Annotated in this window: 88 protein-coding genes (1 of these 88 cut by a window edge); 50 read left to right on the forward strand and 38 right to left on the reverse strand. The window is 33.7% G+C overall.

Annotated features, from left to right (window positions below; all coding sequences use genetic code 11):
* Window positions 1–35: the end of a hypothetical protein gene (locus DXU93_RS03605; protein ID WP_116879899.1), read on the forward strand. The gene continues 577 nt to the left of window position 1, outside the view; 35 of the gene's 612 nt are visible here — the last part of the coding sequence; the start codon falls outside the window, past its left edge; its stop codon occupies window positions 33–35.
* Between the two features lie 95 nt (window positions 36–130).
* Window positions 131–1,213: a class I SAM-dependent methyltransferase gene (locus DXU93_RS03610; protein WP_116879900.1), complete on the forward strand. Its 1,083-nt coding sequence runs from the start codon at window positions 131–133 to the stop codon at window positions 1,211–1,213.
* Window positions 1,214–1,218: 5 nt separating this feature from the next.
* Here DXU93_RS03610 and DXU93_RS03615 read toward each other — a convergent pair whose 3' ends face one another.
* Genes DXU93_RS03615 through DXU93_RS03650 form a run of 8 tightly spaced genes read right to left on the reverse strand, consistent with a single transcriptional unit; the run spans window position 1,219 to window position 12,613 of the window.
* Complete coding sequence (locus tag DXU93_RS03615) at window positions 1,219–2,508, reverse strand: phenylacetate--CoA ligase family protein (protein WP_116879901.1); 1,290 nt, start codon at window positions 2,506–2,508, stop codon at window positions 1,219–1,221.
* On the reverse strand, window positions 2,505–4,166 hold the full coding sequence (locus DXU93_RS03620) for a C45 family autoproteolytic acyltransferase/hydolase (protein ID WP_116879902.1): 1,662 nt from the start codon (window positions 4,164–4,166) through the stop codon (window positions 2,505–2,507). Before DXU93_RS03620 ends, DXU93_RS03615 begins: the two co-directional genes overlap by 4 nt.
* A complete protein-coding gene (locus DXU93_RS03625) occupies window positions 4,159–5,679 on the reverse strand; it encodes a phytoene desaturase family protein (RefSeq protein WP_116879903.1) in 1,521 nt (506 codons plus the stop codon). The genes DXU93_RS03620 and DXU93_RS03625 overlap by 8 nt, the downstream gene beginning before the upstream one ends.
* Before the next feature lies 1 nt (window position 5,680).
* Window positions 5,681–9,343 (reverse strand): 1-acyl-sn-glycerol-3-phosphate acyltransferase, encoded by a 3,663-nt coding sequence (locus DXU93_RS03630; protein ID WP_116879904.1) that lies wholly within the window; start codon window positions 9,341–9,343, stop codon window positions 5,681–5,683.
* Window positions 9,340–10,506, reverse strand: coding sequence for a DUF2062 domain-containing protein (locus DXU93_RS03635; protein WP_116880319.1), 1,167 nt, complete (start codon window positions 10,504–10,506; stop codon window positions 9,340–9,342). The genes DXU93_RS03630 and DXU93_RS03635 overlap by 4 nt, the downstream gene beginning before the upstream one ends.
* Before the next feature lie 4 nt (window positions 10,507–10,510).
* Complete coding sequence (locus DXU93_RS03640) at window positions 10,511–10,996, reverse strand: hypothetical protein (protein WP_116879905.1); 486 nt, start codon at window positions 10,994–10,996, stop codon at window positions 10,511–10,513.
* A gap of 2 nt (window positions 10,997–10,998) precedes the next feature.
* Window positions 10,999–11,382, reverse strand: coding sequence for a 3-hydroxyacyl-ACP dehydratase (locus DXU93_RS03645; RefSeq protein WP_240623414.1), 384 nt, complete (start codon window positions 11,380–11,382; stop codon window positions 10,999–11,001).
* Entirely contained in the window at window positions 11,372–12,613 is a 1,242-nt protein-coding gene (locus DXU93_RS03650) for an NAD(P)/FAD-dependent oxidoreductase (protein WP_116879906.1), read from the reverse strand. Before DXU93_RS03650 ends, DXU93_RS03645 begins: the two co-directional genes overlap by 11 nt.
* Window positions 12,614–12,691: 78 nt before the next feature.
* On the opposite strand from DXU93_RS03650, the gene DXU93_RS03655 reads away from it, so the two are divergent.
* From DXU93_RS03655 to DXU93_RS03680, 6 genes are all read left to right on the forward strand, one after another.
* On the forward strand, window positions 12,692–14,209 hold the full coding sequence (locus DXU93_RS03655; protein ID WP_116879907.1) for an HAL/PAL/TAL family ammonia-lyase: 1,518 nt from the start codon (window positions 12,692–12,694) through the stop codon (window positions 14,207–14,209).
* Window positions 14,210–14,301: 92 nt separating this feature from the next.
* The gene (gene fabG, locus DXU93_RS03660) at window positions 14,302–15,033 is read left to right on the forward strand and encodes a 3-oxoacyl-ACP reductase FabG (protein WP_116880321.1); all 732 of its coding nucleotides are present in this window, start codon (window positions 14,302–14,304) and stop codon (window positions 15,031–15,033) included.
* 5 nt (window positions 15,034–15,038) lie between these two features.
* Window positions 15,039–16,262, forward strand: a complete 1,224-nt coding sequence (locus DXU93_RS03665; protein ID WP_116879908.1) for a beta-ketoacyl-[acyl-carrier-protein] synthase family protein — start codon at window positions 15,039–15,041, stop codon at window positions 16,260–16,262.
* Between the two features lie 10 nt (window positions 16,263–16,272).
* Window positions 16,273–16,521, forward strand: coding sequence for an acyl carrier protein (locus tag DXU93_RS03670; RefSeq protein ID WP_116879909.1), 249 nt, complete (start codon window positions 16,273–16,275; stop codon window positions 16,519–16,521).
* Between the two features lie 5 nt (window positions 16,522–16,526).
* Window positions 16,527–17,396 (forward strand): LpxL/LpxP family acyltransferase, encoded by an 870-nt coding sequence (locus DXU93_RS03675; RefSeq protein ID WP_116879910.1) that lies wholly within the window; start codon window positions 16,527–16,529, stop codon window positions 17,394–17,396.
* 9 nt (window positions 17,397–17,405) lie between these two features.
* Entirely contained in the window at window positions 17,406–19,064 is a 1,659-nt protein-coding gene (locus tag DXU93_RS03680) for a phytoene desaturase family protein (protein WP_240623415.1), read from the forward strand.
* A gap of 1 nt (window position 19,065) precedes the next feature.
* Here the strand turns inward: DXU93_RS03680 and DXU93_RS03685 are convergent, their stop codons facing one another.
* Complete coding sequence (locus DXU93_RS03685; RefSeq protein ID WP_116879911.1) at window positions 19,066–20,076, reverse strand: DUF4421 family protein; 1,011 nt, start codon at window positions 20,074–20,076, stop codon at window positions 19,066–19,068.
* A gap of 104 nt (window positions 20,077–20,180) precedes the next feature.
* On the opposite strand from DXU93_RS03685, the gene DXU93_RS03690 reads away from it, so the two are divergent.
* From DXU93_RS03690 to DXU93_RS03735, 10 genes are all read left to right on the forward strand, one after another.
* On the forward strand, window positions 20,181–20,954 hold the full coding sequence (locus DXU93_RS03690; protein ID WP_116879912.1) for a class I SAM-dependent methyltransferase: 774 nt from the start codon (window positions 20,181–20,183) through the stop codon (window positions 20,952–20,954).
* Window positions 20,954–21,910: a cytochrome-c peroxidase gene (locus DXU93_RS03695; RefSeq protein WP_116879913.1), complete on the forward strand. Its 957-nt coding sequence runs from the start codon at window positions 20,954–20,956 to the stop codon at window positions 21,908–21,910. The genes DXU93_RS03690 and DXU93_RS03695 overlap by 1 nt, the downstream gene beginning before the upstream one ends.
* Window positions 21,911–22,614: 704 nt before the next feature.
* Complete coding sequence (locus DXU93_RS03700; protein WP_116879914.1) at window positions 22,615–23,040, forward strand: hypothetical protein; 426 nt, start codon at window positions 22,615–22,617, stop codon at window positions 23,038–23,040.
* Window positions 23,037–23,972 (forward strand): ABC transporter ATP-binding protein, encoded by a 936-nt coding sequence (locus tag DXU93_RS03705; protein ID WP_116879915.1) that lies wholly within the window; start codon window positions 23,037–23,039, stop codon window positions 23,970–23,972. Before DXU93_RS03700 ends, DXU93_RS03705 begins: the two co-directional genes overlap by 4 nt.
* Complete coding sequence (locus DXU93_RS03710) at window positions 23,959–24,900, forward strand: YihY/virulence factor BrkB family protein (RefSeq protein ID WP_116879916.1); 942 nt, start codon at window positions 23,959–23,961, stop codon at window positions 24,898–24,900. The genes DXU93_RS03705 and DXU93_RS03710 overlap by 14 nt, the downstream gene beginning before the upstream one ends.
* A 716-nt stretch (window positions 24,901–25,616) precedes the next feature.
* Window positions 25,617–29,309, forward strand: coding sequence for a DUF7149 domain-containing protein (locus DXU93_RS03715; RefSeq protein WP_116879917.1), 3,693 nt, complete (start codon window positions 25,617–25,619; stop codon window positions 29,307–29,309).
* 7 nt (window positions 29,310–29,316) lie between these two features.
* Window positions 29,317–33,546 (forward strand): NACHT domain-containing protein, encoded by a 4,230-nt coding sequence (locus DXU93_RS03720; protein ID WP_116879918.1) that lies wholly within the window; start codon window positions 29,317–29,319, stop codon window positions 33,544–33,546.
* A gap of 10 nt (window positions 33,547–33,556) precedes the next feature.
* Window positions 33,557–33,823: a hypothetical protein gene (locus tag DXU93_RS03725; protein WP_116879919.1), complete on the forward strand. Its 267-nt coding sequence runs from the start codon at window positions 33,557–33,559 to the stop codon at window positions 33,821–33,823.
* Between the two features lie 164 nt (window positions 33,824–33,987).
* Window positions 33,988–35,088 carry a three-Cys-motif partner protein TcmP gene (tcmP, locus tag DXU93_RS03730; protein WP_116879920.1) on the forward strand — a complete coding sequence of 367 codons (1,101 nt, stop codon included), beginning with the start codon at window positions 33,988–33,990 and terminating at the stop codon, window positions 35,086–35,088.
* Window positions 35,075–35,818 (forward strand): phage Gp37/Gp68 family protein, encoded by a 744-nt coding sequence (locus tag DXU93_RS03735; protein ID WP_205679225.1) that lies wholly within the window; start codon window positions 35,075–35,077, stop codon window positions 35,816–35,818. Before tcmP ends, DXU93_RS03735 begins: the two co-directional genes overlap by 14 nt.
* Window positions 35,819–36,218: 400 nt before the next feature.
* Here the strand turns inward: DXU93_RS03735 and DXU93_RS03740 are convergent, their stop codons facing one another.
* Window positions 36,219–37,898, reverse strand: a complete 1,680-nt coding sequence (locus DXU93_RS03740; RefSeq protein ID WP_116879922.1) for an RluA family pseudouridine synthase — start codon at window positions 37,896–37,898, stop codon at window positions 36,219–36,221.
* Window positions 37,899–38,071: 173 nt separating this feature from the next.
* Here DXU93_RS03740 and DXU93_RS03745 point away from each other — a divergent pair, with 173 nt between their 5' ends.
* On the forward strand, window positions 38,072–39,919 hold the full coding sequence (locus DXU93_RS03745; RefSeq protein ID WP_123776034.1) for a T9SS type A sorting domain-containing protein: 1,848 nt from the start codon (window positions 38,072–38,074) through the stop codon (window positions 39,917–39,919).
* Between the two features lie 73 nt (window positions 39,920–39,992).
* Here the strand turns inward: DXU93_RS03745 and DXU93_RS03750 are convergent, their stop codons facing one another.
* From DXU93_RS03750 to DXU93_RS03795, 9 genes are all read right to left on the reverse strand, one after another.
* Window positions 39,993–40,952, reverse strand: a complete 960-nt coding sequence (locus DXU93_RS03750; protein WP_116879924.1) for a D-2-hydroxyacid dehydrogenase — start codon at window positions 40,950–40,952, stop codon at window positions 39,993–39,995.
* Between the two features lie 13 nt (window positions 40,953–40,965).
* Window positions 40,966–42,015: a 3-phosphoserine/phosphohydroxythreonine transaminase gene (gene serC / locus DXU93_RS03755; RefSeq protein WP_116879925.1), complete on the reverse strand. Its 1,050-nt coding sequence runs from the start codon at window positions 42,013–42,015 to the stop codon at window positions 40,966–40,968.
* A 127-nt stretch (window positions 42,016–42,142) separates the two neighbouring features.
* Window positions 42,143–42,439 carry a 30S ribosomal protein THX gene (locus tag DXU93_RS03760; protein WP_116879926.1) on the reverse strand — a complete coding sequence of 99 codons (297 nt, stop codon included), beginning with the start codon at window positions 42,437–42,439 and terminating at the stop codon, window positions 42,143–42,145.
* 73 nt (window positions 42,440–42,512) lie between these two features.
* Window positions 42,513–43,196 (reverse strand): TrmH family RNA methyltransferase, encoded by a 684-nt coding sequence (locus DXU93_RS03765; protein WP_116879927.1) that lies wholly within the window; start codon window positions 43,194–43,196, stop codon window positions 42,513–42,515.
* A gap of 70 nt (window positions 43,197–43,266) precedes the next feature.
* A complete protein-coding gene (locus DXU93_RS03770; RefSeq protein ID WP_116879928.1) occupies window positions 43,267–43,539 on the reverse strand; it encodes an HU family DNA-binding protein in 273 nt (90 codons plus the stop codon).
* 301 nt (window positions 43,540–43,840) lie between these two features.
* Window positions 43,841–44,800: a methionyl-tRNA formyltransferase gene (fmt, locus tag DXU93_RS03775; RefSeq protein ID WP_116879929.1), complete on the reverse strand. Its 960-nt coding sequence runs from the start codon at window positions 44,798–44,800 to the stop codon at window positions 43,841–43,843.
* Window positions 44,801–46,132, reverse strand: a complete 1,332-nt coding sequence (locus tag DXU93_RS03780; protein WP_116879930.1) for an MATE family efflux transporter — start codon at window positions 46,130–46,132, stop codon at window positions 44,801–44,803.
* Window positions 46,133–46,296: 164 nt separating this feature from the next.
* The gene (locus DXU93_RS03790) at window positions 46,297–48,369 is read right to left on the reverse strand and encodes a T9SS type A sorting domain-containing protein (protein ID WP_116879932.1); all 2,073 of its coding nucleotides are present in this window, start codon (window positions 48,367–48,369) and stop codon (window positions 46,297–46,299) included.
* Between the two features lie 118 nt (window positions 48,370–48,487).
* On the reverse strand, window positions 48,488–49,072 hold the full coding sequence (locus DXU93_RS03795; RefSeq protein WP_116879933.1) for a pseudouridine synthase: 585 nt from the start codon (window positions 49,070–49,072) through the stop codon (window positions 48,488–48,490).
* A 104-nt stretch (window positions 49,073–49,176) separates the two neighbouring features.
* Here DXU93_RS03795 and DXU93_RS03800 point away from each other — a divergent pair, with 104 nt between their 5' ends.
* Window positions 49,177–49,950 (forward strand): enoyl-CoA hydratase-related protein, encoded by a 774-nt coding sequence (locus tag DXU93_RS03800; RefSeq protein ID WP_116879934.1) that lies wholly within the window; start codon window positions 49,177–49,179, stop codon window positions 49,948–49,950.
* A gap of 39 nt (window positions 49,951–49,989) precedes the next feature.
* Window positions 49,990–51,153: a 3-hydroxyacyl-CoA dehydrogenase NAD-binding domain-containing protein gene (locus tag DXU93_RS03805; RefSeq protein WP_240623416.1), complete on the forward strand. Its 1,164-nt coding sequence runs from the start codon at window positions 49,990–49,992 to the stop codon at window positions 51,151–51,153.
* Window positions 51,154–51,231: 78 nt separating this feature from the next.
* On the opposite strand, the gene DXU93_RS03810 is transcribed toward DXU93_RS03805, so the two are convergent.
* Window positions 51,232–52,383, reverse strand: a complete 1,152-nt coding sequence (locus tag DXU93_RS03810) for a tetratricopeptide repeat protein (RefSeq protein ID WP_116879935.1) — start codon at window positions 52,381–52,383, stop codon at window positions 51,232–51,234.
* Complete coding sequence (locus DXU93_RS03815; protein ID WP_116879936.1) at window positions 52,358–52,933, reverse strand: RNA polymerase sigma factor; 576 nt, start codon at window positions 52,931–52,933, stop codon at window positions 52,358–52,360. Before DXU93_RS03815 ends, DXU93_RS03810 begins: the two co-directional genes overlap by 26 nt.
* A gap of 216 nt (window positions 52,934–53,149) precedes the next feature.
* Between DXU93_RS03815 and DXU93_RS03820 the strand changes: the two genes are divergently transcribed.
* Both DXU93_RS03820 and DXU93_RS03825 read left to right on the forward strand, forming a co-directional pair.
* Entirely contained in the window at window positions 53,150–53,353 is a 204-nt protein-coding gene (locus tag DXU93_RS03820; RefSeq protein ID WP_116879937.1) for a hypothetical protein, read from the forward strand.
* Between the two features lie 26 nt (window positions 53,354–53,379).
* Window positions 53,380–53,859, forward strand: coding sequence for a Dps family protein (locus DXU93_RS03825; protein ID WP_116879938.1), 480 nt, complete (start codon window positions 53,380–53,382; stop codon window positions 53,857–53,859).
* 116 nt (window positions 53,860–53,975) lie between these two features.
* Here DXU93_RS03825 and rpe read toward each other — a convergent pair whose 3' ends face one another.
* Entirely contained in the window at window positions 53,976–54,626 is a 651-nt protein-coding gene (rpe, locus tag DXU93_RS03830; protein ID WP_116879939.1) for a ribulose-phosphate 3-epimerase, read from the reverse strand.
* A gap of 64 nt (window positions 54,627–54,690) precedes the next feature.
* Window positions 54,691–56,298: a L,D-transpeptidase family protein gene (locus DXU93_RS03835; protein ID WP_116879940.1), complete on the reverse strand. Its 1,608-nt coding sequence runs from the start codon at window positions 56,296–56,298 to the stop codon at window positions 54,691–54,693.
* A gap of 75 nt (window positions 56,299–56,373) precedes the next feature.
* Between DXU93_RS03835 and DXU93_RS03840 the strand changes: the two genes are divergently transcribed.
* The 11 genes from DXU93_RS03840 to DXU93_RS03890 all read left to right on the forward strand — a co-directional run bounded on the left by DXU93_RS03840 (window position 56,374) and on the right by DXU93_RS03890 (window position 68,065).
* On the forward strand, window positions 56,374–57,003 hold the full coding sequence (locus DXU93_RS03840) for a rhomboid family intramembrane serine protease (RefSeq protein WP_116879941.1): 630 nt from the start codon (window positions 56,374–56,376) through the stop codon (window positions 57,001–57,003).
* Window positions 57,004–57,010: 7 nt separating this feature from the next.
* Complete coding sequence (locus DXU93_RS03845) at window positions 57,011–57,847, forward strand: aminotransferase class IV (protein ID WP_165851330.1); 837 nt, start codon at window positions 57,011–57,013, stop codon at window positions 57,845–57,847.
* An 11-nt stretch (window positions 57,848–57,858) separates the two neighbouring features.
* Window positions 57,859–58,395 (forward strand): NADPH-dependent FMN reductase, encoded by a 537-nt coding sequence (locus DXU93_RS03850; protein WP_116879943.1) that lies wholly within the window; start codon window positions 57,859–57,861, stop codon window positions 58,393–58,395.
* Between the two features lie 150 nt (window positions 58,396–58,545).
* Complete coding sequence (locus DXU93_RS03855) at window positions 58,546–60,729, forward strand: glutamine synthetase III family protein (RefSeq protein WP_116879944.1); 2,184 nt, start codon at window positions 58,546–58,548, stop codon at window positions 60,727–60,729.
* Window positions 60,730–60,862: 133 nt separating this feature from the next.
* Window positions 60,863–62,575, forward strand: coding sequence for a T9SS type A sorting domain-containing protein (locus tag DXU93_RS03860; protein WP_116879945.1), 1,713 nt, complete (start codon window positions 60,863–60,865; stop codon window positions 62,573–62,575).
* On the forward strand, window positions 62,541–62,720 hold the full coding sequence (locus DXU93_RS03865; RefSeq protein WP_116879946.1) for a hypothetical protein: 180 nt from the start codon (window positions 62,541–62,543) through the stop codon (window positions 62,718–62,720). Before DXU93_RS03860 ends, DXU93_RS03865 begins: the two co-directional genes overlap by 35 nt.
* Window positions 62,721–62,783: 63 nt before the next feature.
* The gene (locus DXU93_RS03870; protein WP_116879947.1) at window positions 62,784–63,365 is read left to right on the forward strand and encodes a hypothetical protein; all 582 of its coding nucleotides are present in this window, start codon (window positions 62,784–62,786) and stop codon (window positions 63,363–63,365) included.
* 3 nt (window positions 63,366–63,368) lie between these two features.
* A complete protein-coding gene (locus tag DXU93_RS03875) occupies window positions 63,369–64,115 on the forward strand; it encodes a hypothetical protein (protein WP_116879948.1) in 747 nt (248 codons plus the stop codon).
* A gap of 439 nt (window positions 64,116–64,554) precedes the next feature.
* Window positions 64,555–67,203 (forward strand): HYR-like domain-containing protein, encoded by a 2,649-nt coding sequence (locus tag DXU93_RS03880; RefSeq protein WP_123776035.1) that lies wholly within the window; start codon window positions 64,555–64,557, stop codon window positions 67,201–67,203.
* 222 nt (window positions 67,204–67,425) lie between these two features.
* Complete coding sequence (locus DXU93_RS03885) at window positions 67,426–67,683, forward strand: hypothetical protein (RefSeq protein ID WP_116879950.1); 258 nt, start codon at window positions 67,426–67,428, stop codon at window positions 67,681–67,683.
* A gap of 28 nt (window positions 67,684–67,711) precedes the next feature.
* Window positions 67,712–68,065 (forward strand): hypothetical protein, encoded by a 354-nt coding sequence (locus DXU93_RS03890; protein ID WP_116879951.1) that lies wholly within the window; start codon window positions 67,712–67,714, stop codon window positions 68,063–68,065.
* Window positions 68,066–68,169: 104 nt separating this feature from the next.
* On the opposite strand, the gene DXU93_RS03895 is transcribed toward DXU93_RS03890, so the two are convergent.
* From DXU93_RS03895 to DXU93_RS03915, 5 genes are all read right to left on the reverse strand, one after another.
* Window positions 68,170–68,442 carry a Txe/YoeB family addiction module toxin gene (locus DXU93_RS03895; RefSeq protein WP_116879952.1) on the reverse strand — a complete coding sequence of 91 codons (273 nt, stop codon included), beginning with the start codon at window positions 68,440–68,442 and terminating at the stop codon, window positions 68,170–68,172.
* The gene (locus DXU93_RS03900) at window positions 68,439–68,663 is read right to left on the reverse strand and encodes a DUF2683 family protein (RefSeq protein ID WP_116879953.1); all 225 of its coding nucleotides are present in this window, start codon (window positions 68,661–68,663) and stop codon (window positions 68,439–68,441) included. The genes DXU93_RS03895 and DXU93_RS03900 overlap by 4 nt, the downstream gene beginning before the upstream one ends.
* 461 nt (window positions 68,664–69,124) lie before the next feature.
* Window positions 69,125–70,516 carry a dihydrolipoyl dehydrogenase gene (lpdA, locus tag DXU93_RS03905; protein ID WP_116879954.1) on the reverse strand — a complete coding sequence of 464 codons (1,392 nt, stop codon included), beginning with the start codon at window positions 70,514–70,516 and terminating at the stop codon, window positions 69,125–69,127.
* A gap of 107 nt (window positions 70,517–70,623) precedes the next feature.
* Window positions 70,624–70,902, reverse strand: a complete 279-nt coding sequence (locus DXU93_RS03910) for a type II toxin-antitoxin system RelE/ParE family toxin (protein WP_116879955.1) — start codon at window positions 70,900–70,902, stop codon at window positions 70,624–70,626.
* Complete coding sequence (locus tag DXU93_RS03915) at window positions 70,902–71,141, reverse strand: hypothetical protein (protein ID WP_116879956.1); 240 nt, start codon at window positions 71,139–71,141, stop codon at window positions 70,902–70,904. Before DXU93_RS03915 ends, DXU93_RS03910 begins: the two co-directional genes overlap by 1 nt.
* 162 nt (window positions 71,142–71,303) lie before the next feature.
* Here DXU93_RS03915 and DXU93_RS03920 point away from each other — a divergent pair, with 162 nt between their 5' ends.
* Complete coding sequence (locus DXU93_RS03920; RefSeq protein WP_116879957.1) at window positions 71,304–73,013, forward strand: M61 family metallopeptidase; 1,710 nt, start codon at window positions 71,304–71,306, stop codon at window positions 73,011–73,013.
* Window positions 73,014–73,096: 83 nt separating this feature from the next.
* Here the strand turns inward: DXU93_RS03920 and DXU93_RS03925 are convergent, their stop codons facing one another.
* Both DXU93_RS03925 and DXU93_RS03930 read right to left on the reverse strand, forming a co-directional pair.
* The gene (locus tag DXU93_RS03925) at window positions 73,097–74,185 is read right to left on the reverse strand and encodes an aminotransferase class I/II-fold pyridoxal phosphate-dependent enzyme (RefSeq protein WP_116879958.1); all 1,089 of its coding nucleotides are present in this window, start codon (window positions 74,183–74,185) and stop codon (window positions 73,097–73,099) included.
* A gap of 186 nt (window positions 74,186–74,371) precedes the next feature.
* On the reverse strand, window positions 74,372–75,106 hold the full coding sequence (locus tag DXU93_RS03930) for an outer membrane beta-barrel protein (RefSeq protein WP_116879959.1): 735 nt from the start codon (window positions 75,104–75,106) through the stop codon (window positions 74,372–74,374).
* 99 nt (window positions 75,107–75,205) lie between these two features.
* On the opposite strand from DXU93_RS03930, the gene DXU93_RS03935 reads away from it, so the two are divergent.
* The 10 genes from DXU93_RS03935 (at window position 75,206) to DXU93_RS03980 (ending at window position 89,870) form a co-directional block, all read left to right on the forward strand.
* On the forward strand, window positions 75,206–78,097 hold the full coding sequence (locus DXU93_RS03935) for an AsmA-like C-terminal region-containing protein (protein WP_116879960.1): 2,892 nt from the start codon (window positions 75,206–75,208) through the stop codon (window positions 78,095–78,097).
* A 199-nt stretch (window positions 78,098–78,296) separates the two neighbouring features.
* Window positions 78,297–79,709 carry a phosphohexomutase domain-containing protein gene (locus DXU93_RS03940; RefSeq protein WP_240623417.1) on the forward strand — a complete coding sequence of 471 codons (1,413 nt, stop codon included), beginning with the start codon at window positions 78,297–78,299 and terminating at the stop codon, window positions 79,707–79,709.
* A 3-nt stretch (window positions 79,710–79,712) separates the two neighbouring features.
* Window positions 79,713–80,780, forward strand: a complete 1,068-nt coding sequence (aroC, locus tag DXU93_RS03945) for a chorismate synthase (RefSeq protein WP_116879961.1) — start codon at window positions 79,713–79,715, stop codon at window positions 80,778–80,780.
* 3 nt (window positions 80,781–80,783) lie between these two features.
* The gene (locus tag DXU93_RS03950; protein WP_116879962.1) at window positions 80,784–82,163 is read left to right on the forward strand and encodes a dicarboxylate/amino acid:cation symporter; all 1,380 of its coding nucleotides are present in this window, start codon (window positions 80,784–80,786) and stop codon (window positions 82,161–82,163) included.
* 235 nt (window positions 82,164–82,398) lie between these two features.
* The gene (gene gyrB / locus DXU93_RS03955) at window positions 82,399–84,360 is read left to right on the forward strand and encodes a DNA topoisomerase (ATP-hydrolyzing) subunit B (RefSeq protein ID WP_116879963.1); all 1,962 of its coding nucleotides are present in this window, start codon (window positions 82,399–82,401) and stop codon (window positions 84,358–84,360) included.
* Window positions 84,361–84,841: 481 nt separating this feature from the next.
* Window positions 84,842–85,561, forward strand: a complete 720-nt coding sequence (locus tag DXU93_RS03960; protein WP_116879964.1) for a hypothetical protein — start codon at window positions 84,842–84,844, stop codon at window positions 85,559–85,561.
* A 94-nt stretch (window positions 85,562–85,655) separates the two neighbouring features.
* Complete coding sequence (locus DXU93_RS03965) at window positions 85,656–86,924, forward strand: chloride channel protein (protein WP_116879965.1); 1,269 nt, start codon at window positions 85,656–85,658, stop codon at window positions 86,922–86,924.
* Window positions 86,925–87,487: 563 nt separating this feature from the next.
* Window positions 87,488–88,312, forward strand: a complete 825-nt coding sequence (locus DXU93_RS03970; protein ID WP_116879966.1) for a hypothetical protein — start codon at window positions 87,488–87,490, stop codon at window positions 88,310–88,312.
* Window positions 88,313–88,498: 186 nt separating this feature from the next.
* Entirely contained in the window at window positions 88,499–88,897 is a 399-nt protein-coding gene (locus DXU93_RS03975) for a hypothetical protein (protein ID WP_205679227.1), read from the forward strand.
* 565 nt (window positions 88,898–89,462) lie between these two features.
* Window positions 89,463–89,870 (forward strand): hypothetical protein, encoded by a 408-nt coding sequence (locus tag DXU93_RS03980; protein ID WP_123776037.1) that lies wholly within the window; start codon window positions 89,463–89,465, stop codon window positions 89,868–89,870.
* Between the two features lie 161 nt (window positions 89,871–90,031).
* Here the strand turns inward: DXU93_RS03980 and DXU93_RS03985 are convergent, their stop codons facing one another.
* From DXU93_RS03985 to DXU93_RS04020, 8 genes are all read right to left on the reverse strand, one after another.
* Window positions 90,032–91,486 (reverse strand): alpha/beta fold hydrolase, encoded by a 1,455-nt coding sequence (locus DXU93_RS03985; protein ID WP_116879969.1) that lies wholly within the window; start codon window positions 91,484–91,486, stop codon window positions 90,032–90,034.
* Window positions 91,487–91,584: 98 nt separating this feature from the next.
* The gene (gene efp, locus DXU93_RS03990; RefSeq protein WP_116879970.1) at window positions 91,585–92,151 is read right to left on the reverse strand and encodes an elongation factor P; all 567 of its coding nucleotides are present in this window, start codon (window positions 92,149–92,151) and stop codon (window positions 91,585–91,587) included.
* Between the two features lie 95 nt (window positions 92,152–92,246).
* The gene (locus tag DXU93_RS03995; RefSeq protein WP_116879971.1) at window positions 92,247–93,191 is read right to left on the reverse strand and encodes a GNAT family N-acetyltransferase; all 945 of its coding nucleotides are present in this window, start codon (window positions 93,189–93,191) and stop codon (window positions 92,247–92,249) included.
* A gap of 1 nt (window position 93,192) precedes the next feature.
* A complete protein-coding gene (locus tag DXU93_RS04000; RefSeq protein ID WP_116879972.1) occupies window positions 93,193–94,011 on the reverse strand; it encodes a 1-acyl-sn-glycerol-3-phosphate acyltransferase in 819 nt (272 codons plus the stop codon).
* A gap of 23 nt (window positions 94,012–94,034) precedes the next feature.
* Window positions 94,035–95,240, reverse strand: coding sequence for an SPOR domain-containing protein (locus DXU93_RS04005; RefSeq protein WP_116879973.1), 1,206 nt, complete (start codon window positions 95,238–95,240; stop codon window positions 94,035–94,037).
* Between the two features lie 12 nt (window positions 95,241–95,252).
* The gene (locus DXU93_RS04010; protein WP_116879974.1) at window positions 95,253–96,104 is read right to left on the reverse strand and encodes an MBL fold metallo-hydrolase; all 852 of its coding nucleotides are present in this window, start codon (window positions 96,102–96,104) and stop codon (window positions 95,253–95,255) included.
* A gap of 120 nt (window positions 96,105–96,224) precedes the next feature.
* Window positions 96,225–97,511, reverse strand: a complete 1,287-nt coding sequence (locus DXU93_RS04015; protein ID WP_116879975.1) for a citrate synthase — start codon at window positions 97,509–97,511, stop codon at window positions 96,225–96,227.
* A gap of 169 nt (window positions 97,512–97,680) precedes the next feature.
* Window positions 97,681–99,873 (reverse strand): S9 family peptidase, encoded by a 2,193-nt coding sequence (locus tag DXU93_RS04020; RefSeq protein ID WP_116879976.1) that lies wholly within the window; start codon window positions 99,871–99,873, stop codon window positions 97,681–97,683.
* Between the two features lie 525 nt (window positions 99,874–100,398).
* On the opposite strand from DXU93_RS04020, the gene DXU93_RS04025 reads away from it, so the two are divergent.
* Genes DXU93_RS04025 through DXU93_RS04045 form a run of 5 tightly spaced genes read left to right on the forward strand, consistent with a single transcriptional unit; the run spans window position 100,399 to window position 108,149 of the window.
* A complete protein-coding gene (locus DXU93_RS04025) occupies window positions 100,399–101,421 on the forward strand; it encodes a lamin tail domain-containing protein (protein WP_116879977.1) in 1,023 nt (340 codons plus the stop codon).
* 57 nt (window positions 101,422–101,478) lie between these two features.
* On the forward strand, window positions 101,479–104,205 hold the full coding sequence (locus tag DXU93_RS04030; protein ID WP_116879978.1) for a TonB-dependent receptor: 2,727 nt from the start codon (window positions 101,479–101,481) through the stop codon (window positions 104,203–104,205).
* Between the two features lie 19 nt (window positions 104,206–104,224).
* Complete coding sequence (locus DXU93_RS04035; protein ID WP_116879979.1) at window positions 104,225–106,513, forward strand: endonuclease; 2,289 nt, start codon at window positions 104,225–104,227, stop codon at window positions 106,511–106,513.
* A 15-nt stretch (window positions 106,514–106,528) separates the two neighbouring features.
* Window positions 106,529–107,239 carry a 5'-nucleotidase C-terminal domain-containing protein gene (locus DXU93_RS04040; protein ID WP_116879980.1) on the forward strand — a complete coding sequence of 237 codons (711 nt, stop codon included), beginning with the start codon at window positions 106,529–106,531 and terminating at the stop codon, window positions 107,237–107,239.
* A gap of 1 nt (window position 107,240) precedes the next feature.
* Complete coding sequence (locus DXU93_RS04045; protein WP_116879981.1) at window positions 107,241–108,149, forward strand: bifunctional metallophosphatase/5'-nucleotidase; 909 nt, start codon at window positions 107,241–107,243, stop codon at window positions 108,147–108,149.
* The last annotated feature ends 118 nt before the right edge of the window (window positions 108,150–108,267 follow it).

A 108,267-nucleotide genomic window follows, 5' to 3' on the forward strand; every position in this document is an offset into this window, starting at 1 on the left:
AACTGCCTATCAAAATAAATCTTATCAAACGTTAATCACTTTCAATGTTCGCTAATTATGTCTAAATGAATGCATTTTAATGCTATATTTGTATAGAAACCTTGCATTATCAATATTCTACAAATAGAAAATGACAAAACCTATCGAACGTACTACGCTTTTTAATACAGATAATAAAAAAGCAATTGAAGCTCTAAATCTCGCACATTTAATTTCTTTTGCACCATATGTTTGGGAAGCCTCTAGCTTATTGAAGGAAAAACAAATTTTAGATATTATCGAAAACTCTGATGGCTCTACAATTGAAGAAATCGTTTCTTTAGTTGATATTTCTCATTATGGAGTGCGTATACTTTTAGAAGCAGGACTTGGAATAGGTTTAGTCTATTTGGATGACGGTAAATACTGCCTAACCAAAGCGGGATATTTCTTTTTAAATGACAAAACTGTGGTAACAAACTTCAATTTTATGAAAGATGTTTGTTATGAAGGTGCAAATTCTTTAAAAGATAGTATTGAAAATTCAAATCCTGAAGGATTAAAAGTTTTTGGAGAATGGGAACACATTTACGAAGGACTACCGGTTTTGCCTCCTAAAGCGAAGAAAAGCTGGTTTGAATTTGATCACTATTATTCTGACATTACCTTTGATGAACTTTTGCCAATTGTCTTTAATCACCAACCAAAAAAAGTTATGGATATTGGTGCAAACACTGGGAAATGGACTTTGAAGTGTTTGGAATACGATGAGAATGTTGAAGTAGGCTTGGTTGATTTAGGCGTACAATTAAATGTTGCGAAACAAAATATTGATAAATCAAATTTTGGAGATAGAGTTTCTTATCATGAGATGGATATTCGCTTATCTGAAAGTAAATTACCGGAAGGTTGTGATATTATTTGGATGAGTCAATTCTTAGATTGTTTCTCTGACGAACAAATTGTTTCCATTCTTAAGAAATGCCATGAGGTGGCTGATGAAAATACAACTGTATTTATTAATGAAACATTTTGGGATTTACAAGATTTCGAAATTTCTGCTTTTGCCTTACAAATGACATCATTATACTTTACAACAATGGCGAATGGGTGTAGTCAAATGTATGACAGTAAGGTATTTTTTGAATTAATTGATCAAGCAGGATTCAAAGTAGTTGAACAATACAACATGAAAGGTATTGCACATACATTGATAGGATTAAAAAAGAAATAAAAGCATTACTTTCTTTTATCAATCACCCATTTTGGTTTTCTTGAATTATTCGATAATACCAATTTGTTTAATTCATCAGAAGCTATTAATTCAATATTTGGAATGACCCTAAGTTTTGCTTGGAATTTTTCTTTTAAATTCTGTATTAATTCATTTGAAAATAATTGAGAAACAATCTTTACAGTCACTTCATCTGTTCCAATATCATTGGTGTGTAAAATGATGAGATGACTCTCAATTTCCTTAAAAGCATTTAAAATGTCATGTATCGCTGGAGGATATAAAGTGGTCCCTTTAAATTTCACCATTTGTTGTGCTCTACCTAAAACAGGACCGACTCTATTGGTGTTTCGACCACATGGACATGACGTGTAGTCAATTTTTACAATATCTCCAGTTTTAAATCGAACGAGAGGTAATGCTTTGACCCCGAGTGTGGTAATCGTTAATTCTCCCACTTCTCCAGGTTTAACAGGTTTATTTTCTTCGTCTAACACTTCAGTGATGATCAATTCTGGATGAGCATGTCCACCTTGATGAAATTCACATTCAGTGAATGCAGTACTCATTTCTGTAGAGGCATAAGTCGAATACAGTTTAATATCCCATTTAGCATTTATTCTTTTAGCTAATTCAGATGGTGAAAAATCTTGATTTCGTAATGGTTCTCCAATGCAAATTGCAGCTTTCACACTACAATTGTTGATGTCAATATTGTTCTTTTCAGCATAAACTATCATTTTGAGTAAAAATGAAGGAACAGCAATAAGATAGGTGGGTTTATTTAATAGAATGGAATTCCATTGTAAAGCGGGTACTCCTGCACCTGTTCTGATTATTCCTGCACCAATTTTTCTAATCCCTAAAAAATAAGCCAGACCAGCCATAAATTGGCGATCCATTGTTGTCATTAATTGAACTATATCATGTTTTTGAATTCCTGCACAAGAAAATGATTGCGCTTCATTAAAAGCTAGTCGATTAAGGTCTTCTTCAGTTAGTCCAAAATTTACAGGAGCTCCGGTTGTTCCGGAAGTATTCGAAAAATCAATTATTTCAACTGGGTCTACACAGAAGAAATCCTCATTATTTTCTTGTAGATCAGTTTTAGTTGTAACAGGAAGTTGAGTTAAATCATCTATTGTTTTTACCGATTGAATATCGATTCCTGCTTTTTTGAAATGATTCTGATAGAAAAGAGAATTTGCTTGAACATAGGCCAATTGTATAATTAATTTTTGATTTTGAAAATGCTTTATTTCTTGCGCACTTTGCTTTTCTATTTGAGATATCATTTTAATTTTTTATTCGTTTTTTTTAGTATTTTTTCAATTTGCTCAACGGCTGGTACTGTCGTTACTTCTTTGCTTAATGCTGTTTCAAAAGCAGATTTTGCTTGCTCATATTTTTCTGCATTATAGTATATTAAACCAGATTTGTAATGTACAATCCATAGCTCTGGATTGAGGGTTCTATAAATATTGAGTTGCATTAAATCAAAACTTTGGTCTTCTGAAGATATCACCTCGTCAATTTTTCTATCCATCACTCGGTACGCTTCATAATCCTCAAAAGCCTTAGTGTATTGGAAGTCATCTTCGGGTATTGTTAAAGAATCTATTAACTGTGATTTATATACATTTTGCTTGTTGTCGTTGAAGATTTCATCTAAATCGTAAGACGTAAACTCACCAAGTTGATAGGGATTAGATGATATCCAAATCTTTTTCTCAGAAGGTTTGAAAATTACTGCATGATGCGCCAATAGTTGATTTAAGGCTTTCTCATTACCAAAGCCGAGCTTTTCATCATTTTCTCCATATTTATTTCTTAAAATACTGGCCATTGTTGTAGGATCAACTTTTGGATATTCATCCAATAGCTCATTCATTCTCTCAAATCTATATTGTGAGTGACTTTCTTCTATGGCTTTGTTGTTGCGTTTATCATCTTTATAGGCTTCACTTTGAAAGTGATTTGAACATACCAAACGTGAATTTACAATCTCATATACACCAAAATTTTTAGGTGACATTTCTATAACTACTGCTTTATTATCATTTGCCGAACCAATCATTAAAGCTTCTGAAACGAAAACCTCACTATTTTTTGCGATTGCTATGGCTTCGTCAATGGTGGAAGCATATTGTAAAATCTCTCTAGCTAATATTGAAATAGGTTTCTTTGCTTTTAAGGGAATTTTAGATTTACCCGCATTCATGGTAATTGTTAAGCCTTCTTTATTCATTCCAGAAATTACTCCTAGCATTCCTGGCCATCCAATGGATACAAAAGGAATACCGTCATCAGGATCGATAAATAGGATTAATTTTTCTTCAGCAAATTCATCACCAGCATAAAAGTCTAGGTTTCTCCCTATCAACAATTCTCCGTCTTCAGTTTCATCATCCCAAAGAGCTGCAGAAGTACATCCAATCATTGCTAAATCAACGAGAGCATGACCGATATCATGTGCTCCATGAAGATATAAACTTCTTATATATGGAGGTGCGATGTAGTTGTAAGTATCAGGAACATATCTTGACAATCCATAAATTTCTGCTTTGAATTCGTTCGGGACATGTTTATAAAGTTCTCTATTGTACCATTGAAGAAATTTGGTGAGTCGTTTTTGCTTTTTCTTAGAGGGAACGAACTCTTCTATTTTATTAAAAAAGATAGGTTCTTGTTTGGCAAGAAGAGAATCCATTAAAGCCCCTGCAAGCAACCCTCTTTCTAACGGGTCCCCTTGAATATATAATTCCCATTGAGCGTATTTATTTTTCGTAAGATAACTCTCACCAGAGATAAATAAACTATCATGTTGCTTAATAACAACAGGTCTTTCATCATTGAATTGAGTTAAATCTGGACGATGTACCACAGATTTTTTCATTCCACAGGAAAATGTAAGAAGTGAAAGGAAAACGACTGTATAACTTAACTTATTCATTGATCTCACTTTTAATCTTATTTATGAGGTATTCCTTCCCTAAAATTTCCGAACAGGTTACAACACTACCAATGGTTACACCTAGCATTCCATGCATATTCACACTTTGTCCTGTTAAAAAAAGATTTGGAATTTTGGTTCGTGCAGAAATAAATGTTTTCATAGGATTGTCCGCGTCTTTTTCAAAACCGTACATGTTGCCATTTTGTCCACCAATATAATCTCGATAGGAGAGTGGTGTTGAGGCATAAACAGAGTGGATACAAGAACGAATGTCGGGAAATTTTTTCTCTAATTCATCAATTAATAAATCAATATGTTTTTGTTTAAACTCTTCATAAGATTTTCCCCTTTCTTCTTTCGAAGCAACTGTGTTTTTTGTTTCAGCCCATTGCTCTACTTCACTAAAATGCATATATGTCATTACCGACAAACTTTCTGCATATTTTTGATTTTCGGAATGTACGCCCATCGAAGCCATATATCCTTCAGGCCACCTTTCTGGAGAGTATTCTGTTGCTTTCCAAATTAGATCTTTACTTTTGAAATGGTAAATATTATGGTTTAAATAAGGAAAAGATTCCGGTTTAAATGAAATGTAAATGCTAAAGGAGGAAGGTGTCACTTTCAGACGTTCAATTCTTTTTCGAAAGGATTTTCTAAATCGTTCTTCTCCTACCATTTTTATGGTTGCATTTATATCAATATTAGATATAAATTGTTTGGCTTTAAAATAATCGCCTTTAATGGTTTTTACCCCAATTAATTGATTGTCTTCGAATTTAAAATCAATTACCTCTTGGTGTTTAAAAATATCTCCTCCATATTTCCTCAGTTGTTTAACCAATAACTTGGTAATTTGACTCCCACCGTTGATGCAACGCCAGGCACTTTGCATATATGAATTTACTGATAAGGCATGAACATAGAGTGGTGTTTTTTCACCGTTTCCTCCGTACAGTGAATTTGTTCCAGCTAATGCAGCTTTTAAGTCTTCATTATCTGTTAATTCGTCAAAATAATCCTTAGCTTTTATGGACAGTAATCCATCCTTATATGGAGCACCTTGTTCAACATTGTACATCGGAAAAGAATTACAAACATCATTTATATCATTGCAATATTTTTCGATGGTTTTTCGTTCACTTGGAAAAATGTTAGTCAGTTGTAAAATGAAATTGTCATATCCTTGTGCATGAGGGTACTTAATTGGATCATCATCAAAAGTTACATAATCATAAGCATTTTGATCCATTCTTTTTATGCGAAGATCATCGATGATTCCTAAGTACTTAAAATATTGATATAGGTTTTGATCTTTTTCTAAACCACCTATATAATGTACACCTGTGTCAAAAATAGTTTTATCTCTAACAAAGGTTTGTAGGTTACCTCCATATTGATTGTTCTTTTCTAGAACGCAAACCTTCAAACCTTCTTTGGCAAGAATTATAGAAGCAGATAAACCGCCCATTCCACTACCAATTATGACAATATCATATTCTTTTTCCAAGCTATATTTTTTTTAAAATAGAATAATTATTTTCTTCGATTTCTAATTGAAAACCAAATTTAAGCAAATCCGTTTGGTAAATTGAAGATGAAACAATAATAACTTGTTCAAACTCATGTTTATTCAATAGTGCTTCAATTTTTTCAGAATTCACATTTGTGGTTATCAATAGTGTTTCATATGCTGAATGTGGATCTCTATTATAATTGATTTTTCTTTTGTTTATCAAGTAGTTTTGTTCGGCAATTTGTTGGTTTTCTATATTTTCAATAAAAGTAAATACTTTTCTTTTGGCTTCTTGAAGCGTGAGCATGATATCCCAAATTCCTAAATCATCTCCTATACGAAGAATTTTTGCATCCGGTTTTATATGTGGATTGACTTGGTGATATGTTTTTTTGTTGAGTTCAAACTCAAGTTTTGCCTTTTTTACAATTTCATTTCTTTTATAGAGAAAGCTTAACTTCACTTTTTGTGCAAAATAATCTTCATCTTCTAATTTATAACGGATAGTTTTAAATTTGGATTTAAACTTTTTACTGATCGTTTTTGTGAGTTCCCTTAAAGTAAGGTTTTTATATTCTTGATTTACTGAAATTCGTTCTCCAATCTCTATGGTATGTTTACCATCAAAAATGATAAAATCTCCTTTCGGAAGTAAGTCAGCATTTCCATGAATATAAAGAGGAACAATGTCTAAGTCATATTTTTGAGCCAAAAGAAATGCACCTTTATGAAATCTATTGATATCATTGGTGAGAGATCTAGTACCTTCAGGAAATATAACCAATGAATTTCCTTTACGCACCATTTCAATCAATTCTTCCTCATTTGATTCTAATCCTTTTGTAATAGGAAAATACCCCGCTAATTGAACCGCTTTACCAAATATTGGAGAGTTATACACCCAATTGTTTACAAAGAAGATAAATGGAGTGTTTATAAATCCAATGCTCAATGTATCTAAAAAAGAGGTGTGATTAGGAAGGATTATTGCAGGCTTGTCAAACGCTTCGTGATGTGGATTATAAACCATGTTTTTTAAACCATAATTGGTGTACATTACTGACTTGAGTAATCGCGAAATTTTCTTTCTAAAAAGCCTTTGCTTAAACTCCATATTGAAGGGAAGTAACTTTATAAAAACAATACCAATTAAAGAAAATAACAATCCTCCCAAACCATAATATAGATGGGATAAAACTGCAGAAATAAAAAGACGCAGAGAAACGGGAGATTTACCCTGCTTTGGTCTCGATTCAAATATAAAACTGAATATTATTGGATAAATAGAGAAGGTAATCAACATTGCTGAAATGATTCCGAACAAAGAGATTAAAGAAATAGATTTTAATGCTGGATGCTTAGCAAAAATGAGTACACCAATCGATAAAACAGTTGTGAGTACCGCCAATAAGATTGAAATTCGGTAGGTTTTTAAATTATTTTGACCATTGGTATATTTATTTTGTAGACCGGTAGTCATGAATATACTAAAATCAATTCCCAAACCTAAAATTAAGGTGGTAACAATGGTACTGAATATGTTTAATTCTAGCCCAAATAAATATATAAATGTTGTCGTTGCAATACCCGTTAGAACTATAGGAATTATACTTACTAACGCCAATTCAATACGTCTAAAAAAGAAAAGTAATATTATAAAAACAGCAATAAATGAATAATTCATCAATCGTTTAAAATCATCTTTAATTTCCCCTAAAAATTGTTCATTAAGGTGTTTTCGATCGATCACCACAATGTTTTCTTCTTTGGCTAAAGTTTGAAGTACATTTGCTCTGGAAATAGAGTCTGTTTTAACAATAGTCGATAAGGTCTTAAATTCATTTTTCTCTGAATAAAACTCGTCTAAAAATAAGGTCTTTATTTCTTGGTAATCTCTTAAATGAATGTGTTGATATTTTTTATTTAGCATTGTATCAACTTGACTAAAAGCGTCTTCTTTAAATCCCAATTTTTTTGCAGCTAAATTGACATATTTGATGGTTGAATCAATTTTTTGGTCATTCCAGAAATGATTCCATAATCTAAGTTTTTCCTTTTGTTTTTCTTTGGATAATACGAATTCACCTATCGAAGTATAATCTTCTATAACTCCTTCCTTTTCTAACTGGTGGAGTTTTTCTTCTAATTGATTATTCCTGTTTAAAACTGATTCTAATGTGTCAGAATATGCAGTAACATAAATGCTTTTAGCACCAATACTTCCTAGTGATTCTAATTGCTTTTCTGAGGCTTGCATTTCATCAGGAACAAAATTTAAATCGGCAATATTGTTATTGAACTCCACTTTGTCATAGGAGAATATCCCAAAAAGTATTGCAATGATTGCAATTGATAATAGTACTTTGTTTTTATGAAATTTGTGTTCAGCTAAATTATCAATAATAGTGACATTGGGTCTTTGTTTTGGCTTGTATAAATGTGGAATAATTAATAACGCAAAGATGGCAGTAGAAACTATACTAATCGAAGCAAAAATCCCTAAATCCTGAAGTACTTTAGAATTTACAAAAGTTAGGCATAAAAAAGCTATTGATGTAGTTATGCTACTGGTTAAAATGGGTTTAGTAACGCTTTTGTATACAGATGCTATATCTGATTTTTCTCGATAATGTGTTGCAATGTGTAGCGAATAATCAATGGTAATACCCAATAATACGGCTCCAATACTAATAGAGATTGCAGATATAGCCTCAGTTGTTAAAGAGACTATTGCCAAAGCAAATAATCCACCACAAATTACTGGAACAAACAGAGTAATCGGTATTAAAATTCGACGATAGAATAGAATAAGAATAAGGAATAGTATGCTTAAGGAAAAAAGTACTGTACTTTGAATATCTGATTTAATTTGTCTAGCATTTGCTAATGCTATAAAAGGTGAACCAAAATAACTGATTTCTATTGCTCCTTTGTATTGTTCATTTAAACTTTTTTGATAAGCATAAAGGTGATCTACAAATACCTCACTTTTTTTTGTGTCAGTCCCTGAGAAATTGGGAGTAATAAACAACATGATCGTTGAACTATCATTTGAACTTAAAAATCCATTGTTTATAATGAAGTCTTTTGAAACACCTATAGATTTCAATTTGTTAAGTCCTAATGATGTAAAGCCAAGAGGATCATTTAAAATAAATTCTCGAGCAACGATTCCTGTAGGTGAAATTAAGGTCTTATAACTATTTTTAATTTGCTTATCAATTTCATCTTTCTCTATTTTTTTTGATAGCTTTTTATAGTCTTCTCGGTTTAAAAAGTAAGGCAAGTTTTGATGAACGAAGGAAAAAGTTTGATCAATTTGATTCATGTCTACCTTTCCCTGAACTTCTGAATAATAAATGGAGTCTCGTTTTATTGTGTCTAGAAATAGTTCGGCAACTTCTGCTGCTTTATCAAGTGAACTAGAGGTTGTAGACTTCACCATTACTGTTATTTTATCAGCAAAATTAAGTTGTTGAAGTACTTTTGAAGTTTTATTGTTTTGCTCTCCTTTTGGAAGGATTTGGGTGATATCTTCACTGAAATTTATGCGTAATGCAAAGAAGAAGCAACTCGACAAAAATAGAATCAATAGCGTAACAAAAAGAAGGCTATTCTTTTGTATTGATTTATAGGTTTTGATTAGATAATTGATCATTTGTTTCCCCTTTTTCTTTGAATTGAAATAAGTATAAAATAACTAATAGTTCCAACGAGGATAGCAGCGGTTGTAGCCAAAACAAAACTTCCAAGAAGATATTCTATAAGGTGGTTTTTAAAATCTACGACATTACTATATTCTTCTTGGTCAATATTGTGATTGGTAAAAAGTCCTCCCAGGTATAAAGAGGAAATGACAATAATTGGAATCATCGGAGGAATACTAACATTTGAAGCCGCAAAAGCTAATAGTTTGTTTAGCTTAAATGACACAGCCAAAAATAATACAGCTACAGTTTGAACCCCCCAAATTGGAATGATCCCAATAAATACGCCTAATGCAAGTGATAAAGATTTGACTTTCGGACTATCTCCACTTCCTAAAATGTCTTCTTTAATAAAGTTGCGTAGACTTTTTTTTTTGAATGAATTAAAAAATGATTTTGGAAGATAATATAGCAAAGTAAATATCACTAATACAGTGTTTAAAATGCTTATACGGGTAAAATCTTTGAATGGTCTAAAATGACTTACCCTTTCATTTTCATCATATTTAATTTGAACAGGTATGTTTTTTACTTCTATACCTTTCCAAGCGGATCTTACGATACATTCAATTTCGAATTCAAACTTCTTTGTAAACCATCGTTTAGGCATAATATGAATAGGGTAGAGGCGGAAACCAGACTGTGTGTCTTCAAGCTTCTTTCCAGTTTCAAACCAAAACCAAAAATTGGAAAATTTATTTCCAAAACTACTTTTTGCAGGCACACCTTCCTGTTTCATATTACGGGAACCGATAAATAAAGCCGTGGGTTCTTTTTTGGAGGCAGAAAGTAAAATAGGAATATCTTCTGGAAAATGTTGTCCATCTGAATCTATGGTAATGGCATGGGTATATCCTAAAGCTATTGCTTTTTTAAATCCTTGCCTTAATGCATATCCCTTGCCTATATTTTTAGGGAATTCAATTAAATTGATTCCTTCAAATGCTTTGAGCACTTTTGATGTGCCATCAGTAGAACCATCATTTACAATTATGATGTCTTTTTCGTCAACCTTAGTCAATACACCATCAATAACTCTCTTTAAAGTTTTGATATTATTATAAGTCGGAATAATAACACAATGTGATAATGTGGTTGAAACTGTTGATTCCATTGAACTACTGAAGTTTTTTAAGTTCATCTTCGTTGAAGACACTTGTTTCTTTAGCTACGGTTTTTATGAACTGTTTGACATCACTTTCCGATGACATATAACTTTCTAAGATAAATTTTTTGTCGGAGGCTATCGCATCAGAATAAGTCAAAAATGAAGGTATGTTTGATTGTATGATTACGCGTATAAGTCTAATTTCAATGTTAGAAGGTGAATCCTTAACAGCTTCTTCTAGAATTTTAACTCCCTTTTTAAATTGTTTTAATTTATCAATTGGTGAATCATGATATTTTGACAACATGATCTCCGAAGCACCTATATATGCAGATTGTAAATTCGCTTGAATAGTATCACTTTTGGTCGCTACTTCATTAAAGTATACGGCGCTTTCTTTATCGCTTTCGGCTTTTCGAAATGCATTTCGCAATGTATCTAACTGGTTCACGCTAGAAAACAAGGTAAGCACCAATGTCAAAAGTATTGCTTTCATATTTATAAGATTGAATATTTTACACTCATTTTAAGTGCAATTTTATCCTCAATATAGCAAATGTTTTTCACTTTTATAATATCTTCATTATCTGTATTTAAAGTAATTGATAATTTGATCTCAGGACTTGTGTTGGGGTTTATTAATGACATGAATTTAATATTATTCGAAGTATTCATGATCAGTTTTTTAGCTGTGATTTCGGAAGTTAATTCTTTCAAAACTTGCACCATGCATACACCTGGAACCACTGGATTCCCAGGGAAATGACCTAAGAAGATTTCATGATCTTTATTTAAGTGGATAAAGGCATTGTACTCCTTTTCACTGACTTTTACTATTTCTTTAATGGTATAAAACCCCTTTAATAACATATTATTTTTCATTTTCTAAATCTAAAGTATAAGCCATATTACTTAATACACGATGATGTTTTCTAACAAATGGATTCTCTTCATTCCACACATATCCTGCCAATACTGCACATATTTTTCTCTTAACATCTAGATTAGCAGGTTCATGGAAGAATATTTTTTGTAAATTTCCTGTGTACCATTCTTTTACGTAGGTAGAGAAAACTTCGACCCCTTTCTCGATATATTCTGCGTATTCTTTTTCCCAATCTACATGTTCACCATTTAATTGGCGTGTAATTAATTTTGCCGCTAATATACCGGATTCTGTAGCAAATGCAACACCAGATGAAAATACTGGATCGAGAAAACTAGAGCTGTTCCCAGTTAGCACAAAGCCTTTACCATAGAGTTTACTCACAGAACAGGAATAGTTTTTTAAAAATACGGGTTTAAATAAAAATGAATTATGTTCAAATCTCTTTCTATAGAAGTCTGATAAGGAAATCGCTTTACGAATAGCTTCTTCGGCATCTCCTTCTGACGAAAGGTTTTCAATATATTCTGTTGGTCCAACAACACCAATACTGGTTACACCATTTGAAAAAGGTATGACCCATAGCCAAACTTCTGTTTCTAAAATATCAAAAGTAATCAGTGTTCCTTCTTGTCCATTTGGACGATTGATGTCTTTTGTATGTGTAAAAATAGACGAATTTCCCGATACTGATGCAGGTGCGTCAAGATCGAGTAATTTAGGTAAAACTCTTCCAAATCCACTAGAATCAATAATGTGTTTTGCAGTTATCTCTCGAGCGTTTCCATCTTTATCTTTAATGGTTACCAACGAATTATCATTTTCAAATTTAACGGCTGTTACTTCTGATTCAAATTCTATATTTACTCCTTTTTTTTGAGCTTCATTAGCAATAACAAGATCAAAATCGGCCCGAGGAACTTGGTAGGTCCAATTCCAGCCTTCTCCAAATTTATCGCTAAAATCAAATACACAAACTTTTTCTTTATCAATAAATCGAGCTCCCCATTTTTTTTCAAAACCAGCCTCTTCAATTGCAGGGATTAAACCGACTTCGTCGAAATGATCCATTACTCTTGGAATGAAGCTTTCGCCAATTACTGGCCTCGGAAACTTGGCTTTTTCAACAACTAAAACGTCAACGTCTTGATTATTTAAATAGGTAGAGGAAACAATTCCTGATGGACCAGCACCAATAACAAGTACATCAACATCTACTTTTTTCATATTGATAAAATAAAAACATTTTTATATTTGCATATATATATAAGTGTTATACTATATACTATGAACAAAAATATCTAAATGATCGTCTTAAACAAACTTTTGAAGAATAAAGATTTTATTCTTCTTGTTGAAAACAAAACACCACTTGAACTCCATAAAGATCTAATTGAAAGGGTCGAAAAGAATCATGATTTTCTTAAAGAATTTGCGGATGATAAAGTAATTTACGGAGTGAATACTGGATTTGGTCCTATGGCTCAATATAGGGTTTCTGACGAGAAAAGAATCAAACTACAATATAACTTAATTAGAAGTCATGCTTCTGGAGCGGGACAGCCTATACCCGTAAATCATGTTCGTGCAGCAATGATTGCACGACTAAACTCTTTAAGTCAATCCAAGTCAGGTGTTCATCCAAGTGTAATCAATACCTTGACGGATTTGATCAACAAAGAAGTTTATCCAGTAGTTTTTGAGCATGGTGGTGTTGGTGCAAGTGGCGATTTAGTTCAACTTGCTCATGTTGCACTCGTGTTGATTGGTGAAGGTGAGGTGATATACAAAGGTGAAAGACAGGCGACAAAAGAAGTTTTTGATAAATTGAATATTTCTCCTATTGAAGTGACATTAAGAGAAGGTTTGGCATTAATGAATGGTACTTCTGTAATGACAGGAATAGGATTGCTAAATCATCACAATGCAACTAAGTTGTTGAAATGGTCAATGAATTGTTCTGCAATGATTAATGAATTGGTTGAAGCCTATGATGATCATTTTTCAGTTCCTTTAAATGGGGCAAAAATGCATGATGGACAAAATAAGGTTGCTGAAAATATGCGTGAACTATTGAAAGATAGTCAGCTTACAAAAAAAAGAGAGCAGCACTTATATACCGGAGAAAATAAAGAAGAAATTTTTAAAGAAAAGGTACAAGAGTATTATTCCATTCGTTGTATTCCACAGATTTTAGGACCTGTTTATGAAACAATCAAAAATGTAGGGAATGTGCTTGAGTCTGAACTTAATTCTGCCAATGATAACCCGATTATTAATAGTGATTTAGGGCAAGTTTTTCACGGTGGAAACTTTCATGGTGATTATGTCTCACTTGAAATGGATAAATTGAAATTGGTGGTAACAAGATTGACAATGTTAGCAGATCGTCAATTGAACTATTTATTAAATGCTAAAATCAATGAAATTTTACCTCCATTTGTGAATAGAGGGGTTTTAGGGTTAAACTATGGTGTTCAAGGAGCGCAATTTACTGCAACTTCTACAACTGCCGAAAACCAAGCTTTATCAACATCAATGTATGTTCACTCTATTCCATGTAATAATGACAATCAAGACATTGTGAGTATGGGGACCAATGCTGCACAAATGGCATCGAAAACCATTAACAATGCTTTTGAAGTAATGGCGATTGAATTGATTGCCATATATCAAGCGATTAAACATCTCAAAATTGAAGACAAGCTTTCTTCTAATAGTAGGAATATTATGGAAGATTTAAAGGAGTTTATGCCTGAAATTATTGAAGACAATCCGATATATCCGATTATTGAGAATACAGTAAATTACCTGAAATCATAGAATAAATATCAATAGACAGAATATATATTTTTATATCTGATTTTATTACTAAATTAGAAGAAGTATCATTTTACAATAAATACAGAATGGCATTGAAATACGCATTAATAACAGGTGGCTCAAGAGGAATTGGTCGTGCAGTATGTGAAGTATTGGCTGAAAATACTGATTACGGAATTATAATAAATTATTCTTCAAATAAGGAGGCTGCTTTAGAAACTAAAAAGCTAGTTGAAGCGCATGGAAATCAAGCAGAAATAATGGCTTTTGATGTAGCTGATAAAAAAGCGGTAGATGACTCTTTGAACGCATGGCAAGAAAGAAATCCTGATGCATGGATAGAAGTTTTGGTGAATAACGCAGGAATCACAAAAGATGGATTGTTCATGTGGATGAAAGAAGAAGATTGGTCTAGCGTTGTGAATACAAGCCTAAATGGTTTTTACAATTTGAGTCAATTTGTAATTCAAAAAATGTTGCGTAAAAGGTACGGTAGAATTGTCAATATGGTATCTGTTTCAGGAGTTAAAGGAACTGCTGGTCAGGTTAATTACTCTGCTGCTAAAGGAGCTGTTGTTGCTGCAACAAAGGCTTTAGGACAAGAGGTGGCCAAAAGAAATATTACGGTAAATGCCGTAGCTCCTGGATTCATTAAAACAGATATGACTGAAGAAATTAATGAAAAGGAAATGGCTAAACTTGTTCCTGCGAATCGTTTTGGTGAAGCTAGAGAAGTTGCTGATTTAGTGGCATTCTTAACTTCCAAAAAAGCATCGTATATTACAGGAGAAGTTATCAATATTAATGGTGGAATTTATTCTTAAAAACTATGGATAATCGCGTCGTAATCACTGGAATGGGAATACATTCATGTATTGGAAACAATCTTGAGGAAGTAACCCAATCTCTACAAAATGGAAAGTCTGGAATTGTATTTGACCCTGAAAGAAAGGAATTTGGGTTTCAATCTGCATTAACAGGTAAAATTGAAAGACCTGAACTGAAAAAACTGTTGAAAAGAAGGCAGCGTATTAGTATGGGCGAAGAAAGTGAATACGCATATATGGCAACCATAGAAGCCCTTAAAAATGCTAAGATTACTGATGCCTTTTTTGATGAAAATGAAGTTGGCTTGATTTATGGAAATGACAGCGTGTCAAAATCTATAATTGAAGCAACTGATATAATGCGTGAAAAAAGAGATACAGCATTAATTGGATCAGGTGCAATTTTTAAATCGATGAATTCAACAGTTTCGATGAATTTGTCGACGATTTTCAAAATGAGAGGGGTAAATATGACAATAAGCGCAGCTTGTGCGAGTGGTTCTCACGCAATAGGTTTGGCTTATTTAATGATTAAGAACGGCCTACAAGATATAGTGATTTCTGGTGGTGCCCAAGAGGTGAATAAGTACGCAATGGGTAGTTTTGATGCGCTAGGAGTTTTTGCATCTGATGATCATAATCCAGCCGAAGCATGTAAACCTTTTGATAAAAATAGGAGTGGTTTAATTCCAAGTGGAGGTGGAGCAACCTTGATTATAGAAAGTTATGAATCTGCTGTAAAAAGAGGAGCACCAATTATCGCCGAAATTCTAGGTTATGGTTTTTCTTCAAATGGTGGACATATTTCTACACCAAATATTGTTGGACCAGCTACAGCTATGCGAAAAGCATTAAACCAAGCAGGAGTTAGCCCAGAAGAGATTGAATACATTAATGCTCATGCTACATCTACACCGATTGGAGATGCGAATGAAGCTCAAGCTATCATTGATGTTTTTGGTGAAAACGGTCCTTATGTGAGTTCAACTAAGTCTATGACTGGACACGAATGTTGGATGGCAGGGGCAAGTGAAATCATCTATTCAACATTAATGATGCAAAACGATTTTATTGCTCCAAATATTAATTTTGAAGAAGGAGACGAAAAAACGAATGGGGTGAATATAGTTAAAAACACAGTACATAAAAAATTTGATACCTATTTGTCGAACTCTTTCGGGTTTGGAGGAACTAATTCGGCACTAGTTTTAAAAAAAATTAAATAATAAGAGTAAAATGAAGATGAACGAAATAATCGAACAAGTTAACGAAGTGCTTGTAGATGAGTTTGAAGTAGAGGCGGAAACGATAACGCCAGAAGCTAACCTAAGAGAAACTCTTGACCTAGATAGTTTGGATTATGTTGACCTTGTCGTTGCCATAGAATCGATCAGTGGGGTAAAACTCGGTGAAGAGGATTTTAAAAGTATCGAATCTTTTAAAGATTTTTATGGTGTATTGGAGAGTAAAATTCAAGAAAAATAAGATCGATGTCAGAATGGGAAGGGAAATCAAAAGGAAACCTCTTAGGTTATAAGATTTTTGTTTTTCTTATACACAATATGGGGTTAAGGTTTGCTTACTTTATTCTCATTTTTGTGGCATTGTATTACTTTTTATTTTCCTGGTCAAGTAGTAAAAGCATATATTATTACTTAAGGAAAAGGCAAAAATTCTCTGCATTTAAATCCTTTGTGGGAATTTACAGAAGTTATTATGTTTTTGGACAAACATTAATAGATCGTTTGATGATTTCTTCTGGGAAGAAAGATCGTTTTACCTATGATTTCGACGGTATAGAAAACATTGAAAAAGTAATTGAGGAAGGAAATGGAGCAGTTTTGATTAGTGGGCATGTCGGGAACTTCGAAATTTCTGAATATTTTTTAGAAGATGTTGATGAACACCTGATGACCAATATTGTAACCACTGATCTTGAAAAGAAAAAGATTAAAGATTACCTAGAGCATCTCTCATTAAAATCGAGAATGAAATATATTCTTATCAAAGAGGATATGTCACATATTTTTGAGTTTAATGAAGCACTTTCAAAAAATGAATTTATTTGTATTACAGGTGATCGCTATATGCCTGGAAGTAAATTTATGGAAAAAGACTTTTTAGGTAAAACAGCAAAGTTTCCTGCTGGTCCTTTTCAGATTGGTTCCAGACTTAGAGTACCAGTTATATTTGTATATGTGATGAAGGATAGTGCCACACATTATCATTTATATGCTCGTATCGCTGAAGTGGAGCATCGCAATGAAAAAAAATTACTAGATGCTTATGTAAACAGTATTTCAACAATCATGGATAAATATCCTTATCAATGGTTTAACTATTTTCAATTTTGGAATTAAACATATAATATGGGGATTAAAACTTATGATGCTGTAGTAATTGGTTCAGGTGTTGGTGGATTATCAACCGCAATTGCACTCGGAGAAAATGGTTACAATGTGCTTGTAATAGAACAACATGAAGTACCCGGGGGATGGAGTCATAGTTTTAGTTTAAATAGTCATAGATTTAGTCCAGGAGTACATTATGTTGGTCAGTTAGACGAAGGTCAAACCACGAATGAGATGTATAAGAAGCTAGGTATCGCTAATGACTTGGTGTTTTTTAGAATGAACCCCAAAGGTTTTGAACATTGTATTTTAGGAAGTGAAAGATTTGATATTCCTGCCGGACTTGAAAACATTATTTCTGCATTTCAAAATCGATTTCCAAAAGAACATAAAGCGATAGATAAATATGTGAGATTGGTAGCACGCGTAAACTATCAAATTCAGCTAATGTCTACTTTTAAAACATTCTTTGAAAAACTTACAGCGCCTTTTAAAACAAAACACGTTGGAAAGTTTGGACTTTTCTCTCTTGAACGTGTGATTGGTTGGCACCTCAAAGATTCACTTTTAAAATCTTTTTTAAATATTCAATGTGGCGACCACGGTTTACCTCCAAAGAAGGCACCTTTTCCGGTTCACAGTTCTGTTATGGGACATTATATGAATGGTGGATTTTATCCTCATGGCGGTGGCGGCGGATTGGTGAAAAGTATGACAAAGGCTGTGAAAAAACACGGTGGTGAAATTATTTTGAGTACCAAAGTCAAAAAAATTCTATTAAACGATGCTAATGAAGCAATAGGGGTAGAAACCGAAAAAGGTGATGTATTTAAAAGTAATTGTATTATTTCTAATACCGATCCGCACAACACCTACAAAAAGTTGGTTGGAGAACAATTCTTAAGCAAAAAACTACTTAAGAAACTTAATGGAACAAAATATTCTGTGACTTCCTTCATACTTTTCTTGACACTTAAAATTGATCTCTCGAATTCACCACTTGATTCTGGAAACTATTGGATTATGGAAGATGAAGATTTGAATCAGCATTTTTCAGAATTAACAAGTGAAGATGTAACAAAAGGGGATAAGTTTTCTGCAGTTTTTATGAGTTGTACGACCTTAAAGGACCCACCAAGTTTTAATGGTGTTCATCATAATTTTGAAGTGGTAACCTATGTTAATTATGACTGTGTTGAACATTTTGCGCATTTAAAAGATTACAAGACCGAAGAATATCGCTCTTTTAAAGAAAAGGTTAAAAATAAGTTGATTAATAATGTTGAAGAACTTATTCCAGAGGTGAAAGACTGCATAGCATTTGCAGAATTAGGTACACCACTAACCAACGAATATTATATCAATAGTACTGACGGCAACGTCTATGGGACAGAAAAAACACTACGAAATATTGGACCTTTAGCTTTTAAAAACAAATCAGAAATTAAAAATCTTTATTTGGCTGGTGCAAGTACCCTTTCTCACGGTGTTTCAGGAGCAACTTCTTCGGGAATTAATGCAGCTGCAAATATTTTAAATGTTCATCCAGATGAAGTTTTAACTTCTAAAGCAGATCAAAAATTAAGGGTTTACGATGCCGATGATGAAAGTACATGGCCAGATTGGGTTCATGTCAAGCGACAAACCAAAGCAAAGAAAGTAAAGGATAAAGTATAAACTAGTTTTCTTTTTGTTTATCGAAGAGCTTTTTCATTTTATTTCCACTAAAACGATAGCCGTAAGTAACACTAAAATTGTAGTAAGTTTGGTTGTATTTATAAGATGAGTACTTTATGTTTTTCTGGTCAAAAGTAGAAGTCAACATCATAAACCATTGGTCAACGTTATATCCAAATTGCAATTTTAAATCAACGCGTGGAGCTAAGCCTAAAAAGCCACGACTTGTATTGTCGAATTTGTACCTTTTGGCTTGAATAACTGCCCCAACTCCAGCAAAAGCACCAAATTGCCAACCATCTATGTTATTGACAAATCCATAACCTGGAACAGCACCAAAATCAAAGGCAGAAATTGTATTCGCACGATGTATAGAAGCCGCTGTATTTAAATATTGGTGAGGAATAATTCCATTACTGGAACTCAGTGAATGAATATTAGTAGTTAGTCTTAAATATGCCCCGTGAACTAAATCGGTGTAGCGTCCAATGATTCCAACAGCTGGTTTCATTCGCATATCTGGATTATTGAAATAATAGGCATTAACTCCAAAAGCACGTGACCTTAAACTTGAGTTGAGATAATATCCTTCCTCTGTGACGGGAAGTTGATTAGAAATCATTAAGGCATCTTTAATTCCAAACCCTTTAAATTCTTGAAAACTTACACCAAAATCCCATCTTTTATAGCTGAATTGAGCTCCGAGATTAAAATAACTGGTTTTTCCATAATCTTCAACATCTTTAATGTGTCCAGGTAATTTGTAACTAATATTTAATGTTAGCCATTTATAGGCAATTCCAATTCCTTGAATGAGGTTGAGGTTGGGTTTTAATTTAAGTTGATTAAAGCCTCCAAAATCATCACTTAATTTTATGGGTGCTCCGTTGATAGTTAATGAAGTGTAGCCTACCAAATTGTTGGGGTACATAACATAAGGCAACGCTTTATCTTGTGCCTTTAATGTGCCTAAAAGTAGGATGTTCAAGAAAAAGAAAAACAACACTTTCATGGGGTTCAAAGTTACGTTATTCAAATTAAATTGCCACTATGTGCTTCAACTTTATATTTTTGTATCAATTAAACCTCAAATTTGATTAAATTTGTTTTAAGCATATGAAAAAATTATACAAGTTTTTACTCAATAAACTTCCACGACCTTTACTGATTCGTTTAAGTTACGTTTTTAAGAGAATAGCACCTTTATTGTACAAAGGAAATAATGTGGCTTGTCCTGTTTGTGAGCGTTCTTTTAGCAAGTTCCTTTCTTATGGTTCTGATATCGCACATAGAGATAATGTGTTGTGTCCTTACGATTTAACTTTGGAGCGCCACCGTTTAATGTGGTTGTATTTGCAACAAGAAACAGATTTTTTCAAAAACAAGAAGGAAATGTTGCATATCGCACCAGAACAATGTTTCCACGGCTTATTTAAGAAACAAAAAAACTTAAATTACGTTACAGGTGATCTTGAATCTCCTTTGGCAGAATTGCATTTTGATTTACATTCTATTCCGTTAGAAGAAAATAGGTTTGACGTCATTTTCTGTAATCACGTGCTTGAGCATGTTGATGACGCAATGCAATGTATGAAAGAATTGAATCGTGTGATGAAGCCTGGAGGATGGGGAATATTCCAAGTACCTCAAGATTTTGATCGTGAAATTACTTACGAAGACCCAACAATTACTTCTCCTGAAGAAAGAGAGAAACATTTCTGGCAAAAGGACCATGTGCGTTTATTTGGAAGAGATTATCCAGAGTGGTTGAAGCGTGCTGGTTTCGAAGTGGAAGAGTTTCATACTTCTAAGGAATTTCCTGCTAAAGACATCGAAAGATACCGCTTGAATCCAAAAGAAATTCTTTATATTGTAAGTAAAAAAGCATAATGAAACGAAAAGTATGGATTGGTATTTTATTGCTTTGTCCATTTCTATTTCATTGTTCTGAAAAATCAACTATTGAGACATATCACTTTGAACCTCTCGATTCTTTGACTTTCAATAAGGAGCTTATTTCATTAGGTGAAAAACTTTTTTTTGATCCAAAATTATCCTACAACAACACAATTTCGTGTGCTTCTTGTCATCAACCAAATCGTGCGTTTACAGATGGTAAAAAACGCAGTATTGGAATTCACCGTAGGTCAGGAAAAAGAAATGCTCCTACGCTTTGGAATGTTAAAAATCAAGATAAATTCATGTGGGAAGGAGGAGTGAAAACCCTCGAGTTACAAGCCATCGTTCCGCTCCAAGACACTAACGAAATGGGTGTTTTGGTAGCCGATCTTTTCCCTAAATTATCAGATATTCCCTATTACGACAGTCTCGCTCATATTTTATACGATCGGGATTTTGATCCTTTCGTTTTAACCCGTGCTTTGGGTGCTTACCAAAGAAGTTTATATGCTGAAAACAGTGCGTTTGACGATTGGAGAAATCGGAACAGTCTTAAAGATTCAGCACTCGTTAGAGGATATGAAATTTTTACAGAAAAACTCAACTGTGTTCAATGTCACGGAGGTAAACAATTTACCAATAATGCCCTAGAGAATAATGGACTTTATTCAATTTATAAAGACCAAGGATATTATATGATTTCCGGTGATTCGAGTGACATAGGGAAATTTAAAGTTCCCACTTTGAGAAATATAGAAATAACCGCTCCATATATGCACGATGGTAGTTTTCAAACATTGGAAGAAGTCGTAAAACATTATGAAAAAGGAGGGGCAAAGCATTCAAATCAAAGTGAATTGATTACACCGTTTTCTTTATCAGAAAAAGAGCGAAAAGATTTACTTTACTTCCTAAATTCACTTACCGATCATCGATTTAAGAAATAGACTATAATGGCCTATATCTATAGGTTTTAACTTCACAGATAGCGTGTGTTTGACAAAACAATTCTATTTTCTTTTCTATTTTGATTTAAATCATTCAACTATTCATTGAAAAGTTCTCTCATCGTTCCGATTTCACGATGACGGATTTTTAGAGGTTTCGCTTGAAAAAAATTCATCTCAAACGATACTGTCGGAGAATTATGTTCAATTAATATTTAGCTGTTTCTAATTTTAGAAAAACTATTGTCATTAATAAAACCTTGCACCTCACATCGTAGCGACATAAAATTACATCAACTTTTTTAATTCGCTTAAGGTCATTGATTTATGAATAAGTTTACAATGATCTCTAGCTGTGGGTTTCAACCCACAGATAGCGTGTGTTTGTTTAAACTGTTTTGGCGCGTATTTTTATATAAAAATCGTGACAAAATAATACTATTTTCTTTTCCATATTCTTTGATTTAAATCATTCAACAATTAATAGAATAGTTCTCTTTTTTTTCCGATTTAGAGATTTCGCTTCAAAGAAGTTCATCTCGAACGACATTGTCGGAGAGATTTTTTTTTAATATAAAGCGGTTTAATAATTAAAGCAGATACAATTGTTGAACAAAACACTTCGATTAAATTAGTGGTAGAAGCTTGAACTTAAAACTAATATTAAACGTATTTTTGTTATTCAATTAAAAGATCCTTTATTTATGAAGTGTACAGCTCGATTTTATAAAATGAATTACGATTTTTCTCCTGAATTTGCCGAAGCGCATCACGATGGAAATGAATCTGAAAATAATCGATTTTACGATTGGGAAGATGAATTGGCTCTTACAAACGAAGTTAAAGACATTGAAGTAATTGAAGAAGGAGTTTACCAGCTTCAAGGGGAAAAAGGAGGTGAAGCATTTACTGAAGATATTAAAAATGTGGTTTTGTTTAACATCATTGGAGAAGATGATTCAGTTACACAAATGGCATGTTCTAAGTCTTTGGTAATGAAATTTGATGTTGAAAAAACAGAAAATGAAATTAATTTGAGTGTTTACCTTGAAGAAATGGAACCTTTAACGAATCCAATTCCAGGAATTTACATTGCGATTCAAGATTTTCCTAAATTCTTGGTGGATTGAGTTTAAAAGCTGAAAATATTAGCTTTTCTTATATAGATCAAAAAATGGTCTTCAAGGATATTAGTTTTACCCTTCAAGCTGGTGAAATCTTAAGTATCGTAGGACCTAGTGGAACTGGAAAGTCAAGCTTACTCAAATGTTTAGCTGGTTTAATTCCTTTGAATAGTGGCAAAATTTATTTTGAGGATGAATTATTACCTAATCCGAGAGATTTACTGATTCCAGGACACCCTGAGATTGCTTTGGTGAATCAACTGTTTAAATTAGATGAATATTTTTCCGTAAGGGAGAATATCTCTAATCAGTTGCATCATTTAAACAATGAAGATCGAAAAGAATTTACCAATGAATTGCTTGAAATATTTGAACTAGAAAGTTTATCTGAGGTGAAGTCAAGAGAAATTTCTGGAGGTGAACAGCAACGACTTTCCATGGCTTGTGCTTTAGCGAAAGAACCCAAGTGTTTGTTTTTGGATGAACCCTTTGTGCATTTGGATGTCCATTTGAATAAAAAAATAGAAGATTATATTCGTGAATTGGCTAAAGTCAGGAATATGAGTGTGGTTTTGGTCACGCATAATGGAGTAGAAGCACTTTCATGGTCAGACCGAATAATGGTAATGAGTAATGGTGAAATAAAATCTAATTATACACCACATCAAGCCTATTTTAAACCTAAGAACTTGTTTGAAGGTCGATTCTTCGGAGAGTTGAATAGTGTTTATATCAACAAAAAACAAGTGCTATTTCGTCCAAATGAATATACTTTAATGGCCAATGAAAAGGCTTTAAAAATAGATGTTTCATGGAAAAATGCTAGTTTTAAAGGTACTTACTTTGCGAATTACTTTCGTTTAGAAAATGGTAAGACGATTGTTTTGTATGCCGACGAAGAATTAAAGAAGACAAAAGAAATCTATGTCACGAAGTAAAAGATATCACGAAAGTGAACATAAAGATATTCAAGTTGTAAAGGATAAGAATAGAGGCAGAAGACTTACTTGGCCAGAGATTTGGGAACTCACTAAAATTAGTTTTAAAGAGTTTTTTAATGGCGATAGTTTTATGCATGGTGCGGCTTTAGCCTATTATACCATTTTTGCTTTGGTTCCTATTTTATACCTTGGTATTACGTCTTTCGGCTTAATCATGGGACAAGATGCCGTAATTGCAATTGTAGGAGATTTATTGGAAACCAACATGGGCATTAGTGATGTTTCCTTTTTTACGGATTTAATGTACCAATGGGAAATAGGAAAAGGAGGAACACCTTTCTTGCAAATCGTAGGTATTATCTTCTTGATTTTTATCTCCACAGCCATGTTTAACTCACTCAGTAAAAGTTTGAATACCTTCTTTGGTATTGTCCCTATTCAACGCTATAATGTTGTTTTAGAGGAGTTGGTAAAACGATTATTATCCTTCGGGTTAATGGCTGTTTTTGGCGCAATTATCATTATTATTTACTTTGCACAATCTATTTTAATCGGAGTAGGAACAAGAATACTTTCAGATGGAAGTGTCTTTCAAGAAGTGGTTTTCTCTATTTTCGAACACGTTTCCATTTTATCCATCAACTTTTTGGTATTTACTTTTATGTTTAAATACCTCCACGATGGAAAAGTAAGTTGGAAACTCGCCATGGCTGGTTCTTTGTTTACCTCCATACTTTTATATTTAGGTCAGTTAGGAGTCAACTATTACCTCGCCAATTATTTCTTTGCTGCCAATAGTGGAGTTGCAGGAACACTTTTAGCTGTACTTACTTGGATATTCTACATCTCACAAATCATTTTCCTCGGAGCGAAATTTACTTCTGTCTACGCCAGGATGATTGGGATGCCAATTAAAGCGAAGTAAGCTGTGGAAGCTTTAGCTTTGCTAGGGAGAGTATTTAGGGAGAGGTTGCTAACGAGCCTTGCTTTTTAAGGACAAGCATTTATATTCTTTAATATAGAATAGCTATCATATTTCAAATTCTAATGCTTAGATTTCTCCAGCATTTAATGCTGTTTGAAATGACATCGATTTGGGGTGAATCTTCGTCGCGCAGCGCGCGACGATATGATCCTAATAAAAATGTCATTTCGATGGAACATAGTGACTGAGAAATCTTCTGTTTCACGACTGAATCTTTATTATTTACTTTTTCCCATCACCGCAAAAAGTAAAACCAAAAGGGCTAGCGCTTAGAAAACCTTTTACCCACTATTGTCTTCACTTTCTAAAATTTATAAACTCAAACTCTTCTCGTCGTTTTCAAACACTATAAATTTTATAGAAAGAATGAAGCCAAGTGGGGCCCAAACGTGGTTTTCTTAGGCACATCCGAAAGACTAAACATCCGAATTCATTTTTTAGTTAAATTATGGAAGAAGTTGAGTTCTTAATTACTCCAAACTCTTGCTCAAAACTGTTGTTGCATATTTTTTGACCTTTTCTCTGTTACTTCGTTAGCTGAAGGGGGATCAAGGGGGAGGATAATAGTGAAACGAGATTAGTTCTAACGTAAATTCATAATGCTATCAAACAAAAATGTTATCTTTATCTATCGTAAAATTTAAAGGACGTACCATATGAATCTAGAGCTGTTGAAACCTAAAAAAGCTTTAAACAAAGCATATCTGAAAATCAAACCTATTCGTAATCAAATTGAATCTTTTAAAGAAAATTTAATTGAGTTACTGGATAATTCTAATGATCACGAATCAGAAGAGTTTCATAAGAATTTAGTTTCAGACTTCTTAAAAAGTACATATTATGCTCCTGACTATTTTATCAATACAAAAGGACGTAATGACTTAGTAATTCATAACGGTAGTAAAGCAAAATCTCCAGTAGGAGTTATTTTAGAAACAAAAAAGCCTACCAATTCGGGGGAAATGATGGCTGCTGACAAACCCAATACGAAAGCGTTACAAGAATTGATCTTGTATTATCTTCGTGAACGAATTACGGGCAAAAATCTAGAAGTTAAAAAGCTGATTATTACCAATATTTATGAGTGGTATATCTTCGATGCAAGTGTTTTTGAAAGGTACTTCGCTCAGAACAAAAAACTCGTAAAACAATTTGAAGATTTTGAAAATGGTAGCCTTTCAGGTACATCAACTGATTTTTTCTATAAAGAAATTGCTGCTCCAGTAATTGAAAATATAGAGGAGGAAATAGAATGTACACACTTTGATTTTAGAAAATATGAAAAACCGCTCAGAAATACCGATAAAAAAGATGATGTTCAACTTGTAGCATTGTTTAAACTTTTGTCTCCAGAACATCTACTTAAAAAGCCTTTTTCCAATGACAGTAACAGTTTAGATAAAAGTTTTTACGCTGAATTATTACATATTATTGGGTTAAGTGAGCAAAAACAAGGTGGAAAGAAAATTATAGAACGAAATCCTCAGAAAGATAGAAATTCTGGGTCTATACTAGAAGATGCGATTATTCAAATCGATAGTATGGATAAACTTAGTCGATTGGATAGACCTTCACAGTTTGGTAAAACACAAGAAGAACGCTTGTTTAATGTTGGACTGGAATTGTCAATTACGTGGATCAATAGAATTTTGTTTCTTAAACTGTTGGAAGCACAATTAATTTCCTATCACGAAGGAGATAAAAGTTATGCCTTTTTAAATTTTCAACGTATTAGTAGTTACGACGATCTCAATAGCTTGTTTTTCCAAGTTTTAGCACGGAAATTTGAAGACAGAAACGCTGATGTTAGTAAAGCTTTTGAAAAAGTTCCTTACTTAAATAGTTCTTTATTTGAACCAACAGAAATTGAACACAACGCTTTATTCATTAGTAATCTTCGCGATGATAAAACACTTCCAATTCACGAGAAAACTGTTTTAAAAGATGCCAAAGGTAAAAGAAGAACAGGTGAACTTTCTACTTTAGAATATTTGTTTGATTTCCTAAATGCTTACGATTTTAGCGGTGAAGGCTCTGAAAATATTCAAGAAGACAATAAAACATTGATTAACGCTTCTGTTTTAGGCTTAATCTTTGAAAAAATAAATGGTTACAAAGATGGTTCTTTCTTTACGCCTGGTTTTATCACCATGTACATGTGCCGTGAAACTATCCGAAAAGCTGTAGTACAAAAATTCAACGAAGCTACAAATGTTTTAACAAAGGATAATCCAACTCCCCCTTTGGAGGGGGGCAGGGGGGAGGATTCCAGCGGAGCAAACAAATACTCTTCCATCACCGACATTTACAACGCCATAGGTTCACGTGGCGAATTTTCACACGAAGAAGCTAACGCACTTATTAATGATGTTAAAATATGCGATCCTGCGGTAGGTTCTGGACACTTTTTAGTTTCTGCGCTCAACGAAATGATTGCCGTAAAACACGATTTAGGTGTTTTGCATGATCGTAAAGGAAAATTGCTCCGCGATTATGATGTACATGTTGAAAATGATGAATTGATTATCACAGATTACAACGGCGAATTATTTGAGTACCATCCTAAAAATAGAGAAAGTCAGCGGGTGCAGGAAACCTTATTCCATGAAAAGCAAAGCATCATTGAAAACTGTCTGTTTGGCGTTGACATCAATGCCAACTCGGTTAAAATTTGTCGTTTGCGACTCTGGATTGAACTCCTCAAAAATGCTTACTATAAAAATGAAACGGAACTTGAAACCTTACCCAATATTGACATTAATATCAAATGTGGGAATTCATTGATTAGTCGTTTTGATTTGGATGCTGATTTAAGCAAAGCCCTGCGCAGTAGCAAATGGAATATGGACAGTTATCGCATAGCTGTGCAAACTTACCGCAACGCCGAAAACAAAGAGCAGAAACACGAAATGGATCGCTTAATTGCCGACATTAAAGGTGATTTTAAAACCGAAATCTCTCGAAATAGTAAAGAACAACGTTTATATGATAAACTTAGTGCAGAACTGTACGAAAAGCACATGTCTCCAAAACTTTTTGAGGACACCTTAACGAAAACCCAAAAATCTAAACTGAAAAAAGACAGAGAAACGTTAGAAAAGAAAGTGACAAAGCTGAAAAAGCAATTGGACGAAATCAAAGAAAATAAGATTTACGAAAATGCTTTTGAATGGCGATTTGAATTTCCTGAAGTGTTGGATGATGACGGTGGATTTGTTGGATTTGATGTGGTGATTGGGAATCCGCCTTATTTTATAATGACAAAGAACAATACTGATCGAAAAGAACTCGAACATTATTTATCCAATTATAGAACAATAAATAATTCTTCTTCAAAAAACATATTTAATCTATTTATAGAACTAGGAATATTAATTGGTGATGAGAATGTTTATCACTCTATGATAGTACCCGAGGGATTGTTTGAAACTAGAAGCTATTCCGATACCCTTAAATATTTCGAGCAGAATGGAGGTGTTACCAACATTATCCGAATTGAAGGTATGGTATTCGATGAGGCTAATACAGGAAATGTGATATTCATCTTTTCAAAAGGAAGTTTTAATGAGAAAGTGGTTGAAAGTCTTTTTAACGAGGATAAAAAACTAGTATTAATAGAGAAAATCACTAATCCCGTAATAAGCAAAATGGAGAGTAATAAATTTATACCTCTTAAAGAAATTTGTATGCTTTTCAAAGGAATGGTCGTTAGTGATCGAAAAAATCACCTCTTTGAAAAAGCTGATGAGAAAAATACAGATAAATTCTTACTAGGAAATTGTATCTCTCAATGGTCAATTAATAAATCTTTTTACACAGACTATGATTCTTTGAAAATTGTAGGAGGAACTAAGTTAAAAAGTAAACATGATGTTTCTCCAAGGATTCTAATTAGAAGAACCGGTGACCATTTGTGCTCTGCATTTTTAGAAGAACCTGCTTTAACAGAATCTACCTTATATTCTTGCTGGTCTTTAAAAGAGGAAATTGACACAAAATACATTTTCGGTTTATTACAATCAAGGCTATTAGATTATTTCCTGAAAAAGAAATTCATTACGAATAAACAGGCTTTTCCACAAGTTTTAATGTCAGACTTACAGCTTTTACCTATTTCCATTGACAACTTGGATTTACAACCTGCTTTAATCAATCTCGTCGACCAAATCCTCACCGCCAAGCAAGAAGATCCATCAGCCGACACCACCGCTTTGGAGCGCGAGATAGACGTTTTGGTTTATCGCTTGTATGGTTTGACGTATGAAGAAGTGAAGGTAGTTGATGAGGATTTTTGGATGGGGGAGAGTGAGTATGAAAGAGTGGATACTGAGATTAGGAACCTAAATTAAATTGAGGATGTTAGAAGCGATAGGTGTCGGAATAGCTATTAGCATTATTACAAGTAGTGCAGAGTCTCTAGCCAAAAAGATTAATATTTTTCATTGCAGCAAAAAAGTAATAAATGAAATTGAAGCAGCATATGACGATGTTATAAAGGATTGGACTAAAAATCATGGAGCAAGAGACAAAGCTTTCATTGTGGATAAAGAAATCCTGCGTGATTTTTTTAATGGTGAATTAAAAAGTGAAGACTTTTCAAACTTACCAAAAGAAAAAAAAGAGTTTATAGAACTCTTTAAATATGCTTTGGCAAAAAGGGAAAATGCGCATAGGTATTTAACCTTTAATGTTTATGAGAACAGATTTAATGAGTTGATAAAAATTCAAAGACAACATAGCTCAAGTCAAAATTCTTTAATAACTGGTCAGGAGCAAATTTTAGGGAATACAGTTGAGATTTTAGAAAAATTCAATGGAAAGGTAAAAATTAAATATGATAAAGGAAGTGCTCATGAGAATCAAGATTTTTTTATAGGAAAATTAACTGATCATGAAACGCTAGTAGCTAGTTTTATTAAAAGACATATTAAAACTATAAGTAGTAATAAAGAAAATACTTTTGATTTCTTTGAAGACTCAAATTCATTAGAAAATTTCAAAGATGTTTTTAATGCAAAGAATAACGAATCAAAGATTATTTTAATAGGAAATCCTGGCTCAGGAAAATCAGGGGAATTGAGAAGATTGGCCCTTGATTTATGGAACGATAAGGACAATGATTTAATTCCGTTCTACAGGGATTTACGTAACTTTACAATAAATGATGATATTTCAAGCTTCTTTGATTTAGACAAAGTTGATGAATATCTCAATGTTGTTTTTATTCTTGATGGATTAGATGAAGTTAAAGATGAACAAGATTTCCTTAGTAAATTCAATAATTACTTTATTAATCGTCGCAATAAATCACATCGATATGTTTTGAGTTGTAGATCAAATATATTCGAAAACTATAAAAAAGAGCTAGATAAATTTGAAACTTATGAGTTACAAAAGTTATCAACTCTTCAAGCTCAAAAGATGCTTTACATTTTAACGAATGAGGAGTTTGACATTAATCAACTCTATGAGTTCTCACTGAATTCAAGTTTCATCGATGATCCATTTAAATTGCAGCTTTTAGCTAATTATTATAAGGATTTCAGAAAGTTAGAAACGAATCAAACAGTTTTATGGAATAAGTATTTAGAAACAATCTTAGAACATGACAAGACAGTTAAGTTTAGTAAGAAAAAGCTCATTTACTATGATATAAAAGATGACAGTCAGCGTGTTGCATTGTTTCTTGAAATGACAAAATCTTTAGAAATTAGTGTAGAGAATATTTATAAATTGTTAGAGCGAAATCAGGAACGAACAGAATCATTTATTCATTGTGCATTTGTTCTAAATAATCAAAATGATTGTTTGTTTGAGCACAAGCAGTTACAGGAGTATTTATCAGCATCATTAATAAGTTCCTTAGATTTAGATAGAATAAAAGAGCTTTTTACTATCGAAAGTCTTCCAGCAATTAAACCTAGTTTAGAGAATTCATTGACAATGTTGCTCGATTTATTGGGTGATCATATAAATAAGCAAAAGGAATTACTTCAATGGATTTCTGAAATAAAACCAGACATATTGTTCAAAGCTGATTTGGACAGGGTTAAAAGTTTTCAGATTCCAGTTTTCCAAGAATACTTCAAAAAACAATGCGTCGAAACTACCCTTTGGGTAGGAAATACAACTAGTGTTTCAGTGAAGGAAATTGCTAGATTTGCTGATTGTCATAATAACCAAGAGTTTTTATTGGCTTATTTTTTAGATGAAAACGAGCACTTTAGAGTACGAATTTCGGCTCTTAATTTATTAGAGCATTTTAAACCAAAGAATACTGATGAACTGAAAGAACGATTTATTGGGATTCTTAAAAATCCTGATACAAAATTAAATCTGAAAGGGTACTTGATTAACTTAATTCGAAAATGGAATTTTGTTAAAGAACACCCTAACATAATTCATGAAATCATTGAAATATTTAAGGAAGAAGATCACTCAGAGATTAGTACAGGTATTCTTAGCATAATTAAAACAGATGAACATAATATAGATGACTATTTTGATTTTATAAAAAAAGAATTTGATTTTATTTTTGGAAAGCAAAAACGTAGAAATGATGATCGAGTTATAAGAGGAAATCGTTTGAAAGTTGAGGATTTGATGTTGAAATTAAAAGAGAATTCAAACTTTTTAGAGCTTCTTACGGAATATCTCCACAACAATAAATCTAGAAACCGCTATCCAGATAATGAAGAGAAAATTATCGAAAGATTAAAAGAAATGAAAAAAGATGATTCAGAAATTATTTTAAAGCTTGCCAAATCAGTTGTAACTCAAAATGATTTTAATTTTCACTTCAGGGATGATTTTATTGTTCGAGTTGTACAAATGTTTGATGAATGTTTAAGATTGTTCAAATGGCTATTTGAGGAACAAGACTTTTCAAAGTCAAAATGGTTAATGGCTAGAATAGTAAATAAGGAATGTATTAACTATTACATTAACAATTGGCTTCAAGTTTTGGGTGAAAACAATCCTCACTTGGAAGGGTTTAGGAATATTGTTTCTAGTTATCATAAACAAGAAGATTGGCATTTCAAAATTGAAAAGTCTTACGAAAAAAGTAATGTGAGAATTAAAAATCCTTTAAAATCTATAACTCCAATGGAAGAGTTAAATAGAGAATATAAAAAGAAAGTCGAACAAGACCTTAAACTATTGTTTAATCGAGACGGACTCATTAAAGAAGTTGATGCTTTATTTAAGCAGTTAGATAAAGATAAGGTCACCCAAAAAGAGTTGTATCATGAATTCTTAATTAAGAACAATAGAGATGATGATTTTTTTATACTTTTTGGATATCATGGTGTTGGTTATGATTTAATAAATTCATTATTGATTCAAGAAGATAACAAAGAAGTTTCGATAGAAGAATGCGAGCATTATATTGATGAACCTAAGTTTTTTGTGTTCTTTATTGAAAGACAAGTTAAAGATGCTATGATTCATGATAATATTGTTATAAATGCTTCAATAATAAAACAAAATATGGAGCTCTTTGTCATAGACTTGATTACGAAAATAAACGTTACTGATATCTTGGAGTACAGCAGTAGTTCTAAATTCTCTATTAAAAATCAAGATAAAGATAACTATCAATCTTTTCAAATTATTCAAGCTATTCATGAACTTATTTTAATTGATTCGCTTAGTATTAGTGTTCCTGAAGACTTCTTGTTGAAAACGCTCGAGTACTTTGATATTAGAAGTTTTGATAATAATGAAAATAAATTTGAAAAGTATCTGAATAAAATACAAGATAAAGAAAATCTGGATAATAAAATATTAGAAAACTTAAGTCGACCGATATTCTCTTCTGTTTATATAAAGCATGCATATTATGCATTGGAAAACGATCTGAAAGAGTCTTTTGAATTTATAAAAGAATATTTATTAAGAAGTGATGATATAAGGAGTGAATTACCTTTGCTCGATAAATATATTGAAAAAAACGGTCCTGAAATTCTTTTAGAAATGATGACAGACATCTATTCCATTGCCTGTTGGAAAGCAATTGAAATTTCAATGAAAAAGGAGGTTCATGAGGATGAATGTATATTAAAAGCAAAAAAATATCTTGACTCAAATAGGATTAAATATAAAACGAATGCTGCAAATGTTCTATTAAGAACCAATCAGCCAGAAATTATCAATTATATTGCAAAGGATTTAGAAAATCGAATTCAATTTCTTCACCCTGATCAAAGAATTAGTATAAAGAATTATACCCAATTGCCAGATGAAGGTTTTAATTTTATCGAGCGATCATTTGATGCTATTTTCAAAATAAATGAAGACGATTCAGATGATAAGTATACAAGGTCAGCTTTAAATGATTTTTTCCGAAATTACATTATAAATATTGCCCTAAAAGATGGGAACTATGAAAAGGTGCAAAAAGTATTAAAAAAAATCAAAGCAAGTTTAAGAACTAATGAAAAGGAAACATCGGATGAATTAGATGAAAAATACTTTTACATTAATTCATTTATAGATGAATGTGAAAAGGCTTATATAAATAAAATGTCTAAACCTTTAAGTTTTAAAAAGGCTTTTAAACTTGTAAACGATCTTAAAATTTAAAATAGAAATCATGATATCAAACGACAGAATTGAAAATTACTTTTTCCTTAGAAAAAAGATGTTCAGAATAAACAAAACTGTTTCAGGATTAAATAAAACGGTACTTCAAAAATGGGATAAAGCAACATTTTTTGATGATTGTCCAAAAGAAAAAATTAAAGAAGTTATTGTTTATGAAAACCCAAAAGAACTTCCTGAAGAAATGCTTTTACCTTACATTAGTTTTTTAGAGTCAAAAGTATATAAATCCAATGATTTAATGTTTACAAAGGATTAATGACATGTTTTAAAAGCCAATAAAATTTTCAACTAAGCATTAGAGAAGTGGATGAGGGTAGATTGAAAAATGCCGTATTACTTTTAAAATCAAAGACAAATCAGATCGGATTTATTGTTTTGATTAAAAAATAATCTTATATTTGATTAGAAAAACACCTAAATATGGCGGCAATAGATTTACACGACAAACCTTTTGATGAGGTTACACAAATAAAATTAACCTTATTTGAAAGTTATGCCCAAGCTTGGATTCCAACTTTTTTAATGACACCCTTTGCAAAAGAATTACATATTTTCGATTTCTTTGCAGGAACTGGATATGATCTAGACGGAAATAGTGGAAGTCCGATTAAAATCCTTGATAAGGTTATTGAACAAAAAGAATTAATTCTTCAAAAAGATAAAAAAGTTGTATTGCATTTTAATGAATTTAATTTCAAAAAATTTAAACTTTTAAAAGAAGCTTGTGAAAATAAAGTGAATGACAATGGCCTTTTAGGTTTTGTTGACCTTAAATTATATAATGAAGATTTTGCAGTTTTGTTTCCTGAATTACTTAAAACAATTAAAAAACATCCAGCCTTGGTATTTCTTGATCAAAATGGAGTGAAATATATTTCTGACGATTATTTCTCTGAATTGGAGAAAATGCATCAAACTGATTTTATTTATTTTTTGTCGAGCTCTTATATTAAAAGGTTTATAAGTAGACCTGAATTTATGAAGCATTTGAATTTAGATTACGAGGAAATTAAAAGAAGCAAATATTCAAACATTCATAGAATTATTTGTGAACAACTAAAGAAGAATTTACCTTTGGATTCAAAATTAAAATTATATCCGTTTTCCTTAAAAAAAGGAGTTAATATACATGGATTAATTTTTGGATCTAAACATCCTAGCGCAGTTGATAAGTTTTTAAATATTGCTTGGAAACTAAATGATAAAAATGGAGATGCTAATTTTGATATTGATGATGAAGCAAATGCAAATCAACTTGATTTATTTACGGGTGAACGACGTTTAACGAAAAAGCAAGCTTTTCAGGAGGAGGTGAAGGCAAAAGTTCTAAATGGTGAAATAGAAAGCAACAAACAATTGCTAGAGTTTACTTATGAAAAAGGTCATATTGGAAAACATGCCCAAGAATGTTTAAAGAAATTGAAAAAAGAGAGGAAAATAGAATATAATGGACGTTCACCGTTGGTTACCTACAACAACGTTTTTAAGGATAAAAAAATAATTCATTATGAAAAAATCTAAAATCGAATGGACAGAAGAAACATGGAATCCTACGACTGGTTGTACAAAGGTATCGGCAGGTTGTAAACATTGTTATGCTGAAACCATGGCTAAACGACTAAAAGCGATGGGTGCTCCTGGATATGACAATGGATTTAAATTTTCCATGATGCCAGAGCGGTTGGAACAACCACTGAAGAAAAAGAAGCCTACGAAGTATTTTGTAAATTCAATGAGTGATTTATTTCACGAAGAAATGGATCCTTTGTTTTTAGATAAAATCATGGGGGTAATGGATTTAACTCCTCAACATGTTTATCAGATATTAACAAAAAGAGAAACGGCTATGTTTGATTACTTTCAACATAGGAAAATCCCCGATAATATATGGCTAGGAGTAACATGTGAAGATAAAAAACATGGTGTTCCACGAATTGATAAATTGAGAAATATTCCCGCCAAGATAAAGTTTTTATCTGTAGAACCGCTACTAGAGGATATTGGGGAAATCGATTTAACTGGAATAGATTGGGTAATTGTTGGTGGGGAAAGTGGTCCGAAAGCACGTCCAATGGATAAAGAATGGGCTTTGAATGTTAAACGTCAATGTGAAGAACAAAATGTAGCATTTTTCTTCAAGCAATGGGGAACATGGGGTGCAGATGGTGTAAAAAGAAGTAAAAAATCCAATGGAAGAATTTTAGAAGGGCAAGAATGGAATGAATATCCTGAAAGCATATTAACGGAATAAAAGCCAATAAAATTTTCAACCAAGCATTAGAAAAGCAGAGAATAAAATGACTTTGTCCTCCCTCTGTGTCTCCCTCCAAAGGGAGAGGTTGTTAACGAGCCTTACTTTTAAAGACAAGTATTTTTGTTCATTAATATAGAATAGCTATCGTATTTCAAATTCTAATGCTTAGTTTCGAAGCATTTCCCCCTTTGGAGGGGGATCAAGGGGGAGGATAAAGTTGTATTTAGTTTGATGTTTGATTTCTCCTACTCACATTAAAAACACCTATTAAATCCGCTTTTATCTGCGTTCGAAGATCTGTGTTACCGAAAGTTTTCGGTACCGCGTACCATTACAGCGCAAAATAAACCAACAAAACTAAGAGCGAGTTTGAAAATGAGTGTGAGAAAGAAGTTCTTTAAAAACCAGCCTCCGCTTCAAATCTCAACCTTTCCTTTGTTTCTGGGTGAGTAATTTCTAGCGTAGTGGCGTGGAGGTGCAAACGGTTGTCTACCTGACCATATAAATCGTCGCCTTTGATGGGCGTGTCTAATCCTTTACTGTGGGCACAATGCACACGCAATTGGTGTGTTCGACCAGTAATTGGAATTAATTTTATTCTTGTCGTTCCTTTTCTTCTTTCCAAAACTTCCCATTCTGTTCTGGCAGATTTCCCATTTTCAAAATCTACCTTCTGTCTTGGTCTGTCAAGCACATCCAAAGCCAATGGTAAATCAATAACACCAGAAGTTTCTTTGAGGTATCCAACGAGTAGGGCTGTATATGTTTTGGCAACGGTGCGCTTAATAAATTGCTGTTGTAAGTGATGATTTGTCGTTAAATCCTTGGCAATTATCATGAGTCCAGAGGTTGACATGTCCAAACGGTGAACAATTAACGGACCTTCAGCATCGGGATATTCCTTTTTGATGCGACTAAAAACAGAATCGTAGATTTCCTTTCCAGGAACAGAGAGTAAATCGTGTGGTTTGTTGATGACAAGAATTTTATCGTCTTCAAAAACAGTTTCAATCACTTTATCTATACCAGGATTTTTCAATAAAGGATTTTCGTCAACAGGAATTCCGTCGAGCATGTGACTCAAAATAGGTTTACATTTTCCTAAACAAGCAGGGTAAAAATGCTGATGTTTACGTACTTCAGTTCCCGGAGGAGCTCCCCACCAAAACTCAGCAAGCGCAACTGGTTTTAAGTCATTTTTGAATGCATATTGTAATAATTTCGGTGCTGCACATTCTCCAGCTCCAGCAGGTGGCCTTTTGAAAGCTGTACCGCTAAAAATATCTAACAATGCTTCTTGATCACCATCAATATTTAAGAATTTATAGGCTTTAAATAAACGTTGTTGAAGTTTTGCTGAATCTGTTTTTCTTTTGAGCAATAATTGATCAAACTCATCTTGAAATGGTGCGATTTCATTTTTTAATTGCTGAAGTTTTTCCTGACTTGCAGTTTTAAACTTAGCGAGTTTATTTTTATAGGCGATACTTTCGTTGGCCAATTCAGTTTTTAATTCTTCAAACAGAGTAGGAGATAAGCTAGATTTTCCCGCTGTTCGTTTTTTCTTACGAGCTGCTTTGGCTTCTCTCATTTCAGAACGCAAACTCTCTTCTTGCGTTTTTAATTGCTCTTGAAGTTTTTGAAACTTTAGTTTTAAATCGAGAAACTCTTGTTCTTTTTCTAGTTCAGCAATTCTTTCATTGATGGCATTTATTTCTAATTCTCCTTCTAAAAAGAAACTTCCTTCTGTGAGCATGTCAAAAACTGGAGGAACAAAGTTTTGATGGTGATTTGAATTAGCCAATTTCCCAGAAAATGCAGCCAAATAGCCGATTTCATTTTGATCATTTTGCACCACTAAAACCCCAAACATTTTTCCGATTTCTAATCCTTCATCCTTCGGATTTAAACCGAAATTATGATCCCACTCTTGTGAAGAAATATAATCTTGCAACTCTTTTGCAGCTATTTCAGCCAGTGGGTGAGGTGTATAATAAAAAGGATAAGTAAATTTTTCTGGTAAAGAATATTCAGAAATATCAGAGAGGAAAGAAATGAATTTACTTGGGTTTTGCATTGTTATTTTACGCTGAAATTAAGGATGCAAAGATAAAAAGGAATAATAGATATTAAGGTAATTTCAAGAATTAAGCTTTCTCCAACTTTTCTATTATTAAAAGTACATTTCTTCATATTAATTTGAACCGATTTGATCAAGAGCTGTACAGTGGTGCATTAAACCAATATATTATGAAAAATCAAATTACTTTTTTGTGCTGCATCACTTTGTTTTTGATCTCAATATCAACTTTTGGTCAATCGATTAGTGGTAACATGAATTCGGGGAATATTGCATCACTCGGCTATGGAAATGTAGATATTTATCAAGGGGAGAAGAAAATTGCTTCAGTATTAACAGATGAATTAGGAAACTTTAATGTTGAACTAGACACAGGATACTACCGAGTAGAATTTAATTATGAAGGTCATGAAAAATTAGTTCAAAATATTCATGTGGATGGAGATGAAAAAAATGATTTTGCTTTAAAGCGTAAAAAAGGATATGCTCCACCTGTCGAAGTGTTAAGTGAGGTTCATACAGAATCAACCGAATCATATAGTTATTCAAAGGAAGAACGTATGATGTTTGGAGATGCTTTAGCTGAAATAGAAATCAAGAATAGGGGAGATGGAGGAACGCCAAAGATTGTGAAGCACCCCATTATTGCTCATGATGCACCAATAAAATCCGATTATCGTGAGGTTCAATCACGCAGTAATACTTTAACCGCTGGAGAAATTAATGATTTTGCAAAATGGGATATGTGGAATGATATCACTGCGGATGAATTGTCACAATATAAAACGAAATGGGATATGTTTTTCAGTGATCGTTATACGGTGTTATTGAAAAACGAAGATGATTATCCAATCGTTGATGCTGTAGTTCAATTGCTTGATGAATCAGGAAATTTACTTTATGAAAGTCGAACAGACAACACAGGAAAAGCTGAATTATGGGGGAAGATTGGAGTCGATGATATATCAAAAGAAAATGTTTCGGCGCGTATTTTTTATGGTGAAGCTTCTTATCGCATACGCAGGCTAATTCCTTTTAAAGAAGGTGTAAATAGTAAAGTTATAAATGTAGATTGTGGAGCCTCAAATCAAGTCGATATTGCATTTGTAGTTGATGCAACAGGATCAATGGGAGATGAAATAAATTATCTAAAAAAGGATTTGAATGAGGTGATTTTTAAAGCGAAGAATGCAAACCCATCATTAACTTTCAACTTCGCCAATGTTTTTTACCGTGATGTAGCTGATGATTATTTAACCAAAAAACAGGATTTTACAACAGTATTGTCTACTGCTGTTAATTTTATTACTCAACAAAAAGCCGCTGGAGGAGGCGATTACGAAGAAGCAGTTGCCAAGGCTTTGAGTGTTGCTATTCATCAGCTAAAATGGAGTGAATCTGCAAGAACACGAATTCTATTCCTGGTACTTGATGCACCACCTCATAATTCACTTCAAAAATTGCGTGAACTTAAAGAATTAGCAAGAGCAGCAGCTTCTAAAGGAATTCGTATTGTTCCTTTAGCTGCAAGTGGAATAAAGAAAGATACAGAATATTTAATGCGTTCTTTTGCATTAGCGAGCAATGGTACATATGCTTTTCTTACAAACCATAGTGGTATTGGTAACACACATATTGAACCTTCAACAGATGAATATGAAGTTGAACTGCTCAATGATTTAATGATTAGAATTATTGATACTTATGCTTTTGTTGATGAATGTAATGACGAAAAAGCCATTGAGGAACCAATTATTCCAGATGAAAGTGATACACTCATTAGCTTAGAGTGGAATGTTTGGCCAAATCCAACTCAAGGTGATTTAAATATAAAGATAGGGGAGGACATTGGTGAATTATTCATCACAGATCTTACAGGGAAAATTATGATGAGATTTGGTGCACAGCAAAAGAATAGGGTGTTAACTACCAATATCGCACAATTCTCAAGAGGTATATATTTGGTTACTTTTACTTATAATGAGAAGGTTTATACCAAGAAAATTGTTTTGTTATAGTTATAATTATGAATGATAAAAAAAAGCGCTTAACTGTTTGTTAAGCGCTTTCATAATTTATATTGAGATGAATTTATTTGAATGTAGCGATAATTTTATCTGCTAATTCAGTTCCGATTCTACCTTGTGCTTCTGTTGTTGCCGCTCCAATGTGCGGAGTGTTTGCAATTTTTTCATTTTCTAATAAATCAACTCTTGGAGTAGGCTCTTTTTCAAATACATCTAAAGATGCTGCAGCCACTTTTCCACTTTCTAAAGCTTTCAATAAATCATCTTCATCAATTACACCTCCACGTGCAACGTTGATGATTCTAACTCCATCTTTCATTATTTTGAATTCCTCACTTGTGATAACAGATTTCCCATCTGCTGGTTTAGGAACATTCATGGTAATGAAATCTGCTTTTGGTAAAGCTGCTTTAAGGTCTGTTGTTGTAGTAATTGTACTCACAACCTCACCAACACCTTCAATTTGAATAGGAACCTCGATGTCTTCTTCTTGAAGAGAAACACCAATAACTTTCATTCCAACACCTAATGCATAACTAGCAAGTGCCTGACCGATTCTACCAAAACCGATAATCAAAAGTGTTTTACCTCTTAATTCAACTCCTTTACTGTATTTCTTCTTTAGACTTTTAAATTCAGAATGTCCATTTTTAGGCATTTCTTTATAAGAATCATAAGTTGAACGCGCCAAGGTAAACATTGAAGCCATTGCTAATTCAGCAACTGATTGTGAAGAGGCTGCAGGTGTATTTTCAACAGTCAATCCTTTCTCACGTGCATATTCAACATCAATATTGTCCATTCCAACACCACCACGTCCAATAAATTTCAAATTAGGACATGCATCAATGAGGTCTTTTCTAACAGTTGTTGCAGAACGAACAAGTAATCCAACATAGTTCTCCTTGTTTATTGTGTCAATAAGCTCGTCTTGTTTAACGTGCTCAGTAACAACAGTAAATCCTGCTTTTTCTAATTTCTCTATACCTTCTGACGAAACTCCGTCGTTTGCTAATATTTTCATTTAACTAATAATTTTATAATGCTTTCATTATTTCAACCAATGCTTTAACGCTTTCAATTTCTAATGCATTGTACATTGAAGCTCTGTATCCACCAACTGATCTGTGACCTTTTAAACCTACAATGTTACCATCATTCCAAAGTTGATCAAAACGTTCTTTTTTGCTGTCATCTGTTAATCTAAATGTAACGTTCATTAAGGAACGGTCTTTTACTTCCGTTGTTCCTTCGAAGTTTGGATTGTTGTCAATTTCATTATACAACAATTCAGCTTTTTCTTCATTTCTTTTGGCAATGGCATCAACACCACCATTCTTGATCATGTATTTCAAGTTTAAGTTTGCTACATATACTGAAAATACTGGTGGAGTATTGAACATACTGTCCTTTTTAGCATGAACTTGAAGATCTAAATAGGTTGGGATATCTAAAGTAGATTTTCCTAAAACGCTGTCTTTTACAATGTATAAAGTTGAACCTGCTGGACCTAAGTTTTTCTGAGCTCCTGCATAAATTAGATCAAATTTAGAAACATCAATTGGTTGTGAGAATATATCAGATGACATATCACAAATCAATGGAATGTTTGTTTCTGGAATAGATTTAAATTGTGTTCCAGCTATCGTATTATTTGATGTATAGTGGATGAAGTCTAAATCTTCTGGAATATCATTTAATTCAGGAATGTAATTGAATCCTTTATCTTCTGAAGAAGCAATTTCGATTACTTCCAATCCAGCATTTTTTCCTTCCTTAACTGCTTTAGTTGACCAAGTACCAGTATTTACATAACCTGCTTTTTTATTTTTTCCAGCAAAATTATACGCTGAAATTAAAAAACCAAGACTTGCACCACCTTGTAGAAAAAGTACCGTGTATCCTTCAGGTACATTTAAGGCCTTTTTCACATTTTCACGGGCTTCTTCCATAACTTTTACGAAATCTGCACTTCTATGTGATACTTCCAAAATTGATAATCCGTTGAAATCGAGTACTGCCGCTGCAGCATCTTTAAAGACCTCTTGAGGTAAAATACATGGTCCTGCTCCAAAATTATGTTTCATAATACTTTTTTTTACAAATATGTTAATAAATCATCGAATTACTCGTGATTTTACGATTAAAATAAAATGAATTTTTAAATAAAAAGAGCCGACACTTTGGTCGACTCTTGATAGATTATATGAATGTTTATTCTTCTGCTTTCTTTTTAGTCGTTTTCTTTTTTGGCTTTTCTTCTTTTTTTGCTGAAGTTTTAGTCTTGGCAGTAGTTTTAGCAGCTGTAGTTTTCTTTTTTACAGGCGCCTTTGCTTCTTTTTTCTTGGTTGCTTTTTTCTTGTCTTCAGACTTTGCTGCCGTTGTAATTTTAGGTTCCTTGGGTTGCGTTCCTGTAATTTGAATTCCTGTACCAGATTTTCTTGGTCTGGTTTTACCATATGAACCTCTAAATCGTTTTCCTTTTGCTGTTTTTACATCACCTCTTCCCATGTTCTAAAAAATTTTTAGTTTGTTTGCTAAATGTAAGAATTTTAGACTAATAAAAAGAATTTTTGTGGAGTTTTTAGAGCTCTCCTTCTTTTATCCGACGGATGAAATCTTTAATAACATTGTCTGGATTCCTGATGATGTTTTTACACCATTCAATTTTTAAGGCCGTTTGTTCTTCCTTGGTTAATTTCCAATTTAGCCCTTCCATATTTTCTAATCTGGTACGAATGGTATTCATGGTGAGTGCTGCAGAAACTGAAATATTAAAACTTTCTGTAAATCCAACCATAGGTATTTTGACATAATAATCAGCCAAATCTAAAGCCTTCTCAGAAAGTCCTGTTTGCTCTGTTCCAAAAACAAAAGCAATTGGTTCATCCAAAGGAACATTATTGATGGTGTAAGCGTCTGTATGTGGAGTAGTGGCAGCAATTTTATAACCTTTCTCCTTTAAAGTTGTAATACATGTCGTGGTTGGATATAAAATATCAGTATAGTGATGATGGTCTACCCATTGTCCCGCACCTAAAGCTATGTCACGATTAACATTGAATTTATTGTCTTGTTCAATGATGTGTAAATCCTGTATTCCAAAACAATCACAACTTCTCATTACAGCACTCGCATTGTGTTCTTGAAATAAGTTCTCTACAGCTACGGTAGCATATCTTGTTCTTTCAGCAGCAATTCGTTCAAATTTTTCAACTTTTTCTGGTGTGATAATTTGATATAAAGCCTCTAGTAATTTCTCTTGCATTGATAAATGTATTAAACAAAAAAAAAGGGAGCTTTAGAGGCTCCCAACAATTTTTTTAAAGAAATTGCTCCTAGTTAACTGCAGAAGCCAATTCAGAACCAGCTTTAAATTTAACTACATTTTTAGCTGCAATTTGGATTTCTTTACCTGTTTGAGGGTTTCTTCCAGTTCTAGCTGCACGCTTAGATATAGAGAATGAACCAAATCCGATTAAAGATAAACGGTCACCGTCTTTTAAACATCCAGTTGTTGCGTTAATAAATGCGTCTAAAGCCTTTTTTGAGTCTGCTTTTGACAATCCAGCTTCTGAAGCCATTGCTTCGATCAATTCTGCTTTGTTCATAGTTATGGTTTTTTTATTTGTAAAAAATTATACTCCAACAAATATAGCGGAATATCCACTACTCACAAGTGTTTCAGAAAAAAAAATCAAAGAATACACAAAAAAAATCATGAAAATTTGGGGGTAAATAGCGCTAAACGCCTTTGTTTTTGATGTTTAGCGCTGTTTTATTGCTTTGTAATGTTTTTGTTAAGTGTTTAAAATCAGCTGTTTATGCTTGTTCACTTTTTGCTTCTGATTCAATTTTACTTTTTTTGTGAATTCTCAGTAGATTTTTTGAAAAAAAACTCGGTTTTATGGGCTATTCAGTGATAATCTGCCATTCATCTACTGGAAATCCAGCTAAAAATGACTTCGCGTCTAGGCGTTTTTTACCTTGTAATTGAACTTCTTTTAAGTCCAAAGCTCCATTGGGTGTCGTTAACAATAGCTTTTTTTCTTCCTTTATTAGTTTTAAAGGCTTACCATTTTCACTATTTACGACTTCCGAAGAGAAGATTTTTAAGGTTTTCTCTTCTTTACTTTCAATGTGCTGTAATTTAATCCAAGCTGTAGGGTAGGGAGACATACCACGAATGAAATTGTGTATTTTGACAATCGCTTGATCTAAATCTAATAAACAATCTTGTTTCGATATTTTAGGAGCCAGTTTTAAATCTTTCTCAGATTGTGGTTGTGGATTGGCTTCTCCTTTACGAATCATTTCTACCGTATCAACAACTGTTTGTGCACCTAAAACCATCATCCTATCATGTAGTTGACCTGCCGTTTCATTTTCTCCTATGGTCATGGTATCATGCTTTAAAATCTCTCCAGTGTCAATTTTTTCATCAATAAAGAAGGTAGTAACACCTGTTTCGGTTTCTCCATTGATTACAGCCCAGTTGATTGGAGCTGCACCTCTATATTGTGGCAATAATGATCCATGAAGGTTGAAAGTACCCATTGCCGGTATTTTCCAAACTATTTCAGGTAGCATTCTAAAGGCCACAACAATGAATAAATCAGCTTTGCATTGTTTTAACTCTTCAATAAATGATTCGTCTTTTAAGGATGTTGGCTGTAAAACAGGTAAATCATTTGCGATCGCACATTCTTTTACGGCACTTCCTTTTAATTTTCTACCTCTTCCTGCTGGTCGATCTGGTGCAGTTACAACAGCTTTGATATTGTATTCTTCCTTAATAAGCTTTTCTAAAATGGTTACAGCAAACTCAGGTGTCCCCATAAAAACGATATTCAAATCTTTCTTTTCTTTCATTTAGTACTCTTTTTTACGCCAATTAAATATAGACAAATATAATATTGATAATCCTCCTAAGGTTATGAAATAGAGGTATTCTACAGTCCAAATGGCTGAAATACTCCATTCCCAAACTTTAATCGTGAAATAAGCATAAAGAATATAACCGATCATTGCTATTATTTCAATAAGAAGTGTGATTCTCGTGTTTCCAGAACCATTGATGGCTTGAAAATAGGGGGTACATACTCCAAAAATAATGATGGAACCAAAAACGAGTCTTAAAATATATGCACTGTCTTTGATATAAGCTTCTTCTGGATTAATGATTGAAATTAATGTTTCAGGATACAATAAGGCACCATGAAATATGGCCAACAGAAAAATTAATGTGAGGAACTGTATTCTTCGAATGATTTTAGGAATAATATAAGTTTCCTTATGGTCCATGTATTGCGCAATATAAGTTTTTGTGGTGGCTCCAAACCCGAAGATTGGTACAAAGGCTAAAAAGTAAATTGCACGAATGTTTTGTGAAACAGTTAGATCATAGGTACTCATCTGTTCTATCCAGATGAAAAAAACAGTCCAAGTAGCCAATGCGAAAAAGCCTTGGATTAATAAAGGAAGTCCTACTTGAAATAGATTTCTTAAACTCAAAAGTGTCACTTGGAATTTAGAGAATATACCGTAAATGTGTCTTTCTTTAGAAGTAAATAAGAAAATCAATAAAACCACAGTGGTTAATCCTTCTGATATCACAGAGGCAAGAGCGGCTCCTTCAACTCCTAAGGGCTCAATATTCCAAAAACCAAATATGAGTAAATAATCAAGAATGATATTTGAAGCAGCAAAAAATGCAGTGCTGACCATGATTACCCATGTTTTTCCTGTGGCCATGAAAAAACTGTTTAAGGTGAGCATTAAAATTCCAACAAAGAATCCGTAAGATCGAATGGAAAGAAAGTCTATTTGCTCTTGGGCTAATATTTTGTTCTTGGAAAAATCCATCAGTAAATCACCAATGTTGAACTGGATGAACAAAAAGAAAACCATTGCAAAACATGTGATAACGAATAAAGCAGATTGGAAAGTAGCGTTCAGCGCTTTTACTTTTGCTTGTCCTATTCTTCTGGCCATGATGATTTGTGCAGCGTCACCAAGACCTGTTAGTCCCATAAAGAGCGTAACATATATCAGTCCGGCATTTCCACTGGCGTCAAAGCTTATGGTGCTGTAACGACTCAAAAAAGAGGCGTCGGTAATCATTACGATAGATTGGATAAATGTTCCCAGCATCAGAGGTAATGCAACCTTTAGAATTTGTTTGTATGTAATGGATAATTGCATGTGTACTTCTCAATGTCTGGCAAAAATAATCAATCGTTTTGTTGGACTATCGATTATTGTAAACAATAGTCTAAAATACTTTGATTTGGATTGGATAAATATGTGGTTTCATAAAAAAACCAGTACAAAATGCACTGGTTTTTCCATCATCAATTTTATTGATCTTATTCTTTTACAATTTTTTCTTGTTTGAGTATTTCTTCATTTGAAATCAATTGGACTGTATAAACTCCTGTTGACAAAGGATCCATTGTGAAAAGATATTCATTTAATCCTTTTTTGGCTGGTAAGGTTTCTAATCTTTTGACTAATTGTCCATTTGAATTATAAATCTCTAAATAAACCGTTTGTGGTTCTTCAATAGTAAATTGAATTGCAGCAAAATCAGAAGTTGGGTTGGGGTAGATGCTCCCAGATGAGTTGGTATTTGGAGGGATAATATAGTTTAAGGTGTCTATACAACCTCGTGCATCTCTAACAATACATTGAACAGTGTCATTTGTACATCCACCAATATATTGATTGTCTGAAGTGAAAGTTTCGTTGTTCCATGAGTATTCAAATGGTGCAACTCCACCTATTGTTGAAGCTTTTAAAGTTGTGTTACAAAGTTCGTAATTTTCAACTTCAAGTTTTACAACTAATCGGTTGGTGTCTGGACTATACAATTGTGTTAAGAATCCAGTGTTTCTATTGTTCACCATGACCATGTAACCAAATGAATAGATTTCTCCTGTATTGTATTTTCGTTGAAGTCCATAATAATCTCCCCATCTTTCATAGCTGCTACTTAAACGATTTACATAGTTTTCTCCTGCTTTGATTTCTAAAACCTCTGAATATTGTCGTTCATTATTACAATACACTGTTGAATTCCCAGGAAAGTCAGTAAAAGAAGAGTGGTTGAAAGCAATAATTACTTCGCGGTCACAAGCTTCATTTCCAGACCATGCAATATTAGGATAGCCAAAATCTTTCACTGGATCACCGATTATGTTTGCTGTAACAGAAGGACCGTTGTAAATGTTTGAAACTACACCGTGATAAATCGCACTGAAACCTGTGTTTGGGTTAACGGTATTACTTACAAATTGAATTTCATCATCAATCAAAATTGCACCTAAAACTCGTGCATCATTGGTTTGTAATCCGTTAGTTGCATCAGAAGTATCAGTGTCCTGTTGTCTAGCATTTGGGGGAACGCCATAAGGTGTATCAGCTTTTAAAGCAGAAATATTTAAACTGCCTTCTGCGATTTCAACCATAAAAATAGAATCGTTTTGTACATCAAAATTTCGGTTAGAAAGTAAATATTGAGTAGCCGTATTTCCATTTGCTCCAGTTACCAAGTGCAGATTTCTTAGGTAGTCACCATCATAAGTAATATTATCATATAACGAAGCTTGCATCGTTGTATCTCCAGAAAAAGCTTCAAATTTATCCATTTCCCAAATGATTGAACCGTCAAAACCTGTTTGCCATGGTTCGTTAGGAATAATCAAATTTGCCGAGAAATAAATTTTGTCATGTGTAACAGAAATTGTTGGAAAATCTGTCCATCTGTTGTTGTTTAATGGATTTCCTGGTAAATTATAAACATACCAAGGGTCACGTGGGTCGTTGGTCGAACTAAAACACATGATAACTTCACTTGTAGAAGGTTCATTATCTTTAAGTAAAGCTAAAATAAAGCGATCCATTTCTGGGTCATAAGCAAGTTTGGGATCGTAGTAATTACTTAATCCTAGTCCATCTACGAAGTGTCTTAAAGAAATGCTTTGATCTTCGAAAAGTGTGGTGTCAGTATTCATATCGTATGCCCAAACAGTGCTATTCATAGACAATAGAAGTACTCCATCATTAGAAACGGCTAAGGTATTATCACTTGGAATACCTCCATAAACAGGATATTGTGTTCCATTATACCATCTTTTTGGAACCATCGAATCACCAACAATTGGTTGTGCAGTTGACTTTAAAAATGAAGCTTGACCTACACCTTTATAATTTTTATAAAAGTTTTTACTTTTTTGCTTTTGTCTTAATAAATAAGATTTTGCGGATGTTCCTCCAGGTGAGGGCATTTCCAAATTATTGACTTTTTCTTGAAAAGGTCCTTGGCCTTTGAATTCAGAAATTGTATTTGATTTTTTGATGCTAAAGTTAGACTTGTTATAGTCCTGACTCCACAAAGAAATTGAAGTCAAAAAGGTAAAAATGAATACGGGTATTCGCATTGTTTAAGAATTTTAAATAAAAGTACATAATTTTTTTTGATAAAAAAGAAGTCGAACCATTAAGCAAGCTTTTGTAAAAGGAATAACTTTCTTGAGTGGGTCTTTATTTTATCTAATTTTACATCCAGTTTGGAATTACTTCATTGGGATGAATTTCGACAACATCTCCGGGTTTCATATTGTCGATGGTGAAATTTCCTACAGAATACCGTACCAATCTTAATGTAGGAAAACCAACTGCGGCCGTCATTTTTCTCACTTGTCGATTTTTTCCTTCTTTGAGTGTTAAGGAGATCCAACTGGTTGGAATTTCTTTTCTAAAACGGATAGGAACACTTCTTTCAGGCAAATCAGGTTCGTTTATTTTTTGGCATTTTGCTGTCGCAACTTGATGTTGTTTTCCATTGTGTTTTATCTTTATTTTGCCTTCACTTAATGCTTTACAAGCTGCTGGTGTGATGTCGTGATCCACTTGAACATAATATGTTTTAGTGAGTTTGTTTTTTGGGTCTAAAACTTTGTTTTTAAATTCATTATCGTTTGTGAGTAGAAGTAGTCCTTCACTTGTTTTGTCGAGTCGACCAATCGAATAAACATCTTTTGGGAAGTTATATAGATCACCTAAAAGACTAGCGTTTTCATCTCCTGTAAATTGGGAGAGCATATCGAAAGGTTTAAAAATAGCGAAGTAATATTTCTTCATGTTCAATGATTTTTTTCAAAAATGTATAGAATTATTCGAAAAATCAAAGATGAAGTACTGCTAGTGCATGATTCTTTTCTATTTTTAGCAAAAAAGATAAAAAAATGGTTTTACAATTTTCAAAAGAAAACGGTGTTGCAACTTTAAAGTTTAACCGTCCAGATAAATACAATAGTTTTAATCAAGAATTAGCTTTTGCTGTTCAAAAGGCCCTAGATGACTGCGAACAAGATGATGCAGTTCGTGTAATTGTAATCACAGGTGAAGGAAAAGCATTTTGTGCAGGGCAAGATTTGGCAGAAGCAACAGATCCAAATGGGCCACCATTAAAGAAAATTGTAGGTGATCATTATAATCCAATTGTTTTAAAATTGCGTGCCATTGAAAAACCAATTATTGCGGCAGTGAATGGAGTAGCAGCAGGTGCAGGAGCAAACTTAGCATTGGCTTGTGATATGGTGGTTGCAAAGAAATCGGCTACATTTATTCAAGCATTTTCTGCAATTGGATTGATTCCAGATTCAGGTGGAACATACTTTTTACCGCGTTTAGTAGGGGCTCAAAAAGCACTTGCTTTAATGTTGTCTGGCGACAAAGTTCCGGCGGCTGAAGCAGAGGCGATGAATATGATTTATAAGGCAATTGAAGATGAAGAATTCGATGCTTATATCAATAAAATGACTGCTAAAATGGCGAAAATGCCAACGAAAGGATATGGTTTGACGAAGAAGGCAGTAAATGAGTCATTCAATAATACTTTGAAGGAACAACTTGAATTAGAAGAGAAGCTTCAAGCTATTGCTGGTTCAACGGAAGACTTTAAGGAAGGTACTCAAGCTTTTCTAGAAAAGCGCAAACCAGAATTCCAAGGGAAGTAAAACAAAACTTATTTTAGAATAAAATCAAGAAATTAGAATATGAGTAAAATTAAAGTAGGTGTACTTGGTGCAGGAACAATGGGAGCTGGAATTGCTCAGGTTGCTGCACAATCGGGACACAAAGTTGTTTTGGTGGATGTAAACCAAGAAGCGATCAATACTGCCAAAGAAAAGTTGCTTAAAATCATCGAACGTTTGATTGAAAAAGGGAAATGGACGCAAGATTTTGGTGATGAAGTTTTCGGAAGAATCTTGTTTTCGAATGAGGTAGAAGATTTTAAAGGTGCTGGATTAATCATCGAAGCGATTGTTGAAAATATTGACATTAAACATTCGGTTTTCTCTAAGTTGGAATCTATCGTTGATGAAGACTGTATCTTGGCGTCGAACACATCTTCACTTTCTATTGCTGCAATTGGTTCAATTTTGAAAAATCCTAGACGAGTAATTGGAATACACTTCTTTAATCCTGCGCCATTAATGCCGTTGGCAGAAATTATTCCAGCTGTTCAAACAAGTGATGAAGTAAAAGACCAAGCAAGACAAATTATTGATTCTTGGGAAAAAGTAACTGTATTGGCGAAAGACACTCCAGGATTCATCGTAAATCGTGTGGCAAGACCTTTTTATGGTGAGGCTTTGCGAATTTACGAAGAAGGAATTGCAGATTTTGCAACCATTGACTGGGCCATGAAAGAATTAGGTGGTTTTAGAATGGGACCATTTACTTTAATGGATTATATTGGAAATGATGTGAATTATACGGTGACTGAAACGGTATTTAAAGCCTTCTATTACGATCCACGTTATAAACCATCATTTACACAAAAACGTCACTCTGAGGCCGGTTATTACGGACGTAAGTCGGGGAGAGGGTATTATGATTATAGCGAAAATGCAAAAGCAGTTGAACCAAACAAGGATGAGGAATTAGGAAAAGAGATTTTAAACCGAATTTTGGTTATGTTAATTAATGAAGCTGCTGATGCTTTATTCTTAAATGTTGCATCAAAAGAAGATATCGATCTAGCAATGACCAAAGGTGTAAATTATCCGAAAGGGTTATTACGTTGGGCAGACGAAATAGGACTTGATAATGTACTTAATCAGTTAAAAGACTTATTTGAAGAGTATGGTGAAGACCGTTATAGACCTAGTCCAATGTTGAAAAGAATGGTGAAGAAACAGCAAAATTTCTTCTAGCTTAATTCATTGACTGAAAATAAATTAAAACACCAGTTTAGCTCAGGCTAAACTGGTGTTTTTTTTATGTTTATAAATCTAAATTTCCTTAAGTAATTCTTCAGCTTGTTTACTATAGAATCCTTCTTGCTTCTTGATTTTAATTAATAAATTTTTAGCTGTAGATACTTTATTTTGTTCTAAATAGGCTCTTGCAGAAAACCATTCAGCTTCTTGTTTAAAATTTCCATATTGTAGTGAGTAAGATTGTTTAAGTAGCTTTAAAGCTTGATCAAATTCACCTAAATTAAAATAACAAAGTCCTCCATAAAAATTAGCATTAACATCATCTGGATATGTTTCAATGATGTTTAAATAATGTTTTAAGGCCAATTTATAACGTCTGTTTTTAAAGTTATTAGAAGCAGTCGTTAAATAATTGATATAAGTTATTTCATGTGACTTTGCTGAAGTAAATTTGTCTTCCTCTTCTTTTGAGGATTTACTCGCTGGAACTCCAATGTTTAAATCTGGCTTTTTAGTCATCGGACGATTTCTGTAAGCGCGATAATCAACGTTTTTAAGTCCCGCGATGTAAACCTCCTTCGCTGATTTATGAACCAAGTTTGAAGGAGAAGCATTAGGAATTTTACCAGATGATTGAATAGGGAGTTTTAATTGATGATCGTCTGTCAATTCAATTTGTTCTTTTTCTAGAACATCCTGTTCTAAATTTTGATCTACTGAAATGTTGGACTGTTTTGAGTTGTCAGATTTCTCTTGATTTACCATCAATTCTTTTGAAGTAATTTGCTTTTCTAATTGAATAGGAGAAAGTTGGTCAATAGTAGAAGACTTATTATTTGCTTGTGTACGTTCATTGGCTACAATTTGCGTTTCAACGGGTTTAGTTTCCACTGCTTTATTGCCTTGATATGTAAAGGCGATAATGGCTATCATTGCTGCAGAAAATAAAGCAAAACTTAAAGCCATTCCTTTCGAATTTCCTCCTTTTGTATTTTCATTGTGAACGAATTGATCCATTTTTTGATCCAGATTTGACATTTCCTTAGAAGTCTTTCCAGATGTGCTTTTCCAACCTTCCATGGCATTTCGGTCAAATTCAGAATTGGCTAATTTGGAATCTAATTCGTGGGTAGTAGATTGACCAGATTTTAACGCATCAATATCTTGACGTGAAAGTGGCTTTTTCGGACCAAAAATTCTATTTAGTATATTTAAAAAGATCATGTTCCTTGAGTTTAATTTTTAAATTACGCTTTCCATTTTGAATTGCGCTTTTGACTTTATTCAGCGTGATGTTGAGCTGATCACTTACTTCCTTATAAGAAAGCTGTTTTAAATAAAAAAGACGGATGATAGTGTCTTGCGGAGGTTCAAGCGCATCTATAGCACTTTCTAATTCACTGAGCTTAATTTCCTGAATTTGTTTCTCTTTAACTTCATCAGTATATGCAACTTGCTCTTCATTCAATTCCGAATTGAAATCTTTCTTCTTTCTCAATTGCATCAAACATTCATTTTTAGTCAGGATAAACAACCAAGACTTAAAGTATTTTACTTCGTGCTTTTGAATTTTATCACCTAATTTTATGAATATTTCCATTACCGTGTCTTCAGCATCACTTTTATTTTTGAGGTAATTGAGGCATGAACCCATTACCAGATGACCATAACGATTGTAAAGTTCACCAATGATTTTTTTATCTTGGTTGCTGCGAAATTCAGACAACAATTCATTGTCAGAATAATTTAAGAATTTCTTTCTAGTTCTGCTCATCTATTTATTGAGATCAAAATATTCTAATTTTCCATAAATATATTGCAATTATTTTATGTGCTGTTAAACAAAAACAGAATAAATGTGTTGTACAAGTAGCACTTTGATATAAATCGATGACATTTAATTTAAGTTTTTTTAATAGTTGAATTTGTAAAAAAATCGGACATTCTTGTTACATTTAGAAATATCAATGTTTTACTTAAAAAATTAACTATGAACAAGAAAGAAGCGTTAGAGAAAGAAATCAATGAATTGACAAACAAATTACGTGATGAAAAACCTGCAGTTTATGAGCATTTAATGGAATCGCCTCAGACAATTCCAAATGATCAAGACGAAGAAAGTGATGATTTTATTAAGGCATTGAAAGAATACAAAGAACAACTCCTTAATTTGTTGGGAGATGACAATAAATAAGAAATCAAAAAAGAAAAAAAGATAAAATGAAAGAGTTTAAAAATTTAGGTTTTGATTCAGAAGAATCAGAAAGAGTAGTAGAAAATTTGAATTCATTATTGGCGAATTTACATGTACACTATCAAAAATTACGTAACTATCACTGGAATGTAACAGGAGGTGAGTTTTTTGATATTCACGAAACAACCGAAGCAGAATACACAGAGGTAGTAGGTGAAATTGATGAAATCGCCGAAAGAATTAGAGTTTTTGGAGCAACACCTATAAGTACACTAAAGGAATACTTGGAAGTTTCAGAAATTGAAGAAACAGGAACGGATTTAAGTTCGAAAGAAATTATCGAAGAGATCCTTAGAGATTATGAAATTCTTTTCTCATTCATGGTTGAAACAATCGAAACAGCAAGAGAAATTGGTGATATTTCAACAGATGACTTGGTGACAGGATTTATGAGAAGAAGAGAGAAAATGCACTGGATGTTGAGTTCTTTCAACAAAGAAGATTAATTAAGTAATAGATTCAATTCTATAGATTAAGTTGAGCAGTAAATTAAAGCTAGAAGTAGTCTACTTTGAACTTTAATTTACTGCTTTTTTTTGTGATCATCCAATTGGAGTTTCAACTATAATACTTTTAGTTTACTGATGGTTTCAACAGGATTTTCAGAACCAAAAACGAAACTACCGGCAACCAAAGCATCTGCACCAGCTTCAACCAGTTGTTTTCCTGTATCAAGATTTACACCTCCATCAACTTCGATAAGTGTTTTTGCACCCGCTTCATTGATTATTGATTTTATTGCAGCTACTTTTTGTACTGCTTGTGGAATAAACTTTTGACCTCCAAATCCAGGATTAACAGACATGATCAAAACCAAGTCGATGTCGTGAATAATATCTTTTAATAAATCAACAGGTGTATGCGGATTTAAAGCAACACCAGTTTTCATTCCTTCACTCTTAATACGTTGTAAAGTTCTGTGAAGGTGAGTACAAGTTTCATAATGAACAGTTAAAATTTCAGCTCCTGCATCTTTGAATTCTGAGATGTAATCATCAGGCGTAGCAATCATTAAATGCACATCCAAAGGTTTTGTTGCATGTTTGTGAATCGCTTTCATAACAGGTAAACCAAATGAAATGTTAGGAACAAATTGACCATCCATAATATCAATGTGTAACCATTCAGCTTCACTGCTGTTTAACATCTTAACATCACGCTCTAAATTTGCAAAGTCTGCAGATAATACAGAAGGGGAAACAATCGTACTCATATCTTTTCGTTTTTTCACAAAAATAAGAATTTCTTGTGGAGTGGAACCGCCAATAAAATTGAATTTAAAACTCCTTAAATGGAGCTTCGAACAATTGATATAAAGCTTTTTCTTTGGTATAGATATCTTTATAGAATTGAATTTGTTGCGTAGAATCATTTATTCCGGCAGTATGATAAACAAGATTCACAGGAAATTTCTCATTTAATATCAAATATGTCTCTTCCTCTTTTTTCTTGAAAACCTCAATTGAATCCAAATATGGATGTTCCTCAGCAACTAAAATATCATTGACCAATTGAAATGGAGATTGAGTTCGAATGCATCCATGACTAAATGCACGATGGTCTTTTGCAAATAAATACTTTGATGGAGTATCGTGAATGTAGATCGATTGATTGTTTGGAAACATGAGTTTTACTCTTCCTAAACTGTTGCTTGGACCTGGTTTTTGACGAATAAAGAATGGAAAGTTTCTCGCATTGTACATATTCCAATTTATGCTATCCGTGTTGATAGGATTTTTTCCATTATCGAGGACTTCATAATTTTTTTTGGCTAAATAGGTGGAGTCTTTTTTGAGGTTTGGCAAAATCTCTCGACTTGAAATTGAATAGGGAACATTCCAATATGGATTTACCACGATGTATTTCATTACAGAAGCAAATTCCGGGGTTTGATTGTTTTTTGTCCCAATAATTATTTTTGAAGTATTCACAACTTTATTGTCAATCAAAAAGGCTAAATTATAACTGGGAATATTTACGGTAATCATCTTGGTGTTCAAAAGAGAATCAGGTGTTAGCCGCATCTTGTCTAGGGTAATAACACCTTTGATATAGCGAGAGTAATTTGTTTCTTTAAGCGCCTCCATGGTGTTTTTGCCCAATTTAGCATCTGTGTTTAATCCGTTTAGGAGTTGAAATTCACGTAATTTATTTTTGATTAATGTTGTGTCCGAAATTGTATCATTAAGATAGTTTCTCAGATTCAATTGTTGTGTGATGAAAAGTCTTGCCAAACTATCTTCTGGCGTTTTTAAATAGATCTTTTCATTGACGTTGTTTTCGACACCGAAATTTGAAGTGAATTCGTTTAGCGCTAAATGCAATTGAATTAGTTGCGGATTGTTTTCTTTGTAATGCAGAAGGTGATGAATCCAGTTTTCTTCAGGTGACTTTTCTTGAATGAATTGAAGAAAAGCATCTTGAGAGACCAGTTGAACTGGAACCAATGAGTTGTTTTGATAATTAATTATCGTAGTGTCTTTAAGCGATAAAAAGCTTGCACATCTCAAAATACTTAACAATTCCTTTTTAATTGGTGCATCCTTTTGAAGGAATGTAGGACTAGATAAATACTTGAAAGGTAAATTTAATGTGACATCAGAATTGATGTAATTGAGAAACTTTCCAATAGAATCTTTATCCATGTTTTTTTGAATCCAAAATGGTGTATAGTCTACTTTTTCATATAGTTCATGAAGCCACGATTTATAAGAGTCCTTAATCTTTAGGTCGTCAATCGTAATTTTATCAATTCTTATGTTTTTTTGCTCCTCTTTTTGACTGCCATTCAATTCATTTTCTTTAAATTCATCGTCGTTTCCACAACAAGTGAACAAAAGTAAAGAAGAGAGTAGTATAGAAAAAAAGTATATTTTGTTTTTCATAGTGTGAGATTACATTATAAAAATAAGAATTATTTACTTGAGGACGCACATCTTATAAAAGGTTAACATATAGATATGGAATTAATTAATTTTCCCGTAACAATTGCAATTATTATTGCCACTGTAATCATTTCACTAAAGGCATTTAAAGATGCTGAAATGAAATACAAATGGATTTTTTATCCGTATAAAGTCAATCACAATAATGAATTTTACCGTATCCTTTCTCATGTTTTTATTCATGGAGATATGACTCATTTATTCTTTAATATGTTTGTCCTCTTTTCATTTGGTCAAAATATGGAGTACATATTTATTCATTATTTTGGTGAAGGCTTGGGTAGTGTGCATTTCTTTTTGCTTTATTTCTTAGGTGGATTAGCTGCGTCACTTTGGCCTTATACAAGAAATTACAACAATCCAAACTATATGAGTTTGGGTGCTTCAGGTGCTGTTTCTGCAGTATTGTTTGCTTCTATCTTATGGATGCCTGAAGGTGGGATATATTTACTATTTATACCTTTTGAAATTCCAGCTTGGTTGTTTGGTATTTTATATTTGGCCTTTGAATATTATATGAGTAAAAAGGGTGGAACCGGTATTGCTCATGATGCCCATTTTGGAGGTGCTATATTTGGAATCATCTATGTATTATTGATCAACTTCTCTAAAGGATCAGAATTTTTTGAATATATTTTAAGCTAGAATGAATATGAACTTTGTGAATAACAACGGAGAAATAATTCCCAACGAAGGTTTTACAATGGCTTCAGCCAACAGAGGGCACTTGTATGGTGATGGATTGTTTGAAAGTATACGCATTGTAGATGGAAAGGTCGTAAATATTGATGTTCATGTTTATAGATTATTAGAAGGAATGTCTGTGCTTAAAATGAGGGTTCCAAACTATTTTACACCTGAGTTTTTTTTGCATCGCATCAATGAATTGATTCAAAAATCAAATATCTCAGCAGGTGGAAGAGTTCGTATTTCAGTAGATAGAGCTAGTGGAGGTACTTATCGACCATTGACCAATGAAGTGACATTTTTTATTGAGGTTTATCCGTTAGATAAAAACGAGTTTGTCTTGAATTCAAAAGGCCTAGAAATTGATTTATATACAACTGTAAAAAAACATAATAATATACTCGCTAATTTTAAAACAAAAAATGCTTTGGTATATGTTTTAGGTGCTATTGAAGCCAAGGAAAAAGGATTAGATGATTTGTTGATTACCAATCAAGATGGAAACGTAATTGAAAGTACAAATTCCAATATGTTCATCGTAAGTAATGGAATTTTGTATACGCCGAGTTTAAATGATGGTTGTTTGGGAGGAACAATGCGTATGAGAATTATCAATTTAGCCATAGCCAACAACATCAAGGTTTATGAATCATCGATTACTCCACAAAATTTGTTGGTAGCCGATGAGATATTTTTGACCAATGCCATTAATGGAGTCGTTTGGGTGAGCGGTTACAGAACAAAAAGATACATGAACAGTGCTGCTAAAAAGTTTATTACCTTACTGAACGACACGCTTTAAAACTTAATATTATGAAAATTATAGGATTCGCAGGAAGCAATAGTAGTCAATCAATTAATAAACAACTTGTAAAATATACTCTAAGTAAGATAGAGCAAGTAGAAGTGGAGTGGGTTGATATTACAGATTATCCTTTGCCTATTTTTGGAGTAGATTTAGAAGAAGCAGAAGGTATTCCAGAAAATGCAAAGCAATTTGTCGAAAAACTTCAATCTGCAGATGGAATAGTACTTTCTTTGGCGGAGCATAATCAATCGTATACCGTTGCAGCCAAAAACTTATTTGATTGGTGTTCGAGACATTCTTTAAAATTTTTCAATGATATTCCTGTATTTTTAATGGGAACTTCACCAGGTGGATATGGAGCCAAAAATGTAATACATGCAGCCGAATCACGATTACCTAAGTTCGGAGCTAATATCATTTCAGTATTCTCCTTGCCTTCCTTTTATGACAATTTTAATTCCGAAAATGGAATAATTCATCAAGATTTAAGGCAAGAACATCAGGAGTTGTTAAATCAATTTATTAATAAAACCTTAAAATAGGGTTGTTTTTTAAGGGGGGTGATGTTGTAAAAAGTGTGTTTTTTTTAAAATCAACCCTGTTTTAAATAGGGGGTGTTGATAAAAAGTGTGATTTTTTTGGTGTTTTTTGTGAAAACTATTTCTACTTTTGCTTCAAACAAAAAATAGCTTATGTCAACAGTTAGAAAAAATGCCATTCAAGATGTTTTACATCGCGAAACAGAAAAGTTCGAGTGGACTGGAAAAATTTCAGAAAAATTTGGAGAAAATGTATTTTATGAAGATAAAATGCGTGAATATCTTCCAGAACAAGCCTATAAATCTATTAAAAGTGCAATTTCACACGGAACAAAAATAGATAGAGGAATTGCAGATATCGCTGCTTCAGCAATGAAGGAGTGGGCATTGGAAAAAGGTGCTACACATTATACACACTGGTTTCAGCCGTTGACAGGAGCAACAGCAGAAAAGCATGACGCTTTCTTTAAGCCAATTGGCCCAGGTAGAGCAATCGAACAATTTAGTGGTGATTTATTAGTACAGCAAGAGCCAGATGCTTCTTCTTTCCCAAATGGAGGAATTAGAAATACATTTGAAGCAAGAGGTTATACCGCATGGGATCCTTCTTCTCCAGCATTTGTAATCGCCAATACTTTATGTATTCCAACTATTTTTATTGCTTATACAGGAGAGGCATTAGATTATAAAATGCCATTATTGAAAGCATTAAACGCCGTTGACAAAGCAGCAGTTGATGTTTGTAAATACTTCGATAAAAATGTAACGAAAGTAAATGCAACCTTAGGATGGGAGCAAGAATACTTTTTAATTGACAAAGCTTTTTATAATGCACGTCCAGATTTAATGATGACAGGGCGTGTACTTTTTGGTCATCCTCCTGCAAAGGGACAACAATTAGATGACCATTACTTTGGTTCTATTCCTGCACGTGTAACGAATTTTATGCGTGAATTTGAAATGGAAGCTATTCGTTTAGGTATTCCTGTTACAACTCGTCACAATGAGGTAGCACCAAATCAGTTTGAATGTGCGCCAATTTTTGAAGAATGTAACTTAGCCAATGACCACAACTTATTGTTGATGGATTTATTGGAAAAAGTGGCAAGAAAGCACGACTTTAGAGTTGTTTTACATGAAAAACCATTCCCAGGATTAAATGGTTCAGGGAAACACAATAACTGGGCATTGGCCACAGATACTGGAGTTAACTTATTGGCACCAGGTAAAAACCCAAAAAGTAATCTACAATTTTTAACTTTCTTGGTGAATACACTTAAGGCCATTCACGAGCATTCAGATATGTTAAGAGCATCTATTGCGAGTGCATCTAATGATCACCGTTTAGGAGGTCACGAAGCACCACCAGCAATAGTTTCAGCATTTATTGGTTCTCATTTGTCTTCATTATTAGATGATTTAGAAGAAAACATCAAAGTTGGAAAAATGACTCCAGCTGATAAGACAGAATTGAAATTAAACATTGGTAAAATTCCTCAAATCTTGTTGGACAATACAGACAGAAATAGAACTTCTCCGTTTGCATTTACAGGAAACAAATTTGAGTACCGTGCAGTAGGTTCATTAGCGAATTGTGCACAACCAATGATTACCATCAATACAATCATGGCGCGTCAGTTGAAACTATTTAAAGTTGCTGTTGATCAACGTATTAAAGATGGAAATGGTAAAGACGAAGCAATTCTTAAGGAATTACAAAAATTAATTAAGGAATCTAAAAGTATTCGTTTTGAAGGAAATGGATATGGTGAGGAATGGGTTAAAGAAGCTGAAAAAAGAGGTTTAAGTAACTTGAAAGATACACCAAGCGCACTTAAAGTATGGGAACGTCAAGAAGTGATTGATGTTTTTGAAGAAATGGAAATTTTCTCTAAACGTGAATTACTTGCTCGTCAGGAAATTGAATACGAAAAATACATTATGCGTAATCAAATTGAAGCACGTTTGATTAGTGATTTAACGCAAAATCATGTAATTCCAGTAGTTGTAAATTACCAGAATAAACTGATTGAAAATATCAAAGGAATTACAGAAATTCTTGGTAAGGAGGCAGAACAAGGAATTGCTGCTCAAAAAGGAATTTTAATTGATCTTTCTATGCACATGAACAAAATGCAAGAGTATTCTCGTTTGATGTTGGAAAATAGAAAGAAAGCCAATAAAATTGAAGATATCGCTAAGAAAGCAGAAGCTTATAAAGAAACGGTTCAAGTTTACTTTAAAGATATTGCTTACCATACAGATAAATTGGAGATTTTAGTTGATGATGAAACATGGCCTTTCCCAAAATTACGTGAAATGCTATTCACTAGTTAATTTTAAAAGCTAATTAATTATTTATAAGGCAGAAATCGATTACGGTTTCTGCCTTTTTACATTTTTAAAAGACATTTTGATAGAGTTATGATTACTTTTCTTTTGAGCGATAGAATTTAACTACATTTGCATCATGAAATATATTTTAATCCTTTTTATTGCTGTTTCGACAATGGTTTCGGCACAAGATGAAACCTTGTCTATCGTTTCTTACAATCTACTTAATTTCCCAGACGGAAGAGATGATTGTGGTTCAAATACCGTAGTTCCAAATCGGGCTGACACCTTAAAAAAAATCACTGATTATCTTCAGCCAGACATTTTTGTGGCCTGTGAAGTTCAGAATCAAACGGGTGTTAATGCCGTTCTAAATGATGCTTTAAACACTGGAGGAAATACCAATTATGTTGCAGCAAATTTTAACGGAAGCGGTTATTTGCACAACGCAATGTTCTACAATTCGGATAAACTTACTTTGAAAAGTCAGCATGTGGTAGCAAGCTCTCCAAGAGATATAGATCATTATGTATTTTATATGAACGACCCCAATTTGAATGTATTTTATGATACTACTTTTATTGAAGTGTATATGATGCATTTAAAAGCGGGAAGCTCAAGTTCTAGTGAAGCACAGCGTGATACACAAACGCAACTTTTAATGAATTATTTGGCCAATCGTCCAACGGATAGAAATGTGTTTTTCTGTGGAGACATGAATGTATATAGTTCTAACGATGACGGATATCAAAATATGATTTCTGGACCTTTTGCAATGCAAGATCCAATCAATACCCCTGGAAATTGGAATAATAGTTCTTCTTATGCTGTGATTCATACACAATCTACGCGTACAAGTGGTAGTTTTGATTGTGGTTCGAGTGGAGGATTAGACGATCGTTTTGATCAAATTTTAGTTTCCCAAAACGTAATGAATAACGGCGATAATGTTCAGTATCAAACAGGAAGTTACCGTGCAGTAGGAAATGATGGAAATCATTATAATGGAAGTTTAATTTCTGGTTCAAATAGTATGTATCCAACTGATGTTGTACGTGCCTTGTATTATATGTCTGACCATCTACCCGTCGAATTAAAAGTAGATGTAACCTATCCAACAAGCAATGGTTTGGCATTGGTACCAAGTCACGAGAATACTTCTTGTGATGGAGGGAGTGATGGAGAAGCTACTATTACACCAAATTTGGGTCAAGCACCTTTTACTTATCAATGGGATGCCAATGCAAATAATCAAACGACACAAACGGCAACAAATTTAAGCGAAGGAACTTATTGTGTGATCGTAACTGATGCTTTAGGGGAAGTAGATGATTATTGTATAACGATAGCTTCACCAGATCCGCTTATTTACAATTCATTTGTGAGTCCAGACAACACAGGGAATTGTTCAGGAAGTATTCAATTGATTGTCGATGGAGGAACAGGACCTTATACTTATGTCTGGGATGATTTCCCAAATAACAATACATCGAGTGCCTTAAACCTTTGTGCAGATGATTACGATTTAACTGTAACCGATGCCAATGGTTGTAACTTAGACCTATCAATTGAAGTTGGAGGAATTGTAGGTTTAAGCACCATAGATAAAGCTAGTGATTTAATAAAGATTTACCCAAATCCATCCAATGAAAAAATCACGATTTCCTCAACCGTAGAAATCAATGAAATACTTGTTTATGCCATCACAGGCCAACGCGTTAAAGTTCCCGTCCAACAAGTTCATTCCAATTTATTCACCTTAAATGTTGCTCAATTGCATCAAGGAAGCTATCTTGTAAAACTAAAAATCGACGATGTTTGGTTCAACTCAAGAATTAGTATTTATTAGTGGGTATCGTTATGGCTTCCAAGGACAGGGAATGGATGACGAGGTGAAAGGGAAAGGAAACTCTGTGAATTATAAGCATAGAATGCACGACCCGAGAGTTGGGAGGTTCTTTGCGGTGGATCCGTTGGCAGATAAATATCCTTAGAATAGTCCTTATGCATTTAGTGAGAATCAAGTCATTCATTCTCATGAATTAGAGGGGTTAGAAGTGTACATCCCTTTAGGACCTAATGCAATGTATGCCGTAACTGAAGGGTTTAGAAGGTATTTTTCAGGCGTTGCAAATACTGTTTCTAGTTGGTTTACTTTAGAAGTTGGTAGTGTAGTAGAAAGTAATACTACTACAACTTCTATTAGTCTTGTAGATGCGAGCCAAATAAATATAACCTTTGATTTATCTGGGTATTTAGATTATTCAGGAAATAATACATATGTTGCCCCAGATAATCTTCCGTTTAGTATTGAATTTGTAAAAGTTGATAAGGTGGTTAAAGAAATTAAAGTTACAAGTCCTTCTGGCGTGCCAGTTGAATTTTTTAATCAAGAAGAAATAAGTACTGATGGAAGTTCAAAAAAAACAACAGGTGTAACAGTTGGTCCAAACACAGGTGTTGTCAATGCAGGTGTAACTTTACAAACTGAAGAAAGTACTAATTCAGAAGGGAGAACGAAAGAAAGTATAAGTTCCTCTGTAAAATTAGAGATTACTTTACCTACGTCCACCAATTCAAACATTTATATATCTGGAGAGTCAGGGGTTTCTTTATCGAATCCAAAAAATGAAGAATAATCTATGAGAAGAGTTATCTGTGTGTTTTTAGTAGCTTTAATATTTACTTCATGTAGTAAAAATTCATATACTTTAATTTACGTTGAAAATGGTGTGTTACGTAAAACTATTTTAGATTTGGATATTGATAATATCGAATCATGTGAAAATGGATACTGGGAAGTTGAAAATGAAAATAAAGAAATCTTGTTTTATGGAAACTATTCATATTCTTCGAAAATAGGTGAGTGGGTATATGGTTTTGAAAATAATTTAAAAAAGATTAAATGGTATGAATTCACGTCTCCAAACATGAAGATATCTGTACCCTCAACATGGAGAATTAATACTTCTACAAAACATGTTTTTGAAACTGTAATTCCTGTTAAGGATTCATTTAATTTAAACAATTATATGGTTATTCATAAGAGTGACGAAAAGTCAATTGACCATTACTCTAAACAGTACTACTCCGATGTTAAAGAAGAAATAAATTATTTAAAACAGGCGACAAAGACCATTTTAGCAAGTGAAAGTGATACAATTATTATGATGAGTATTAACGGAACTACCCAAAAAGAAGAAATTAATTATAATTCAATATTATTCTCTAAAGATGGGGATTTATTTGATTTGGGAATGGTAAGTACTAATTCAAGTATCAATGAAAGTAAAACAATGATTATTGAAGTTTTAAAAAGCCTGTCGTTCAATAATGAACGCGTATTCAAACCTTTGAAGGAGTGGAGTATTACAAGGTACAATATTTGAGCCAGACAACCCCAAGAATCATCTTACGATAGCAGGGGTAAAATTGTTTAAGTAGAAATGAATTACTTTATGAAACATAATAAAATAACTATATAGTTCTCAACTTTATTGACAGTTTTTACTCTATTGATTATGAGTTGTAAAGTTGATATAAGCGATATTGATTTGACCTCGACAGTGTTGAAAAATATTAAAGAGTCAAAAAATGAGAGTTATAAAACTACACTTGAAAACTTATTAAACACTAATTCCATTGATAATATTTATATTAATTATGATTTCTGCAACTTTCCTTATTCTCAATAGGAAAGTAAAAATGACTTTTTATTATAAAATAAATTATGTTTATATTGCGATTCAAAACACAAATGTTTTAGACTCAAACATTTCAATGTTTCAAGAGGACATCGATTTCGTCACCATTTTAACTCTATAAGATTTGAAATATATATATAGTTTTTTCACCCTTGTTTTAGTATTAAGCTACTCCCAATCCGCTTTTGCACAATGTGGACCAACGTTTTTGGAATCCAATCCAAAAGCCATGATTTTATGCCAAGGAATAACAGACACCGTAGCATTTTCTGCAACTGGAACTTGTGCTGGAGATTTTGAATTCCAAGTACTCAATTCTTCAAATAGTGTTATTCAGGCGTGGTCTACAAATGATCAATACATATCCACAAATTTAACATCTGAAACATATTTTGTTGAAACCAGATGTTCAACTTGTCCGGGTGTAGTTATTCAAGATACATTTTTAGTTGAAATCATTCAAGAACCAACAATAACCGCCGATACATTTATATGTCATGGAAATACAGCTACAGTCAGCGCTACAGAATTTCCAAATAACAACATCACATGGTGGGACAATGAAACCATCGGGAATCAACTCATAGACAGTTCAAGCTACACTACACCACCTTTATTTGAAGATGACACTATTTATATGCAAGTAGATGGAACGGCATCTATTCAAAATTCTGGGTCAAATGCTGGATCAATTTTAATTACTGAAGCAGGACTTCATGGATTTTCTGGAGGACTATCTGCAGATTATTTAGAAATTTCTAATTTATATAGCTCACCTGTTAATACTGCAGGGTGGTCTTTGGCAATTAGTAATTCTTATACAAATATTAATCTCGTAAATACATCCCTTTGGAGTTTCCCCAATAGTTTTGCTCCTTGTACAATGATTTCTGTAACTGATGTTTTAAATTCCCCTAATTATTGGGGTAATAATATGTTTTGGAATCCTAGCTATCCAGGGTGGGCAGCCATAATTGATGATCAAGGGAATCTCGTAGATTTTGTTGCTTGGGGATGGACATTAGCTGATTTAGCAGGCTTCGCACCTACCATAGCTGGAAATGTAATCACATTGGGTTCAGAATGGAGCGGCATAAGTTGCGATCCTGCCTGTACCAATGTCGGCCCAATTCCTTATAGCTTATCCAGAAATGGTTCAACGGACACGAATACAGAGGCAGATTTCGTTTGTCAGGCTACTTCATTAGATTTAGTTAATCCGGGATTGAATTGTGGATGGGGATCGGTCTATGGAACTTGTACCCAAGAGGTGATTGTTCACATTGATTCTTTACCATTTGCGGATACTCCAGACACAACATTTATTAATTGTATTTCTGATGTTCCAGCGCCAGATCCTTCTATTATTACAAATGTAATGGATGATTATACAGCTTCTCCGACAGTAAGCTATGTTGGAGAAGTTTCAGATGGAAATACTTGTCCTGAAATTTTAACAAGAACTTATCAAGTTGCTGACTCCTGTAATTTCGTTGAAATATATCATGTTATAGTAATTAATGACACCGTAGCACCAGTTTTAGAAGCAGCACCAGCAGATTTAACTGTTGCTTGTTACTCCGAAATTCCAACCATAGGAACTTTGACCTGGACAGACAACTGCATGGGCTCTGGAAATGTGCTTGGAACAGAGGTTTCAGGTGGCTCAGCATGCGCTGAAGTATATACAAGAACTTGGACCATTACAGATAGTTGTGGGAATTCTGCAACACAAACCCAAGTGATTACAGTTAACGATACAATTGCACCAATCATAAATTTTGTACCCGCAGACTTAAGCATACAATGTCCATCAAATCTTCCACCAATGGCTACTCTTCCTTGGACAGATAATTGTGGTGCAAATGGTACAATTAGCGGTGTTGAAGTTTCAGATGGTCAAATTTGTCCAGAAACAATTACTCGAACTTGGACAATAGCTGACAATTGCGGCAATACAAGAACTGAGGTTCAAGTTATTGTTTTACATGATGATATTGCACCCACAGCTAGTGATTTACCATCTGAAAATGTAGAAGCTTTACCACTTCCAGATATCAGCTTGATTACAGATGCAACTGATAATTGTAGTACTACTCCAGTTGTAGAATGGGTTGGTGATGATTCTGATTTTGGATATTGTCCAGAAAATGTAGTGAGAACATATAGTGTTACGGACGATTGCGGAAACGTAGCTTTCATAAATCAAAATTTTTCAATTGGTGATTCGATGCCAAATGCTGCATTCACAGCAAATCCTACTGTTTTGGATGACCTAAGTAATGGTTGGGTACAATTTCAAAACCAATCGACGGGAGCTTCCGCCTACACATGGGATTTTGGAGACAATTCTCCTTATGTTTATGACACAAATACGACTCATCAATACAATATTGGATTGACCACAACTTATGAGGTACGTTTGGCTGCCACATCTGATTATGGCTGTACAGATAGCGCTACAATCGAAATATTGGTTGTTCAAGGCCCCCTGTATTTTATTCCAAATGCTTTCACTCCAAATAATGATGTAAACAATCAATTATTTACGCCCATTTTTGTGGCTGGATTCAATCCGAATGATTTCAACTTTCAAATTTACAACCAACGTGGAAAGTTAATTTTTGAATCCTTCAATCCTCAAATTGGATGGGATGGAAAATATAAGGGTACAGAATGTCCCGAAGGAACGTATGTTTATAGAGTTGAATATGGAACAGATGAAAGTTCTGATCCTGAAGTTGTAACCGGACATATTAACTTATTAAGATAGATTTTTTACTGGCTAACCAATATGCCTTAAGAGCTAAGGAATTAAACGGAGAATTTAATACTTCTAATAATTAAGATTCAAACGACCACGAGAAGAATATCGAGGTAGCAAAGGAAAGGATTTGGACGATCAATTCTAATATCTGATAAAAGCGAAACGGATAAAGAAACAATAGCACATGAATTTGGACATAACTTGGGATTAACTCACAAAAGTGGATTAATGTACTCTCAACTAAACGGTATTTTGAAGTTATCTCCGCATGATATTGAGGAAATATTAGGTCGTGAAGGAATTGGAGACAATAAAGATTTAAAGGGAAAGAAGTGGTTAGGTGGAGAAATGAGAGGAGACGTGAGAGGAAACTCCACAATTAATGATAATTTTAATTTAGATGGTAAAGTATATACACAAAGAAAAGCTAACAAACGGGTTAAAAGATTTGAGAAAAAGAAGGCTAGGAAAGAGAAAAAAGATTAAGTCACTCTTAATTCCTTTTGTTTTACTATTGCACTTTTCAGTTATTGGACAGAGTGATACTCTTGAGATTGAATTGAACTGGTCGAATAAGAACATCAAATATATAACTGGAAGGGTAACTGTAAGTGATTCTAGTATTAATCTATATTACGGTAAATTATTTAAAGGAGAGGATGAACGAAATACACAAATCACTTTAAAAGTCCCAATATCTGTTAATAAAGAGGTAAATAACTGTAAAATTGAAGTAAGCTTAGATCAATTTTATAATGAAAAGATTTATATATTCGCTTCGAATAATTTAGAGAAAGTAGTGTTCTTTTTGAATGAATATCCTTTTTGTGAATTAAAACGAATTGAAAAGCAAAACAAAAAAAGGTGATTTGCTATTCGAATACCCCAGCTCGTGCGCGATCCGTACAGCTGTCGGATCCCCAAGATGCCGCCCCCGCTCGTGCGAGATTCCATCTCGTTTGCGGGGAATTGTTACCAATAATGTCCTTTCAAAGAAAGAACAATAACCTTATTATCTTCTTTAATTACTTGGTAAACAATACGGTGTTCTTTGTTGATTCTTCTTGACCAGTAACCAGAAAGCTCATGTTTTAATTGTTCGGGTTTACCAGTTCCAGTGTAAGGATGCTCAATAATTTCAAGGAGTAAGTGATTTAGTTTTTTAAGGAGAACCTTATCTCCACTTTTTCTATAATATTTAATATCCTTAGTAGCTGTATCTGAAATGTCTAATTGATAACTCATTTTAGTCCTAAAAATGATTCTAAATTATCTTTATTTACAGTGGTATATTTTCCTTCTTGAAATTCTTTCTTACTGCGCTTTATCTTTTTGACAAAATCAGGATTATAAGATTTATCATTAGTTTCCTCCAATTTCATTTTAAGCGCCTTTACAAAAGCTTTCAAGGCGTTTGCCTGTTCTTGATTTTCGGTATGTATGATATATGTATTTCCTGCTTCCATAATCTTCTGTGTTGCAAATATTTGCTTTGTTTTAATTCGTCAATGTTGCATTCTAAAGCAAATATACGGCAAAAAAAGTGCGCGTAAAAATTTAAAACTAAATGAATAATGTACAGTTGAAAGGAAAAAACGAGCTGCAGAGAGAACAAGCTATGCTGCTCCTAAGCTGGTGCACAATCGACAGCTGTACGGATCGGCGAAGCCCAAAGCTGCCGCGAGAATAGGCACAGCCTTCTCGTGGCCTTGGGTTTCCAATCATAAACCTCACTCAAAAAACCTCAAAAAAAAGCGAGAAACAATTACGTTTCTCGCTTTTATAATTATAATATTCCTTTTTATGTAGTTTGAGATAGAAAGTTCGTTAGCAAGGCGTTCGTATTTTTTTAAGTTAAGGAGTTGACAATTGTCAATGACTGCTTTAAAAAATATGTGCAACGCCGATAACGGGTTTTATATCCAATCTACAAGTGTATAACTTCATCATACGCCGCAGCCGCTGCTTCCATAACAGCTTCTGACATTGTTGGGTGAGGGTGAACAGTTTTGATTAACTCTTCTCCAGTTGTTTCCAATTTACGTACCGCAACTAATTCAGCAATCATTTCTGTTACATTCATTCCGATCATGTGACCACCTAGTAACTCTCCATATTTTGCATCAAAGATTAATTTTACAAATCCATCTTTTGCTCCAGCTGCACTTGCTTTTCCTGATGCAGAGAATGGGAATTTACCAATCTTTAATTCATATCCAGCTTCTTTTGCTTGTTCTTCAGTATAACCAACTGATGAAATTTCAGGTGAAGCATAAGTACATCCTGGGATGTTGTTGTAATCCAATGGCTCAACATTGTGTCCAGCGATTTTCTCAACACATAAAATACCTTCCGCACTTGCTACGTGAGCCAATGCTTGACCAGGAACACAATCACCAATCGCGTAATATCCTGGGATATTTGTTTGGTAATAGTCGTTCACCAAGATTTTACCTTTATCCGTTGCAATTCCAACGTCCTCAAGTCCGATTCCTTCAATGTTCGCTTCAATTCCTACAGCTGAAAGAACAACATCACATTCGATTGTTTCTTCTCCTTTTTTCGTTTTCACGTGGGCAGTACATTTACCACCTTTTACGTCAACTTTTTCTACTGAAGAACTCGTCATTACTTTAATTCCTTGTTTCTTCAAGCTTTTTGCCAATTCTTTAGAAACATCTTTGTCCTCAACTGGAACAATTCTGTCTTGGAATTCAACAATCGTTACTTCAGTTCCCATTGAATTGTAGAAATAAGCAAACTCAATTCCGATAGCACCAGAACCCACAACAACCATTTTCTTAGGTTGTTTGTCTAATGACATTGCTTCTCTATATCCAATAATGTTTTTACCGTCTTGTGGAAGGTTTGGTAACTGACGAGAACGTGCTCCTGTAGCGATAACTACACCTTTGTCAGCAGAGTATGTTTCTTTCTTACCATCAGCATCAGTTACTTCAACTTTCTTTCCTGCTAAAATTTTACCAGTTCCGTTGATTACGTCAATTTTGTTCTTTTTCATCAAGAATTGAACACCTTTACTCATTCCTTCAGCAACACCACGGCTACGTTTTACGATTTTACCAAAATCAGCTTTCGCATCTTTTACTGTAATACCGTAGTCTTCTGCATGATTTAAGTAATCAAATACATTTGCACTTTTTAAAAGGGCTTTTGTTGGGATACATCCCCAGTTCAAACAAACTCCTCCAAGTGATTCTTTCTCTACAACAGCAGTTTTTAAACCTAACTGTGAAGCACGGATAGCTGTAACATATCCTCCAGGTCCACTTCCAACAACAATAATATCGTAACTCATATTCTTAGATTTTTCAAATTTTTCGTAGTGCGAATTTAATGATTTAAGCCTTAATAATAGGATAAAGGAATAGATTTTTTGAAGAGAAGTATAGGATTAAGTTGTTTCTAATAATACTTATGGTTGTCTTTATTGAAGATTAGCGTAACAACTTCAATATTCTCCTGATTGATTTTATAAATTAATGAGCTGTTTTTATGCACTACGCATTTTCTTAGGTCTTTATAATTTGTGGCTGGATAGAGGTGGTTGTTGATTTGTAATTTTTCAAGTAAATTGTTTACTTTTTGTTCGAAGTTAAGCGCAGTTTTTACATTCCATTTTGCTAAAATATCATCAATAATATTTTCATAGGAATACTTTGCTTCTTCGGACCAAATAATCATTATTCCTTAGAATTTAAAATTCTTTCTCTGATTGAAGCTTTTACTTCATGATCACTATGAACACGTTCGTGTTTTAAATCATTTAGTCCTTTTTCGATTGAAATTTTACTTTCATTATCAAGCTCGTCCCACCAATCAAGCTCTTCTGTTACCTCTACAAAGTCTAATGATTTAAGGTAGTTGATAAGTGCTACCGTTTTGGAATCTTTTTCTTGTATTTTTAAACTATAGTTTTGCATTTCTTAAAATTGAGCTTTTATGTAGCTAAGTTACGGTATTGTATCGATATAAACAAATGAGTTTTATGGCCATATCAATTTGCAATAACTCTCCCAAATCTTCAACTTAATCTGTATTCACTTTCATTTTATTTTTAACTTTATAAAAAAAATAAAAGGCCCATGAAATTCACTTTTGATATAGAATCACCACATAAACAATACATACAAATCACTGCTGAAATTGAGGTTTCAAAAGCAGAAACAGAATTGTTTTTTCCTGCTTGGAGACCCGGTAGATATGAATTAGGTGATTTCGCTAAAAATGTAAATCACTTTCAAATTCTTGATGAAAAAGGGGAGAAGGTGGAATATCAAAAGTCGAATAAAAATACGTGGATTGTGCAAACCTCAAATGTGCAAACCATTACAGTGAAATATAGTTATTATGCTAAGGATTTAAATGCGGGTTCTACTTTTTTAGATGCTTCTCAACTTTATGTTAATCCAGTAAATTGCTGTGTCTTTACTGATGAAATTTACAATGATCCTATTCAAGTTGAATTAAATATTCCTGACGCTTGGGACGTTGCACATTCTTTAAAAGTTGATAACAATTCATTTACAGCTGCTAATTATGATGAATTGGTCGATAGTCCATTTATTTGTTCTGGAAATCTACAGAAAACAAGCTACACGGTAGAAGGGACAACTTTTTATATTTGGTTTAATGGGATAGTCAAACCTGATTGGAAACGTTTAGAAAACGATTTTAAAGCTTTTACGATATCGCAAATTAAGGCTTTTTCAAAATTCCCAACGGATGAATACCATTACTTAATTCAAGTTTTACCATACGCAACTTACCATGGAGTGGAGCATTCTAAATCAACGGTAATAACGCTTGGACCAAGTTATGCTGTTTTTGAAGAGTTTTACAAAGAATTACTCGGGGTTAGTTCTCACGAATTGTATCATACTTGGAATGTAAAATCGATTCGTCCAGTTGAAATGATGCCTTATAACTTTAAAGAAGAAAACTATACAGAATTAGGTTATATCGCAGAAGGTGTTACGACTTATATGGGCGATTTGATGTTGTACAAAAGTGGTGTGTTTAACCTCAAACAGTATTTGCAAGAAATGGACAAACAAATACAAAAACACATGGATAATTTTGGACGTTTAAATTATTCTGTAGCCGATTCTTCTTTTGATACATGGTTGGATGGTTATGTCCCAGGAGCACCAGAACGAAAAGTGTCAATTTATACAGAAGGATGTTTGTTGGCCTTTATTTTAGATGTTCATATTTTAAAACATACCAATAATGAAAAATGTCTCGACGATTTAATGCGAGAATTGTATCTTAATTATGGAGATAAGGGCATTGGCGTTTCAAAAGCAGACTATTTAAAAGAGGTAGAGAGAATCACGAATCAAACTATGCAGTGGTTTTTTGACGATTATTTGCACGGAACAAAAGCATACACGCCATTATTGATAGAATGTTTAAATGAGATTGGAATAAAGTACAATTCAACACCTGTTAAAAGTGAATTTGCTGCTTATTTGGGGGCAAAGATTGTTGAAGTAAATGAGGCTACAAAAATTGCGGCTCTTTTTCCAAACAGTATTCTTGATCAAGCCGGGGCAATGGTGGGAGATGAGCTTTTAGCGATGAATGGAGTTTCAATTCAAAAAAATGCCGATCGTTGGGCCAGGTATTTCAAAAATGAGGAAAAAGTATTAATCGTAAATAGAGGAGGGAAGTTGATTCAATTGGAATTACCAAAAAGTGATGAAGTGTATTATCAGCGCTATTATTTGAGTCAAATGAAAGAATTGAGTCAAGCGCAAAAAGCTACTTTTGAGGCTTGGAAAACGGTGTAGAAATATAAATGAGTCTAATAAAAAAATGGAAGGATAGTTAATCTATTCTTCCATTTTTAGTTTTTATCGTAAACGAATAGAACTTAATCCATTTCCTCTTCAATAAGGTCATGTAAATGATCTATTTCTTCTTTCGTATTGTTGGCGTGTAATGAAAATCTCAAACATTCTTTCTCGAATGGTACTGCAGGTGAAAATACAGCAACAGTACCAACTTTGTGATCGTGAAGTTTGCCCTCTACAGTTCGAATCTCTTTTCTGTCTTTAAGTCTTAAGATTTTAATGGGAGAACTGTCATCACTGGTTAATCTAAATTCCGAAAACTTCTCATTGAAATACTGTACATTTGACTGTAACTTCTTTTGTTGAGCATTAAAGTCAGCATTTTCAAAAATATGTAATGATCGTGCAACTGTAGATTCATTTAGAGCGGTTGTAAAAATGAATGTTCTTGCAAAATTAGTAAGAAAGTCAGTACTGATTTTACTTCCAACAATACAAGCTCCATTGCTACTGAATGCTTTTCCAAATGTAAAAATACGTAGGAATGGTTTTACATTTAAGGCTTGACAGTATCCGTTTCCGTTTTCTCCATACACACCACCACTATGGGCTTCATCAACAATAAGAAAAGCATTATATTTTTCACAAAGTGCTTGCATCTCTTTTATTGGTGCTAAGTCTCCATCCATTGAATAAAGACCTTCAACAGCCACAAAACAATGGGTAGCATTTTGTTGCTGAAGTTTCTTTTCTAAATCAGCCAGATCATTGTGTTTAAACTTTTTTCTATTAGCTAATGACAAACGCATTCCATCAATCATGCTTGCATGTGCGCTTTCATCGTACAAAATTATATCTCCTCGTTGAGGAATAGACGCGAATACTCCTACATTGGCATCGTAACCTGAATTGAAAATTAGTGCTGATTCATCATTGAAGAATTGAGCACATTTTTGTTCCAGTTTTAAAATTGAGTTAGTTGTACCAGAAATTAATCTTGAACTTCCAGGCTTTTCGTCTACGTCTTTAGGTGATTGCATTTCTACTAATGAAAGATAATCATTTGAGAAAAAATCTGTAAACCCTTCATAAGATCTAAGTTTACGAATGTTTAATTCTATCGTGCGTTTATCCAACGCTGATTTCATAAATGTCTCTATATTGTTCATTTAAAGTAGTTTTCCGTTAGTTAAGGATTAAGTTTTAGTTGATTTGTTTCTGCTTTTTATTCAATAAACCTAGTGTAGCCTACAGCTTATATTATGACTTTGCTAAGGTAATTTAATTAACGATTTATTAATGCGTTTTTTTAAAGAAAGTAGTTATCTAATAAAGTAGTCATTGACTTTAATGAATTAGAAATAAATTTCAATCCCAAAATTGAACCCTAAGGCATAAGCTTTCCTAATATATGGAGATTGCGTATCATAACTACTGTTCAATTGTCTTCTACCTTCGAGCATTGCAAAAATTCCATAGTGTTCAGAAAACTTTATTTGTGTTCCTAAAGTAGCGACTGCATCCACTAAAAAGTAGTTGAATTTATCTGTTTCATTTGTCGTAACAGTCTTTTCATTATTATTTATATCAAGTGTTGTGGTTTCTTTTTTCATTGAAATAAAGGCTTTCGGCATCACACCAACTCCACCATAAAATGAAATTTCATCACCAAAAGTATAAGCCAAACGAATAGGGAAGGAAATGTGACGATATGTATTGGTGTACTTATAAAGTGAGTCGTTTTCTGAAAAATTGTATGATTCAGCATTCGCAGCGTATCCAGCACCAATTTCAAATTTCATGTGTTGATTCAATTTTGTTCTCACACCAGCATTAAATCCGGTTTCCCATTCTGCAGTTTCATTGGCTCTTTCACCGATTGGTTTTGCAAAAACTCCTTCATTGATTTCCAAAGTCCTGAATGTGTACGATGGACTGGCCCCAAAATATATTTCAGTTCCACTTTTGTTATTGGAAGTTACATCAAGATCGGTGCTTTCCTTTTTTTTAGTTTCTTCATTATTCGTGATTATTTGTGTGCCACCATAAAGATAGCTTGTCAAAAACAAAAGGGTAATAAGGTATTTCATGATATTTTAATAAAAATTGAGAAATGATATTTGAAAATTCAACTTATATTTAGCTAATTAAAGGAAAAAATTAAAATTAACCTTCATTAAAATTATTTTATGTCAACAAATAAAGATAAAAAGAAGAAATCTGTGTTTAAAAGTATCCTTAAAATTACGGGAATTACTTTTTTATTAATCATTCTTGCGGTAGTGCTTATTCCTTTCTTTTTTAAGGATGAGATCAAAGATTTGGCTTTGAAAGAAGCGAATAAAATGTTGAAAGCAGATGTAGCAGTCGGAGATTTTGATCTTACCATTTTCACTTCTTTTCCCAAAATGAAACTTTCTTTCGAAGATGTTTCTGTTACCGGTAGAGACAACTTTGATAGCTTAAAGCTAGTTGACATGAAAAGCTTCGAGGCAAACCTTGATTTTTGGAGTGTTGTGAATATGGAGGATATCTCAGTTCGTTCAGTAAGCTTAATTGAACCAAATATTCACGTGAAAGTACTTGAATCTGGTGAAGCCAATTATGATATTATGAAATCTACTGAGGAAATGGCAGAAGAGGGGACAGATACGACTGCTTCTGATTTTAAATTCTCTTTAGAATATTATGAGATTGTTGATGGTAATATTATTTACGATGATCAACTTGGTGATATGTATGCGAAAATTAAAAATGTGACTCATTCAGGTACGGGTGATATGACAGCAGACGTTATAGATTTCGAAACAGAAACAGAAATTGATGCACTTACTTATGAGATGGATGGAATTCCATATTTATCAGAGGTTAAAACAGATCTTGTGATGAATCTACTTATGGAGTATAAAGATGGTAGTGAAAAATATACTTTAAAGGAAAATGAATTGCAACTTAATGCTCTGAAGTTGTCTTTTGATGGATTTTATGAGATGTTTAAAGGCTATGATGAAATGAACATTAAGTTAAACGCTGATAATACAAGTTTTAAAGACTTACTATCATTAATCCCTGCTTTTTATCACACAGGATATGAAAGTATGGTAGCCAAAGGAAGTATGAGCTTAAATGCTTTTGTAAAAGGTAAACTTGATGATGTAAATTATCCTGCGTGGGATGTAGCAGCTAATGTTAGTGGTGCATCTATCGTTTATCCTGATATGCCTGCTTCAATTGATAATATAAAAATTGTTGGTGGTTCAACTTTTAATGGAGGAACGAATCTTGATGATATGACTGTGGACATCGATCAATTTAAGGCTGATTTCGTTGGTAATAGCATAGATGCTAATTTTTTCATGAGAAATCCTATGACAGATCCTTATATGAAGTCTAAAATCAATATGAATGTGGATTTGTCTACGTTAGATCAGGTTTACCCTATGGAAGGTGAAGAGTATACTGGGAAATTAGTTTCTGATATTTCTATTGAAGGACGTATGTCAACCCTTGAAAAAGAGGAGTATGACAAATTTAATGCACAAGGAGAACTGAATTTGAAAGGTTTCCATTATGCTTCTGATGATCTTCCAGCTCCTGTAGATATTCAAGATATGTTATTTGAATTTTCTCCACAACAACTGAAGTTATCTAATTTGAATGCCACGATGGGGAAAAGTGATTTTGCTATGGAAGGTGAAGTGAAAAATTACATGGACTATATGTTTAATGAAGGGGCTTTAAAAGGAGAGTTTAAATACCACTCAAATCTTTTAGATGTCGATGAACTGATGCCACCAAGTACTTCAACAGAAGAGTCTACATCTGAAACAACCGAAGATGTACCAACAGAAACTAGCGAGGAAGCGATTTTAATTCCAGAGAATATCGATTTTGTTTTAAATACATCTATAGACAAAATCATTTATGATGGAATGGATATAAATGCCGTTCAAGGTCAAGTTGTGATAAAAGACCAAGAAGCAATTTTGAATGATTTAGAAATGCAAACTTTAGGTGGGCGTGTTGGAATGAGTGGTAAATACAATACACAAAATAAAGCAGTTCCAAAGGTTGAATTTAATTACAGCATTAAAGATCTCGATATTCAAGAATTGACGAAGAACTTTGTTACGATCGATAAATTAGCTCCAGTAGCGAAATATACATCAGGGAAAATTTCTTCTGATTTCTCAATGACCACTAGTTTGAAGCCATCATTAGAACCAATATATAATACTTTAGCAGGAGATGGATCACTTTTTTCCAATAGAGTTTCAATTACAGGCTTTGAACCTTTAGAAAAATTGGCAGATGCCATTCAAATTCCAAAAATTGGTCAACAAACTTTAGATAATATCAATGCTACTTTTGAATTTTCAGAGGGAAAAGTTAGGGTAAAACCGTTTGACATTAAAATGGGAGATATTAAGACGAATGTGAGTGGTACAACTTCATTCTTGCAAGAAATCGATTATGAAATGGTGATGAATATTCCAAAGGAAGAAATTCCAGGTGAAGTGTTGAGAATTGCAGAGCAAGCCATTGAAAAAGCGAAGAATATTCCAGGCTTTAATATGAAAGAATTACCGAATAATATCCCTGTTACCGCTTTAATTACAAATACAATTACAGAGCCTAAGATTAAAACAAACATGAAAGAAAAAATCATGGAGCTTGGAGGTGATATTAAAGGCGGAGTTCAAGATTATGTCGATGATAAAATTGAGGAAGTAAAAGACAGCATTAAAAACGTTGTTGACGATAAAGTAAATGAAGCAAAGGAAGAACTTGAAAAGAAAAAACAAGAACTTCTGGATGCTGCGCAAAAAGAAGCAGATAAAATAAAAGAAGAAGGGAAAAAATTGGCCGAAAAAACAAGAGCAGAAGCCGATAAAAATGCGCAGAAGTTAATTGATGAAGCAGGTTCGAATGTGTTTAAAAAGAAAGCTGCAGAAGTTGCTGCCAAAAAGGTAAGAGAAAAAGGGGAAGAGGCCGCTGAAAAAATAGAAAGTGAAGCCAACAAGCGAGCAGATGATGTAATGGAAAAAGCACGTGAAAAGGCCAATGAAATGAAATATTGAATACGATTTAAAGACAGAGAAGGGAGGGCATTTGCTCTCCTTTTTTTGTTTCACATTTTAAGTGAAATTTCAATAGCAACAGATGGAAATATATACAGCTTTAACCCGCATTTTATTTACCGAAACTGAATAATTTAACTAAACATTGTTATTTTAGCGAACCTAATCATTTATGAATCATTATTTAAAATTTAGAAACGTGATAGATAAAATAAAATTTGGAACAGATGGCTGGAGAGCAGTGATCGGAGATACATATACAATTAGAAATATTGCTCGTGTGGCAGAAGGTACGGCACAATGGGTTAAACAACAATCAGATTCACCATCAATTGTGATAGGTCATGATTGTAGATTTAATGGTAGAATGTTTATGGAAACAGCCATTAAAGTTTACCTAAATCACGGAATCAAGGTGTACTATGCAGACGGATTTGTTTCTACACCTATGGTTTCTATGGGTACAAAGGAATATGGTGCAAATATCGGAGTAGTTTTAACGGCTTCTCATAACCCTCCTTCTTATGGCGGATATAAATTAAAATCAAATCATGGTGGACCACTTTTGCCAGCAAAAATTCAAGAGGTAGAAGATTTAATTCCTGACGAATTAGCTGTAGAGAAATACACTGCTGATTTGGACGCGGCAAAAAAATCAGGACAATTGATTAAAGTTGATCTAGAAGGAGCTTACATCAATGCTATAAAAGAAAATTTTGATATCGAGGCCATTAAAAACTCTGGATTAAATTTAGCTTTTGACGCGATGTATGGATCAGGTCAAAACGTTTTGAAACCATTGTTTCCAGACATGTCGTTTTTACACTGTGAGCACAATCCAGGATTTATGGGACAAGCTCCAGAGCCAATTGCAAAAAACTTAAAAGAATTAGAAGCTTTCATTAAATCAAATGGAAACATCGATGCTGCACTTGCAACAGATGGAGATGCCGACCGTATTGGTTTGTATGGAAAAGATGGAGAATTTATCGACTCTCACCACATCATTTTATTGTTGATTCACTACATGGTGAAATACAAAGGAATGTCAGGAAAAGTTGTAACAGCATTTAGTTGTTCTCCTAAAATCGCCAAAATGTGTGAGCATTACGGTTTAGAGCATCAAACAGTGAAAATTGGATTTAAGCATATTGCTGGAATCATGATTGATGAAGATGTTTTACTTGGTGGTGAAGAATCTGGAGGAATTGCAACAAAAGGACATATTCCTGAACGTGATGGAATTTGGATGGGAATGATCATCTGGGAATTCATGGCGAAATCTGGTAAATCATTGGCTTCATTAATTGATGAGGTATATGAGATTGTTGGAGGATTTAAATTCGAAAGAAGTGATTTACATATTAGCGAAGATTTAAAATTAGAAATCATTGAGAATTGTAAAAACAATGTTTACGCTTCATTTGGAGAATACAAAGTAGATAAAGTTGAAACAATTGATGGATTTAAGTTCTATTTACCAAACGACAGTTGGGTAATGATTCGTCCTTCAGGAACAGAACCTGTTTTAAGGGTTTATGCCGAGGCAACAGATCTTGATGAAGTAAGAAAAATATTAAAGACCACAGAAACAACACTTCTTAAGCAATAGTGAATGTCTGGGAATTCAATTGGACATACGTTTAAATTAACCACCTATGGTGAATCTCATGGTGAAGCCATTGGTGGTGTAATTGACGGTGTTCCTTCAAATTTTAAAATAGATTTAGAGGCTGTTCAACGTGAGTTAGATAGAAGAAAACCTGGACAATCTTCTATTGTTACTCAACGGAAAGAGTCTGACACTGTGCGTTTTCTTTCGGGTATTTTCGAAGGAAAAACAACAGGATCTCCAATTGGATTTATCATAGAAAATGAAAATCAAAAATCGAAAGATTATAGTCATTTGAAGGATGTATATCGTCCTTCTCATGCTGATTTTACTTACGATAAAAAATATGGTCACAGAGATTACCGAGGAGGTGGTCGTTCAAGTGCTAGAGAAACCGCAAGTAGAGTGGTTGCTGGTGCTATAGCTAAACAATTTTTAGCACAGAAAGGAATTCAAATTAATGCTTTTGTTAGTCAGGTTGGAAAAATCAAGTTGCAAGGAGATTTAACTCAAATTAAGCTCCCAGAAACTGAGAATATTGTCCGTTGTCCTGATTCGGAGGTAGCCAATCAAATGATTGATTACATTAAAGAAATTAGGAAAGAAGGCGATACAATTGGTGGAGTTATTTTTGCTAAAATCACTGGACTAGAAGCAGGAGTAGGCGAACCAGTTTTTGATAAACTACATGCTGATCTTGGAAAAGCAATGCTTTCTATTAATGCAGTGAAAGGATTTGAATATGGTTCTGGATTTTCTGGAGTTGAAATGAAAGGAAGTCAGCACAATGACGAGTTTCTAACAGATGGAACAACAAAAAGTAATTTTAGCGGTGGAATACAAGGTGGAATTTCAAATGGAAATCCAATTTATTTTAATGTAGCTTTTAAACCTGTTGCAACGATAATGCAAGCTCAAAAAAGTATAAATACTGCAATGGAAAGCGTTACTGTAGACGGGAAAGGAAGACACGACCCATGTGTTGTTCCACGCGCAGTGCCTATTGTAGAAGCAATGGCAGCAATCACAGTATTAAATCATTATTTGCGAAATAAAATGACACAATTTTAGACTATGTCACAAGATACAAAGAAGAAAAAATTAGCCTTACATTGGAAAATATTAATCGGAATGGCATTAGGAGTGTTGTTCAGTTTACTTTTACTCAGTACTTCATGGGGAGTTGCCATGACGACGATCACGGTAGGAGGTGAGGAATTACCTATTTCTAATGCAGAATTATTTGTACGCAATTGGGTTAAGCCTTTTGGGAATATGTTCATCAATGCATTAAAATTGATTGCTGTTCCTTTGATTTTGGGTTCACTCATTAAAGGGGTTTCAGATTTAAAAGACATTTCGAAATTATCTAAAATGGGAGTGAGAACCATTTTAACTTATTTAGCGACTACTCTTGTAGCTGTTTCTATTGGTTTAATTATCGTTAATCTCATACAACCAGGAAAAACAATTTCAGAGGAAACGCGTGAAAACCTTATTGAAAATTATAGTGGAGAAGCAGGAAAGAGTATTTCAAATGCCGAAAAACAAAAAGAAAATGGTCCACTTCAAGCATTAGAGGATTTAATTCCAGATAATATTTTTGCTGCAGCGACTGACAACGGAAATATGTTGCAAGTCATTGTTTTTGCTATCTTTTTTGGCGTTGGATTAATACTAATTTCAAAAGAAAAATCTAAACCTGTTAAAGCCTTTTTTGATGGATTCAATGAAGTGATTTTAAAATTGATTGACTTGATCATGCTGGTTGCACCAATCGGAGTTTTCGCACTTATGGCAGGATTAGTCGTAGAATCTCCAAGTCAGGATTTATTTGTGGCTTTACTTTGGTATGCGATAAGTGTCGTAATTGGTTTATTGTTAATGATATTAATTTACACGCTTATAGTCTTTTTGATCACCAAAAAAACACCACGCTTCTTTTTAAATGGAATTTCTCCTGCCCAATTATTGGCGTTCAGTACAAGTTCCTCAGCTGCAACTCTTCCTGTTACAATGGAAAGGGTTGAAGAGCATTTGGGAGTAAAAGAAGAGGTGACAAGCTTTGTATTGCCCATTGGAGCAACGATAAATATGGATGGAACAAGTTTGTATCAGGCGGTGGCCGCAATTTTTATTGCTCAAGCTTTCGGAATGGACTTAGATTTGAGTGCGCAATTAGGAATTGTAGCAACCGCAACATTAGCCAGTATCGGTTCTGCAGCTGTTCCTGGAGCAGGAATGGTGATGTTGGTTATTGTTTTAGCTCAGGCAGGAATTCCAGAAGCAGGATTGGCCCTGATTTTTGCTATTGACCGTCCATTAGATATGTTGAGAACAACAGTAAATGTGACAGGTGATGCCGCAGTATCGATGATTATTGGAAAGTCAGTGGATAAACTTGGCGATCCGGAGGTAAAAAATTGGGATGATCATTATAAAAAAGAAAACTAATCATGATTTGTGTACAATTATTGAATGTAGTTGTCTAAATAATCATAGTTATTGTGTTGATAATATAGTGTTTATATTGTAAATATTACTTCCTTTATTTTTCTAAATTCAATTGTTGATAACCCCGTTGAAAAACCTTTGAAATCGGGTGATTTCTAGTCCTTAATTTCGTATATTTGCTATCGTCTCATATTTTTCGAGACGAACGAATACATTTTAAATTATTTGTAAACAAATGAGCGAAGCTGAAAAAAAGAAACAGGAATATTCCGCTGATAATATCCAGATATTAGAAGGGTTAGAAGCTGTAAGAAAGCGTCCTGCCATGTATATTGGTGATGTTGGAAAGAAAGGATTACACCATTTGGTGTATGAGGTAATTGACAACTCGATTGATGAGGCAATGGGAGGATATTGTGATACGATAAGTGTTACAATTAACGAAGGAAATTCAATAACTGTTGAAGATAATGGTCGTGGTATTCCAACGGCTATTCATACCAAAGAAAATAAATCTGCTCTAGAAATCGTAATGACGGTGCTACACGCAGGGGGTAAATTTGATAAAGATACTTACAAAGTTTCTGGAGGTCTCCACGGTGTTGGTGTATCTTGTGTGAATGCATTGTCAACTGATTTAACAGCTGTTGTACACAGAGACGGTAAGATTTTCCAACAAGAATATAAAATCGGTATACCGCAATACGATGTTAAGGAAATAGGTACATCTGAAAAAACGGGAACTATTGTGACTTTTAGTCCAGATCCTAGTATTTTCGAAGAAGTTCACTATAACTATGACACCTTAAGAGCGCGTATGCGTGAATTGGCTTTCCTGAACAAAGGAATTACAATTACAATTTCTGACCTTAGAGAGGAATCTAAAGATGAAGACGGTAACTCACCATCTGAACGTTTCCATTCTGAAGGGGGTCTTAAAGAATTTGTGAAGTTCTTAGACAAGAGTAGAGAGCCTTTAATCGAGGATGTAATCTACATGGAAGGTGAAAAAGACGGTGTTCCTGTTGAAGTAGCAATGATGTACAATACGTCATACACTGAAAACATTTTAGCATACGTTAATAATATTAACACACATGAGGGTGGAACGCACCTTTCTGGTTTCCGTCGTGGTTTAACGCATACTTTGAAAAAATATGCTGATGAATCAGGATTGTTAACGAAAGAAAAAATTGAAATTGGTGGTGATGATTTCCGTGAAGGATTGACTGCAATTATTTCGATTAAAGTGGCTGAACCTCAATTTGAAGGGCAGACCAAAACAAAATTAGGAAATAGAGAGATTCAAGCTCCAGTTTCTCAGGCGGTAACTCAAATGTTAACGAATTACCTTGAGGAACATCCTGCTGACGCAAAGAAAATCGTTGAAAAGATTATTATTGCTGCACGTGCTCGTAATGCTGCACGTAAAGCACGTGAGATGGTGCAACGTAAGAGTGTAATGTCTGGAAGTGGACTTCCTGGTAAGCTTGCCGATTGTTCAGAAAAAGATCCTGCAGCGTGTGAAGTATTCCTTGTCGAGGGAGATTCGGCAGGTGGAACTGCAAAACAAGGACGTGATCGTAATTTCCAAGCGATTATGCCCTTACGTGGTAAGATTTTGAACGTTGAAAAAGCAATGCAACACAAAATCTTTGAAAACGAAGAAATTAAAAATATCTACACTGCACTTGGTGTAAGGGTAGGGACTGAAGAAGATGCGAAAGCATTAAATACTGAAAAATTAAGATATCACAAGATTGTGATTATGTGTGATGCCGACGTCGATGGGGCGCACATTGAAACTTTAATTTTGACTTTCTTCTTCCGTTATATGAAGGAATTAATCGAACAAGGTTATATTTATATTGCAACTCCACCACTTTACTTATTGAAAAGAGGAGCAAAATTTGAATATGCTTGGAATGATGACCAACGAGATGCAATCATCGAAAGAATGAGAGGTAATGCTCCTAGAACTTCTGTGGGTATCCAACGTTATAAAGGTCTTGGAGAGATGAATGCTTCACAACTTTGGGACACAACAATGAATCCTGAGTTTAGAACTCTTCGTCAAGTTACAATCGATAATGCTGCTGAAGCTGATCAAATTTTCTCAATGTTAATGGGAGATGATGTACCGCCTCGTAGAGATTTCATCGAGAAGAATGCAAAATATGCAACAATTGATACTTAATTGATTGCCAAGAAATATAAAAGCCGTATTCGAAAGGATACGGCTTTTTTTTTGCAATTTACTTCAGCATTTTATGGTGTTTTCGGCAGCGATCAATAGATATATTTCGAATAACCCAATAGTGAGGAGCTCAACATCCAAGTACAGTTAGCTTATACGTCAAAAAGAGAAGAGCTATGAAAATAGAATAGAAATAATTAAAACCATATTGATAACTTGTCCTAAGGTCTGTAGGAAGATCTCTAGTTCTTTTACTCGATTACCTTTCGTTAAGCCAAAGTCCGAGAAGAATAGATAACCGTAGAATTATACGGATAATTATTCATTTACAAACGATTAATTTCGAAACAAAACATAGTTAGTTTAAGCAAAAGCCTTTGTAGATATGGTTAAATTGTTAAATTTGAGTAAAAAAGATACAGTATGGCTAAACGTAATACGATTAGCCAATTGTTAGCATTCATTAAGAAACATAAAACACATGAATTACATTTTAACATTAGTATTTTTTTTTCAGATTTTATCTATTCACGCTCAAGATAGCTTAAAGTGTAATTTAATACCAACTAAGCAGGAATCATTCCCAACCAACGATATTACCATTGAAAATCGTATTGAAATTGACTCAATATTTTCAAAGAAATTCGATATATTACGTGTCGATTTAAAGAAAATTGATCAACAAATCAGCTCAAAAACTAACTTTAAAGACTACCTACCAATCTTAGTTGCATTAATTGCTGGTTTACTAGCATTATTTCAAGTGAAAGCAAACATCATTTCTTCTGCCCGTATTGAATGGACTCAAAATTTACGCAAAATAGTTAGTCAGTATTTATCCGAAATTATGATTCTAAACTACAACTTAAGAATAGTTTTAGATTTAGGCGAAAAAGGAAAAGAGCAAGAAGCAAAAGACTTGTATAACAAACAAACCGAGTCATTTAAAAAAGTCTTTGAGTACGGTAATCAGATTAAGTTATTCTTAAACAATAAGAAAGAAACTGAACATTCTGAACTTCAAGATTGCATTCAAGAATATTTTAACAAAGCTACTCATGGAAAAGGAAGTACTGAAATTGATGAATTGGAAACAATGCAAGAAGAAATAATATTTAAATCACAACAAATTCTAAAGCAATCTTGGGAAGATGCAAAAACCTTTAAGATTAAAGATATATTCAAGTTTAGTTGGAAATAAATAAAAGAAAGGCTAACAATATGTATAGTGCATACCCTCCGGGATACGCACCATACACAAAACGTTGTATGCCATATAAAACAGAAATGAAACAGTGAAATTAAAACGAAGAAGAAAACTAGTAACATACTTAAATATTTTAGACCAACCTGTCCGATTTAATCCTTTCGTTTTCAGTAGGACTTTTTTGTTATGGGCTTTACTTGGATTGATAGGTGGAGTAATTGCAGGAGCTTATTGGATTGGACTTGAGTTTCTAACTCATCAATTAGCTTTTTTTAGTGGTTGGGAAGTAATACCTGTAATGGCGATTTGCGGACTTTTAGCAGGTTTGATAATTCATTTCATTGGAGACCCAGGCGAAATACATTTGATTGTAAACAATATCCGATTTAATAAAGGAAAACTTGACCCTAAAAACAATCCTTCAATGGTTCTCTCTTCATTGCTATGCGTTGCGTCAGGTGGAAGTCTCGGACCCGAAGCGCCGTTGGTTCAAGTAACAGGCTCAACAGGAACTTGGATAGGAAAATTGTTTCGACTAAAAGGAGAAGAATTAAGGTCATTAAGTATCGCAGGAATGGCTTCAGGATTTACAGCTTTATTTGGTGCGCCTTTGGGTGGTAGCCTCTTTTCATTAGAAATTCTTCATCACAAACACGCAGTTGAGTATTACAAAGCAATTATTCCTGCATTTGTTGCAAGTTGTTTTAGTTATTTAGTGTTCGCTTTAATCATTCATTTGGGACTTGGCCCTATTTGGGATTTATCTGCATATGAATATTCAGGAATTTTTGATTTTGGCTATGCAGTTCTCTTTGCAATAATCGGAGCAGCCTTTGGTTGGGCTTTTATTATTTGCACCAAATTTTTCAAATCAATTTTCGAGAAAAGACCCATACCAATTTACATCAAAACGTTAATTGGTGGCATTCTACTTGGCATCATAGCATTTTACTTTCCATTAACCCGATACTTCGGACATCACGAGATTAACGAACTATTATCGGGGAATTTTTCACTGACTTTATTGCTTGCTATTTTGATTTTTAAAATTATCGCTATCTCAATAACCGTAACATCAGGTTGGAGAGGTGGATTTATAATTCCGCTGTTTTTCGTAGGAGCAACTTTAGGGTTGATAATTCATCAACTTTTCCCAACAATAAATTTGACATTAGCGATAGTTAGCTGTATGGCTGCTATTAACGCTTGCGTAACTCGAACACCAATGAGTACAACAATTTTACTTGCTACTTTGACAGGGTTTGGTCATTTTATTCCAATCTTATTTGCAAGTTTAACAGGCTATTTTTTAGCTCCGAGAATACCTTTTATTGGTTCACAAATGGGAAAAGAATGAAAAAATACGGCATACAATAACTAAGTCTTCGGCGTGCCGATTACGCCCTACGGTTGTGAGATCGCTTTGCTAAGTTGGCCAACGCTGTACTACGAAGTACTCATGAATACCTTTAAAAAAAACAAGAAATGAATAACACATGTTGACGGATCCGGATTTCCCTACCTGTACTGAGCTTGCCAACGCATGGATAAAACGATTGAATACCTTGTTTTTGAAAAATTATTTTTGTGTGTTACGCTTTGATTATGAGTGTGTTGTTTTTGATGTTTGTAGGTTTTTATGCCTTTTCTGTTTATTCCTCTTTAATTTTTAATTGACAAAATTCATGCGTAATTCTTGCGGAGCCAAATCGTCTGCAAAAAACCTTAGTTGTAGAATTATACGGATAATATACGCTTACGCGAATAATCTACTTTCATCTTCTTGCGATAAGCTATAGAAAATAGACGGAGTGACATGCCTTTGCATTGAGAATAATGCTATATTTGATGGAGAAGATACAGGCGATATAAGCGCAATGCGTATAGCTAATTGTTGTAGGTAATGAGAAAAAACGAAATATGAAAAATATACTATTAGGATTATCAATTCTGATTTTATCCAGTTGTGGTAATGGAAACACAAAGTCAACTGAGACAGAATTTTCAAGTGAATCTCAATTTCAATGGGATTTTAGTCGGCAAAGAAAGTTTATCTATTCATTTTCTCAAACAGTAAAAGGAGAGAATAAAATGGACAAGGACAGACCTGCGGAAAAAACATATATGACAGGAGTTGGGCACCTAAATGTTCGTGTAAAAGAAAATAACCTTGCCGACTTAAGTTTAACAGACATTGAAATGAACATGATAATGTTCAATGAAGATGGAACTCCAAGAGATACAATGACTCAAAAAGCACCTGCAAATGTTGTTCAAGATATGAAACCAGATGGGAGCTTTGGAGATTCTAACACAGACATTCTATTTGATATGATTTTCCCTTTGCCAAATAAGAGTTTAGAAAAAGGTGAATCAGATGAAATCCCAATGCAAATGCCTTTTAATGCAAATGGCTCACGACTTTTTTCTAAAGGACAAAACACATTGACTTTTACGGGGTATGAAGAACTTGAAGGACGAAACTGTGCTGTATTAAAAGGAGTTATAGACATTTCAAAACTTGATGTTCCCGAAGAGTTAAAAGGAGAATATGAGTGTTCAACAACAGGAAATGCGACTTACTATTTTGATTTAGAAAATGGTTTCTATGTTGGAGCTGACATTCAAATGGTAATGGACGTCATGATGGACTCTGAAACTGAAAACGAAGACGACTTTGGAATGTTTATGAAAATGAAAAGTGACAACGTTTATAAAATCAGACTTGAAGAAATAGAAGAATAAAAAAGCACATACCTACAACAATACCTATACGCAATGCCCTTCGGGACACTGCGCATAGCCAAAACGTTGGCAAACATTAAGATGAAGTACTTACCATTTGAAAATATAACATTCCAAACCAAACTCGATCCTGAGGAAATTCTAAGCAGGATTAATAAAGTGATTGAACCAAAAAAAACTTTTAGAATGACTGGCATTTTTGGAAGTAGCAACCATAAACCTTATGAAGGAAGCATCATTGGAAACTCCTTTAACATAACTCGAATAATAGGGTATAGAAATTCTTTTTTACCAATAATAAAAGGAAGTATTAAAAAGGATTTTGGCGAGACAGAGGTGAATGTAAAAATGAGACTTCACCCCTTTGTTTTGGTTTTTATGTTCATTTGGTGTGGAGGAGTTGGTTTTGGTTTTTTAGCTTTATTAACTTCATCCATAGGAAAAGGAACTTTCGAACCGACCATACTGATACCTCTTGCGATGTTGCTGTTTGGTTATGGATTAACAACAGGAGGATTTAAGTATGAAAGTATTAAATCAAGAAAGTATTTAGCAGAACTATTTGAAGCAGAAATAAAAATTTAAAACGATTTGCCAATAACTAAGTCTTCGGCGTGCCGATTACGCCCTACGGTTGTGAGATCGCTTCGCTAAGTTGGCCAACGCTGAACAACGAAGTTCTCATGAATACCTTTGAAAATAAACAAGAAATGAATAACACTATGTTGACGGATCCGGATTTCCCTACCTGTACTGAGATGTACTGAGCGAGTCAAAGTAAACTTGCCAACGCATGGATAAAACGATTGAATACCTTGTTTTTGAAAAATTATTTTGCTAATTTACGCTTTGATCATGAGCGTGTTGTTTTTAATATTTGTAGGTTTTTATGCCTTTTCTGTTTATTCCTCTTTAATTTTTAATTGACAAAATTCTTGCGTAATTCTTGCGGAGCTAAATCCCCTGCAAAAAACCTTAGTCGTAGAATTATACGAATAATTATTCATTTACAAACGATTAATTTCGAAACAAAACTTAGTTAGTTTAAGCAAAAGCCTTTGTAGATAGGGTTTAATTGTTAAATTTGAGTAAAAAAGATACAGGATGGATATAGACCATGGTCGATAGCCGGTTGTTAGGGGCAATTAAAATGACAAAGCTGATAAAGAGATATTATTTAACCCAATTGATAGTTGGACTTGTTTTCACTGTCTTATTAATTAATTTAATGGGTATTCTTAATCAGATTGACGATTATTCAAAAGGACGACTTTTAATAATGTCAATTGTAGGAGGATTACTTTACACTCTGCTGAATGGACTTATCAACGCTTTGAATTTCAGCTACCCGAAAAGACAAAATAATTCGATTGCATTCTATCTTCCAATTTTGATTTGGACAATACCTTTGATAATTGCAATTTCAGAAATGGTGGAAAGTAGAGGAACAAAAATTACCGATTGGTTATTGATTCTGATATGGGTTGAGCCGATGATCTACAATTTGATAATAAAAAAAAGCAGCTGCCAACAATTAAGCATCAATAAACTCAAGTAAGCCTTATCTTCATTGTGCTTGGTGTTGAACTCTGCCTTTGGTGGCGGTTCGAAGCCTAAAAAAACTATGGGGATTCAATATCAAAAGGTGTGATTATTCTTCTAAAAATCAGACTTTCCATTTTTAGCAACACCTTCTAAACGATACGCTGAAACTCAACTTTAAACATCAATTCCTGACCAAAAATTTTCAATTGCTTTGATTACTTCTTCTTGTTTTTCTAGGTGAGGAGCATGTCCACATTCCGGAATAAAATAGGCTTGAGCATTATTTAGTAATTCAACAATTCCATGAACTTGCTGGTCTGTTCCATATTGATCGTCATTTCCTTGTAAAATTAAAGCAGGCACAGTATTGTTTTTAATGTCATTCGAAATATTCCAATCCTTAAAAGCTGGGGTTAACCAAGTATTGGCCCACGCAAAAAATAATCGTTCTGTTTTTTGTCCATGGAAGTAAGCCAAACCTTTTAACTTTCCATCATTCCATGCGTCAATGGCAGGTTGAATTCCAGCTCTCGTTTCCTTTTCATTGATATAGTGGGCGGCCATGGTTACGATTCCTTTTACATTGTTTGGAAATCGTTTACTGTAAAGTAGCGCATTTGTTCCACCATCGGAATGTCCAATAATAAAAAGAGGGTTTTCCAATTCTATTGAATTTAAAAATGCCGGTAAATTTTCTAATGCAAATTCATGTAAATAGTTTTCATCTCGTACTTTAGTTTCTGATTCACTAAATCCATAACCGGGAAATTCAATGGCAATTCCGGGAAGTTTTAGTTTTGAACATAATTTTTGCGGGAAATTTTTCCACTGTGCAATTGAACCTATGGCTTCATGTAAAAATAAAATAACGGGTTCACTTTCGGATTTGATTTCACCAAATACTTTGTAGGCCATTTCACCAAATGGAGTAGTGGACCATTGATAATTTAGGCTTTCAAGTTGAATTGATATGTGACGAATACTATGTTTGGCAGAAATAAAACCCAAAGGATGTATCATTCCTGGAATTTCAAAATAGCGTCCTTTTGGTGTAGCTTGAACTATTGTAAGTGTTTCTTCTTCGGTGACCATTTTGTCTTTTCCTCCTCGGGTAAATCGGATAGGAATGTTTAGTTTTTCAACCGTTTTACTTGAAATTACAGGATTTTCTCCCAGTTTAGTCATGAAATCTGCTGTTTTTGCCAATAATTCAGGTAAATAATCCCCATGTAGTTGATTAAGGTAATTATAAAATCCTTCGGCTTTTTTAGCTAGAAAATCAACTGTTAATGTTTTCGTTTCTTTTGCAGCCGCGTCTTTTGTCCAATGAAATTTTGTACCTTGGGTTACTATTCCCAAAATATTTGATTCATCTTTTTGAGCCGCTGCAATAGCTAAATATCCTCCCAAACTAAATCCGTAAATATAACTTGGACCAAGATTTTGAAGGAAATCGAGTAGGTCATTTGTCAAGAAATCAATTTCAAATGGAATAGTCGATTGTTTAAATTCACCGTGATGTGGAATTGTATAAACATGAACTTCATAGTTACGTTCAAAATGAGATTGAATAGTATTAAATTCAGTTGGTGAACCCAAAGCACCATGTATCAAGACTAATTTTTCCATTATATAATTTGCTCTTTTATGAAACTAAAATGTAATGTATAAAACCAAAAAAGCCCAATCTAAATCGGGCTTTAATTTTATAATATTAAAAGTAAAAATTACTTTACTCTTTCTACGTATTCACCTTTAGCAGTGCTCACTTTAATTTTTTCACCAGTATCGATGAATAAAGGAACTCTAATTTCTGCTCCAGTATCAATTGTTGCTGGTTTCATTGTGTTTGTTGCAGTATCTCCTTTAATTCCAGGTTCTGTATAGGTGATCTCCGCCTCGATGTACATTGGTAAATCTACAATTAATGGATTTTCTTCCTCTGCATGGAAAGTGATATCACAAATCATTCCTTCTCTTAAGAACAAAGGATTTTCAATCAAAACTGGTGGAATCATTACTTGTTCGTAATTATCAGTATTCATGAAGTGGTATCCAATGTTTTCCTCTTGGTAAAGGAATTGGTATTGTCTTTTTTCAATACGTACAATCTCAATTTTATGACCAGCAGAAAAAGTGTGATCTAGTACTTTTCCTGATTCAATTTCTCTCATTTTTGTACGTACAAAGGCAGGGCCTTTTCCAGGTTTAACATGTTGGAATTCAATAATGGTAGAAAGTTTACCATTAAGGTTTATACATAGCCCGTTTCTTATATCTGATGTAGTTGCCATAATTAATTTTTATTCGGTTCCAAATATAGCAACAATCTCTCACTTTAGCGGATAATTGTAGCTGTTATTCTTACTAAGCTGCTGTAAGTGATTTTTTAATCATTCAGCAATGGTTTAATATGTCTGTCTTTTTTGTCCTCATAAATATCGTCAATGGTCACAACAATTCCAGTTTCTTCAACTCCACCAAAATCTGGATTTACTGCAGTTCCAAATGAACGCATGGTAGGAGAGAGGTGCATATAAATATTCATTAATGGTGGAACATTTTCTCCGTTTTCTCTAACGAATTGTGTCAATACTTTAAATCCTTCTTTGAAATTGAGTCCATCAAGTTTATCACGGAATTTCTGTTCATCATAAGATTGATCCAAAGGATACATTGAAGTTGCTAATCCATCATTGTCAGGGAAGTATTTCTGCAAAAAGTAAAGTAAAAAATCTCTCGATTCTTCATGGTAATCAGGATACATCGTTACTTTTCCAAAGAAGTATTTCAATTTGGGATAAATCACTGTCAATACTCCTAAACCATCCCAAAGATTGTCTAGTGCAAAAAGTCCTTTACGAGGATTTACCGACGGTTGGTAATTGGGTTGAACCCAGCTACGCCCTAATTCTATGGCATAAGGTAGAAACTCTTGTTTAAACTTTTTCGAAAAGTTAAAATAATGAGAAGTACTCATCGGAATAAACTGATCTTCATCGTCATTTAAAATTTTTGCACAATCAATAAAGCGCAATCCACCAATGATTTCTTCATCTTCTGGACTCCAAACTATCAATTGTTCGTAGCAGTTTTCACAAGTATCATATTGGTCAATGTCAATAGATTTCTTGGTTCCTCCGCCAGAAGAACGGAATGACAATTCACGTAAACGACCAATTTCTCTCATTAAATTAGGAGAATTGTGATGATTCACGATATATATTTCATTACCTCCTTTACGTGTGTTACGTCCAAAACGCTCTTTTGTTAATTCGTTTTTTAGTAATTGTCGATCAATTGGATCTATTATTTTTTCTACAGTATCTGACATTTTAATCTTTTAATTCATAAACTTTCCCTTTTACAAATTGTGCCCATTCATCATGTGATTTTGAACGGTCAAATTCGTTTGCATTTAAGGGTTTTCCAAATCTAATTGTAATTTTTTTATTGTGTTGTTTATATAATTCGTTGACGAGGTAAAGCATTTCAATATTTGCTTTTATTCCAATACTTTTTCGAATGGAATGCAAGCGATAAAAGAAATTGGTTAATGCTCCTTCAATATATACAGGAACTATTGTTTTATTGTATTTAATAGAACGGGTCACAAAAGTTTTTTTCCATTTTAAATCTTTTACTTCTCCGTTTTCTTTCCTACTTACCAATCCAGCAGGAAAAATACAAAGTACATCATCTCCCTTAAATGTTTCGTCAACTTTTCGCAATGAAGCTGCAACGTTTGTCCCATGTTTATCAACTCCAACGAAAATTGGTTGTAAATTTTCAAGATGCATTAAAACATCATTGACAACAAACTTTATGTCAGGACGTTTTTGGTGTAAAACAGCGACCATTGCCATGGCGTCCATTCCTCCAAGTGGATGATTCATCGCCAATATTGCTCCGCCTTCTTCAGGAACATTCTCTAATCCTTCATAAGTTAAATCGATGTTGAATTTCTTCATCACTGATAAACAAAACTCAATAGGAGAATCATTTTTATGATCGTTGATGAACTCATTTACATCTTTTTCATGAAGAATCTTCTGTAGATATCTAACAATAAAACCCGGTAAGAACTTTAAAAAGTTTGGGTTCTTTTCATGAATTACTTGTTTGACATCAATTATTTTTTTCTGTTTGCTCATTGACTAACAAAAATAGGGAATAATTAGATTTTTTCAAGCCATGCACCGTCAATAGATTGTTTTATTGTTTCAAGCACAGACTTCGCTTTGCTGTAATTATCATAACTATGCGCAGAAACGAAATGTAAACCACCTTCAACTTTTATAATCTTAGCATCATATCCCTTTGCTCTATACTTATTGACCAATTGATCGGCATTTGACTTGTCACCAAAACAACCAATGATAATGCGGTAATTTCCTGATGAAGGTGCTACTTCAACAGGAGTTGTAAACTCTTCTTCTTCTGGCTCAGGCTCCGATTTTTGTTCTTCTGGTGAGACTTCTTCTTTAGATGTTGATACTGTGTCTTCCACATTATTTTCTTCAGTTACAGCGCTTATGTTTTCATCTTTGGATGGAATTGCTTCACTTTCATTTTCATTCTTTTGGTTTACTTTTTTACCATTTTCATCAAAAAGCGTCCAACCCATATACTCTTCAACTTTATCATAGTTTAATCCAACATAAACACTTCCAGAAATAACGAGTAAAAGGAAGATTAATAAAAACCAAAATAGAAAACCTTTTTTACGTTTATTGTCTTTTTCAATATAAGTTGTTTTTGGTTCAGCGACTTCCTTCTTTTTAGACTTAGAATCTGCTGCAGACTTTTCAACGTAAACATTTTGTTTTACCTCAGGCTCTTTCTTTGTTTTTTTCTCTTGAACGGTTGGAGTTGGTTTTGGTTTTACCGATTCTGCCTTTTCAACTGATTCTTTCTTTTGCTCCTTTTTTATTTCCTCTTTTTTAGGTTCAACCGGAGCACTTTCTTCCTTTGTTGGAATATCTTCAGTTTTTTCCTTTGAATCTGTTTTCTCTTCAGCAATTGGAGTAGGGGAAGGACCACTTATGGCCTCTTGCGTTTGATTGTTTTTAATATTTCCTTTAAAGATATATGAACCATCATTATCCTTACTAAACTCACCCAATTGAAAAATTGAATATGTTTCTCCTTTGTTCAGTTGAAGTTCTAAATCACGAACAAATTTTGCAACACTATTTTGTGCTTCTTGAAGATCCATATTTGATTCTTCTTCCAAGAGCTTTGCAAGTTTACCATCGTCATAACTTAAGTATTCGTTAAACGACAAGTCACCTGTTTCCTCATTTGCGATAAAAATAGCGCCAAATTGAGGTAAAATAACTTTAGAATGGAGGAGTAGTAATTGTTTTATGTATTGGTCCATAGTTGTAGAAAATTAAAATAGTTCGTCGAATTTAAATGTTTGATCTAAGCGAATTCCTTTTTCTGTTTCTTTTAAAGTACAGCATTCGTTGTCATGATCATGTTCTAAGAATAATATATATTCTTCTTGAGCGGCTTTCTTTAAGAATTTTTCTTTTTCACTTAATGTTAATAATGGTCTTGTATCATATCCCATAACATAAGGCAAAGGAATATGTCCAACTGAAGGCAATAAATCAGCCATAAACACAATTGTTTTTCCTTTATAACGGATGTGGGGAATCATTTGGCTTTCTGTATGACCATCAACAAATAATATATCGATATCGTTAAAAACATCTTTGGTGAAATCATCGTTTCTTGTCACAAATTTTAATTGACCAGATGCTTCAATTGGTAAAATGTTTTCAGAAAGGAACGAAGCCTTTTCTCTTGCATTTGGCTCAGTTGCCCATTTCCAATGTTTTTCTGTACTCCAAAAAGTAGCGTTTTTAAAAACGGGTGAAAATTGGTTTTCTCCAATTCTTTCTACCGCTCCACCACAATGATCAAAGTGTAAATGTGTTAAAAATACATCGGTAATGTCATCTGGTGAAAAGCCTAATTTGTCCAAATTTCCTTTAAGAGAATCATCTCCGAAAAGATAGTAATATGAAAAGAATTTTTCACTTTGTTTATCACCAATTCCAGTGTCTATTAACATCAGTCGATCACCATCTTCAATTAACATACAACGCATAGACCAACTACACATGTTATTTTCATCTGGTTGATTTGTTCTAGACCATAGTGATTTTGGTACAACGCCAAACATTGCGCCACCATCTAATTTAAAGTTTCCTGTGTTTAATGGATAAATTTTCATCTACTCTTGACTTTTTTGTGAATATAATGATTTTGTCTTAGATTTAGATAAAATGAAATGTCAAGAAACAAAAAAAAGGTGCTTCGAAAAGCACCTTTTATCTATTGATAAATTTTAAAATTATCTTTTTTCGATAGAAACGTAGTCACGCTCGTTAGCACCAGTATAAATTTGACGTGGTCTTCCGATTGGTTCTTTGTTTTCGATCATTTCTTTCCACTGTGCAATCCATCCAGGTAAACGTCCTAATGCAAACATTACTGTAAACATTTCAGATGGAATTTCAAGTGCTTTATAAATAATTCCTGAATAGAAATCAACATTTGGATACAAACCTCTTTCTACGAAATAAGGATCTTCCAATGCAATTTTTTCCATTTTCTTCGCTAAATCTAGAGCAGGATCTTGAACACCTAATTGTTCTAGTACATCGTCTGCTGCTTTCTTAATGATTTTAGCACGTGGATCGAAGTTTTTGTAAACTCTGTGTCCGAATCCCATCAAGCGGAAAGGATCATTTTTGTCTTTCGCTTTGGCAATCCATTTGTCCAAGTCACCACCGTCAGCTTGAATTTTATCCAACATTTCAATAACTGCTTGGTTGGCACCTCCGTGAAGTGGTCCCCACAATGCTGAAATACCAGCAGAGATAGATGCATATAAGTTTGCTTGAGACGAACCAACGATTCTTACAGTAGAAGCAGAACAGTTTTGCTCGTGATCAGCGTGTAAGATTAATAATTTATTTAATGCTGAAGCAACAACTGAATTTGGTTTGTAATCTTCTGTTGGCATTGCAAACATCATGTTTAAGAAATTCTCAACATAACCTAATTCATTCTTTGGGTAGATGAATGGGTGACGTACTGCATTTTTGTATGACATTGCTGCCAATGTTGGAAGCTTAGCCAATAATCTGTGAATTGTTAAGTCTACTGCTTCAGAAGATCTGTTTGGATCTTGAGATTCTGGATAGAAAGTTGATAAGCTTACAACCATTGAAGCCAATACTCCCATTGGGTGTGCTTGTGAAGGATAAGCTTCAAAAAATTGTTTCATGTCTTCATGAACCAATGTGTGATTAGTGATGCTTTCCTTAAAGTCTTTTAATTCAGTTTGAGTTGGTAACTCTCCATAAATAAGAAGGTATGCTACCTCTAAAAATGTTGCTTTTTCTGCTAATTGTTCAATTGGGTAACCACGGTATCTTAAAATTCCGTTCTCTCCATCTAAGTAGGTAATTGCACTTTGTGTACTACCTGTGTTTTTAAATCCTGGATCTATGGTTATGTATCCCGTAGTACCTCTCAGCGTTTTGATGTCAATTGCTTTTTCGTTTTCTGTACCAGTGATAACAGGGAATTCATGTGTTTTCCCACCAATTTCTAATTTTGCAGTTTCGCTCATTTTATTTTACTCGTTTTAAATGTAATTTTAATTCGGCTGCCTAAATTAATTAAAACTTTGACATATTCCGATATTTTAGCAATATCTTTTTCAATTATTATAAAAAAATAATCTTCGCGTAAAATTACTTAGTTTACTATTGTTTGAAGTACTTTTAATGTTAAATTATTTATAAGTTTTCTTGGGTATATTTCAACATCATTCTAAATAGATGATTTCTGGTATTTCCTCCATAAATTCCATGGTCCTTATTTGGGTAAATGAACTGGTCAAAATCTTTATTTGCTTTCACCAATGCCTTAACCATTTCATAAGCATTTTGTACATGAACATTATCATCTCCAGTTCCGTGAATTAAGAAGTAATTTCCCTTTAATTTATCAACATGATTAATAGGGGAGTTGTCATCATACCCTTTGGCATTTTCTTGAGGTGTTCTCATGAATCTTTCTGTATAAATATTGTCATAATATCTCCAATTTGTTACCGGTGCAACAGCAATGGCCATTTTAAAATGTTCTGCCCCTTTGGTAATGGCTAAAGATGACATGTAACCGCCATAACTCCAACCCATAATTCCAATTCTGTTTGGATCCACAAAGTCCCATTTCTTGATGTATTTTGCTACAGCAATCATATCTTCTGTTTCCAACTTTCCTAATTGTAAATAAGTGGATTTTTTGAATTTGGCACCTCTGTACATTGTCCCGCGCGGATCAACACTCATTACAATATAACCCTTTTGCGCTAATAGCTGATGATAAGCTCCATTTCCACCATCGTAGGAATCCTTTACCATGTTTGAACCTGGTCCTGCATAAATGTTAAAGTAAACTGGGTATTGCTTAGTAGAATCAAAGTTTGGTGGGTAAAGTATCCATGCATTCAAATCTTCTGAAGCTCCCTTAACTTTGATGAATTCTTTCTCTTGAAAATTCATCTCTTTTATTAAATATCGAAGGTATTCGTTGGTTTCTAACTCTGTGATCAATTGACCGTTCGCATTATGTAAAGAATAGACTGGAGGAGTGTTGATATTAGACCATTTATTAACATAGTATTTTAATCCTTCAGAAAAGGTTACCGTATTCGTTCCTTTGTTAACACTAAGTTTATCTTTTTGAGTTCCATCAATTTGAATAGAATACAAAGCTTTGTACATTGCGCCTTCTTCAGCTGAAGTGTAATAAATTTTTCCCGTTGCTTCATTGATTCCGTGAAATTGAATAACATCCCATTTCCCTTTTGTGATTTGTTGACTTGAGCCGTCAATTCCGATTTTATATATGTGATTATAACCATCTTTTTCGCTAGTTCTGATAAAATGTTTACCATCTTCTAAGAAAGAAAGGTTATCATCGATTTCAACATACGCCTCATCTTTTTCCTCATAAACGACTTTTGAAGGCATTTTTTTCTCTAAAACATCTATCCAATGATATTTAAGGTGATTTTGATGGCGATTTAGTGTCAAGGCCATCAACTTGTTTTCTTTTGATGAAAATTTAATTCTTGGAATGTATTCATATTCTCCCAGTTCTATAACTGTTGATTTTGCATTTTTTACTTCGGCAACTTTTAAACAAACTTTAGAATTATCCTCTCCTGTTTTTGGATATTTAAATGTATAAGGAGTAGGGTAGAGTTCGCGGAAGTAAACCATTGTAAATTCTTTTACCTTACTTTCGTCAAAACGTAGATACGCAATGTACTCGCTATTAGGTGACCAATCATAGGCTTTTGTATAAGCAAACTCTTCTTCATAAACCCAGTCCGTCGTTCCGTTGATGATTTCATTTACACTTCCATCTTCAGTGATGGCTTTAACTTTTCCAGAAGCAATATCTTTTACATATATATCGTTTTCATATATATAGGCCACTTTTTTTCCATCTGGAGAATATGAAGCTAGTGTTTGAGGTTTTCTTGTATCATCAAGTGGTGCTAGTTTTTTTGTGTTTAAATCATACATGAAGTACTCAGCAGTAAAACTTCTTCTGTATCTTTTTTTGCGATTTACTGTAAGCAATAACTTTGTTTCGTCTTCATTAAATTCATATCCATCAACGCGTAAATCAACTCCGCTAAAGTTTAATTCTTTTCCGTCTAAAATAATTTGAAAGTTTCCAACAGTATCATTGAACGCATATTTGGCAATAGATTTTTTATTGTCAATCATTGCGAATCTTGAATAGTGTAGACCATCTTTCATTGATCTAAATCCACTTATTCCGTTTCCATAGAATTGATATTCTTTCCATATTTTCTCAACAGAAAGTGATTTTGAAGAATCTTGCTCTTGTGCGAAAGTGTTTATGCAACCCAATAGCACTAAAAAAGCTAAAATTGAAATGTTTTTCATGATATAATCTTGTTTTTTGCGAAGATAATAGAAAAAAACAATCGAAATCTAATAGGATAGTTTGATGCGGATCTTTAGTAAGTTTTGTAAATAACTATTTATTAATGCGTTTTCTTCGTTTGGTTACAGGATGTTTTCAACATTTATTATTCATCAAATAATTTTAAGGAGTTTGAAGTTTTTAACTTCTCTGTAATAATGATATATCGTTAGGTTTGCATATAATTTTATGAAACAAACGAAAGTTATTTTACTAGAATCTATAAGGAGTAGCGGGAGTTTTAAAGAAATCAAATAAAAATTGTTAATAATTCAATAATATAAGGTTCAATAAAAAGCCTTAGTTTTGTACCGAAAATCATTCTATGTTCTCCTTGAGGCACAAATTTTCATGCTGAAACCATAGAATGATAAAACAAAAAAAACGATGAATAAGTAAGTTGTATCTATTAAGTAGTTTTATCAAGCTAGCAACCATTTTGTTTTTTTATAAATTCGTATAATTTTCAATTAAATATAATAACTATGAAAAAAGTTTTACTTTCTCTAGGACTTCTTTTGAGCGCAGCTGTTAGTGCTCAAGATTGTTCTGAATTATTTATCTCTGAGTATGTTGAAGGTTGGTCAAACAACAAAGCAATTGAGATTTATAACCCTACAGATTCACCAATTGACTTGAGTGAATATGTTATTGTTCGTTATTCTAATGGTGCATCTTTTGCAGGTTCAGGAGCGGCTGTTCAATTATCAGGAACAATCCAACCGTATGATGTATATGTTGCAGTTTTAGACAAGCAAGATGAAAATGGAACAGGTCAAGAAGCACCGGTTTGGGATTCTCTTCAAGTGCGTGCTGATGGATTTTACTGTCCGGATTACAACATTTCAAAAGCGATGTATTTCAATGGAAATGATGCTGTGACTTTAGAAAAAGGAACATTGGCAGATGTTGATAATTCAAGTACACAGCTTATTGACTTATTTGGTAAGATTGGTGAAGATCCAGAAACAATTTCTAACGGAATTGAATACAACGGGTGGACAACAGAATCTCCTTTCGTTGGAGTAGGAGTGGATATCACTTCAGACCATTCATTAGTACGTAAAGCAAATGTTAAATCAGGTGTTACAACATTACCTTCGTTATTTGATGCAATGGCAGAATATGATACTTTACCTCCAGTTATTACTATGTTGGACGCCAATGGAGATACAGTTTTTGATGGTAATGGAAACCCAAGAATCGAAGGAAATTGGTCTACACTAGGTAATCATGATTGTGAGTGTAACGAATTATCTGTAAAAGATGAAAATACATTCAAATTATCTATTTACCCAAATCCATCTGAAAACGGAACATTTACTTTTGCTTCAGAAAGCAATATCGTAAGTGTAGAAGTTTACACTGCAGTTGGTCAGAAAATATATACACAAAATAACAATGCTGGAATTGAGTCATTCTCTATAGGATCTCAATCAGGTGTTTATTTGGTGAATTTAAAAGCGTCCAATGGAGCTGTGACTTCAAGACGAGTAATTGTTAAATAAAAATCAATTTATTAGGGGAGTTTAAAGCTCCCCTTTTTCATTACAATTTTTTTAGTTTTGGTAAAAAGAATTTTTCTCTTAGCATTCCTAGTACCGTTTTTTGCACTTGCTCAAAAAGGAACTTTAAAAGGAAAGGTTATCGATCACGCTACTAATGAACCTATAATTGGAGCGTACGTATTTATCTCAAAAGAATACCGATCAAAAGCACAATTGGATGGTACCTATACTATTAAGGACCTTCCTTATGGAAAGTACACTTTGAAAATCTCAATGTTTTCCTATGACACTTTAGTAACTACTGTAACCATTGACAAGCCAGTAGTTAGTGAAGATTTTTATATGGGAGACACACAAGAAATGGAAGAGGTTGAAGTAATTGGTCAGCTTGCTGTTGACCGTAAAACTCCTGTAGCGGTTAGTCGTATTTCGGCAAAGCAAATTACAGAAGAGTTAGGTTCTCAAGAACTTCCAATGCTTCTTAATTCAACACCTGGAGTTCACGCTACCCAACAAGGTGGTGGTGATGGAGATGCCCGAATTAGTATTCGTGGATTTAACCAACGTAATATCGGAGTGATGATAGATGGTGTTCCTGTGAATGACATGGAAAATGGGGCTGTTTACTGGAGTAACTGGTTTGGTCTAGATCAAATTACAAACCAAATTCAGGTACAACGTGGTTTGGGTGCTACAAAATTAGCCATGCCATCAGTTGGGGGGACAATGAATATCATTACACAACCAACAGGAGGTAAACAACAAATCAAAGTAAATCAAGAATATGGAACTGGAAACTTCCTAAGAACTTCTTTATCTTATAAATCAGGTAAATTGAAGAATGGTTGGGGAGTATTATTTTCAGGATCATATAAACAAGGTGATGGATGGGTTGACGGACTTTCTACAAGAGGAGCGTTTTACTATCTAAAAATTCAAAAACGTGTAGGAAAACACCTTATTTCATTAAGTGGATTTGGTGCGCCTCAAGAACATGCGCAAAGATCATATAATCAGAAAATTCAATATTGGGATGCTGATTATGCAAGAGATTTAGGAATTGAAGTAGATCCTAATTCACCTCAAATTAACTTTGGAATCCAGCACAACCAACATTTTGGTTACTATACTGATGAAAATGGAAATCAAGTTGCAAGAGCTGAACGTAGAAACTATTATCATAAACCACAAATTACTTTGAAAGATTTTTGGAAAGTAAACGACAAACTTTCTATTTCTAACATGGTTTACATGTCTATCGGACGTGGTGGTGGAGAGCGTTTAAGAAACTCTAGTGGAATTATTTATGATGAAGAAGGTCATGTGGATTGGGACCGAATTACTGAAAGTAACCAAGAATATTCATTGTTTGGAAATACATACCCAACAGTTGATCCTACACATCATCCTACTTTATTAAAATCTTCTCAAGTAGTTACTTCTTCTGTAAATAATCACATGTGGGTAGGTGGTGTATCACAATTTGATTATGATTTAAACGAGTTTTGGAATATCTCAGGTGGTTTAGATTATAGATATTACCAAGGTGAACATTATACAGAGTTGAGAGATTTGCTGGGTGGAAACTACTGGATTAATTCACAAGATCAAAATGCAAGTACAACAATGAAAACTGTTGGTGATAAAGTGGGGTGGCAACCTTATCACAATCATCGTGATGCCCTTGTTCAATGGGGAGGAGCATTTGGTCAAGCTGAATATTCTAAAGGAAGATGGTCAACTTTTGTTAACTTGTCTACTGTTGTAAATGGGTACAAAGGAATTGATTATCACCAAAAAAGACAGATCCAATTAGAAGATACTATTCTTTATATTGGTGGACAAGATGTTGTTAAATATGATGGTGAGTATTACCACCCAGATCATCCAGGTTTGGAATACAACCAAACTGAATGGAAAGTTTTAGGAGGATTTACAGCAAAAGCTGGAGCTAACTTTAACATTACTGAAAGAATGAATGTTTTTGTAAATGCAGGATATTTATCAAGAACTCCACAATTTAGTAATGTAATTAACAATGAAGACAATCAATTCTTCGAAGAAATTGCTAATGAAAACATCATTGCTTTTGAAGCTGGATATGGATATAGATCTAAGCGTTTTAGTGGAAATGTGAATACATACTATACAATGTGGAAGAATAAACCTTTCCCGTATGGAGTTTCAGTTCCAGACCCAAATGACCCAACAGAGTTTGTTAGAGCAAACGTAAACGGAATGGATGCATTGCACATGGGAATCGAGTTTGATGGAGTGTATAAAATAACCAAGTCTATTGCACTAGAAGGTATGGTTTCTTTAGGAGACTGGACTTGGCAATCATCTGAAAAAATCAATGTTGTAGGTCAAGTTTTCGAATTTGATGCAACAGGTGTTCACGTAGGTGATGCAGCACAATCAACTTATGCAGGAGCTATTCGTTTCGAGCCAATTCCACGTTTATATTTTAAAGCTGGATATACTTATTTTGATCGTTATTACAGTGACTTTGATCCTTTCTCATTAGATGTATCTAGTGGAAATGGAGGAAAAGAGTCTTGGCAAATTCCTTCTTACGGTTTGTTGTCATTACATGCAGGATATAGATTTAAATTCCAAAAATCAAGTTTAGTGTTGAGAGGAAATGTATTTAACGCATTGAACTCATTATACATTTCAGATGCTAGAAATAATCAAAACGGGAGTGGATTTGATGCTGCTTCAGCTGGAGTATTCTTCGGTCAAGGAGTTCGTCTAAACTTCTCATTAGGTTTTGAATTTTAATAATAGAAATAAGAATAAAATGAAAAATAAATTTTTGCTTTTCGGTGCATTATTTTCAATCTCTTCTTTGTTTGCACAAACAGATATTGATGATGCTAGAAATTTCCCGGTAGGGGCTACAGTAACAATTAATGGTGTTTCTTCTGATGGAGGAGAGCTAGGACCAATTCGTTACATTCAAGATGAAACTGGTGGACTTCCAATTTATGGTGGTTCTTCAGTTGGTGGTGTAAATAGAGGTGACTCTGTTACAGTAACTGGAGTTGTAAAAGACTTTAGTGGGTTGTTAGAAATTGATCCAATTACTTCTTTAACAAACCATGGTCCAGCAACTCAAATTGATGCATGGAATATCAATATTGTTGATTTAGGAAATGCCTACGAAGGTCGTTTGGTTCAAATCGACGATGTGACTTTCTTGCAAGCTGGTGGAACATTTGCAAATAGTACGAACTATGACTTTACAGATGGTACGAACACAGGTACAATTCGTATCAATTCTGGAACAGGAATGGCTGGACAAACAATTCCAAGTGGTGCTCAAACAATCGTTGGTTTATTGAGTGAATACAATGGATTATTCCAATTACTTCCACGTGATATAAACGATGTTTATGGATATTCTGCTCCAGATAAAAAGATAGAAGTTGTTGTCGATGGAACTCCTGTATTGGATGGAACAACAATTCAAATTGGAACGACTGCTAGTACATCATTAGAATTGAAAAACTTAGGTGTTAATGACCTAACAGTTTCAGGACTTACTTTTACAGGTAACGCTTCAGCTGACTATACAACTACTGTTTCTGCTGGTGCGATTGCTGGTGGAGGAAGTACTACAGGTGCAATTGATTTTTCTACAGCAGCTAATGGATCTAGAATTTCAACTTTAGAAATCGCTTCAAACGATCCTAATGTTCCGGTATTTACTTTGAATTTGTATGGAATTGGAGCTGACAACTTAGCAACAGAGCCAGCAAATGGTCCATCAAACTTAATGTTCTCAAATGTGGAAGCATATACAATGAATGTAGGTTTTGATGCCTCAACAGATGCAGAAGCTTATTTAGTGGTTTGGAAAGAAGGAAGTGCTCCAACAGGAACACCAACTGATGGAACAGCATATATGAGAGGTGATGTTGTAGGTGATGGTAAAGTTGCTTATGTAGGAACTTCGAATACATTCACACCAAGAGGAATTCGTGCTGAACTAGATTACTATTATACTGTGTATGCAATGAATGGTTTTGGAAACTATGTGAATTACAACCAAGTTGATGTTATTGATGGAAACCAAATGTCTACTGGAAGTAACATTGGGAACTATTATGGAACTATTTCAACTGCAAGCACAACTTTGACAGATGATTTAACAGCATTGATCAATAACCATGACTACAGTTCTTATTTCTTGTTCAAAACATTAATGATGGATGGATTTGAAGCACAAGATACAGTAAATGGTGAAAGCTATGTAACATGTGTATATTCTGGTGAACGTAAAGTTTACAGTGGTTCATTCGATTGGACGGCAACAGGATACTCAAGAGAACACACGTATGCACACTCTTGGATGCCAACTTACCCAGCAAATGGTCAACCAGAAGAATTGGAGTATGCAGATTACCACAATCTTTATCCTACTAACTTAAATGATGCAAATACACCAAGAAGTAACCTTCCTTTTGGAGAAATTGAAGGAACGCCAATCTTTGAATTCCTTGACGGAGCTAGAGGAACAAATGCTAATGGTGCAATGGTTTATGAACCAAGAGATGAGCAAAAAGGAAACTTGGCTAGATCAATTTTTTATATGACAACAGCTTACAATGGAGCTAATGGAACAGGAGACAACTGGGGTATGCCTTCTAATCAAGATCAAGAAGTATTGAAAAACTGGCATTTTACTGACCTTCCTGATAGTTATGAAATTGCAAGACACGAGTTGATTTACAGTATTCAAAACAATAGAAACCCGTATATTGATAGCGTTGATTTTGCTTGTTATGTAGATTTCCATGATGTAACTTACATTACTGAAGGATGTGAATTAGGTTTGTCAACTGACTTTGTAGAAAACAACTTATCAATTTTCCCAAATCCATCAAATGAAACTGTATATGTTCAACTTAACAGTGTACAGATTGATGTTGTTGAAGTAATGGATATGACTGGAAGAAAAGTTGGTTCTTTCACAACGGAAAACCAATTTGTAAAAGTGGATGTTTCTACTTTAAATTCAGGTACGTATTTATTGAATATTAATACAGAAAAAGGTAATTTAGTAGAAAGAATTATCGTTCAATAATAGCTAACATTTAATATGAAAATTATTCAAATTTTATGGATAATAGCATTAGGAGCAGGTCTTTGGGCCTGCTCTTCTGCTTCTGTATTTGTCCAAACGGATAAGGTAGGAGTGAATACTTCAATTCATCCAGACGATACCTTGCAAACATTAATCGCACCATATAAAAAGGCACTCGCCGCAGATATGGATCGCGTAATCGGATTTGCATCAGACGATTTGGTTCGTGCTCGACCAGAAGGTCCTTTAGGTAACTTTGTGATCGATGAAACAGAAGATTACCTTAAACAAAACAATGTTCTTCCTGTAGATAATTTTATAACTTTAATGAATCACGGAAGTTTGAGATCTCCAATTTCTTATGGTGATATAACTGTTGGCGATGTTTTTAAATTGATGCCTTTTGATAATACAATTGTGCTTGCAAAATTACCAATGACAGCATTTGATTCTATTGTAAAATACCTTATAAATTCAGGAGGAGAACCAATAGGAGGATTCCAATTGACAAAGGAGGATGTGGCTTTTGACGAAGGAACAACTTTTAATGACACATTATACGTTGTAACGACTGATTACTTGGCCAATGGAGGAGATAATATGAATTTCTTTAAACAGCGTTATGAAGTCATCGATACAGGAATTTTATTGAGAAATATTTTACTTCAACAGGTTGAAAAAAAGAAAAACTTTCATCCCGTTTTAGATAATAGAATCATGTTGTAATATGGAAAGAAGAATATTTTTACAGAAAAGTGCAATTGTAGGAACAGGACTAGCGATTAGTCCAAGTTTATTGAGTTTTCCAAAGCATCCTGAACATTTGGAGAAAATAACAATACTACATACCAATGATACGCATTCAAATATAGAGACCTTTCCTTCAACACATGCTAAATATCCTGACCAAGGAGGTGTAGCAAGAAGATATTCACTGTTGAAACAAATTAGAAAGGAAGAAAAAAATGTTTTACTTTTAGATGCAGGTGACATTTTTCAAGGAACACCTTATTTCAATAAATTTCATGGAGAATTAGAAATGAAATTGATGTCTCACATGGGATATGATTGTGCAACAATGGGAAATCATGATTTCGATGCAGGACTAGAAGGATTCCTAAACGCATACCAATACGGAGATTTTCCTTTTGTATGTTCCAATTACAACTTTGACAATACCGTATTAAAGGACGTCATCAAAGAATACCAGATTTTCAAAAAAGGGCCCTTTAAAATCGGAGTATTTGGAGTAGGAGTGCAGTTGAATGGATTAGTGGCAAAAGCCAATTTTCAAGATACAACAGTTTCAGCACCAATTCCAGTAGCCAATGGAATTGCAAAGCATTTAAGATTTGAAGAAGAATGTGATTTAGTCATTTGTCTCTCACACTTAGGTTATGAAGCCAAACAGTTCAAAGACAATGATCAATTATTGGCCGCAGAAACAGAAAATATCGACCTAATCATCGGTGGACACACCCACACCTTCCTTCCAAAACCAGAAGTTCACACCAATAAAATCGGTGAAAAAGTCTTAATCAACCAAGTTGGTTGGGCTGGATTAGCTTTGGGAAGAATAGACTTTTACCTTGGAGAAAAGAAAAGACATAAGAGGCATGAGTTGGTGATGGTTTAGGCGATGTGTGGGGGCGATATGCGTGTGTTTGTGTAGGGGCGATGTGTATGGGCGGTTTTTGTTTGGGGGGGGTTGGCAAAGTGCACCACCAACAAAACCACAAAAAAAAAAAACAAAA

Source organism: Brumimicrobium aurantiacum, assembly GCF_003402975.1.
Classification (GTDB): domain Bacteria; phylum Bacteroidota; class Bacteroidia; order Flavobacteriales_D; family Crocinitomicaceae; genus Brumimicrobium; species Brumimicrobium aurantiacum.

Bases quoted from the DNA above. Each gene is read 5' to 3' on its own strand.
- DXU93_RS03610 (WP_116879900.1), top strand. From the start codon at position 131: ATGACAAAACCTATCGAACGTACTACGCTTTTTAATACAGATAATAAA.
- DXU93_RS03615 (WP_116879901.1), bottom strand. From the start codon at position 2,508: ATGATATCTCAAATAGAAAAGCAAAGTGCGCAAGAAATAAAGCATTTT.
- DXU93_RS03620 (WP_116879902.1), bottom strand. From the start codon at position 4,166: ATGAATAAGTTAAGTTATACAGTCGTTTTCCTTTCACTTCTTACATTT.
- DXU93_RS03630 (WP_116879904.1), bottom strand. From the start codon at position 9,343: ATGATCAATTATCTAATCAAAACCTATAAATCAATACAAAAGAATAGC.
- DXU93_RS03635 (WP_116880319.1), bottom strand. From the start codon at position 10,506: ATGGAATCAACAGTTTCAACCACATTATCACATTGTGTTATTATTCCG.
- DXU93_RS03640 (WP_116879905.1), bottom strand. From the start codon at position 10,996: ATGAAAGCAATACTTTTGACATTGGTGCTTACCTTGTTTTCTAGCGTG.
- DXU93_RS03645 (WP_240623414.1), bottom strand. From the start codon at position 11,382: ATGAAAAATAATATGTTATTAAAGGGGTTTTATACCATTAAAGAAATA.
- DXU93_RS03650 (WP_116879906.1), bottom strand. From the start codon at position 12,613: ATGAAAAAAGTAGATGTTGATGTACTTGTTATTGGTGCTGGTCCATCA.
- DXU93_RS03655 (WP_116879907.1), top strand. From the start codon at position 12,692: ATGATCGTCTTAAACAAACTTTTGAAGAATAAAGATTTTATTCTTCTT.
- DXU93_RS03665 (WP_116879908.1), top strand. From the start codon at position 15,039: ATGGATAATCGCGTCGTAATCACTGGAATGGGAATACATTCATGTATT.
- DXU93_RS03670 (WP_116879909.1), top strand. From the start codon at position 16,273: ATGAAGATGAACGAAATAATCGAACAAGTTAACGAAGTGCTTGTAGAT.
- DXU93_RS03675 (WP_116879910.1), top strand. From the start codon at position 16,527: ATGTCAGAATGGGAAGGGAAATCAAAAGGAAACCTCTTAGGTTATAAG.
- DXU93_RS03680 (WP_240623415.1), top strand. From the start codon at position 17,406: ATGGGGATTAAAACTTATGATGCTGTAGTAATTGGTTCAGGTGTTGGT.
- DXU93_RS03685 (WP_116879911.1), bottom strand. From the start codon at position 20,076: ATGAAAGTGTTGTTTTTCTTTTTCTTGAACATCCTACTTTTAGGCACA.
- DXU93_RS03690 (WP_116879912.1), top strand. From the start codon at position 20,181: ATGAAAAAATTATACAAGTTTTTACTCAATAAACTTCCACGACCTTTA.
- DXU93_RS03695 (WP_116879913.1), top strand. From the start codon at position 20,954: ATGAAACGAAAAGTATGGATTGGTATTTTATTGCTTTGTCCATTTCTA.
- DXU93_RS03700 (WP_116879914.1), top strand. From the start codon at position 22,615: ATGAAGTGTACAGCTCGATTTTATAAAATGAATTACGATTTTTCTCCT.
- DXU93_RS03710 (WP_116879916.1), top strand. From the start codon at position 23,959: ATGTCACGAAGTAAAAGATATCACGAAAGTGAACATAAAGATATTCAA.
- DXU93_RS03715 (WP_116879917.1), top strand. From the start codon at position 25,617: ATGAATCTAGAGCTGTTGAAACCTAAAAAAGCTTTAAACAAAGCATAT.
- DXU93_RS03720 (WP_116879918.1), top strand. From the start codon at position 29,317: ATGTTAGAAGCGATAGGTGTCGGAATAGCTATTAGCATTATTACAAGT.
- DXU93_RS03725 (WP_116879919.1), top strand. From the start codon at position 33,557: ATGATATCAAACGACAGAATTGAAAATTACTTTTTCCTTAGAAAAAAG.
- tcmP (WP_116879920.1), top strand. From the start codon at position 33,988: ATGGCGGCAATAGATTTACACGACAAACCTTTTGATGAGGTTACACAA.
- DXU93_RS03735 (WP_205679225.1), top strand. From the start codon at position 35,075: ATGAAAAAATCTAAAATCGAATGGACAGAAGAAACATGGAATCCTACG.
- DXU93_RS03740 (WP_116879922.1), bottom strand. From the start codon at position 37,898: ATGCAAAACCCAAGTAAATTCATTTCTTTCCTCTCTGATATTTCTGAA.
- DXU93_RS03745 (WP_123776034.1), top strand. From the start codon at position 38,072: ATGAAAAATCAAATTACTTTTTTGTGCTGCATCACTTTGTTTTTGATC.
- DXU93_RS03750 (WP_116879924.1), bottom strand. From the start codon at position 40,952: ATGAAAATATTAGCAAACGACGGAGTTTCGTCAGAAGGTATAGAGAAA.
- serC (WP_116879925.1), bottom strand. From the start codon at position 42,015: ATGAAACATAATTTTGGAGCAGGACCATGTATTTTACCTCAAGAGGTC.
- DXU93_RS03760 (WP_116879926.1), bottom strand. From the start codon at position 42,439: ATGGGAAGAGGTGATGTAAAAACAGCAAAAGGAAAACGATTTAGAGGT.
- DXU93_RS03765 (WP_116879927.1), bottom strand. From the start codon at position 43,196: ATGCAAGAGAAATTACTAGAGGCTTTATATCAAATTATCACACCAGAA.
- DXU93_RS03770 (WP_116879928.1), bottom strand. From the start codon at position 43,539: ATGAACAAAGCAGAATTGATCGAAGCAATGGCTTCAGAAGCTGGATTG.
- fmt (WP_116879929.1), bottom strand. From the start codon at position 44,800: ATGAAAGAAAAGAAAGATTTGAATATCGTTTTTATGGGGACACCTGAG.
- DXU93_RS03780 (WP_116879930.1), bottom strand. From the start codon at position 46,132: ATGCAATTATCCATTACATACAAACAAATTCTAAAGGTTGCATTACCT.
- DXU93_RS03790 (WP_116879932.1), bottom strand. From the start codon at position 48,369: ATGCGAATACCCGTATTCATTTTTACCTTTTTGACTTCAATTTCTTTG.
- DXU93_RS03795 (WP_116879933.1), bottom strand. From the start codon at position 49,072: ATGAAGAAATATTACTTCGCTATTTTTAAACCTTTCGATATGCTCTCC.
- DXU93_RS03800 (WP_116879934.1), top strand. From the start codon at position 49,177: ATGGTTTTACAATTTTCAAAAGAAAACGGTGTTGCAACTTTAAAGTTT.
- DXU93_RS03805 (WP_240623416.1), top strand. From the start codon at position 49,990: ATGAGTAAAATTAAAGTAGGTGTACTTGGTGCAGGAACAATGGGAGCT.
- DXU93_RS03810 (WP_116879935.1), bottom strand. From the start codon at position 52,383: ATGATCTTTTTAAATATACTAAATAGAATTTTTGGTCCGAAAAAGCCA.
- DXU93_RS03815 (WP_116879936.1), bottom strand. From the start codon at position 52,933: ATGAGCAGAACTAGAAAGAAATTCTTAAATTATTCTGACAATGAATTG.
- DXU93_RS03820 (WP_116879937.1), top strand. From the start codon at position 53,150: ATGAACAAGAAAGAAGCGTTAGAGAAAGAAATCAATGAATTGACAAAC.
- DXU93_RS03825 (WP_116879938.1), top strand. From the start codon at position 53,380: ATGAAAGAGTTTAAAAATTTAGGTTTTGATTCAGAAGAATCAGAAAGA.
- rpe (WP_116879939.1), bottom strand. From the start codon at position 54,626: ATGAGTACGATTGTTTCCCCTTCTGTATTATCTGCAGACTTTGCAAAT.
- DXU93_RS03835 (WP_116879940.1), bottom strand. From the start codon at position 56,298: ATGAAAAACAAAATATACTTTTTTTCTATACTACTCTCTTCTTTACTT.
- DXU93_RS03840 (WP_116879941.1), top strand. From the start codon at position 56,374: ATGGAATTAATTAATTTTCCCGTAACAATTGCAATTATTATTGCCACT.
- DXU93_RS03845 (WP_165851330.1), top strand. From the start codon at position 57,011: ATGAACTTTGTGAATAACAACGGAGAAATAATTCCCAACGAAGGTTTT.
- DXU93_RS03850 (WP_116879943.1), top strand. From the start codon at position 57,859: ATGAAAATTATAGGATTCGCAGGAAGCAATAGTAGTCAATCAATTAAT.
- DXU93_RS03855 (WP_116879944.1), top strand. From the start codon at position 58,546: ATGTCAACAGTTAGAAAAAATGCCATTCAAGATGTTTTACATCGCGAA.
- DXU93_RS03860 (WP_116879945.1), top strand. From the start codon at position 60,863: ATGAAATATATTTTAATCCTTTTTATTGCTGTTTCGACAATGGTTTCG.
- DXU93_RS03865 (WP_116879946.1), top strand. From the start codon at position 62,541: ATGTTTGGTTCAACTCAAGAATTAGTATTTATTAGTGGGTATCGTTAT.
- DXU93_RS03875 (WP_116879948.1), top strand. From the start codon at position 63,369: ATGAGAAGAGTTATCTGTGTGTTTTTAGTAGCTTTAATATTTACTTCA.
- DXU93_RS03885 (WP_116879950.1), top strand. From the start codon at position 67,426: ATGTACTCTCAACTAAACGGTATTTTGAAGTTATCTCCGCATGATATT.
- DXU93_RS03895 (WP_116879952.1), bottom strand. From the start codon at position 68,442: ATGAGTTATCAATTAGACATTTCAGATACAGCTACTAAGGATATTAAA.
- DXU93_RS03900 (WP_116879953.1), bottom strand. From the start codon at position 68,663: ATGGAAGCAGGAAATACATATATCATACATACCGAAAATCAAGAACAG.
- lpdA (WP_116879954.1), bottom strand. From the start codon at position 70,516: ATGAGTTACGATATTATTGTTGTTGGAAGTGGACCTGGAGGATATGTT.
- DXU93_RS03910 (WP_116879955.1), bottom strand. From the start codon at position 70,902: ATGATTATTTGGTCCGAAGAAGCAAAGTATTCCTATGAAAATATTATT.
- DXU93_RS03915 (WP_116879956.1), bottom strand. From the start codon at position 71,141: ATGCAAAACTATAGTTTAAAAATACAAGAAAAAGATTCCAAAACGGTA.
- DXU93_RS03920 (WP_116879957.1), top strand. From the start codon at position 71,304: ATGAAATTCACTTTTGATATAGAATCACCACATAAACAATACATACAA.
- DXU93_RS03925 (WP_116879958.1), bottom strand. From the start codon at position 74,185: ATGAACAATATAGAGACATTTATGAAATCAGCGTTGGATAAACGCACG.
- DXU93_RS03930 (WP_116879959.1), bottom strand. From the start codon at position 75,106: ATGAAATACCTTATTACCCTTTTGTTTTTGACAAGCTATCTTTATGGT.
- DXU93_RS03935 (WP_116879960.1), top strand. From the start codon at position 75,206: ATGTCAACAAATAAAGATAAAAAGAAGAAATCTGTGTTTAAAAGTATC.
- aroC (WP_116879961.1), top strand. From the start codon at position 79,713: ATGTCTGGGAATTCAATTGGACATACGTTTAAATTAACCACCTATGGT.
- DXU93_RS03950 (WP_116879962.1), top strand. From the start codon at position 80,784: ATGTCACAAGATACAAAGAAGAAAAAATTAGCCTTACATTGGAAAATA.
- gyrB (WP_116879963.1), top strand. From the start codon at position 82,399: ATGAGCGAAGCTGAAAAAAAGAAACAGGAATATTCCGCTGATAATATC.
- DXU93_RS03960 (WP_116879964.1), top strand. From the start codon at position 84,842: ATGAATTACATTTTAACATTAGTATTTTTTTTTCAGATTTTATCTATT.
- DXU93_RS03970 (WP_116879966.1), top strand. From the start codon at position 87,488: ATGAAAAATATACTATTAGGATTATCAATTCTGATTTTATCCAGTTGT.
- DXU93_RS03975 (WP_205679227.1), top strand. From the start codon at position 88,499: ATGACTGGCATTTTTGGAAGTAGCAACCATAAACCTTATGAAGGAAGC.
- DXU93_RS03980 (WP_123776037.1), top strand. From the start codon at position 89,463: ATGACAAAGCTGATAAAGAGATATTATTTAACCCAATTGATAGTTGGA.
- DXU93_RS03985 (WP_116879969.1), bottom strand. From the start codon at position 91,486: ATGGAAAAATTAGTCTTGATACATGGTGCTTTGGGTTCACCAACTGAA.
- efp (WP_116879970.1), bottom strand. From the start codon at position 92,151: ATGGCAACTACATCAGATATAAGAAACGGGCTATGTATAAACCTTAAT.
- DXU93_RS03995 (WP_116879971.1), bottom strand. From the start codon at position 93,191: ATGTCAGATACTGTAGAAAAAATAATAGATCCAATTGATCGACAATTA.
- DXU93_RS04000 (WP_116879972.1), bottom strand. From the start codon at position 94,011: ATGAGCAAACAGAAAAAAATAATTGATGTCAAACAAGTAATTCATGAA.
- DXU93_RS04005 (WP_116879973.1), bottom strand. From the start codon at position 95,240: ATGGACCAATACATAAAACAATTACTACTCCTCCATTCTAAAGTTATT.
- DXU93_RS04010 (WP_116879974.1), bottom strand. From the start codon at position 96,104: ATGAAAATTTATCCATTAAACACAGGAAACTTTAAATTAGATGGTGGC.
- DXU93_RS04015 (WP_116879975.1), bottom strand. From the start codon at position 97,511: ATGAGCGAAACTGCAAAATTAGAAATTGGTGGGAAAACACATGAATTC.
- DXU93_RS04020 (WP_116879976.1), bottom strand. From the start codon at position 99,873: ATGAAAAACATTTCAATTTTAGCTTTTTTAGTGCTATTGGGTTGCATA.
- DXU93_RS04025 (WP_116879977.1), top strand. From the start codon at position 100,399: ATGAAAAAAGTTTTACTTTCTCTAGGACTTCTTTTGAGCGCAGCTGTT.
- DXU93_RS04035 (WP_116879979.1), top strand. From the start codon at position 104,225: ATGAAAAATAAATTTTTGCTTTTCGGTGCATTATTTTCAATCTCTTCT.
- DXU93_RS04040 (WP_116879980.1), top strand. From the start codon at position 106,529: ATGAAAATTATTCAAATTTTATGGATAATAGCATTAGGAGCAGGTCTT.
- DXU93_RS04045 (WP_116879981.1), top strand. From the start codon at position 107,241: ATGGAAAGAAGAATATTTTTACAGAAAAGTGCAATTGTAGGAACAGGA.